The 91,030-nt window shown below is 71.2% G+C and carries 87 protein-coding genes, 1 tRNA gene and 1 pseudogene; 30 read left to right on the forward strand and 59 right to left on the reverse strand.

What is annotated here, in order from left to right:
- The first annotated feature begins 67 nt into the window (after window positions 1-67).
- A complete protein-coding gene (locus ACZ4TR_RS00270; protein WP_364516284.1) occupies window positions 68-223 on the forward strand; it encodes a hypothetical protein in 156 nt (51 codons plus the stop codon).
- A gap of 3 nt (window positions 224-226) precedes the next feature.
- Here ACZ4TR_RS00270 and ACZ4TR_RS00275 read toward each other — a convergent pair whose 3' ends face one another.
- The 3 genes from ACZ4TR_RS00275 to ACZ4TR_RS00285 all read right to left on the reverse strand — a co-directional run bounded on the left by ACZ4TR_RS00275 (window position 227) and on the right by ACZ4TR_RS00285 (window position 4,233).
- The gene (locus tag ACZ4TR_RS00275) at window positions 227-1,735 is read right to left on the reverse strand and encodes a hypothetical protein (RefSeq protein ID WP_465285124.1); all 1,509 of its coding nucleotides are present in this window, start codon (window positions 1,733-1,735) and stop codon (window positions 227-229) included.
- Between the two features lie 223 nt (window positions 1,736-1,958).
- A complete protein-coding gene (locus ACZ4TR_RS00280; protein ID WP_465285125.1) occupies window positions 1,959-3,296 on the reverse strand; it encodes a hypothetical protein in 1,338 nt (445 codons plus the stop codon).
- An 88-nt stretch (window positions 3,297-3,384) separates the two neighbouring features.
- Entirely contained in the window at window positions 3,385-4,233 is an 849-nt protein-coding gene (locus ACZ4TR_RS00285; protein ID WP_465285126.1) for a nitrate- and nitrite sensing domain-containing protein, read from the reverse strand.
- Window positions 4,234-4,438: 205 nt separating this feature from the next.
- On the opposite strand from ACZ4TR_RS00285, the gene ACZ4TR_RS00290 reads away from it, so the two are divergent.
- Window positions 4,439-4,756: a nucleotide pyrophosphohydrolase gene (locus ACZ4TR_RS00290; protein ID WP_465285127.1), complete on the forward strand. Its 318-nt coding sequence runs from the start codon at window positions 4,439-4,441 to the stop codon at window positions 4,754-4,756.
- Here the strand turns inward: ACZ4TR_RS00290 and ACZ4TR_RS00295 are convergent.
- The 3 genes from ACZ4TR_RS00295 to ACZ4TR_RS00305 are packed head-to-tail and all read right to left on the reverse strand — an operon-like array spanning window position 4,753 to window position 7,095.
- Window positions 4,753-5,091, reverse strand: coding sequence for a DUF3024 domain-containing protein (locus ACZ4TR_RS00295; RefSeq protein ID WP_465285128.1), 339 nt, complete (start codon window positions 5,089-5,091; stop codon window positions 4,753-4,755). The genes ACZ4TR_RS00290 and ACZ4TR_RS00295 overlap by 4 nt on opposite strands.
- A 2-nt stretch (window positions 5,092-5,093) precedes the next feature.
- Complete coding sequence (locus ACZ4TR_RS00300) at window positions 5,094-5,681, reverse strand: P-loop nucleotide/nucleoside kinase family protein (protein WP_465285129.1); 588 nt, start codon at window positions 5,679-5,681, stop codon at window positions 5,094-5,096.
- A gap of 25 nt (window positions 5,682-5,706) precedes the next feature.
- Window positions 5,707-7,095 carry a 3'-5' exonuclease gene (locus ACZ4TR_RS00305; RefSeq protein WP_465285130.1) on the reverse strand — a complete coding sequence of 463 codons (1,389 nt, stop codon included), beginning with the start codon at window positions 7,093-7,095 and terminating at the stop codon, window positions 5,707-5,709.
- Between the two features lie 193 nt (window positions 7,096-7,288).
- Here ACZ4TR_RS00305 and ACZ4TR_RS00310 point away from each other — a divergent pair, with 193 nt between their 5' ends.
- Both ACZ4TR_RS00310 and ACZ4TR_RS00315 read left to right on the forward strand, forming a co-directional pair.
- Window positions 7,289-8,056 (forward strand): thermonuclease family protein, encoded by a 768-nt coding sequence (locus tag ACZ4TR_RS00310; protein ID WP_465285131.1) that lies wholly within the window; start codon window positions 7,289-7,291, stop codon window positions 8,054-8,056.
- 14 nt (window positions 8,057-8,070) lie between these two features.
- The gene (locus tag ACZ4TR_RS00315) at window positions 8,071-10,329 is read left to right on the forward strand and encodes a helicase-associated domain-containing protein (RefSeq protein WP_465285132.1); all 2,259 of its coding nucleotides are present in this window, start codon (window positions 8,071-8,073) and stop codon (window positions 10,327-10,329) included.
- Here ACZ4TR_RS00315 and ACZ4TR_RS00320 read toward each other — a convergent pair.
- Complete coding sequence (locus tag ACZ4TR_RS00320) at window positions 10,326-10,964, reverse strand: class F sortase (RefSeq protein ID WP_465285133.1); 639 nt, start codon at window positions 10,962-10,964, stop codon at window positions 10,326-10,328. The genes ACZ4TR_RS00315 and ACZ4TR_RS00320 overlap by 4 nt on opposite strands.
- Window positions 10,961-11,452, reverse strand: a complete 492-nt coding sequence (locus tag ACZ4TR_RS00325; RefSeq protein ID WP_465285134.1) for an excalibur calcium-binding domain-containing protein — start codon at window positions 11,450-11,452, stop codon at window positions 10,961-10,963. The genes ACZ4TR_RS00320 and ACZ4TR_RS00325 overlap by 4 nt, the downstream gene beginning before the upstream one ends.
- Before the next feature lie 296 nt (window positions 11,453-11,748).
- Between ACZ4TR_RS00325 and ACZ4TR_RS00330 the strand changes: the two genes are divergently transcribed.
- Complete coding sequence (locus tag ACZ4TR_RS00330; protein ID WP_155548437.1) at window positions 11,749-12,375, forward strand: response regulator; 627 nt, start codon at window positions 11,749-11,751, stop codon at window positions 12,373-12,375.
- Window positions 12,376-12,573: 198 nt separating this feature from the next.
- On the opposite strand, the gene ACZ4TR_RS00335 is transcribed toward ACZ4TR_RS00330, so the two are convergent.
- From ACZ4TR_RS00335 to ACZ4TR_RS00355, 5 genes are all read right to left on the reverse strand, one after another.
- Window positions 12,574-13,989 (reverse strand): GAF domain-containing sensor histidine kinase, encoded by a 1,416-nt coding sequence (locus tag ACZ4TR_RS00335; RefSeq protein ID WP_465286253.1) that lies wholly within the window; start codon window positions 13,987-13,989, stop codon window positions 12,574-12,576.
- Between the two features lie 59 nt (window positions 13,990-14,048).
- The gene (cydC, locus tag ACZ4TR_RS00340; RefSeq protein WP_465286254.1) at window positions 14,049-17,222 is read right to left on the reverse strand and encodes a thiol reductant ABC exporter subunit CydC; all 3,174 of its coding nucleotides are present in this window, start codon (window positions 17,220-17,222) and stop codon (window positions 14,049-14,051) included.
- Window positions 17,223-17,326: 104 nt separating this feature from the next.
- Entirely contained in the window at window positions 17,327-18,334 is a 1,008-nt protein-coding gene (gene cydB / locus ACZ4TR_RS00345) for a cytochrome d ubiquinol oxidase subunit II (RefSeq protein WP_465285135.1), read from the reverse strand.
- Window positions 18,335-18,460: 126 nt separating this feature from the next.
- Window positions 18,461-19,933: a cytochrome ubiquinol oxidase subunit I gene (locus ACZ4TR_RS00350; protein WP_465285136.1), complete on the reverse strand. Its 1,473-nt coding sequence runs from the start codon at window positions 19,931-19,933 to the stop codon at window positions 18,461-18,463.
- A gap of 79 nt (window positions 19,934-20,012) precedes the next feature.
- On the reverse strand, window positions 20,013-20,972 hold the full coding sequence (locus tag ACZ4TR_RS00355) for a S41 family peptidase (protein WP_465285137.1): 960 nt from the start codon (window positions 20,970-20,972) through the stop codon (window positions 20,013-20,015).
- Between the two features lie 186 nt (window positions 20,973-21,158).
- On the opposite strand from ACZ4TR_RS00355, the gene ACZ4TR_RS00360 reads away from it, so the two are divergent.
- Window positions 21,159-21,746 carry a TMEM165/GDT1 family protein gene (locus tag ACZ4TR_RS00360; protein ID WP_364516401.1) on the forward strand — a complete coding sequence of 196 codons (588 nt, stop codon included), beginning with the start codon at window positions 21,159-21,161 and terminating at the stop codon, window positions 21,744-21,746.
- Window positions 21,747-21,802: 56 nt separating this feature from the next.
- Window positions 21,803-22,465: a DUF998 domain-containing protein gene (locus tag ACZ4TR_RS00365; RefSeq protein ID WP_465285138.1), complete on the forward strand. Its 663-nt coding sequence runs from the start codon at window positions 21,803-21,805 to the stop codon at window positions 22,463-22,465.
- On the opposite strand, the gene ACZ4TR_RS00370 is transcribed toward ACZ4TR_RS00365, so the two are convergent.
- Together ACZ4TR_RS00370 and ACZ4TR_RS00375 are read right to left on the reverse strand one after the other, a co-directional pair.
- Window positions 22,462-23,097 (reverse strand): IclR family transcriptional regulator, encoded by a 636-nt coding sequence (locus ACZ4TR_RS00370; RefSeq protein ID WP_465285139.1) that lies wholly within the window; start codon window positions 23,095-23,097, stop codon window positions 22,462-22,464. The genes ACZ4TR_RS00365 and ACZ4TR_RS00370 overlap by 4 nt on opposite strands.
- Entirely contained in the window at window positions 23,094-23,948 is an 855-nt protein-coding gene (locus ACZ4TR_RS00375; RefSeq protein WP_364516399.1) for a hypothetical protein, read from the reverse strand. Before ACZ4TR_RS00375 ends, ACZ4TR_RS00370 begins: the two co-directional genes overlap by 4 nt.
- 85 nt (window positions 23,949-24,033) lie before the next feature.
- Between ACZ4TR_RS00375 and ACZ4TR_RS00380 the strand changes: the two genes are divergently transcribed.
- The 3 genes from ACZ4TR_RS00380 (at window position 24,034) to ACZ4TR_RS00390 (ending at window position 27,832) form a co-directional block, all read left to right on the forward strand.
- A complete protein-coding gene (locus ACZ4TR_RS00380; protein ID WP_465285140.1) occupies window positions 24,034-25,206 on the forward strand; it encodes a homogentisate 1,2-dioxygenase domain-containing protein in 1,173 nt (390 codons plus the stop codon).
- A 78-nt stretch (window positions 25,207-25,284) separates the two neighbouring features.
- Window positions 25,285-27,093 carry a substrate-binding and VWA domain-containing protein gene (locus tag ACZ4TR_RS00385; RefSeq protein WP_465285141.1) on the forward strand — a complete coding sequence of 603 codons (1,809 nt, stop codon included), beginning with the start codon at window positions 25,285-25,287 and terminating at the stop codon, window positions 27,091-27,093.
- Window position 27,094: 1 nt separating this feature from the next.
- On the forward strand, window positions 27,095-27,832 hold the full coding sequence (locus ACZ4TR_RS00390; RefSeq protein ID WP_465285142.1) for a hypothetical protein: 738 nt from the start codon (window positions 27,095-27,097) through the stop codon (window positions 27,830-27,832).
- Here the strand turns inward: ACZ4TR_RS00390 and ACZ4TR_RS00395 are convergent.
- A complete protein-coding gene (locus tag ACZ4TR_RS00395; protein WP_465285143.1) occupies window positions 27,829-29,043 on the reverse strand; it encodes an MFS transporter in 1,215 nt (404 codons plus the stop codon). The genes ACZ4TR_RS00390 and ACZ4TR_RS00395 overlap by 4 nt on opposite strands.
- Window positions 29,044-29,135: 92 nt before the next feature.
- Here ACZ4TR_RS00395 and ACZ4TR_RS00400 point away from each other — a divergent pair, with 92 nt between their 5' ends.
- Entirely contained in the window at window positions 29,136-30,071 is a 936-nt protein-coding gene (locus ACZ4TR_RS00400) for a LysR family transcriptional regulator (RefSeq protein ID WP_465285144.1), read from the forward strand.
- Here ACZ4TR_RS00400 and ACZ4TR_RS00405 read toward each other — a convergent pair.
- On the reverse strand, window positions 30,038-31,066 hold the full coding sequence (locus tag ACZ4TR_RS00405) for a hypothetical protein (protein ID WP_465285145.1): 1,029 nt from the start codon (window positions 31,064-31,066) through the stop codon (window positions 30,038-30,040). The two genes, ACZ4TR_RS00400 and ACZ4TR_RS00405, sit on opposite strands and share 34 nt — an antisense overlap.
- 164 nt (window positions 31,067-31,230) lie before the next feature.
- Here ACZ4TR_RS00405 and ACZ4TR_RS00410 point away from each other — a divergent pair, with 164 nt between their 5' ends.
- The gene (locus tag ACZ4TR_RS00410; protein WP_465285146.1) at window positions 31,231-32,025 is read left to right on the forward strand and encodes a DUF2470 domain-containing protein; all 795 of its coding nucleotides are present in this window, start codon (window positions 31,231-31,233) and stop codon (window positions 32,023-32,025) included.
- On the opposite strand, the gene ACZ4TR_RS00415 is transcribed toward ACZ4TR_RS00410, so the two are convergent.
- The gene (locus ACZ4TR_RS00415; protein ID WP_364516232.1) at window positions 32,017-32,478 is read right to left on the reverse strand and encodes a PPOX class F420-dependent oxidoreductase; all 462 of its coding nucleotides are present in this window, start codon (window positions 32,476-32,478) and stop codon (window positions 32,017-32,019) included. The two genes, ACZ4TR_RS00410 and ACZ4TR_RS00415, sit on opposite strands and share 9 nt — an antisense overlap.
- Before the next feature lie 22 nt (window positions 32,479-32,500).
- Between ACZ4TR_RS00415 and ACZ4TR_RS00420 the strand changes: the two genes are divergently transcribed.
- The 3 genes from ACZ4TR_RS00420 to ACZ4TR_RS00430 all read left to right on the forward strand — a co-directional run bounded on the left by ACZ4TR_RS00420 (window position 32,501) and on the right by ACZ4TR_RS00430 (window position 35,245).
- A complete protein-coding gene (locus tag ACZ4TR_RS00420) occupies window positions 32,501-33,313 on the forward strand; it encodes a CPBP family intramembrane glutamic endopeptidase (protein ID WP_465285147.1) in 813 nt (270 codons plus the stop codon).
- Between the two features lie 40 nt (window positions 33,314-33,353).
- Window positions 33,354-34,541, forward strand: coding sequence for an arginine deiminase (locus ACZ4TR_RS00425; protein ID WP_465286255.1), 1,188 nt, complete (start codon window positions 33,354-33,356; stop codon window positions 34,539-34,541).
- 149 nt (window positions 34,542-34,690) lie between these two features.
- Window positions 34,691-35,245 (forward strand): ferritin, encoded by a 555-nt coding sequence (locus tag ACZ4TR_RS00430; RefSeq protein ID WP_465285148.1) that lies wholly within the window; start codon window positions 34,691-34,693, stop codon window positions 35,243-35,245.
- 76 nt (window positions 35,246-35,321) lie between these two features.
- On the opposite strand, the gene ACZ4TR_RS00435 is transcribed toward ACZ4TR_RS00430, so the two are convergent.
- The 4 genes from ACZ4TR_RS00435 to ACZ4TR_RS00450 form a co-directional block, all read right to left on the reverse strand.
- Window positions 35,322-36,146 (reverse strand): hypothetical protein, encoded by an 825-nt coding sequence (locus ACZ4TR_RS00435; RefSeq protein WP_465285149.1) that lies wholly within the window; start codon window positions 36,144-36,146, stop codon window positions 35,322-35,324.
- Window positions 36,143-36,655 carry a SigE family RNA polymerase sigma factor gene (locus tag ACZ4TR_RS00440; protein ID WP_364516395.1) on the reverse strand — a complete coding sequence of 171 codons (513 nt, stop codon included), beginning with the start codon at window positions 36,653-36,655 and terminating at the stop codon, window positions 36,143-36,145. The genes ACZ4TR_RS00435 and ACZ4TR_RS00440 overlap by 4 nt, the downstream gene beginning before the upstream one ends.
- A 210-nt stretch (window positions 36,656-36,865) precedes the next feature.
- The gene (locus tag ACZ4TR_RS00445) at window positions 36,866-37,219 is read right to left on the reverse strand and encodes a DUF952 domain-containing protein (protein ID WP_364516225.1); all 354 of its coding nucleotides are present in this window, start codon (window positions 37,217-37,219) and stop codon (window positions 36,866-36,868) included.
- 435 nt (window positions 37,220-37,654) lie between these two features.
- Complete coding sequence (locus tag ACZ4TR_RS00450; protein WP_465285150.1) at window positions 37,655-38,536, reverse strand: DUF5926 family protein; 882 nt, start codon at window positions 38,534-38,536, stop codon at window positions 37,655-37,657.
- Window positions 38,537-38,589: 53 nt separating this feature from the next.
- On the opposite strand from ACZ4TR_RS00450, the gene ACZ4TR_RS00455 reads away from it, so the two are divergent.
- A complete protein-coding gene (locus tag ACZ4TR_RS00455; RefSeq protein WP_465285151.1) occupies window positions 38,590-39,756 on the forward strand; it encodes a cytochrome P450 in 1,167 nt (388 codons plus the stop codon).
- Window positions 39,757-39,898: 142 nt separating this feature from the next.
- Here the strand turns inward: ACZ4TR_RS00455 and mca are convergent, their stop codons facing one another.
- Complete coding sequence (mca, locus tag ACZ4TR_RS00460; RefSeq protein ID WP_465285152.1) at window positions 39,899-40,744, reverse strand: mycothiol conjugate amidase Mca; 846 nt, start codon at window positions 40,742-40,744, stop codon at window positions 39,899-39,901.
- Window positions 40,741-42,096, reverse strand: a complete 1,356-nt coding sequence (locus tag ACZ4TR_RS00465) for a DHA2 family efflux MFS transporter permease subunit (protein ID WP_465285153.1) — start codon at window positions 42,094-42,096, stop codon at window positions 40,741-40,743. The genes mca and ACZ4TR_RS00465 overlap by 4 nt, the downstream gene beginning before the upstream one ends.
- A gap of 89 nt (window positions 42,097-42,185) precedes the next feature.
- On the opposite strand from ACZ4TR_RS00465, the gene ACZ4TR_RS00470 reads away from it, so the two are divergent.
- The gene (locus tag ACZ4TR_RS00470; protein ID WP_465285154.1) at window positions 42,186-42,776 is read left to right on the forward strand and encodes a TetR/AcrR family transcriptional regulator; all 591 of its coding nucleotides are present in this window, start codon (window positions 42,186-42,188) and stop codon (window positions 42,774-42,776) included.
- Here the strand turns inward: ACZ4TR_RS00470 and ACZ4TR_RS00475 are convergent.
- From ACZ4TR_RS00475 to ACZ4TR_RS00535, 13 genes are all read right to left on the reverse strand, one after another.
- Window positions 42,773-43,801: a DUF4328 domain-containing protein gene (locus ACZ4TR_RS00475; protein WP_465285155.1), complete on the reverse strand. Its 1,029-nt coding sequence runs from the start codon at window positions 43,799-43,801 to the stop codon at window positions 42,773-42,775. The two genes, ACZ4TR_RS00470 and ACZ4TR_RS00475, sit on opposite strands and share 4 nt — an antisense overlap.
- Window positions 43,802-43,803: 2 nt before the next feature.
- Window positions 43,804-44,163 (reverse strand): rhodanese-like domain-containing protein, encoded by a 360-nt coding sequence (locus ACZ4TR_RS00480; protein ID WP_247016004.1) that lies wholly within the window; start codon window positions 44,161-44,163, stop codon window positions 43,804-43,806.
- A 197-nt stretch (window positions 44,164-44,360) separates the two neighbouring features.
- Entirely contained in the window at window positions 44,361-45,989 is a 1,629-nt protein-coding gene (locus ACZ4TR_RS00485; protein WP_465285156.1) for a solute symporter family protein, read from the reverse strand.
- Window positions 45,986-46,336, reverse strand: a complete 351-nt coding sequence (locus ACZ4TR_RS00490; RefSeq protein ID WP_465285157.1) for a DUF485 domain-containing protein — start codon at window positions 46,334-46,336, stop codon at window positions 45,986-45,988. The genes ACZ4TR_RS00485 and ACZ4TR_RS00490 overlap by 4 nt, the downstream gene beginning before the upstream one ends.
- A 125-nt stretch (window positions 46,337-46,461) precedes the next feature.
- On the reverse strand, window positions 46,462-48,252 hold the full coding sequence (locus ACZ4TR_RS00495) for a sodium/solute symporter (protein WP_465285158.1): 1,791 nt from the start codon (window positions 48,250-48,252) through the stop codon (window positions 46,462-46,464).
- A 30-nt stretch (window positions 48,253-48,282) separates the two neighbouring features.
- Window positions 48,283-48,816 carry a hypothetical protein gene (locus ACZ4TR_RS00500; protein ID WP_364516206.1) on the reverse strand — a complete coding sequence of 178 codons (534 nt, stop codon included), beginning with the start codon at window positions 48,814-48,816 and terminating at the stop codon, window positions 48,283-48,285.
- 11 nt (window positions 48,817-48,827) lie between these two features.
- On the reverse strand, window positions 48,828-49,664 hold the full coding sequence (locus ACZ4TR_RS00505) for a LytR/AlgR family response regulator transcription factor (protein WP_360664733.1): 837 nt from the start codon (window positions 49,662-49,664) through the stop codon (window positions 48,828-48,830).
- 80 nt (window positions 49,665-49,744) lie between these two features.
- A complete protein-coding gene (locus ACZ4TR_RS00510) occupies window positions 49,745-51,136 on the reverse strand; it encodes a glycoside hydrolase family 16 protein (RefSeq protein ID WP_465285159.1) in 1,392 nt (463 codons plus the stop codon).
- A 157-nt stretch (window positions 51,137-51,293) separates the two neighbouring features.
- Window positions 51,294-52,139, reverse strand: a complete 846-nt coding sequence (locus tag ACZ4TR_RS00515) for a S49 family peptidase (protein ID WP_465285160.1) — start codon at window positions 52,137-52,139, stop codon at window positions 51,294-51,296.
- A gap of 84 nt (window positions 52,140-52,223) precedes the next feature.
- A complete protein-coding gene (locus tag ACZ4TR_RS00520) occupies window positions 52,224-53,537 on the reverse strand; it encodes a histidine kinase (protein ID WP_465285161.1) in 1,314 nt (437 codons plus the stop codon).
- A 292-nt stretch (window positions 53,538-53,829) separates the two neighbouring features.
- Window positions 53,830-54,690, reverse strand: a complete 861-nt coding sequence (locus tag ACZ4TR_RS00525) for an Fpg/Nei family DNA glycosylase (RefSeq protein ID WP_465285162.1) — start codon at window positions 54,688-54,690, stop codon at window positions 53,830-53,832.
- A 39-nt stretch (window positions 54,691-54,729) separates the two neighbouring features.
- Window positions 54,730-55,170: a DUF983 domain-containing protein gene (locus tag ACZ4TR_RS00530; protein ID WP_360664753.1), complete on the reverse strand. Its 441-nt coding sequence runs from the start codon at window positions 55,168-55,170 to the stop codon at window positions 54,730-54,732.
- 113 nt (window positions 55,171-55,283) lie between these two features.
- On the reverse strand, window positions 55,284-56,825 hold the full coding sequence (locus tag ACZ4TR_RS00535; protein ID WP_465285163.1) for a sigma-70 family RNA polymerase sigma factor: 1,542 nt from the start codon (window positions 56,823-56,825) through the stop codon (window positions 55,284-55,286).
- Window positions 56,826-57,012: 187 nt separating this feature from the next.
- Here ACZ4TR_RS00535 and ACZ4TR_RS00540 point away from each other — a divergent pair.
- Window positions 57,013-57,085, forward strand: a tRNA-Gly gene (locus ACZ4TR_RS00540).
- 263 nt (window positions 57,086-57,348) lie between these two features.
- On the opposite strand, the gene ACZ4TR_RS00545 is transcribed toward ACZ4TR_RS00540, so the two are convergent.
- The 4 genes from ACZ4TR_RS00545 to ACZ4TR_RS00560 form a co-directional block, all read right to left on the reverse strand.
- Window positions 57,349-57,750 carry an immunity 7 family protein gene (locus ACZ4TR_RS00545; protein ID WP_364516194.1) on the reverse strand — a complete coding sequence of 134 codons (402 nt, stop codon included), beginning with the start codon at window positions 57,748-57,750 and terminating at the stop codon, window positions 57,349-57,351.
- 33 nt (window positions 57,751-57,783) lie between these two features.
- On the reverse strand, window positions 57,784-58,323 hold the full coding sequence (locus tag ACZ4TR_RS00550) for a DUF2716 domain-containing protein (protein ID WP_465285164.1): 540 nt from the start codon (window positions 58,321-58,323) through the stop codon (window positions 57,784-57,786).
- A 152-nt stretch (window positions 58,324-58,475) separates the two neighbouring features.
- Entirely contained in the window at window positions 58,476-60,032 is a 1,557-nt protein-coding gene (locus ACZ4TR_RS00555; protein ID WP_465285165.1) for a serine/threonine-protein kinase, read from the reverse strand.
- 68 nt (window positions 60,033-60,100) lie between these two features.
- A complete protein-coding gene (locus tag ACZ4TR_RS00560; RefSeq protein WP_465285166.1) occupies window positions 60,101-60,724 on the reverse strand; it encodes a hypothetical protein in 624 nt (207 codons plus the stop codon).
- 215 nt (window positions 60,725-60,939) lie between these two features.
- On the opposite strand from ACZ4TR_RS00560, the gene ACZ4TR_RS00565 reads away from it, so the two are divergent.
- Window positions 60,940-62,067 carry a hypothetical protein gene (locus tag ACZ4TR_RS00565; protein WP_465285167.1) on the forward strand — a complete coding sequence of 376 codons (1,128 nt, stop codon included), beginning with the start codon at window positions 60,940-60,942 and terminating at the stop codon, window positions 62,065-62,067.
- On the opposite strand, the gene ACZ4TR_RS00570 is transcribed toward ACZ4TR_RS00565, so the two are convergent.
- Together ACZ4TR_RS00570 and ACZ4TR_RS00575 are read right to left on the reverse strand one after the other, a co-directional pair.
- Window positions 62,068-65,244, reverse strand: a complete 3,177-nt coding sequence (locus tag ACZ4TR_RS00570) for a glycosyltransferase (RefSeq protein WP_465285168.1) — start codon at window positions 65,242-65,244, stop codon at window positions 62,068-62,070.
- A 43-nt stretch (window positions 65,245-65,287) separates the two neighbouring features.
- Entirely contained in the window at window positions 65,288-66,697 is a 1,410-nt protein-coding gene (locus ACZ4TR_RS00575; protein ID WP_465285169.1) for an SAM-dependent methyltransferase, read from the reverse strand.
- A gap of 62 nt (window positions 66,698-66,759) precedes the next feature.
- On the opposite strand from ACZ4TR_RS00575, the gene ACZ4TR_RS00580 reads away from it, so the two are divergent.
- From ACZ4TR_RS00580 to ACZ4TR_RS00590, 3 genes are all read left to right on the forward strand, one after another.
- Window positions 66,760-68,076, forward strand: coding sequence for an alginate O-acetyltransferase AlgX-related protein (locus ACZ4TR_RS00580; RefSeq protein WP_364516186.1), 1,317 nt, complete (start codon window positions 66,760-66,762; stop codon window positions 68,074-68,076).
- A gap of 163 nt (window positions 68,077-68,239) precedes the next feature.
- The gene (locus ACZ4TR_RS00585; RefSeq protein ID WP_465285170.1) at window positions 68,240-69,451 is read left to right on the forward strand and encodes a DUF1707 domain-containing protein; all 1,212 of its coding nucleotides are present in this window, start codon (window positions 68,240-68,242) and stop codon (window positions 69,449-69,451) included.
- A gap of 1 nt (window position 69,452) precedes the next feature.
- The gene (locus ACZ4TR_RS00590; RefSeq protein ID WP_465285171.1) at window positions 69,453-70,490 is read left to right on the forward strand and encodes a class I SAM-dependent methyltransferase; all 1,038 of its coding nucleotides are present in this window, start codon (window positions 69,453-69,455) and stop codon (window positions 70,488-70,490) included.
- 163 nt (window positions 70,491-70,653) lie between these two features.
- Here ACZ4TR_RS00590 and ACZ4TR_RS00595 read toward each other — a convergent pair whose 3' ends face one another.
- The 3 genes from ACZ4TR_RS00595 to ACZ4TR_RS00605 all read right to left on the reverse strand — a co-directional run bounded on the left by ACZ4TR_RS00595 (window position 70,654) and on the right by ACZ4TR_RS00605 (window position 73,326).
- The gene (locus tag ACZ4TR_RS00595) at window positions 70,654-71,322 is read right to left on the reverse strand and encodes a response regulator (protein WP_465285172.1); all 669 of its coding nucleotides are present in this window, start codon (window positions 71,320-71,322) and stop codon (window positions 70,654-70,656) included.
- Window positions 71,319-72,425 (reverse strand): sensor histidine kinase, encoded by a 1,107-nt coding sequence (locus ACZ4TR_RS00600; RefSeq protein WP_465285173.1) that lies wholly within the window; start codon window positions 72,423-72,425, stop codon window positions 71,319-71,321. Before ACZ4TR_RS00600 ends, ACZ4TR_RS00595 begins: the two co-directional genes overlap by 4 nt.
- 67 nt (window positions 72,426-72,492) lie before the next feature.
- Window positions 72,493-73,326 (reverse strand): helix-turn-helix transcriptional regulator, encoded by an 834-nt coding sequence (locus ACZ4TR_RS00605; RefSeq protein ID WP_465285174.1) that lies wholly within the window; start codon window positions 73,324-73,326, stop codon window positions 72,493-72,495.
- Between the two features lie 101 nt (window positions 73,327-73,427).
- Here ACZ4TR_RS00605 and ACZ4TR_RS00610 point away from each other — a divergent pair, with 101 nt between their 5' ends.
- Window positions 73,428-74,852, forward strand: coding sequence for an MFS transporter (locus ACZ4TR_RS00610; RefSeq protein WP_465285175.1), 1,425 nt, complete (start codon window positions 73,428-73,430; stop codon window positions 74,850-74,852).
- Here the strand turns inward: ACZ4TR_RS00610 and ACZ4TR_RS00615 are convergent.
- The 3 genes and pseudogenes from ACZ4TR_RS00615 to ACZ4TR_RS00625 all read right to left on the reverse strand — a co-directional run bounded on the left by ACZ4TR_RS00615 (window position 74,818) and on the right by ACZ4TR_RS00625 (window position 75,721).
- Window positions 74,818-75,018, reverse strand: a complete 201-nt coding sequence (locus ACZ4TR_RS00615; protein ID WP_364516172.1) for a DUF397 domain-containing protein — start codon at window positions 75,016-75,018, stop codon at window positions 74,818-74,820. The genes ACZ4TR_RS00610 and ACZ4TR_RS00615 overlap by 35 nt on opposite strands.
- 15 nt (window positions 75,019-75,033) lie before the next feature.
- Window positions 75,034-75,446, reverse strand: a pseudogene (locus tag ACZ4TR_RS00620) (Scr1 family TA system antitoxin-like transcriptional regulator).
- On the reverse strand, window positions 75,446-75,721 hold the full coding sequence (locus ACZ4TR_RS00625; RefSeq protein WP_465285176.1) for a helix-turn-helix domain-containing protein: 276 nt from the start codon (window positions 75,719-75,721) through the stop codon (window positions 75,446-75,448). The pseudogene ACZ4TR_RS00620 and the gene ACZ4TR_RS00625 overlap by 1 nt, the downstream one beginning before the upstream one ends.
- Between ACZ4TR_RS00625 and ACZ4TR_RS00630 the strand changes: the two genes are divergently transcribed.
- Genes ACZ4TR_RS00630 through ACZ4TR_RS00640 form a run of 3 tightly spaced genes read left to right on the forward strand, consistent with a single transcriptional unit; the run spans window position 75,720 to window position 77,452 of the window.
- Window positions 75,720-76,046: a hypothetical protein gene (locus ACZ4TR_RS00630; protein WP_465285177.1), complete on the forward strand. Its 327-nt coding sequence runs from the start codon at window positions 75,720-75,722 to the stop codon at window positions 76,044-76,046. The two genes, ACZ4TR_RS00625 and ACZ4TR_RS00630, sit on opposite strands and share 2 nt — an antisense overlap.
- Before the next feature lie 4 nt (window positions 76,047-76,050).
- Window positions 76,051-76,575, forward strand: coding sequence for an RNA polymerase sigma factor (locus ACZ4TR_RS00635; protein WP_465285178.1), 525 nt, complete (start codon window positions 76,051-76,053; stop codon window positions 76,573-76,575).
- A complete protein-coding gene (locus ACZ4TR_RS00640; RefSeq protein ID WP_465285179.1) occupies window positions 76,568-77,452 on the forward strand; it encodes a VOC family protein in 885 nt (294 codons plus the stop codon). The genes ACZ4TR_RS00635 and ACZ4TR_RS00640 overlap by 8 nt, the downstream gene beginning before the upstream one ends.
- Here the strand turns inward: ACZ4TR_RS00640 and ACZ4TR_RS00645 are convergent.
- From ACZ4TR_RS00645 to ACZ4TR_RS00655, 3 genes are all read right to left on the reverse strand, one after another.
- On the reverse strand, window positions 77,449-79,215 hold the full coding sequence (locus ACZ4TR_RS00645; RefSeq protein ID WP_465285180.1) for a gamma-glutamyltransferase family protein: 1,767 nt from the start codon (window positions 79,213-79,215) through the stop codon (window positions 77,449-77,451). The two genes, ACZ4TR_RS00640 and ACZ4TR_RS00645, sit on opposite strands and share 4 nt — an antisense overlap.
- A 45-nt stretch (window positions 79,216-79,260) precedes the next feature.
- Window positions 79,261-79,644 carry a VOC family protein gene (locus tag ACZ4TR_RS00650; protein WP_465285181.1) on the reverse strand — a complete coding sequence of 128 codons (384 nt, stop codon included), beginning with the start codon at window positions 79,642-79,644 and terminating at the stop codon, window positions 79,261-79,263.
- Window positions 79,645-79,776: 132 nt separating this feature from the next.
- Complete coding sequence (locus tag ACZ4TR_RS00655; RefSeq protein WP_465285182.1) at window positions 79,777-81,081, reverse strand: UDP-glucose dehydrogenase family protein; 1,305 nt, start codon at window positions 81,079-81,081, stop codon at window positions 79,777-79,779.
- A gap of 143 nt (window positions 81,082-81,224) precedes the next feature.
- Here ACZ4TR_RS00655 and ACZ4TR_RS00660 point away from each other — a divergent pair, with 143 nt between their 5' ends.
- Complete coding sequence (locus tag ACZ4TR_RS00660) at window positions 81,225-81,983, forward strand: SDR family NAD(P)-dependent oxidoreductase (protein ID WP_465285183.1); 759 nt, start codon at window positions 81,225-81,227, stop codon at window positions 81,981-81,983.
- 78 nt (window positions 81,984-82,061) lie between these two features.
- On the opposite strand, the gene ACZ4TR_RS00665 is transcribed toward ACZ4TR_RS00660, so the two are convergent.
- The 3 genes from ACZ4TR_RS00665 to ACZ4TR_RS00675 form a co-directional block, all read right to left on the reverse strand.
- Window positions 82,062-82,715 (reverse strand): class I SAM-dependent methyltransferase, encoded by a 654-nt coding sequence (locus ACZ4TR_RS00665; RefSeq protein ID WP_465285184.1) that lies wholly within the window; start codon window positions 82,713-82,715, stop codon window positions 82,062-82,064.
- 6 nt (window positions 82,716-82,721) lie between these two features.
- On the reverse strand, window positions 82,722-83,351 hold the full coding sequence (locus ACZ4TR_RS00670) for a PadR family transcriptional regulator (protein WP_364516152.1): 630 nt from the start codon (window positions 83,349-83,351) through the stop codon (window positions 82,722-82,724).
- Window positions 83,352-83,432: 81 nt separating this feature from the next.
- Complete coding sequence (locus ACZ4TR_RS00675) at window positions 83,433-85,073, reverse strand: TM0106 family RecB-like putative nuclease (protein WP_465285185.1); 1,641 nt, start codon at window positions 85,071-85,073, stop codon at window positions 83,433-83,435.
- Window positions 85,074-85,163: 90 nt separating this feature from the next.
- On the opposite strand from ACZ4TR_RS00675, the gene ACZ4TR_RS00680 reads away from it, so the two are divergent.
- Window positions 85,164-85,625: a DUF6474 family protein gene (locus tag ACZ4TR_RS00680; protein ID WP_364516148.1), complete on the forward strand. Its 462-nt coding sequence runs from the start codon at window positions 85,164-85,166 to the stop codon at window positions 85,623-85,625.
- 69 nt (window positions 85,626-85,694) lie between these two features.
- Here ACZ4TR_RS00680 and ACZ4TR_RS00685 read toward each other — a convergent pair whose 3' ends face one another.
- The 4 genes from ACZ4TR_RS00685 to ACZ4TR_RS00700 are packed head-to-tail and all read right to left on the reverse strand — an operon-like array spanning window position 85,695 to window position 89,242.
- On the reverse strand, window positions 85,695-86,663 hold the full coding sequence (locus tag ACZ4TR_RS00685; protein WP_364516146.1) for a glycine betaine ABC transporter substrate-binding protein: 969 nt from the start codon (window positions 86,661-86,663) through the stop codon (window positions 85,695-85,697).
- Window positions 86,660-87,439: an ABC transporter permease gene (locus ACZ4TR_RS00690; protein ID WP_465285186.1), complete on the reverse strand. Its 780-nt coding sequence runs from the start codon at window positions 87,437-87,439 to the stop codon at window positions 86,660-86,662. Before ACZ4TR_RS00690 ends, ACZ4TR_RS00685 begins: the two co-directional genes overlap by 4 nt.
- Window positions 87,436-88,602, reverse strand: coding sequence for an ABC transporter ATP-binding protein (locus ACZ4TR_RS00695; protein WP_465285187.1), 1,167 nt, complete (start codon window positions 88,600-88,602; stop codon window positions 87,436-87,438). The genes ACZ4TR_RS00690 and ACZ4TR_RS00695 overlap by 4 nt, the downstream gene beginning before the upstream one ends.
- On the reverse strand, window positions 88,595-89,242 hold the full coding sequence (locus tag ACZ4TR_RS00700) for an ABC transporter permease (protein WP_364516140.1): 648 nt from the start codon (window positions 89,240-89,242) through the stop codon (window positions 88,595-88,597). Before ACZ4TR_RS00700 ends, ACZ4TR_RS00695 begins: the two co-directional genes overlap by 8 nt.
- A gap of 252 nt (window positions 89,243-89,494) precedes the next feature.
- Here ACZ4TR_RS00700 and ACZ4TR_RS00705 point away from each other — a divergent pair, with 252 nt between their 5' ends.
- Both ACZ4TR_RS00705 and ACZ4TR_RS00710 read left to right on the forward strand, forming a co-directional pair.
- On the forward strand, window positions 89,495-90,037 hold the full coding sequence (locus tag ACZ4TR_RS00705; protein ID WP_465285188.1) for a hypothetical protein: 543 nt from the start codon (window positions 89,495-89,497) through the stop codon (window positions 90,035-90,037).
- A gap of 77 nt (window positions 90,038-90,114) precedes the next feature.
- Entirely contained in the window at window positions 90,115-90,876 is a 762-nt protein-coding gene (locus tag ACZ4TR_RS00710) for a YcnI family copper-binding membrane protein (protein WP_465285189.1), read from the forward strand.
- Window positions 90,877-91,030 lie beyond the last annotated feature (154 nt).

Raw genomic sequence — 91,030 nt, forward strand, 5'->3', positions numbered from 1 at the left:
GCGCCCCTCGCGAAAGCGACCCTGAAGGAGTCAGGAAAACGGCTCTGAGCTGGGGAGGAGGCCCACGATGTTCACCATGATCGTCACGTGGGTCGGTGCGGTGCTCGGTCTGGTCCTGCTGATCGCGATGGCCGTCGGCACGTTCGCCGTGGACTTCGACGACCGGCTCCAGGAGCGCCGCCGCAAGGCGAAGCCCGCCGAACCGGCGAGCCCCCTCCCCTAGACGTCAGAGCTCCGTCAGCGCCTCGAGGTACCCGTCGGCGTCGTATTCGAGCGTTTCGGTGTCCAGCAGGCTGCCTTCGAGCGCGTCGATCAGCTGCTCGAAGATCTCGTCGCGGTCGAGTTCGCCCTCCTGCAGGCGCTGCACGGCCTGCCAGGCTTCGGCGGGCTCGTCGTCCCACAGCTGGTCGACGATCGTCGCGCGCAGCACCAGCCGCTGCTCTTCCTCGTCCTCGTCGGCCTCGGCGATGACCAGCGCCCGGCGCTGTTCGGGGTCGGTGGGGTCGAGGTCGACCTCCTCGTCCTCGATCTCCGTGGTCAGCGACGGCACCGCGAACATCCGGCGTTCCAGCGCGTCCGCGAGCTCGGTCGGCGACAGGTCGCCGACGTCGCCGAAGTAGCGCTCCAACGGGGAGTCGTCCTCGTCGTTGTACTCGCTCAGGTAGTCGGCGACGGCCTCGTCGAGCGCGGCGACCGCCGTCCCGGTGAGCCCGGCGCGGTCCGCCGTCCACTGCACCCAGGCCAGCACGACCGGCTCCACGGCCTCTTCGTGGTCGGCGTCGAGCTCGAACTCCTCGCCCAGCAGGCCTTCGAGGAACCGCGCGATCTTCTCCGGCCCGACGCGCAGCGGGTTCGCGGGGTCGGTAGCCAGGCCGTGCTCCAGCAGCAGACGCCCGATCGCGCGGGCGGCGTCGGCGTCTTCACCGCTGGCGGCGACGAACTGCTCGACGACGGCGGCCCGCTCGGCGTCGGACCACTCGGCGACCTCGGGGATCAACGCGGGTTCCGGCAGCGCGCGGCTCCAGGTCAGCGCGACCGCGTGGAAGCGCGCGTAGTCCTCGCTGACGTCGGCCTCGTCGAGGTGGTCGGTGGCGTCGAGACCGTCCGCGAGGAGGCGGTGCGCCTCGGCGGGGTCGACGGCCTCCAGCACGACCAGCTCGGGGTCGGCGTCGGACTGCGCCCGCATCTCGGCGAGCACCTCCCCGGGCTGCTCGATCACGACGAGGTCCCGCACCCGGCCGCCCTCGGTGAAGTCGAGCAGGGCGAGCAGGCCGTGGGCCTGGTCGCCGTGGGTGAAAATGCAGAGCAGTGACGACTCGTCGCCGTAGACGTCACCGGTCCGCCAGCACTCGCCGGCGGTGACCTGCCCCAGTTCGCCGGCCCACGTCGGCGCGGGGATGCCGCGGCCGAGGACGACCTGCAGCCCGTCTTCGGCGGCCTTGCGCTCGACGTCGGTCTCCGCGACGACCTTCAGGGCGGCCAGCAGCGCGGCCGCGCCCGGCGTGATCTTGCGCTGCGCGAAGGCGATCAGTTCGAGGCCGAGCGGCTCGTCGCCCTCTTCGAGGGGCACGTCGTGGAACTGGCCGAGGACCTCGGAGGCGAGCAGTTCGACGTCCACCGGCGCGGGGTCGGCGCCCAGCGCCGAAAAGTCGTTCAGGATGTCCTTGAACAAGCCGGTCACGCTGTGGGTGACGGGCTGCGGGGCTTTCTTGCGGGCGCGGCTGACCGGACTCATGCCCTCATGCTTTCACGCGGGCTTTCCGGGGCTCCGAGAGGCGAAGCCACTGATGTCTCAGAGCTGGTCGCGGTGGCCCTGGCGCGGGTCCCGCCGCCTGCTCGACGGGGAGGCGCCGAGCCGGGCGGCGGAACAGGACCACCGCGACATCGCTGGCCAAGAGCGTCGCCGTCTTGGCGGAACTTCGCTGTCCCGGTGCACGTGAAACACCGGTTCACCTCGGTCAACGAGGTGCGCGGGCGGAAGATACGGCTTTGGGCAAGGCGATCCGTGCGGTGCGGATTTCCGTGATCAGGCGGGTTTTCCGGCGGTGGGTTTCCACCAAGGTGGCGAGGTGGCTGGTGAATTCCTCCGGCGTTCCGGCGCGCTTGTGCAAGCTGCGCAACAGCTTCAGCCGGCGCGCGGCTTCGCGGTAGGCCTGCGGGTCCTTGCGCTCGATGAGCTCTTCGACGTGCTCGCGGAAGACCGGGATCGTCTCGGCCGGGTGCTCGGCGGCGCGCTGCTCGGCCAGCTCGAGCTTCAGCTCCGGCGACGCCCCGAACCGCACGCACGCGCGCCAGGCTTCGTCGGGACGGCCGTCGTCGAGCAGGACGCGGGCCAGCTCGTCGGCGTGCCCCGCGCCCTCGGCGGCCAGCTCGCGCAGGCGGGCGAGCGCGGCCCGGCGCTGCGTCGCCCACTTCCCGTCGGCTGTCGCGGCTTCGCGCAGCGCGGCGAAGGTCTCGCGGTCCGGTTTGGCGTCGAAGTCCGCGCGACGGCGGGACGTTTCGTCGTCCGGCACCGGCGCCGGCTCCGGCGCGTGCCCGTTCTTGTCGTGGGTGAGCGCGCGGGCGGCGTGCGCGATGGCCTCGCTGTGCCGCCCGGCGGCCCGCAGCACCCGGACGATCTTGAGGCTGACCTCGCGCCGCGGCGGCTTGGCGGACAGGATCGCGACCAGCTCGTCGACGTCGCCGAGCACCTCGGCGAGCTGTTCCCGCAGCCGTTCGGCGACGTCGCGGCGGTGTCCCGGGCCGCTCGCCGTCAGCACGTCGTCCACAGTGGACTTGATCCGGCGCAGGCCGGGCTCGCCCAGCGCCGTCGCGAAGTCGGCGAGGTCGATCGACGGGCGGCCGGGGCCGTCGAACTCGACCTCGAGGATCCAGTCGGCCAGCTTCTCCGGGTCCGGCGGCCGGGCGGCGCACGCGCGGGCGTACAGCGCCACGGCGCGATCCAGCCGGTCGCCGAGGTCGCCGGTGTGGTCGCCGGACTGTTCGAGCACCTCGCTGATGTCGTCCACCGTGCGGCGGGCGAGCGGGGCCAGGTCGGCGCGGCTGCCGGCGTCGAGCATCCGCTGCAGCGTGTCGAGGACGGCGCCGACTTTCGCGGTGTACTCGCCGTTCCCGTCGGTCACCGCGGTGTCGAGGAGCCGGTGCGCTTCGCTGACATCACCGGATTGGGTGGCGGCGCGCAGTTCGAGCGAATGCCGCAACTCAGGGTCACGCTCCGCCTGCGCGTGCAGCAGGTCCGCCAGCGTCTCCGCGTCCAACGTGCGCAGGTAGGGGCGAAGATCCGAGGGGGGACTCACGCGGACCAGTCTGCCCGAGGCCGGCCGGCGCGCGTGTGGGCCAACCGCGTGCTCTTTTCGGCGTAATCCGTGACGGTGGGTGAAGCCTTCATCGACGCCGCAAGTCGTCGAGCACGGCTTTCATCGGCCACGGCTCGGGCACACGCGGCCGTCGTGACCGTGCGTGGCGGGGCCGCGGGATGGCCGTGTGCAGGGTCGGCACCATGATCGGCACGACCGGCACCGGCACGCGCGCGACGAGCCGCCGGACGACGACGAGCAGGAGCCCGGCGCCCAGCAGCAGGGCCGCGCTCGCGGCGATCGCGCCGGCCAGTGTGCGGCGGCCGTCGTCGAGGGTGAGCTGCACGGCGTACTGGCTCTGCTGCGCGTACAGGTGCCCGAGTTGCTGGGAGACCGTGTAGGCGGCGCTGCGCCACGTCGACTCGGGGATGGGCAAGGGTTCCGCCGCCGCGAACGCGTCCTCGGCGGCGGCGAGCCTGCTCCAATCGGCGCTGCGGGTGAGCGACTCGTACGCGACCCGGCCACTCTCGGTGAGCTGCGGCGCGATCCGGTCCAGTTCGGTCCGGTAGGCGGCCACGGCCTCGCTGAACGGCCGCCGCGTCACGGCGTCGATCCCCGCCAGGGCGAGGGAATCGGAGCGATCCATGCCCTCGGCGACGGAAAGCAGCTCGACGGCGGTGGTCTGCTGGTACGCGGATTCGGCGTCGGGCGCGCGGCGCGTGTACTCGCGCAGACCGGCGATGGCGGTGTCGATCCGCTGGGTGAAATTCGCGTACGCGGCGGTCCGTTGGTCGGGCACGGACATCGCTTCGCTGCGCTGGCCTTGCAGGGCCACGACGGCCCGAGCGGTCCGCCCCGCGACCTCGGCCGAGTCCAGAGCGCTGTCGCGCGTCCGGTTCGCTTGGTGGACCAGCAAGAACGCGATCACGACAGCCACGAGAACGAGCGCACCGCCCGGGACGAACGCGATGCACAGCATGCGTCCGCGAACGGATCGCAGGTACTTCAAGACGTTCCTTTCCGTGCTTCAAGCCCCGCAAGCATCCCGACGAAGTTCAACCTATTGAGTGAGAGATTCACCGGTCAACGCCAGTCCGCCATACGGCCGTTAGCGCACCGTGACCACCGAGGACAATCATCCGGTGACCTTCGACGACGTGACCCGGCGCCTCCGCGGCTTCGCGGCGGCCCGCGCCTGGGAGCCCTACCACACCCCGAAGAACCTCGTGATGGCGTTGTCCGGCGAGGTCGGCGAGCTGACCTCGCTGTTCCAGTGGCTGACGCCGGAGGAGTCCGACGCGTGGCGCGAAGATCCCGCGCTGGAAGCGAACGTCCTGGACGAGATCGCGGACGTCACGCTGTACCTGCTCCAGCTGGCCGACCGCCTGGGCGTGGACCTGGCGGCCGCGGCCCACGCGAAGATCGACCGCAACGAGCTCCGCTTCCCGCCGCCCGGCTAACCCCAGAAGATCCCGTCGGGGTTGCGTTCGATCTCGGCCAGCAGCGGCGGCGGCGTGCTCGCGACGGGAGCGTCCGGATAGGTCAGCCACCGCCCGTTCCGATCGGCCCAGCGCACCGACCAGATCCCGAACTCGTCGAGCCGCAGCTGAGCAACTTTCTGCTCGGTCCACTCGGGCCCGGCCTGCGGCGACCAGGGCGCGCGGCACTCGACGATCGTCACCGAACGGCCCCGCGTCCGGCATTCGACGCGAACCTGGTCGTGCAGGTGCTCGGGGACGCGTTGGGCGCACCACCGTTCGATCTGCCGGAGCGCGAGTTCCGGAATTCCCGCCATGGTCACAGTGAACCCGAGCCCACCGGCGGGCGCCTCCCCGCCCCCGGCTCGAGCAGCGCCACGACGTCCGCGTAGGTCTGCCCGGCTTCGCGCCCGCCGGTGGGCACGACGACGCAGTCCGGCCGCCGCGGGAGGTAGGCGGTGAGCTGGTCGTGGATCCGCTCGACCAGGGCGACACCCCCGCGTCCGTTGACGACGTCGTCGATCCCGCGGGTGACGGCGTCACCGTGGGCGGCCCGACCGGCGAACCGCGCCCCGGCGACGGCCTTGTCCGCGGTCAGCAGGATCTCCCGGTACTCGGCACCACACCGTTTCGCGGCGGCTTCGAAGGGCTCGACGTCGGCCACGCGGGTAGCGAGCTGCGGCATGACGACGTCGTGCCCGGTCCGCAGGTGCGTCTCGGCCATGGCGAGGGCAAGCAGCTGAGCGGCCTTGAAGGTCTCGAAGAAGGTGTCCTGCCAGCCCCCGATGAGGCAGACGACCCGATCGGTGTCGAGATCGAGCACCCCCGGATGCCGCTCGGCGTAGATCCGCGCGATCGTCGACTTCCCGATCCCGGACGGACCGTTCAAGTGGATCAGTCTCGGCACCGCTCCGACCGTACCGAAATCCCGGTCACCGCGGCGCCGGCTCGGCGATCACCCAGCCGCCGAGCAGCGCGCCGACCCCCAGCACGGCGAGGACAATCCCGCCGGCCAGCGCCGCGCCGCTGAACATGGCGACGACGACGATGAACATCAGCAGCAGCCCGGCCCCCATCAAGACGCGGCCCCCGAGCACCTTCGCCACCCGCCCTGACGGAGCGGCCGCGGCTCGCACCGCTGGTGGCGGCTCGAAGCCGAGCGCCACCGGTGCGGCGCGGACGTCGACCACCTCGGCGCCCAGCTCGGCCGCCCGGGCCAGCCGGGGCTCGGTGGCCGGCACCGACGTGTCGACCACGAGGTGCGTGACGCTCGCGGTCAGCTTCTTCGCCAGCTGGACCCCTTCGGCGAGTACGCGGGCCCGCATCCCGTCCGCCGCCACGGTGGTGCCGAGCACCAGTACCCGGGTCGCCTTGCCGCCGGCCGAAGGCCGCAGGTCGGCACCGGACACCCCCAGCGCCGTCGCCACCTCGCGCAGCTCGCGCGCTTCCGCCGCGGTCACGACGCCGTCCCGTTCCGCGATTTCCCGCAGGGCCGTCACGAGCTGCTCGTGCGTCGACCGCACCCGCCCTTCGGACAATCCGGCTTCGGTGGCCGACGCCGTCAAGACCGCCACTTCCTCGTACGACAGGTGCTGGTCCGCAACGACTTCGGCGAGCAGGTCCAGGTAGGCGTCCCCGCTCCGGCCGGCCGAGATCCGCTCGAGGGCTTCGGCCATCCACCCCGGCTCGACCGGCAGTGCCTCGGCGCGCGGGAGCAGCCGCCCGCCGGCGAACCGCGGCAGACCGGGAACCTCCGGTGGCGACGCGAAGGTGAGCCCGTACCGTCCGAAAATTCCGGTGACCAGCTGGGCGACCGTCCTCGCGCCGGACAACGCCGACTGCCCGGGCCGGGCGGGCACCCCCAGCGCGTGGGCCACGGTGGCGAGCCGGTAGTTGGGCAGCCGCACCACCGACTGCGCGGCGGCGAGCGTCGAGACGCCCGGCAGCACGGGCATCCGGACGCCGAGGAACTTGACCTCGAAGTCGAGGAAGGCACTGACGAACGCCAGGTCGTGGGCCACGATCACGCTGCCGGCGCACAGGTCGAGCAGCGGTCCCAGCACGGCGCCGAACGACGGCGCGTCGTCGAGCTCGTCGCGCGTGATGCCGTGGACGAGCGCCGGACCGGGCGAAATCCCGGCGCCGGGATCCACCAGCGTCGTCAGCTCACCCACGATCGAGCCGTCGGCGTGCACCCGCACCGCGGCGAGTTCGACGACGCGCCCGGGGCGCAGTCCGGTCGTCCGGACGTCCACGGCGGTGAAGTCGGTTCCGTGCGCGGGGTGGCCGCCCGCGCCGAGCAGCGAGAGGGATTCGATCACGTCGGCTGGTCGTTTCGCGGCGGCGCGTTGTGACAGCTTTTCCGCCTGGAACCGTTGTTCGTGACGCGATCGTGACAGCAACAATCCGTCCGATAACGACTGATGGCCGATCACGAGCCGGTGCGTAACAAGGGCGGGAGTTTTCGCGAGTACACCGTCGGCACGTCGCGTTCGAGGAACGAGGAATCCCGGCATGAAGCGCTTTCCGAACTGGCTGAAGATCGTCTTGGCCGCCTTCGCCGTCCTGCTCGTGCTGGGCGCGATCTTCGGTGAAGCCCCGGAGCCGAAGCCCGCGGCCGCCGCACCGCCGGCACCCTCGACGACGCCGACGACCTCGGCGACCAGCGCGGCGCCGGTGCCCGTCACCTACACGATCGGGACCGTGACGGACGGCGCGACCGTGGTCGTGAACGGCAGTGACGGCACCAGCAAGACGGTGCGCGTCCTCGGGGTCACGGCGCCGGCCGGCACCATCGGGTGCTACGCGGCGGAATCGCTCGCCTGGGCCACCACGACGCTTTCCGGCAAAGCCGTGACGCTCGGCGCGGAAACGGCGCAAGGCATCGCGTTGACCTTGGCCGACGGCGAGGACTACGCCGCTCTCGCCATTCAAAAGGGTTATCTCAAGTATGCGGCGAACGCCGCGCTGCCCGTGCTCGCGGCGGCCGAGTCCACGGCGAAGCAGGCGACCAGTGGCCTGTGGGCACCGCCGTGCAACGGGACCATCGACGCCCCGGCACCAACGCTCGCGCCGACACCGACTCCGGAGCCGCCGGTCACGAAGGCGGCCCCGCCCGTGCGGACCACCGAAAAGGAACCTACCCCGGAACCCGATTCCTCTGTGTACTACAAGAACTGTGACGCGGCGAGGGCCGCTCATGCCGCACCGATGCACGTCGGCGAACCCGGTTACCGGAAGGGACTCGACCGCGACGGCGACGGCACGGCCTGCGACCGGTGATCTAACCTGGGCCGATGACCACCGCCGACGAGCTGCTCCGCAGGCTCGCCGCCCTGGACCGCGAAGAGCTGGCGAGACTGCTCACCCACCGGTCCGACGTGCTCGAGGAACCGTGGCCGCGGCGGCTCGACGTCGTCGCGGCGCGGCTCGCCTCCGCCGAGTCCGTCAACGATGCCGTGCTCGGGTTGTCCCTGCCGCAGGTGCAGGTCCTGGGTGCGGTCCAGCTCTGTTACGCACTCGGGCAACGGCCGACGCCGGTCGGCGAGATCGTGCGGCTGCTCGGCACGACGGGCGAGACCGTCGAATCCTTTGTGGACGAGCTTGCCGAGCGAGCCCTGCTGTGGCACGACTCCGACGGCGTCCGGCTTCCGAAACTCCTGCAGAAGAGCAATTTCAGCGACGAAGGCCTCGGCCAGCCCGTCGGGGAACTGCTCGGGGAGATCGGCTCGAGCCGCGCGGCGCAGCTGACCCGGATCCTCGGGCTGCCCGAGGGCCGCCAGCAGCTCCTTCGCTTCTACCGCGACGGCGACCGCGTGCGCGAGCTGTTCCGCGCCGCCCCCGAACCGACGCGGAAACTGCTGCGGGACATGGCCGACGGCGTCCCCGAGGCCGACGGGCTGCCGGCCTTCCACCACGCGGAGGGCTGGGCGTTCGAGCACGGTTTCCTGTTCGGCACCTACTACGGCAGCGCGGTCATGCCGATCGAGGTGTCGCTCGCCCTGCGCGGACCGGACCACCAGCTGCCGTTCACGCCCCACGAACCGGAGTACGCCGTCACGCACGTCGGCGCCGAGTCGGCCGAGGCCACGTCTTCGGCCGCCGCGCTGCGGCTGCTCGACCGCGTCTCGGCCGTCCTCGAACTCGCCGGCGCGGAGCCGTTCCCGCTGCTCAAGGACGGCACGATCGGCGCGCGGCTCGTCAAGAAGGTCGCCAAGGACACCGGGGCGACGCCCGCGGAGATCGAGCTGGCCATCGATCTCGCGGCGCAGGCCGGGCTGCTGCTCGCCGACGAACCGCCGCCGCCGCGCCGCGGCCAGAAGGCGCCGCCGCCCACGCTGGCGCCGGACCCCGACCTCGCCCGGCCCGGGCCCGCGCTGCTCTACCGCCTGCTGCTGGCGACCTGGTGGGAGCCGGCGCCGCCGGAGTACGGGACCGACGTCGACGCGCTGGTGCGACGCCTGCTCGTGCGGCTGCTGGCGCGGCTCGAGCCCGGCGCCGCGATCGCCGACGTCGATGAGCTGACCCGCCTCGCCGAGTGGCACGCGCCGATGCTGCCGGCGGAAGACTTCGCCGGTCACGTCCGGGACGCGCTCGAGGTGGCCGAACTCCTCGGCGTCGTCGCGCACGGCGCCGTCACCGCGACCGGCCGCGCCCTCCTCGCGGAAGACGGGCTCGTCGAAGTCACCGACGAGCTGGTCGCCCGCGCGCGGACGACGGCGTTGTTCGGCACCGACCTGACCGCGATCGTGCCCGGGTCGCCGGACGCCCGGCTCGCCGCGTCGCTCGACCGCGTCGCCGACCGCGAGGCCCAGGGCACCGCGACCAGCTGGCGGTTCTCCCCCGCGAGCGTCCGGCGGGCGTTCGACCAGGGCGCGACGGCCGCCGAACTGCTCGACGAGCTGGGCGCGATCGCCGCGGGCGAGCTGCCGCAACCATTGGTGTACCTGGTCAACGACGTCGCGCGGCGCCACGGTGAGGCACAGGTGCACGACGTCGCGAGCGTCGTCGTCGGCGAACCCGCCCTGCTCGCCGAGCTGGCCGCGCACCGCAAGCTCGCGAAACTCGGCCTGCGGGCGGTGGCACCGACCGTCCTGACGTCCACAGTGGACGCTTCGGGCACGCTCGAGGCGTTGCGGAGCGCGGGATACGCGCCGACCCACCACGCCGCCGACGGCAGCATCGTGCTGCCCGCCCGCGAACCGGCCGAGCCCAAGGCCGTCGTCCGCGACGCCGGCCCCGCCGACCGGCCGCCCGATCCCCTCGAGCACGCCGAGCGGCTGCTCGCGGCGCCGGCGAGCGGCCCGAGCCTGCTGCGCGGGCAGCTCGCGCGGGCGATGAGCGACCGCTACGCCGGACGTCTCACGCCGAAGCAGCAACAGCTCTGCTGGCAGCTCGAAGCCGGGATCCCGGCGGACATCGGCTACCGGACCGACGATGACCTCACCCGGCTCGTGATCGCGTACCCCGAGCTCGACGGCGACGTACTGGACGTCTGGTCACTCGGCGACCGCGCGTACCGGCGGCTCGAGCTGGCCCGGATCGAGCTCGGCTAGGCCTCGACGCCGGTGAGCCGCGCGTAGACGACGACGTTGTCGAGGTAGTTGCCGCTCGACCGGTCGAACGCCCCGCCGCAGGTGATGAGCCGCAGCTCGGGGTCGGCCGTGTCGCCGTAGACCTGGTCCGTCGGGAACTCCGCCTTGGCGTAGCGGTCGACGCGGTAGACGGTGAAGACCGCTGTCCGGCCGTCGGTGCGCCCGACCCTCGCCTGCTCGCCCGGGTGCAGCTCCTTGAGCCGGGAGAAGGCGCCGGGCACGTGCTTGTAGTCGACGTGCGCCGCCAGCACCGCCGGCCCGGCCTCGCCGGGCGACGGCGCGCCGGTGAACCAGCCGACCGTCGTGGCGTCGCCGGGAACCTCGAGCTCACCGCCCGAAGTCAGCCCGAGGTCCTTGATCCCGTCGGCGCGCACGCCGATCGCCGGGATGCTCAGGGAGGCCGGTTTCGCCGCCGGGAGCCCGTCGCCGGACGGCGCGGCGGTGGACGACGGCGCGATCTCGACAGGCGTGGCGGACGGTGGGGCGACCTGCTCCGGCGGGTGCGGCGAGAAGGCGAGGACGAAGGCCACCACCAGGACCGCGCCGAGCGCGGCGACGACCGCCGTGACCGCCGGCCACAGGCGCGGGTGCCTCAACTCGTGCGCCGGCGCAGGTAGAGCACCATGCCGCCGGACACCGCCGAGGCGAGCAGCGCACCGCTCAGCACCAGGAAGACGGGAGCGCCCTCGTCCGGCTCGCCGCCGCCGGTGGCGACGCCGCCGACCGGCTTCACCTTCACCTGGTTGCCCGTCGTGGACTTCTTGGGGGTGGAGGGCTTCGGGGCGGTGTGGGTCTTCGTCGTGGGCGACGGCTGTTCGGCCGTCGGCGTGGACGTGTTCTGCTGCGGGCGGTGCGGCAGGGATTCGCAGGCCTTGCCGTCGTTGTCGTCACCGTCCAGCCCGTTGGGGTCGGACGGGTCTTGGTCGTAAACGGCCTGGGCGTCTTCCTGGTACTTGAAATCCGAGCAGTTCAGGTCGGCCGCGAGGGGCGTCGCGAGCTGCGCGGAGGCAAGGGAAACAGGGCCGAGGAGAGCGAGCCCGGCGACGGCCGCGGCCGTCGTCAGGGCACGACGAAACAAGGACACCGGAAGGTCCTTTCAGGAGGGATCGGGATTATTGTGTGGTAACTATCGCGGCCACGGCAGGCCTGTTACGTCCTATTCCGGAATTTCGGAAACGGCGGCGCCTCACCAAAATCCGACCGGCTCGTGATTATTTCCCTTTTTGCCCGTGACCTGCGGAATTCAGTGGCAGGAATACGTACCGGCGGGTTTGTTACGAGATCCGCGGTCACACTTTGGGGCTAATCGACCGGCCGCGGCGGGTGTGACGTGCGGACCAGCCGTCACCGCGGCGCACGCGTACCCCGTAGCCTGGGGATATGCCGATCCAGGTACTGCTCGTCGACGACCACGAACTGGTCCGCCGCGGGCTCCGCGACCTCCTCGGCGACGAGCCCGACATCGAGGTCGTCGCCGAAGCGGGCAGCGTCGAAGAGGCCCTGGCGGTCGCGATGCACGTCGAGCCGGAGGTCGCGGTGGTCGACGTCCGCCTCGGCGACGGTGACGGCATCACGCTCTGCCGCGAGCTGCGGTCCAAGCCGAACCCGCCGGCGTGCCTGATGCTGACCGCGTTCGACGACGAAGAGGCGATGGTCGGCGCGATCATGGCCGGCGCCGCGGGGTATCTGCTGAAGCAGGTGCGGGGGCAGGACGTGGTGTACGCGGTCCGCGAGGTGGCGGCCGGGCGGTCGCTGCTGGACCCGGTGAGCACCGCGCGGGTGCTGGACAAGATGCGGCACCCGCCGACGGACGAGCTGGCGACGCTGACCGAACGCGAGCGAGACGTGCTCGAGCTGATCGGCCAGGGCCTGTCGAACCGCGAGATCGCCGAACGGCTGTTCCTCGCCGAGAAGACGGTCAAGAACTACGTGACGTCGGTGCTGGCGAAGCTCGGCATGCAGCGCCGGACGCAGGCCGCCGCCTGGATCGCGCGCCGGGAAAAGTAGCTCCGCGCAACCACCCGGTCCGCAAGCCGCCGTTCGCTGCGTCCTTTTCACCGGTCGTCACGGTCCGCCATCCCAATCGGCGGTTTTGACCTGCCGTTTTCACTCGAATGTGAGTCGAATGGGTGTTCGAAAAGCCGGTACGATCTTCACTGAGGGCGAGGAAGGGAGGCGGGATGACCCGAGAAGGGTAGATCGAGCTCAGGCAAGTGGGAGGTCGAACGCGACGAGCGTGCCGAGGCTGGGCGAGGAGTTCAGGAAGAACTTGCCACCGGCGGCGTCCGCGCGTTCGGCAAGATGACGCAGGCCACGGGTGGCGACGCCTTGGGGGACGCCGGAACCGTTGTCCCGGACACGGAGTTTCACGCCGCCGGAGTCCCTGGTCAGGGTCACGCGGGTTTCGCTCGCGCCGGAGTGTCTGACCACATTGGACAGAGCTTCGCGCAGGGCGGCCCGGATGTGGTCGGCGCTTTCCGCGGGGATGTCGGCGAATTCGCCGGACAGCTCCAGGGTCGGCGGGTACCCGAGTAGCTCGCCGGCGATGCGGACCTCGCCGCGCGCCGACTCGGCGAGGTCGGTGGGCGTGCCGGTGTCGTGGCGAGGCTCGGGCGACCTCAGCGCGCGCACGGTGCCCCGGATCTCCTCGATGGTTTGGTCGAGCTGGTCGATGGCGTCCGAGAGCCGCGCACCGTCGGCCTGGGCGAACCGCTTGCGCATGTTGCGCCGAACCCGGTCGAGCTGCATCCCGGCGCCGTAGAGGCGTTGGACGATGACGTCGTGGAGTTCGCGAGCGATCCGTTCCCGCTCTTCGTAGAGCGCGACGCGGTGGCGGGCGTTGGCGCCTTCGGCGAGCGCGAGAACGACCCCGGCTTGGGCGGCGAAGGCAACGAGCATCTCGACGGTCCCCGCGGAGAACGGCTCGCGCCCTTGCTTCCGGTAGACGGTGAGAGCGCCGAGAACGCGCCCCCCGGACCCGAACGGCGCGGCGGCGAAGGGCCCATAGCCCTGCAGTTCGGCGGGAACGTAGGGCGCGGTCCGCGGATCGACGGTGAAGTCGGCGCTGGCGATGGGCTCGCCGCCCCGGGCGACCCGCCCGGCAGCGGAGTCCGCGGAGAAAGCAAGCCCGCGCAAAGCCTCCCCGGCACTCACTCCGCTCACGACGCCTGCGGTGCTTGCACCGCTGCCTGCGACTGTGTCGCCCAGCGAAGCATGCGGTTCACTGGCGCGCTCTTCGGCCGCCAGGCCGCCTGCCGCTCCGGCTTGGCCGCCCGCCCTCGCATCCGCCGAAGCCGGTCGAGCGTCGGCGCTCCAGTCGGCGAGCGGGCCGGCCTGCCTACCCGGCGCCGGATCACGGTCGTCGGAAGTGCTGCTTTCCGCCTTCGGGCCGGTCAGCTCGGCTGCAGGTGTCGCCGGGTGGGCGGTGGCGTAGTGGGCCGCCTCGACCACCACTCGGCCGTCCTCGGCGCTGACCATGGCCAGGCCCAGGTCCGCGTCGGCGAGTTCGGCCGCGCGGGCGACGACCGTGTCCAGCACCGCTCCCGGGTCGTCGCCGGACAGGGCGGTGCTCGTGATCTCGGTGGCGGCGGACAGCGCCCGCGCGGCAAGCGTCGGATCCATGAGTTCCGTCATTATCGCGCGACGCTGCGGCGGCGCGCCAAGCACGCTCCGAGAATCGATCACGGCACCGGCACCCGCGCCACGACCCGGCCGTCGCGCACCTCGAACACCACGTCCGCGCCGGCGGCTTCCTCGGCTCGGTGGGTCACGTGCACGACCGTCCGGCCCGCCAGCGCCGCCCGCAGGTGCGCGCGCACGACCTGGGCCGTCGGCTCGTCGAGGTGGGCGGTCGGTTCGTCGAGCAGCACAAGACCGGCCGACGGCGCCCCGAGCAACGCCCGCGCCAGCGCGACGCGCTGTGCCTGGCCGCCGGAGAGCCCGCTGCCACCGCTGCCCAGCACCGTCGACGGATCGAGGTCGCCGAGCGCGGCCTGCCGCAACGCCTCGCGCAGATCTTCCGCGGTTGCCGTCGGCTGCGCGAGCCGGAGGTTCTCGGCCACCGTGGTGCCGGCGAGCATCGGCTCCTGAGGAGCCCAGGCCACCCGCTCCGGGACGGCGACCACACCGCGCCGAGGAGCGAGAAAGCCCAGCAGCGCGGCCACGAGAGTCGACTTGCCGGCACCGCTCGGCCCCACCACCGCGGCGTACGTCCCCGGCGCCAGCTCGAGGTCGACACCGCGCAGAACCACCGGCCCGCCCGGCCAGCCGAGATCCGCTCCTCGCAGCACCACGCGGTTGTCGTCTTTGTGCGGCACATGAACCGACGCGGGTGTGTCGGCCAGGCGCTGTCGAGCGCGCTGGAGGGTGTCCCAGTGCTGGGCCGCCGGTGGCAGGAGCGTCAGCACCTCCGCCAGCGCCAGCGGCACCAGAGCCAGCAGCGGCGCGAGCACGGCGTCGAGCCTTCCCGCCGCGACCGCCTGGGCGGCCAGCGCCGTGCTCACCACCGCGCCCGCTCCGCAGGCCAGCGTGATCAACGCCTCCGCCGCGCCCGCGCCGAACGCCTGGCGGCGCGCCTGCCCCGCCAGCCGCGTGTCGGCCTCCGTGAGCGCATGGCGATGGTCGCGATCCTTGCCGTACGCCAGCAGCTCCGCCGCCGCTTCGAACAGCACCAGGACTCGCGATGCCACCTCGCGCCGGCCGTCCGCCAGGGCCGTCGTCGCGCGGCGTTCGGCGTGCAGGGCCACCCATGGTGCGCACAACCCCACCGCCACCGCCGCCGCCAGGGTCAGGCCGGCCGCGGGCAGGACCCACGTCTGCACGGCGATCGCGCCCGCCGCGACCAGCGCCACCACCAGCGGCGGCGACACCACCCGCGGCAGCAGGTCGCGCACCGTGTCGACGTCGGCGACCAAGCGGCGCTGCCCCTCGCCCGCGCGCAAGCCCCGCGCGGGACCGAGCCGGACGAGCGAATCCCACAGCCGCACCCGGAGGCGGCCAGCGATGCGGAACGCCGCGTCGTGCGTGACCAGCCGTTCCACGTACCTCAGCCCGGCGCGGCCCAGCCCGAACGCGCGGACGCCGACCACCGCGACCGTCAGGGTCAGGATCGGCGGCTGCTGCGACGCCCTGGCGATCAGCCAGCCCGACGTCGCCGTCAGCGCCACCCCGGCCAGCAGTGCGAGCGCGCCCAGCGCCGCGCCGCCGAAGAGCCGGCCGTCGAGCAGGGCCCGCCACGCGATCGGCGACGCCGGAGCGTCCACAGTGGACTCCGCAGTGAGAACCGGGGCCTCGGACGGCAGGTCGACCGCCGCCGTGTGCTCGTGGGCCGCGATGATCGCCGCGGCGCCGTCGTCGACCGCTCGCTGGACCGCGTCGAGCACCAGTCGCGCGTTGGCCTCGTCCAGGTGGGCCGTCGGCTCGTCGAGCAGGAGCAACCACGCGCCGTCCCGCACTCGCTGAAGCGCCCGGGCGACCGCGACGCGCTGACGTTGCCCCAGCGAAAGCCGGGCCACCGGCCGGTCCGCGAGCCCGGTCAGGCCGAGTTCGTCGAGCAAGCCGTCGGAGCCGATCTCTTCGCGGACCGTGCCGCCGGTGAACACCGGCGACTGCGGCACCCACGCGACCTGTTCGCGCCAGCGCGCGAGGTCGGCGTCGGCGAGATTCGTCGAGCCGACCGTGATGACGCCGTCGTGGGCCGGGACGAACCCGAGCAGCGCCGCGAGCGTCGTCGACTTGCCGCCGCCGCTCGGCGCGCGAAGCCAGACAGTCTCGCCCGGGCGGACGCTGAACGTCTCGCCGTCGGGTGCGAACCCGCCGCGTCGCGCCACGCGCAGGGACGACACCCGAAGTGAGCCACGCGAAGGGACCGCGGTGCCGGACGGGGGCACCGGCTCGGCCAGCAGGTCGGCGACACGCCGGACCGCTTCGACGCCGTCCTCGCTGGCGTGGAACGCGGCGCCGACCGCGCGCACCGGCTGGTAGCACTCCGGCGCGAGGATCAGCACGCCGAGCCCGATGGCCAGCGGCAGGTTCCCGCCGGCGAGCCGGACGCCGATCACCACCGCGACCAGCGCAACCGACAGCGTCGCGATGAGTTCGAGGACGAACGCCGAGGAAAACGCGACCTGCAACGTCTTGAGCGTCGCGCGGCGGTGGCGTTCGGACAGCTGCCGGACCGTCTCGCCCTGCGCGGCGGCGCGGCGGAACGCGGTCAGCGCCGGCAGCACGCGCACGAGCTCCAGGAGCCGTTCGGACATCCGGTGCGTCGCGTCGGTCGCGCCCGCGACGCGCCCGGCCGTGTACTTGCCGACGAGGATCGCGAACATCGGCAGCAGCGGCACCGTGAGCGCGACGATCACGCCGGACGGCCAGTCGGCGAACAGGATCGCCGCGCCGGCGCCGAGCGGCACGACCGCCGCCGTCACCAGAGCGGGCAGGTATTCGCGGAAATAGGCATCGAGCGCGTCGAGGCCGCGGGTGGTCAACGCCGTCAGCTCGCCGTGGCCGCGGCGGGCGATCCACTCGGGCCCGAGGCGCAGCGCGTGGTCGACGGCCTTCGCGCGCAGCTCCCGTTGCGCGGTCGCGGCGGCGCGGGCGGAGACCGTGCGCACCGCCCAGCCGGTCAACGCGCGCGTCACGACGAGCGCGAGCAGCGCGGCCAGCTGGGCGGTGCGTCCCCCGGAACCCGCTCCGACGATCGCCGCGAGGACGTCGGCGAGCAGGAATGCCTGGGCCACCAGCGCGAGGGCGTTGAGGAAGGCGAGAAACCCCACCAGGGCCAGCGCCCGGCGCACGGCCGGCACGAGGGCCGGCAATGCGCCGAGCGGGCCCTTTCCCGGCCGCGCCGAGTCCACTGTGGACTCCGAGGCGGAAAGGGGTGCGCGTCCGGGAAGCTGGGACAACCGGGGCTCCGCCCCGGGCCGGGGGCTCCGCCACCCGGAACCCCCGAGGTGTTTCGTCATGGCGCGTGGACCGCCGGGATGTGCTGGGTGCCGATGCGCTTGCGGAACACCCAGTACGTCCAGCCCTGGTAGATCAGCACGGCCGGGGCGCCGAAGACGGCGACCCAGCTCATCACGGTCAGCGTGTACGGGCTCGACGCGGCACCCTCGATGGTGAGCGTGTTGGCGACGTCGAGGGTCGAGGGCAGGACGTTCGGGAAGAGCGCACCGAACATGACCACCGCGGCCCCGGCGATGACGACGCCGAGTGCGGCGAAGGCCTGCCCGTCGCGGTCGGCGCGCAGCCGCAGCCAGGCGACCACCGCGGCGAGAGCACTGATCCCGAACGCGAGCAGTGTCCACAGCGTGCCCGAGCGCCACTGGACGACCGACAGGAACGCGACGATCGGCACCATCGCGACCGGCAGGAGCCTGAGCGCCAGGCCACGGGCACGTTCCCGCAGGTCACCACTGGTTTTGAGGGCCAGGAAGGTGGCGCCGTGCGTGAGCGAGAAGGCGACGACCGCGATCGCGCCGAGCAGGGTGTCCCAGCGGAAGGCGGCGAACGCGGAGCCGACGCGGTTGCCGGCGGCGTCGAGAGGCAGGCCCAGGACGGTGGTGGCGAGGATGAGGCCGACACCCAGCGGCGCGACCCACGAGCCGGTCATGATCACGCGGTCCCACGTGCGCCGCCAGCGCTCGGAGTCGACCTTCCCGCGGTATTCGAACGCGACGCCGCGGCCGATGAGGGCGAGCAGCACGATCAGCAACGGCAGGTAGGCGGCCGAGAACAGACCTGCGTACCAGGCGGGGAAGGCGGCGAACATGGCTCCGCCGGCGACGATGAGCCAGACCTCGTTGCCGTCCCAGACCGGCCCGATGGTGTTGACCATGACGCGGCGCTCGGTGTTGTCGCGCGCGAGGACGGGCAGCAGCATGCCGACGCCGAAGTCGAAGCCTTCGAGGAAGAGGTAGCCGAGCCAGAAGAAGGCGATGACGGCGAACCAGATCGTGGCGAGGGTCATCGCGTCCCTCCTCGAGCGCGGTAGCCATGAGTTATCCACAGCCAGTGGAGTTGTCCACAGGTCGGCTGTGGGTAACTCGGGAGAGTGAAGACACCAGCACTGTGGGTGTCCATCGAGTCCACCACCTCAGTACGCGAAGGCGAGCGTGTCGCCGTCGGTCTTGTCGGAGTCCTTCTTCGGCGGAGGCATCACCGCGTCGACGCCGCCCCGGATGTACTTGCGCATCAGGTACAGCTCCACCACGCCCAGCGCCGCGTACACCGTGGTCAGCGCGATCAGGGACGTCCACACCTCACCCGTCGTCAGGTGCGAGACCGCCTGGGCCGTGAACATCCACACCCCGTCGACACCCGAGGGGTTCGGGACGACCACGAACGGCTGACGGCCCATCTCCGTGAAGATCCAGCCCGCGCTGTTGCCGAGGAACGGCGTCGCGATGCCGCCGAGGACCAGCAGCGGGAACCAGCGGCCCGCCGGAACGCGGTCCTGGCGCGTCAGCCACAGGGCCAGCAGGCCGATGCCCGCCGACACCGCGCCGAAGCCGATCATCATGCGGAAGCCCCAGTACGTCACCGGCAGGTTGGGCACGTAGTCGATGGGCTTGCCCGCCAGCGAACCCAGCGCGGGGTCGTCGGGGTAGTTCGTGCCGTACTTCGCCTGGTACTCGGTGATCAGGTCCTCGACGCCCTTGACCTCGGTCTTGAAGTCGTTGTGCGCCAGGAACGACAGCAGCGCGGGCACGTTGAACGTCTTGACGTCCTCGCAGTCGGCCCCGGCGACGTCGCCGATCGCGATGATCGAGAAGCTCGCCGGCTTTTCCGTGTGGCACAGCGCTTCCGCCGACGCCATCTTCATCGGCTGCTGCTCGAACATCAGCTTGCCCTGCGTGTCACCCGTGATCGCGAGGACCGCGAACGCCGCCACGCCGACCCAGCCGCCCAGCCGCAGCGAGGACCGCCACACGTCCTGATCCGAGCCGCGCCGCCACAGGTGCCAGCCCGCGACGCCCACCAGGAACGCCGCCGCCACCGAGAACGCGCCGGCCAGGGTGTGCGGGATCGCGGCGAGCGCCGTGTTGTTCGTCAGCACCGCCCAGATCGAGTTCATGGTCGGCTTGCCGTTCTCGAACGTCACGCCGACCGGGTGCTGCATCCACGAGTTCGCGGCCAGGATGAAGTACGCCGATGCCATCGTGGCCAGCGAAAACGCCCACGCGCACGCCAGGTGCACCTTCTTCGGCAGCCGGTCCCAGCCGAAGATCCACAGGCCGAGGAAGGTCGACTCGACGAAGAACGCGACGAGCCCTTCCATCGCGAGCGGCGCGCCGAAGACGTCGCCGACGAAGCGCGAGTACGCGCTCCAGTTCATCCCGAACTGGAACTCCTGCACGATGCCGGTCACGACGCCCATGGCGAAGTTGACCAGCAGCAGCTTGCCCCAGAACTTCGTCATCTTCAGGTGCCGCAGCTCGCCGGTGCGGACCCAGCGGGTCTGCATCGCCGCGACCAGGATCGACAGCCCGATGGTCAGCGGGACCATCAGGAAGTGGTAGACGGTGGTGATGCCGAACTGCCACCGCGCTAGCTCAAGGACCTCCACGTGGTCCAGCGTGCTCCGGAGCCGGGGGCCCAGCCAGATCAAGTGGTCCCCTCTGGCCCGGGACCAACGTCCCGGGTGACTACAGCCGGTCGAGCGCCTGCCGTGCCTCGTCCGCCACCGTCCGCCGCGGACCGGCGGAACCCAGCTCCAAGACGTGCTCGAGCGCCAGCGCGTACGCCGTGTCGAACGCCCTGTCTGCGGCGACCGGCAGGTCCGGGCGGACGCCGGTGCCTTCCCAGTTCTCCCCCGTCTCCGGGTGGAACGAGCGCGCGATCGACACGGTCACGTCGAGGTAGGTGTCCACTTTGTACTGCTCACGCGGGTGCGCGCCGCCGCGGGTGGCCTCCCCGACCGTCTTCGCCCGGCCTTGCTGCTGGAGCGAGAACGCGAGGTCCTCGCCGCCGGAGAACGTCCGCGGCCCGGTCAGCACCCAGACCGGCTTGGTGCCGCCGAACCGCAGGCCCGGAACGTACGGCAGCGTCCACATCTGAGTCGTCCGGTGGCCCTCGCGCTCGTAGATGTCGAGGTAGTGCACCTGCTCGTCGACGAGGTAGGTCTGCAGCAGCGCGCTCGTGCCGGGGGTGCCGCCGCGGTTGCGGCGCACGTCCAGCAGGAGGGCGTCGGCAGGCGCGAGCAGCGTCATCGCCGCCGCGATCGCGGGTCCGGCCAGCTCGGGCGGGTAGAGCATCGTCGTGTCGAGGTAGCCGACGTTGCCGGCCAGCCGCCGGACCTCGGCGATGCCGAAGCCCTCCAGCTCGGCCCCGAGCCGGAACCCGTCGGAGTTCACGGCCGCGTCGCCGTCGTCGGCGACGGGGTCGACGTGGTGGCGCAGGCGCAGGTGCTTGTCGCCGTTCACCGACTGCAGGTCCGTTGTGACGAGCGTCGCGAATTCCGCGTCACCGAGTTCGTCGTACGCGCCTTCGCCAAGACGCTGGCGAAGCGCTTCTGCCAGCTTCGCCGCGACGTCCGGGAACACGTAGTGAGCTTCCAGCCGGCGGATGACCTCTTCGACCTGCGCAGCACGCGCCTCAGACCCCATGGCCGCCAACCTACCCCAGCCCACAATCGAATTTTCGGTGCGCCGAAGAAAATTGTGCGACGCGGCTTGATGACAAATTCATGACTGCCGATCCGGCAATTTCGCGCAAGCCATCAGCTTGCGCCGTTCCGAAACTCCCCTTTATCGTTGCAGTGAAAGGGGCGAGAAATACACATGACTCCCGCAATGGTGGCGCTGATCAGCGCGTTCGGCCTGGTCCTCGCGGTGGAACTGCCGGACAAGACGCTGGTCGCCACCCTGGTGCTGACCACGCGTTTCCGCGGTGGCCCGGTATTCGCCGGCGTCTGCGCGGCGTTCGCCGTGCAATGCGTCATCGCGGTCGCGTTCGGCAGTGTGCTGACGCTGTTACCGGACGTCGTCCTTTCCCTGGTGGTCGCCGCGATGTTCGGCCTCGGCTCTTTCATGCTCCTTCGCGAGGGATTCAGCGAAGCCGACGAAGCAGGCGAAGACGCTTCGCGCGTCGGCCCCGCCCCGCTCTCCTTCCTGCGCTCCGCGATGACGTCGTTCGGCGTGCTCTTCGCCGCCGAGTGGGGGGACGCCTCCCAGCTCGCGACGGCGAGCCTCGCTGCCCGCATCGGCAACCCCGTCGCCGTCGGCGTCGGCGCGTTCGCCGCGCTCATCGTCGTGGCCGGGCTCGCGGTGTTCATCGGCGCGAAGATCCGCAGCCGGATCAAGCCGAAGCTGATCCAGCGCTGCGCCGGGTTCGCGTTCGCCGGGTTCGCGGCGTTCGCCCTGCTCCAGCTGGCTTTCTGACCGCTGGTTCACAGGTTCGCCGGGTAACCTTTCGGAAACGGAAGGGTGGAAGCCAGGTGAACAAGCCCCTGCCCGCGGTCTCGCCGCTGCACGGCCGGATCGCGCTCGGCGGCATCGGCCTCGCCGTGGCCATCTCGATCGACCTGCACCTGCGGCTCTCCGGCCAGGTCAGCCCGATCTGGCAGACGCTGTCGGAGTACGTCTACGGCAAGCTCGGCTCGTCGTCGGCCGCTCCCCTGTTCAGCGTGATGTGCCTGGCCCTCTCGCTCGGCTCGGTCGCCCTGCTCGCCGGCATCGCGAAGGCCCACCGGCCGGGCACCACCGCCGTCTGCGTGCTGACCGGCGTCTGGTCGGCCGGGCTCTTCGTGTGCGGGCTCGTCCCCGTGGACCCGGACGGGCAGGCGCGGTCGCTGTCCGGGCAGGTCCACAACATCGCCGCGCTCACGGCGTTCGTCGCGCTGCCGGCCGCCGCGTTCGTGCTCACCAGGCGCGGTCGCGAGCGCTGCCCGTGGGAGCCGCGCAGGACGACGATCCGGCGGCTCGCCACGGCGAGCTTCGCCGCCATCGGCATCGTCCTCGCCGGCTTCGTCGTCACGCTCGTCGTCGGCCCGGCGCAGCAGGACGTCACGCTGGGTCTGTTCGAGCGCCTGCTGTTCACGATCGACGTCGCCCTGCTGCTGACCATGGTCCGGCCGCTGCTGGTGGTTCCGCGCCGCTAAGCGCGCAGGATGTCGGCCAGCCGCCCGGCGGCCGCGACGACCTGCGGGCCCACTTCGGCGGCCTTGAGCGGCTCCATCGAGACGACGCCGACGCTCGCCTTCAGGCCCGGCACCCCGCGAACCGGCGCCGCGACGCCGGACGCGCCCGCCTGCAGCTCACCCGTCGACGTCACCCAGCCGTCGCCGCCCGGGCGCAGGGACATCGCCTTGCCGGCCGCACCCGACGTCAGCGAGTGCCGGCTGCCGACGCGGTAAGCGACGTGGAAGCTCGTCCACGACGGCTCGACGACGGCCACCGCAAGCGCTTGCGTCCCCTGGGCGACCGAGAGGTGCGCGGTCGCGCCGACCTTCTCGGCCAGCTCGCGCAGCACCGGGCCGGCCGCGTCCCGCAACTGCGGCAGGACCTGCCCGGCCAGCCGGAGCAGGCCGACGCCGAGCCGGACCTTGGTGCCGTCACGCCAGACCAGCCCGCGCTCCGACAGCGGCACGAGCAGCCGGTAGACGGCCGCGCGGCTGGCCCCGATGGCCACGGCCAGCTCGGAGATGGTCGCCGCGTCGCCGCCGGCGTCGGCCACTGCCTGCAGCAGCGCCAACCCCCGATCGAGCGTCAGCGACCCCTCCCGGCCGGTCACAGCAAGCCGAGTTCGCCCATGTCGGCGACCGGCTGCTCGAACGACGCCGCCGCGTACGACGCGAAGAGCGCCCGAACGGCCTTCGCGGCCTGCTCGGACAACCCGCGGGCCTCATCGGCCAGCGCTTCGGCGTCGGTCGACTCCAGCGCCTCCCGGACGTCGCCGCCGGAGAGGCTGCGCCCGGAGGCCACGAGGAGGTTGAGGAAGCCGTGGTGCACGAAGCCGGTGTCGGGGTCGGCGTGCCGGACCGCGCGGTGCAGGCTGTTCGTCGCCTTGAACGACGCCCCGGTGGACCCGCTGACGACGGCGAGGAAGTCCGCCACCTCGTCGACGCTCGGGAAGTTCTCCCCCGCCTTGCCGCCGCAGCGGATCTTCGGCCAGCTGCCGTGCTCGATGACCTTCCGCACGCCGTCCAGCCAGCCGACGCCGCGCCGCGGCTCGACCACGCGGATGACGTCCTCCGGGACGAACTCCGAGACGCGCTCCAGCCAGACCTCGTCGACGTCCGACGGCGCCGGCATCTCGACCATCCGCAGCGCCAGCAGCTCGCTGCGCGACTCGACGATCGAGATCGCCTTCGGGACGCCGCCGAGGCCGGTGTCGATGATCAGCGAGAACGGCAGCGGCTGCTTCGGCTTGATCTTGATCAGCTCGGTGATCAGCTCCGGCAGCCGGGACGCCTGGCAGAGGAAAACCCCCAGTACACCGGCGTGTTCGGACTCCCGGATCGCGAAGTGCGCGCGCAGGGCTTCGGGCATGGCCGCATCGCCCGGAGGGAACAGCGCCGAGTCGTCGACGAGCCTCGCGAACAGGGGAGGGATTCCACGGGGGCCGGGGGGCGTGAGTTCCACAGCGCTTGACACGACTGACACGCTAGTAGCGTACGACATCAGGACAAAATCGTTCGCACAACGGACGCGTAAGAAGGGGTTGTCGATGCCTTACTACCGGCGAGTAGGTGAGATCCCGCACAAGCGGCACACCGCGTTCCGGAAGCCGGACGGCGGGCTCTACGCCGAGGAGCTGATGGGCGTCGAGGGCTTCTCCGCGGACTCCGCGCTGCTCTACCACCGCGGCCTGCCGACGGCGATCGTCGACGCCGTGGCGGTCGAGGAGGACCGCGGGCCGCTGACCCCGAACCACCCGCTCAAGCCGCGGGCGTTCCAGACCCGGGACCTCAAGTTCGGCGCCGAGGCCGACGCCGTGACCGACCGGCGCCGGCTGTTCGGCAACGCCGACGTCACCATCGGGTTCGTCACCGCGACCGCGCCCAGCCCGCTCTACCGCAACGCGGCCGGCGACGAGCTGTTCTACGTCCAGGGCGGCTCCGCGACCGTCGAGACGATCTACGGCAGCCTCGAGATCGGGGACGGCGACTACCTCGTGCTCCCGACGTCGTGCACCTACCGCGTCGTCCCCCACGGCGAGGTCGGCCTTTTCATCCTCGAGGCACGCGGGCACATCGGGCCGCCGAAGCGGTACCTGTCGGCGAAGGGGCAGTTCCTCGAGCACTCGCCGTACTGCGAGCGCGACGTCCGCGGGCCGGCCGAGCCGCTGCTGGCAGACGGCGAGGACGTCGACGTCCTCGTGCGCCACCGCGCGGGCCTGACGCGCTACACGTACGCGACGCACCCCTTCGACGTCGTCGGCTGGGACGGCTGCCTCTACCCGTGGGCGTTCAACATCGACGACTTCGAGCCGATCACCGGCCGCGTGCACCAGCCGCCGCCCGTGCACCAGACGTTCGAGGGCCCGAACTTCGTCGTCTGCTCCTTCTGCCCGCGGAAGGTCGACTACCACGAGGACTCGATCCCGGTGCCGTACAACCACGCGAACGTCGACTCCGACGAGCTGATGTTCTACGTGCGCGGCGACTACGAGGCCCGGAAGGGCTCGGGCATCGGCGTCGGCTCGCTCTCGCTGCACCCGTCCGGCTTCACGCACGGCCCGCAGCCGGGCGCGGCGGAGGCGTCGATCGGCGCGGAGTTCTTCGACGAGACCGCGGTCATGGTCGACACGTTCGCGCCGCTGGACCTCGGCGAAGCCGCCGACGCGTCCGAAGACCCCGGCTACGCGTGGACGTGGTCGCGCCGCGGCCCTAAGGGATAGTCAAGTTCACGAATTACCGTCCCATCCTCGTTCCACTGCCCGATAATGGTATTCCGGTGGCGGAACGGGGAGGGTTCGATGATCAATTCCCAACCAGCACGGCGAAAGAGAAAGATTCTCCCGTTCGTGGCCGCGATCCTGGTGGCCGCCGGGCTGATCGTCGGGATCCGAGCCTGGACCAGCGGCTCGAGCGACGAGGCGGACCAGGTGAAATGCACCGGGTCCGACGCCGTCGCCCTCAACGTCGCGTCGTCCCCGGAAAAGGTCGGAATAGTCCAGGAAGCCGCCAAGGCCTACTCCGGACGGACCGTCGCCGGGCACTGCGTCGACGTCATCGTGAAATCGAAGTCGTCGGGTATCGCGATGCAGGCGCTGGCGAACGGCTGGAACGAGGCCACCGACGGGCCGCGCCCCGACGTCTGGACGCCGGCCGCGAGCGGCTGGGTCAACCTGCTGCGCGTCAACGCGAAGGGCGACTCGGCGTCGATCGTGCCGGACGGTGACCCGCAGTCGATCGCGAACTCGCCGCTGACCGTCGCGATGCCGAAGCCGATGGCCGAGGCGCTGGGCTGGCCGGCCAAGCCGATCGGCTGGAAGGACCTCGCCACGCTCGCGACCGACCCGGCCGGCTGGGCGAAGTACGGCCACCCGGAGTGGGGCAAGTTCCGGCTCGGCAAGACGAACCCGAACATCTCCACCGCGGGGCTGAACGCGACCATCGGCGCGTACTACGCGGCCACCGGCACGTCGTCCGACCTCACCGCGGCCGCGCTCGAGAAGCCCGAGGCCAGGCAGTTCGTCACGAACATCGAGCAGGCGATCGTGCACTACGGCGACAACACGCTGACCTTCCTGACGAACCTGCAGAAGGCCGACGACCGCGGCGCGGCGCTGTCCTACATCTCGGCGGTGACCGTCGAGGAGAGCTCGCTGATCGGCTACAACCAGGGCAATCCCACGAACGATCCCGCCAAGGTCGGCCAGCACGCGCCGCCGAAGGTGCCGATCGTCGCGATCTACCCGGCCGACGGCACGCTCAACTCCGACCACCCGTTCGTCACGCTGAACTGGGCCGACCCGACGCGCAAGCAGATCGCCGCGGACTTCCTCGGCTACCTGCGGGGGCCGGAGACGCAAGCGCGGTTCGCCGCGCTGGGCTTCCGGTCGTTCGACGGCAAGCCCGGCCCGCAGGTGACGACCCAGAACGGCGTCCAGCCCGACGCGAAGATCAACTTCATCCGGCCACCGTCGCCTGCCGTGCTCTCGAAGCTGCTGAGCTCCTGGAGTGAGCTGCGCAAGAAGGCGAACGTGCTGCTGGTCGTGGACGTCTCCGGTTCGATGGGCGACGAGGTCAAGGGCACCGGCAAGAGCAAGATCGACCTGGCCAAGCAGGCCGCGATCGACGCGCTCGGCCAGTTCGTGCCGCGCGACCAGGTCGGGCTCTGGCAGTTCTCCACCCGCCTCGACAGCGACAAGGACTACCAGGAGCTGGTGCCGGTGCAGGCGCTGGGCACCAGCGGCAAGGAGACCCTCGCCAGCCGGCTGAGCGGGTTGACGCCGCAGGCCGGCACCGGGCTCTACGACTCTTCGCTGGCCGCGTATGAGTACATGAAGGCGCACATCGACCCGGCGGCGATCAACGCGGTCGTGGTGCTGACCGACGGCCGCAACGAGGACTCCGGCGGCGTCGACCTCGAGCACCTGCTGCCGCAGCTGCGGCCGGAGGGCAACGCGGAGACGGTCCGGCTGTTCACGATCGCCTACGGCTCGGACGCCGACCAGGGCGTGCTGAAGCAGATCGCCGAAGCGACTGAGGGATCGGAGTACGATTCGTCCAAACCGGACTCGATCAACCAGGTGTTCACCTCCGTGATTTCGAATTTCTGACATGAAGTTCGCCCGTGAGCTCGCCGAACCGTGGGGGCTGCTGCTGGCCGCCACCTCGGCGGGCGTGGCGTGGGCCGTCCAGCTGCCGGTGTTCGCGTCGCTCGGCGTGGGCGTCGCCGTGCTCGCGGCCTGGGCGGGCGTCGGCGTCGCAACCCGCGAGAAGGAACCTGCGCCCCGCGAAGCGCGGATCCTCGACGTCGACGCGGGTTCGGCCGAGGCGAACTGGCTGCGCCGGGCCGAGGGCGCGGCCGACGGGTTCGGGTCGCTGAGCGAATCCCTCGACGCGGGCCCGCTCGCCGACCGCGTCGCGGACATGGAGCCGGTGGTCCAGGAGACGCTGGCGACGCTCCGGCGCCTGGCCGGCCGCGCGTCGGCGACCGGGAAGGCCCTGTCCCGCGTCGACCTCGAGACCGTGACGCGGGAGCGGCGCCGGCTGGAGCAGTCCATGGGATCGGCGCGCGAGGAGGTCCGCGGCGATCTCGAACAGGCGCTCTCGGCGGTCCAGGCCCAGGAGGACGTGCACGCGCGGCTCTCCGGCGCGCGCGACAAGCTGCTGGCGCAGCTGCAGTCGGGCGCGTTGGGGCTGGACAGCCTGGTGGCGCGCGTCGCCGAGCTGACGGCGGCGACCACGGACGTCGCGGTGGACACCGGCGCGGTGCGCGAGCTGAGCGACCAGCTGGAGGGCATCCGGCAGGGCGTGCTGGAGACCGAGCAGGCGACGCGGAAGTCGCTGGGTTAGGCGGCTACCGGCGTCCGGTCCCGGCGAGGCAGCAGCAACGGTGTCACCAGCACGAGTACGCCGGCGGCACCGATCGCGACCCGCGGGCCGGTGAAGCTCGCGAGCACACCCCACAGCGCGGTCAGCGCGGCGATCGACGCCTTGGTGCTGACCGACCACGCCGAGAGCGTGCTCGCCACGCGGTCCGCCGGAAGCTGCTCAAGCCGGTAGGTAGCGAGCACCGGGTTGAACACGCTGCAGCAGACGATCAGGCCGAGTTCGACGACCATGACGAAGGCGAGCCCGCCGGCGCCGCTCGGCAGGAACGCCAGCGCGAGCAGCCAGCACGCGCGCAGCGCTCCCGAGGTCAGCAACACGGCGTGCCGCCCGAACCGCGTGACGAGCCGCGGGGTCAGCCGCGACCCGGCCAGCCCGCCGAGGCACGGCACCGCGAACGCGAGCCCGTACTGCCACGGCGTGAACCCGAGCTGGTTCAGCATCAGCACCGCGAGCAGCGGTTCGGTGCACATGATCAGGCCGTTGAAGAGCAGGACGTTGAAGTACAGCGGCCGCAGCCCGGGGTGGGTCAGGATCGTGCGCCACCCCTCGGCCAGGTCCCGCGCACGCAGGCGAGTGGTCTGCCGCGGGGGCGGTTCGGCTCCGCCGATCGCCCGGATCCCGAGCGCGGAGAGCAGGAAGCTGACGGCGTTGGCGGCCACCGACGTCACCGGCCCGAAGAGCGCGAACGCCGCCCCGCCGAGCGGCGGGCCGAGCGCGGTGGCCGTCCAGTTCGTCGACTCGAACCGCCCGTTCGCGACGAGCAGGTCTTCGGGCGGCACGAGGCCCTTCAGGAAGGCGCCGCTCGCCGACGTGAAGGTGATGTCCGCCGCGGCGACGACCACCGAGACGACGAGCAGCTGGGCGAAGCTCAGCGACCCGAGGGCGTAGAGGGCCGGCACGCTGATCAGAGCGGCGAACCGGACGAGGTCCATGGCCACCAGCACCGGCCGCTTGGGCCGCCGGTCGACCCACGGCCCCAGCGGCACGGCCACGAGCGCGCCGACGGCCGGACCGACCGCGGCGAGCGCCGAAACGGCCGCGGGCCCGGCGTGCAGCACGAGGATCGCCAGCATGGGAAAGGCACCGAAGCCGAGCCAGGTGCCGAACGCGCTCACGGCGTAAGCCGTCCACAGCCACCTGAACCGCCGCCCGAGCGACCTTCCGCGCATCACCGGAGGATCAAAGCGAAGAAGGGCCGCGGGGATCAAACAACCACCGCATCGGCGCGCCACAACCCCGCGTTGTGACCCTAGAGTCGGTCGTCGTGGATCTCGATGCCGTGCGCACCTTCGTCGCCGCCGCGGACGCCGGCCGGTTCCAGGACGCCGCGGCCGACCTCGCCATCACGCAGCAGGCCGTCTCGAAACGCATCGCGGCGCTGGAGAAGACGCTGGGCGCCCGCCTGTTCACGCGCACCGCCCGCGGCGCCCGGCTCACCGGCGAGGGCGAGGCGTTCCTGCCGCACGCCCGCGAGCTGCTCCGGGCCGAAGCGCGAGCGCTCGCCTCGGTCCGCACCGGCCCGCTCCGCGTCGACGTCATCGGCCGGCGCCTCGGCACCGCGGCCCTGCTGCGGGACTTCCACACCGCGCACCCGCAGGTCGCGCTGGAGGTCCTGACGCTCTTCGACGCCGCGGCCGCGATCACCGCGGTGCGCGACGGCGAGATCGACGCGTCCTTCCGCGCCGTCGCCGCGCGCGAACTGCCGGAGGGGGTCGCGTCGGCGTGGGTGCACGACGAACCGCTCCACCTCCTCACAGGCCCCGCGCACGCCCTCGCCGATTCGCCCGCGGTGACTCCGGAGCGCTTGAAGGGCCACCGCATCTGGATGCCGGGCATCGTCCCCGGCACCGAATGGGCGGCCTACTACGCCGAGTTCGCCGCCGCGTTCGGGCTCTCGATCGACGCGGCCGGCCCGAACTTCGGCACCGAGGTGCTGTTCGACTTCCTCGCGGAGTCGGCCGAGGTGGCCACGCTGATCGGAACCGGCGCGCGGTTGCTGTGGCCGGCGGGTCACAACCTGCGGCAGGTGCCGATCGCGAACCCGACGCCGGTGTACTCACACTCCTTGGTGTGGCGCCGCGACAACCCGCACCCGGCCTTGGCCGCGCTACGCGCCCACCTCCGGTCCGGCTCGCGGGCCCCGGACGCTTGGCGGCCGAGCTGGGCTCAGCCCAGCCAGACCGTGCCCAGCACCGGATAGCCCGGCACGCCCGCCTTCGCCGAGCCCGGCCTGGGGACACCCGCGATCCACAGGCGGCCCGTCGCCGCGATGTTGGCCGCCATCGAGGGGTCGGCCCTGGGCAGGCGGAACCCGATCACCGTCCCGTCGGCGAGCATGGTCAGGCCGCTCGCCCGGGCCGCGCCGTGGCGGCCCATGCGGACCGGACCGTCGAGGACCGCGCGCAGCTCCGTCCAGTGGTCCGCCGGCAGCGGACGGCGGTAGGCGACCGCTCGCAGCGCGGTCACGAGCGCGCCCAGGAGCGCGCCCGCCGCGACGGTCAGCGCCGCCCACTTCGTCACCGGGAAGTCGACCCGCACCCACACGGCGAACGCGGCCAGGACCAGCAGGAACGCCGCCGCCGTGCGCAGTTCGCGGGCGATCCGGCGGCGGTGCGCGGCCAGCACGGGGTCGAGCCGCGGCGAACCGGACGCCACCACGGGCGGCACGGCCACCGCGCCCGCCGGCGGCGCGTCGAAGATCCGGGCGCGGCGCACCCGCACGACCCCTGCGAAGCCGACGAACACCTTCGGGCCGCGGCCCAGCAGCCACACCCGCCGGTGCCCGGCCAGCAGCAGCCGGTACGCCTCGTCGAGCCGGACGCGCAGCCAGCGGCCGTCCGGCAGCCGGACGCCGACCGTCCGCCCGGCGGCCACCAGCCCGCCGGGCGCGATGTCGACCTGCCGGAACGGTTCCCGCTTCAGCCGGGTCTCGGGCACCCGGAGGTGGGCGCGGTAGCGCCACCACGCCACGACCGAACCGGCCAGCGCGAGCGTGCCCAGTGGCAGCGCGATCCCGGCGCCGGTGAAGAACTGGGCGATCCCGAGCACCGGCAGAGCCCAGGTCAGCAGGCGCCCGTCCGCCGCGGTGCGGCCGATCCGGTCGAGGTACTCGCCGAAGATCGGGAGCGCGCCCGACGGCATGGCGGGGTCGAGCTCGAACGCGGGCACGCGTTCGGGAACCGGGACGGTCTGCACGCTGGCCCCCACCGTGTCGATTGGTCACCGGTCTTTTCGGAATTTTGCACAGCGCCGTTACCCGATACTCCGTTCAGCGGAACACCGCCGTGACCCGGACCGCACACGAGCGACTATCCAGACCGTCGGATTCAGGTTAGGCTCACCTAAGTAGGAGGTGAGCCGTGACCGAGGCCCCGACATCCATCCGCCGCCCGCCGGCACCGAACCCCGCCGAGCGAGCCAAGACGATCGCGACCCGCAACGGTCCCGCGTCCCTGATGCCCACCTGCGAACGCGCCGGTCTCGACAGCGAGCGCGTCGTGCCGCTCCTGCACCACGTGCACCACAGCGGCAGCGTCAGCGTGCTGCTGCCCGACGACCACCCGATGGTCGGCGCGGCCCAGCAGACCCAGCGCGGCGAGCTGGCCGTGATGGTCGAGCTCGCCGACCAGGCGCCGGTCGCCCTGCGGGAGCCGATCCGCGGGCTGCTGTGGATCACCGGCTGGCTGCGGCCGCTCTCGCCGGTGTCGGCCCGCGCGCGGGCGGTGTCGATCGCCGAGTCGCGGCCGGACGAACGGGTCCTCGATGTCGGCCACGGCGTCACGCTGCTGCGGCTCACCCCGGCGTCGCTCGTGCTCGCCGACGCCGAAGGCACGCACTCGCTGCGCCCGCACATGTTCAGCGCGGCGCCACCCGACCCGTTCCACGACTACGAAGCCCAGTGGCTGCGGCACCTCGAGAGCGACCACTCCGACGTCGTCGAGCAGCTGGCCAAGCACCTGCCGGCGGAGCTGCGCGGCGGCCGGATCCGCCCGCTCGGGCTCGACCGGTTCGGGCTCCGGCTGCGCGTCGAGTCCGACGCCGGCGACCACGACGTCCGGCTGGCGTTCTCGAAGTCCGTCGAGAGCCCGCCGCAGCTCGCGATGGAGCTGCGGCGGCTGGTCGGCTGCCCGTTCCTGCGGGGCGCGTCAGGCTAGCTCGGCGGGGAAGCCGCCCTTGGCCAGCGGGCCCCAGCTCTCGATGGTCACGCGGATGATGCTCTTGCCCTGCTTGACCATCGCTTCGCGGTATTCGTCCCAGTCCGGGTGTTCACCCGAAATGGCCCGGAAGTACTCCACGAGCGGCTCGACGGAATCCGGGATGTCCAGCACTTCGGCCGTGCCGTTCAGCTGGACCCACTGATCGTTCCACTCGTCGGACAGGATGCAGGCGGAGACCTTCGGGTTGCGCTTGATGTTCACGATCTTCGCGCGCTTCGGGTAGGTCGAGATGACGAGCCTGCCCTCGGCGTCGACGCCGCACGTGACCGGCGAGAGCTGCGGCCCGCCATCGGCCTTCGTGGTCAGCAGGATCGCGCGGTGGCGGGTGGACAGGAACTCGACCAGCGCGGCGCGGTCGACGGTTTCGTTGGTGGCGATGCTCCTCGGCATACCCCGAAGGTAGCGTGCGCACATGACGTTCACCGCGCGATCGTGGCTGGCCCCGGCCCGGCCGCCGTTCCCGGAACCGATCGACGACCCGCGGGAGCGCCGCGCGATCAAGATCGAGCTGCTGATCGTCTTCGGCATCACGCTCGGCCTGTCCGGCGTGCGCAGCCTGCTGTCCCTTGTGGACTCCTTGCTGCAGCCGACGCCGTTGGCCCAGCAGCAGGTCCAGCTCAACGTGCCGCAGGCCGCGGCGAGCCTGATCGACCTGCTCAAGCAGCTGCTCTCGGCCGCCCAGCTGGTCGGCTGGGGCGCGCTCGGGCTGTACTTCCTGTGGCGGGCGGGCATCAAGATGGCGCAGGTCGGGCTGGACCGCCGGTCACCGCGGCGGGACGCGTTGCTGACGCTCGGGCTGGCCGCGCTGATCGGGATCCCCGGCCTGGCGCTGTACTTCATCTCCTACCACCTGGGCTTCAGCCTGGCGGTGCAACCGTCCACTTTGGGCGACACGTGGTGGCGGCCGATCACGCTGACGCTCTCGGCGTTCGGCAACGCGTTCGCCGAAGAGGTCCTGGTCATCGGCTACCTGCTGACGCGGCTGCGCCAGCTCGGCGTCCGCGAGAACACCGCGCTGGTCGGTGCCGCCGTGCTGCGCGGGTCGTACCACCTGTACCAGGGGTTCGGCGGGTTCGTCGGCAACCTGATCATGGGCCTGGTGTTCGGGCGGCTGTGGCAGAAGACGAACCGGCTGTGGCCGCTGGTCGCCGCGCACACGCTGTTCGACTTCGTGTCGTTCGTCGGGTATGCCCTGTTGAAGGGGCACGTTTCCTGGTTGCCCTGACTAAGCTCGGGGGGTGATCGACGAAACGGCACCTCCCCGGGTGGACAGCGAAGTCGGACCCCTGCGCGCGGTGCTGCTGCACCGGCCCGGCAACGAGCTCAAAAGGCTGACGCCCCGCAACAACGACCAGCTCCTCTTCGACTCGATCCCGTGGGTCGACCGGGCCCAGGCCGAGCACGACGCTTTCGCCGACGTGCTCCGCAGCCGCGGCGTCGAGGTGCTGCTGCTGGCCGACGCCCTCCGGACGGCGCTGGAGGACGACCGCGCCCACGCGGCCGGCGTCCACGCGGCGGTCGACGACCGGCGGCTCGGCGGCGACCTCGCCGACTCGCTGCGTTCGCACCTGTCCGGCGTCACGTCGGCCGGCCTCGCCGAGGTGCTGATGGCCGGGATGACGTTCGAGGAGCTGCCCTCCGCGGAAGGCGCGTCGCTGGTGCGGATGATGAACCACCCGCACGACTTCGCCGTCGACCCGCTGCCGAACCTGCTGTTCACGCGCGACTCGTCGGCCTGGATCGCCGACCGCGTCGCGATCTCGTCGCTGACCATGCCCGCGCGCCGCCGTGAGACCGCGGTGCTGGACCTGATCTACGCCTATCACCCGTACTTCCGGCACGCGGCCCGCGCGTACGGCGCGCATTCGGCGCCGATCGAGGGCGGCGACGTGATGCTGCTGGCACCGGGCGTGCTCGCCATCGGCGTCGGCGAGCGGACGACCGCGGCCGGCGCGGAGTCGCTCGCGCGGTCGGTGTTCGCCGACGGCATCGCGCACACCGTGCTCGCGGTGCCGATCGAGCAGTCGCGCGCGACCATGCACCTGGACACGGTGTGCACGATGGTCGACGCCGACGCGGTCGTGATGTACCCGCTGGCGCGCGACTCGCTGACGGCGTTCACCATCCGCCCGACCGGCGACGGCGGCGTCAAGGTCGCGGGCCCGACGCCGTTCCTGGTGGCCGCGGCCGAGGCGATGGAGATCGACCGGCTGCGCGTCATCGACACCGGCCTCGACCCGGTGACGGCCGAACGCGAGCAGTGGGACGACGGCAACAACACCTTGGCGCTGGCGCCGGGCGTGGTCGTGGGGTACGAGCGGAACGTGGAGACGAACGAGCGCCTGGAGGCGGCCGGCATCGAGGTGCTGCCGATCGCCGGGTCCGAGCTGGGCTCCGGCCGGGGCGGGCCGCGGTGCATGTCCTGCCCGATCCGCCGGGAAGCGTTGCGGTGAATTCAAGTAAGCCTTCCCTAAATGAGTACGACATTTAGGGAAGGCTTACTTAAATTAGGTTCGTCTTCTTTAGGAATGGTAACCCTAATAGGGTCCAGATCACCAGCCCCGAGTGGCCTTTCAGCGAAACTTGATCTATTCTGATTCTCATGTCCCTGACGAAGAAGAAAGAACCGCGCTCGAAGTTCTACGAACTGCTGCAGGCGCAGATCCACAACGAGTTCAACGCGTCCCAGCAGTACATCGCGCTCGCGGTCTGGTTCGACGCCGAGGACCTGCCGCAGCTGGCGAAGCACTTCTACAAGCAGTCCGTCGAAGAGCGTAACCACGCGATGGCGCTCGTGCAGTACATGTTGGACCGCGACCACCACGTCGAAATCCCCGGCACGGGCGAAGTGCGCAACGACTTCTCCGGCGTCACCGAGGTCATCGAGCTCGCACTCGAGCAGGAGAAGGACGTCGCCACCGACATCTCCGCGATGGCCAAGGCCGCCCGCGCCGAAGAGGACTACATCAGCGAGCAGTTCACGCAGTGGTTCCTCAAGGAGCAGGTCGAAGAGATCTCCCAGATGAGCACGCTGCTGAACGTCGTCAAGCGCGCGAACGGCAACCTGTTCGAGGTCGAGAACCACCTGTACCGCGAGTCCGTCGGCGACGGTGGCCGCGATTCCGGGATGCCGCCCGTCGCCGGCGGGGCACTCTGACAGCCTCCCACCACGAGGTTCGAAAACCCGGGCTCTCCCCCTGTGGACAGCCCGGGTTTTCGCATGTGGCCGGCGCTCAGCCGGCGCAGTCCTGGTTGACGCTCATCAGGCTCGTCTGCACGACCCCGGAGTCGTCGAGCCGGAAGTGGTAGTCGGCGGCGTCGGTGGCCGGGGCGACGACACCCCCCGGCTCCTCCTTCGCGGCGGGGTAGGTCGCGAGCACCTGCTCCTTGCTCGATCCGGCGCCGATGCCCTCGGCGGTGTGCGCCACCTGCTCCGGGGTGACGACCGTGAGCCCGACCGCTTTCGAGACCACGACGGTCGCGGCCGACGGCACCCCGCTGCCCTGCGCGGTGTACACGGTGCAGCTGGCACCGGCCTGCGATTCGGTGAGCGTGACGCCCAGCGCGGCCAGCTGGGTCTCGGACATGCCGAGCTTGATGGTGCCGAAGCCGTCCGAACCGAGCAGCGGCCCGCTCAGCACGGACGGCAGCTTCGACGGCGGCTGGGCCGACAACGGCCGTGAAGCCTTCGACGTCGGCGAAGCGGGAGGCGCCGAGACCTCGATGTCCTGGGTCCTGGTCGGCACGGGGGCCGAGGTCTGGGGCTGCCGCCCGGCCGTGAGGTTCTCGGGCGGCTTGACGCTGATCGAAGATCCGTCGGCGGTCATCACCGCGGTGCCGTCCTCGGCGTGCAGGTGCACCATCGTGAGCCCGCCCGAGACGGCCACCACGGCCGCCGCGACCCCGGTCACGGCCAGGACGCCCTGACGACGGCGACGACGCCGTCGCGCACCGGCGACGATGGTCGTGCCGGCCTCCGGTGGCGGCGGCAGGTCCAGCCGTTCGTCGGCGAACAGCTCACGCAGGCGCTGCTCGAGCTCGTCCTCGGAGATGTTCAACCCGCGTCACTCCCTTCGCCTTGGATGTCGGCCACGGTCAGTTTCGACCGCAGTGACGCGATCGCCTTGCTGGCCTGGCTCTTGACGGTGCCCTGCGTGACGCCGAGGGCACCGGCGATCTCCGCTTCCGAGAGACCTTCGTAGTAACGCAGGACCATGACGGCCCGTTGTCTCGGCGGCAGCGTTCGTAACGCGCGCCACAGCGGCTCGTGCTCGAACGGGTCGTCCGGCACGTGCGGGCTGGTGTCCGGCAGATCGGCCACCAGGTTCTCCCGGCGCGTCCGGCGCCACCGGCTGACGTGCGCGTTCGCCATCGACCGGCGGACGTAGGCGAGCGGGTCGCCCGTCTTTTCGTGCACGTAGGTCCAGCGCGAACCGATCTTCTCCAGCACGGTCTGCACCAGGTCCGCCGCGTCGTGCGGGTTTCCGGTGAGCGCGTGGCCGTAGCGCAGCAGCCCCGGCAGAGTGGCCTGCACGAAGTCGCCGAAGTCGGCCAGCTCACCCGGCAACGTCGCGGCCCTCCCTCGGCCTGCGCTGGTCACCCAGGTATCTCCCCCGGTGAAGACGGGTGCCGCAGCCGTCACCGTATCGCCTCCCATCGGGGTCGGGTAGCCAGAAGCCGAGTCGCTTTCCCCCTCCACACGCATCACAGCCCCCTCAGGTTGCCCGCGTTCCCGCCCGGATTCGCCGCCGCCCGGCCGGGTGATGAGTTGCCCACGTCAGCGGCGCGCGAGCGAGTCCGGCAGCCGGAAGCCACCCTCGGCCGTTTCGGCGAACGGGTGCACGCCGACGACGGCGGCGTGCGGAATCGGCCCGTAGACGTGCGGGAACCAGATCCCAGCCGGATGCGGCGGCGCGCCGTCTTCCCAGCGGACCGGCGCCTCGACCTTCGCCGGGTCGATCTCGAGCAGCACCAGGTCGGTCCGGCCCCGGTAGCGCACGTTGGCCGGCAGGTGCGCCGTGCCGAAGTCGGAACAGTGGATGAACCCGACCTCGTCCAGAGAAGCCGGCCGGTACTCGCCGCCTTCGCCCACTTCGGCCCAGTCGGCCGCCCCGCAGATGTGGAGTATCACGCGGAGAATGGTCCCACCACGCCGTTCCGGCGGCGGTGTCTCGTACGCCACATAAGGCCTGGTTGAACGCTCACCGAGCAGTTTCCGGTCACCGGGACGGACCGGTGGTCCGGCACTTTCCGACAGTGTCCGACGCGGGATGCGGGAGAGCCGGCTCCTCATGCTGGGCGCGCGGGCTGTCATTCAAAGCCGAACGGCGTGAGGTGAGGGACAGCCAGTCTCCTCGCTCCGGCCGCCGCGGACTGCCGCTCGAAAGCCGGCGGGGCCCACCTGTGGACCCAAGCCGCGGGCCGGTGCGGTGCGGCCGGACCCGAGCCGCCGCCGAGCGTGGTGCTCGGCGGCGGTGGTGGTCATTCCGGGCGCGAGCCCGGCATTGATCGGCGCTGGGTGAGCTGGCGGCGGATGAAGCCGTCGCGGGCGCGGGCCCGGCGCGGGTCAGCGCAGGGTGAGCTGGCGGCCGATGAGGCCGTCGCGGGCGCGGCGCTCGGTCGCGTTCAGCGGTTCGGCGTCGAGGGACTTCAAGGCCGTCTCGAGGCGGGTACCGAGGGCGTCCTTCGCCTCCGCCCACTCGCGGGCGTGGGCCTCGGGGTCGAGGTCCCAGACCGGGACCAGCAGGCCGTGCGCCCGGAACGAACCGGCGTAGCGGGAACCCTCGCCGAGGCCGAGCTCACCGGCCGCGGACAACCGGGCCAGCGCCTGGAGCAGCAGGTTCTCCGGCTCCGGACGGACCCAGCGCAGGTGCGCCTTCTCACCGGCGAGGACCCAGTAGGCACCCGAGCCCAGACGTTCGGTCGGCATGATCGCGGCGTTCGCGCGCTCGAGGGACACCGCGACGTCGCCGGTCGCGTCCGCGTCCGCCGGCAGCCACCAGGCGAAGTCCTTGTGCAGCGTGACGTCGAGCTCGGCGCCAGGCGTGAGCAGGTCCTGGAGACGGGCGTGCTCGTCGGCTTCCGGCGGGGTCGTCGTGTCCGGCACGCCGAGGACGTCACCCTCCTTGGCGTCCAGCAGCCACTTCAGCGAGCGGCCGAGGTCGCGGCTGATGTCGGAGGAGCGGGTCTGCACCTGCAGGCCGAGGTACCGCTGGCCGTCCGAGCGGACGAACGCGGCCGCGGCCATCGGCAGCACGGTGCCGAGGGTGACGTCGCCGCCGTCGGCGAGGGTCAGCTTGGCCGTCGCGGACGGCACGAACTCGCGCAGCGCGATCAGCTCGGGCTCCGCCGCCAGTCCCTCGAACGGCTGACCGACGAAGACGTCGCGCACCTTCGGCTTGCGGTCCGTCGCCTGCTTGGGCCCCTTCTTGCGCGCGCCCTTGCCCATTGCTGCCTCCTCTGGCTCGGCTTGGAACGCTATCGAAGGGCTAGTCTCGCGACGTGTTCGACCCCCGCGATCCCGCGTTCCTGGAAGACCCGTACCCGGCGTTCGCCGCCCTGCGCGAGCAGGGCGACGTCCATTTCCACGACGAGCTGGGGCTCGCCGTGGCGGTGTCGCACGCCGCGTCGTCGGCGGTGCTGCGGCACCGCGGACTGGGCCGGATCTGGCAGGACGCGCAGCCGCTCGAACGGTTCGCGTCGTTCAACCTGCTGCACCGCAACTCCCTGCTGGAGAACGAGCCGCCGGCGCACACCCGCCTCCGCCGGCTGATCGCGGGCGCGTTCGGCCGCGGCCACGTGCAACGGCTGCGGCCGATGGTCGCGACGCTCGCCGACCGGATGGTCGACGACCTCGCGGCCGCGATCGCCGCCGACGGCAGCGCGGACCTCCTCGAGCACCTGGCCCAGCCGCTGCCGGTCGCGGTGATCGCCGAGCTGCTGGGCGTCCCGGGGTCCGACGGGCCCCGCATGGTGGAGTTGTCAAACAGCATCGTGAAGATGTACGAGTACGGCCTGCCCGAGGACGCTCGTGACGCCGCCGAGCGGGCGGCCGCCGAGTTCGTCGAGTACGTCCGGTCGGTGGCTTCGGCTCGCGCCGACGCCCCTGGTGACGACATCATCAGCGACCTCCTGCGCAGCGAGCTGACGCCGGACGAGCTGGTCGCGACCGCAGTGCTGCTGCTGATGGCCGGCCACGAGGCGACGGTCAACGTGCTCAGCAACGGCATCACGGCGTTGCTCACGCACCGGGACCAGTGGGAACGCTTGCTGGCGGCTCCTTCCTTGCTGGATTCGTGCGTCGAGGAACTGATCCGCTTCGACGCGCCGTTGCAGCTGTTCGAGCGGACGGCGACCGAAGACGTGTCGATCTGCGGACATGTCGTCCCGCAGGGGCAGAAGATCGGCGCGCTGCTGGGTGCCGCGGCCCGGGATCCCAAGGTGTTCGACGCGCCGGACACCCTCGACATCGGGCGGACGCCGAACGCCCACCTCGGCTTCGGCTTGGGCATCCACTACTGCGTGGGGGCTCCTCTCGCTCGGGTGGAGATCGCCGCGGCGTTGGGTGCGCTGGCCGCGAAGCTGCCGGGGTTGCGGATCGCCGAGGCTCCGCGGCGACGGCCCGAGTTCGTGATCCGGGGCCTGCGGGAGCTTCGCGTCACCGTGTGAGGCGGGTCCGGCGTGATCCGGGGCGGATCTCGCGTGACTGGACGCGGAACTCGCGTGATTGAAGGCGTATCTCGCGTGATTGGAAGGGCATCTCGCGTGATTGGGGAGGCATCACGCGTGATTGGACGGACGACACGGGGGTTCATGGGGTTACTCCGGTGAAGAGGTCCTCCTCGACGTTGGGACCGGGGGTTGGGTGGGCCAGGTGGTAGTCCTCGTAAGGCCACGCTTTTCGTTCTATTTCGCGTGAGTGGGCGAAAAACGGGTGGGCCGGGTCGACCTGGGTCTGGTGGGCCAGCAGGGCTCGGTCGCGCGTCGCGAAGTGGGACTCGCACCGGATTCGGGTGGTGACCGGCAAGGGATCTTCGAGCGGGAGTTCGGCCAGGACGTCCGCCATCGCGGACTCCTGGCCGGCAGCCACGGTCGCGTCGTGCAGGGCTTGGAACCACGCTCGGCTCAGGGTTGCTTGGTAGTACAGCTTTTGTGGCTGCCAGGGTTCGCCGGTGCCCGGGTAGCGGGCGGGGTCGGCGGCCGCGGTGAAGGCTTCGAGCGTCACCTCGTGGGTGCGGATGTGGTCCGGGTGGGGGTAGCCGCCGGTTTCGTCGTAGGTGATGACGACGTGCGGGCGGAACTCGCGGATCAGCGCGACCAGCGGAGCAGCTGCTTCCGACAGTGGGAGGGCCGCAAAGCAACCTTCCGGCAGTGGGTCGCCTTCATCGGGCAAGCCGGAGTCGACCAGCCCGAGGAAACGTTGGCGGACGCCCAGGATCTTGGCTGCCGCGGCCATCTCGCGACGGCGGACCGCCGGGAGGTCGGCGCGGTTTTCGGCGGTGTCCACCGCCGGGTTGAGGATGTCGCCGCGCTCGCCGCCGGTGCACGTGGCGACCAGAACGTCGACGCCTTCGGCCGCGTAGCGGGCCAGGGTCGCCGCGCCTTTGCTGGACTCGTCGTCGGGGTGGGCGTGGACGCTCAAGAGGCGGAAGGTCATCGGATGCTCCTTCGGGGGTAGAAAGCCGCGGGGATCAGGGTGAAAGCGGACAGTGCCAGCGCCCACGTGAACGTCGTGCCGAACGCCGTGGAAGGCGCCGACGACGTGAGTGCGTGGTGGAGGATCGCCGCCAGGAGCGCTGTACCCAGCGAGCCACCGACTCGGTTGATCACGTTGAACGCGCTGGCCGCCCGGGGAATGCGGGAGCGTTCCAAGGAGCCGTACAGCGTGGTCATTCCCGGAGCTGTCGCCGCGCCCAGGCCGGCTCCGCGGATCAGGAGGGACAGCGTCAGCAGGACTCCGCTCGGGGCCGAGCCGAGCTGGGTGAACGCAACCGTGCCCAGCAGGGACAGGCCGATGCCGGCCAGCATCATCTGCCGAGGGCCGAAGCGGGCCAGCAGCCGACCGCCCGCGAGAAGGACCACCGCCGACCCGAGGGCCTGCGGTGCCAGCAGCAAGCCCGCCTCCCACGGGCTCGCGTGCTCCACCTGCTCGTAGTACAGCGGCAGCAGCAACATCGAGCTGTAGAGCGACGCGCCCAGCAGAAAGGTGCTGATCGAAGCCACCGCGAATCCCTTGTCCCGGAACAGCTCCAGGTCGAGTACCGGCGACGGCGTCCGCGACGCGTGGATGCCGTACGCCAGCAGCAGCACGGCTCCGGCGACCCAGGCGACGATCACGCCTTCGGCCAGCCCGTAGACGAACGCCGCGAGTCCCGGCGAGAGCAGGAGGATCCCGCGGACGTCCAACGGCGAACGAGCGCCGGAAGGTGCCGGAGCCGGGAGCAGCCGGCGGGCGACCACGAACGTCACCAGGCCCAGCGGGACGACCCCGAAGAACATCCAGCGCCAGCCGAAGTCCGCCACCAGGGCGCCGCCGAGCAGCGGGCCCAGCACCGGCGCCACCGTGGCCGGCAGGGTGACCACCCCGATCATGCGGCCCAGGGCCGGCCCGGCCTCCTGCGCGAACACCGCCTGTCCGACCGGCTGCATCAGCCCGCCGCCCAGGCCGTGGAGCACCCGGAACGCGATCAGTGCCGGCGCCGACCACGCGAAGCCGCACAGCAGCGTGCCCGCCGTGAAGATCGCCACCGCCGTCAGCCACACCGCGCGGCCGCCGAAGCGATCGGTCAGCCAGCCCGACAGCGGGATCGCCGCCGACGCCGCGAGCAGGTACGCGCTCGCCACCCACTGCACCGTCGTCACCGGACTGCCCAGGTCACGGGCGATCGAGTCGATCCCGACGGTCACGATCGTCGCGTCGAGGATCGACAGCACCGCGCCCATGATCAGGACGCCGCCGAGCTTCCACAGCCTCGCGTCGGGCCGGGCCACTGCCGTCGTCACATCCACCCCCAGGAGATTAGGTCGAACCTCAGATTAGGTCCGACCCACTGACTGGGTCAAGCACAATCTTGGGTCCGACCCAGTAGAGTGACCCCATGAGCGAGGGACTCCGGGCCCAGAAGAAGCACGAGACCAGGAAGACCATCTCGGACGTCGCGACGAAGCTGTTCATCCGCAACGGCTTCGAGGACGTGACGATCGCGGACATCGCCACCGAGGCGCGGGTCGCCAAGATGACCGTGACGAACCACTTCCCGCGCAAGGAGGACCTGGTCTTCGACATCCGGGCGGACTTCACGTCCTGGCCGGCCACCCTGGTCCGCGACAGCGTCTTCCACGACACCCGCGAGCTCTACTTCGAGGCGCTGGGCGCCGAACACGCGCTGGTCGGCTTCTCGGGCCCCGGCTTCGTGCGGATGATCAAGGAGAGTCCGGTCCTGACGAACGCCCTGCACGAGATGCACCGCGAGCGCGAGGCCGCCCTCGTGCACCTGCTGATCCGGCGTCACCCCGAACAGGGGCTCGAGCCGGTGCTCGCCGCCGCGCACCTCGCCACCGTGCTGCGGGTGCTCTTCCAGGAGGTCTTCGACCGGAACCTCGAAGACGAGAAAGGCATCGCCGACGCGGTGTGGCCCATCGCCGAACTGGCCTTCGACCAGCTGGAACCGGTGCTCGGCCGGTACTAGCGCGCCGCGCCCGCGGGCCGCGCGTTGCGCAGCTCGGGCTCCGGAGCCCCGGTCACCTTCAGGACGCGCATCGAGCGCACGGCTCGCGCGTCCGACGGCGCCACCAGGGCGGAGAACCGGCGCACGACCAGCGCCGTCACCACGGCCAAAGCGGCCGCCGCCAGGTCGGTCAGCGCGACCAGGACAACACTGTCGGCCATCGACTGGACGTCGTCGCGGAAGCGCCAGACGATCGTCACGCCCAGCAGCACCCAGTTCAGCAGCCAGGCGCCCCACCACACGAGGATCTGCCGCGACGGCTTCGGCCGGACGTCGCGCGGGCGGCCCAGCACCGCGTGCTCCAGCTCGCCGGCGATCGACAGCGCCATCGGCAGGTTCGCGATCGGCACGAGGACGCCGACCAGCACCTGCCACACCGGCCGCGCCGGGTCGTCGCCCGAGACGTCCGCCGCCGCCCGGCGGGCGACCAGCAGCCACCAGAGCGACAGCCCGGCGGGCAGCAGCGCGAGGATCGAGGCCAGCAGGCCGGCGGTGAGCACGAAGCCGTCGGAGAACGCCACCACCGAGCGGTTCAGCGCGGACTCGCGCCCCTGGACGAGCAGCACGTACCGCCAGACCTCCGCGCCGGCGGCGACCACGGAGAGAAGCGCGAACGCGAAGAGGACACCGATCAGGCTGCGGCTGAGCACCGACATCCGGTCGATCGGGCGGACCTCGTCGGACGCCGTGCCGGGCACCGACGTCGGACGACGCCAGACGAGGTTGGGGAAGCCCCAGCGCGGCGGCACCGGGTACGACGGCGGCCCGTAGTACCGCTCGGGCGGCGGCACGCGGCGACGCGGCCACGCGCCCGGCGGCGGGGTCGCCACCCAGCGCAGCTTCGGCCGGTGCACGGGACGGCGGTGGTACGGGTACGACTCCGGCTGGGCGGCCAGCGTCCGGCCCTGCAGTTGCTGGGCGTTCGGCGGCGGCGCCTGGCGCGGCCAGTACCCGGGTGGGTACCGAGGAGGCTGACCCGGCTGCAAGGCTAGATCACTTCGGGATCGATGCCGGGGTGCTCGCCGACCATCGGCCGGCCTTCGCGCTGCCACGCGCCCATGCCGCCGGCGACGTTCACCGCGTCCCAGCCGCTCTGGTTGAGCCACGCGGTCGCGCGGGCGGACCGGCCGCCGCTGCGGCAGATCACGTGGATCGGCTGGTCGTCGGGCAGGTCGGTCAGCTCGCCGACGCGGGCGGGCAGCTCCCCCATCGGGATGTGCACCGCGCCGGGCGCGTGTCCGGCGGCCCACTCGTCGTCTTCGCGGACGTCGAGCAGCACGAGGCCGTCCTTGGGCAGGTCGCGGACCTCGGCGGTCGGCAGTTCAGCAGGGCTCACCACGATCTCCATGCTGCCATGCGGGGGCGTTGCCCGCGCGTGAGGTGGACGTGTGAAGGGACCGTTCGCGCCGGATCGGGCGGCGGCGGCCCGTTCGCGCCGAACTCGGCCGGGCGGAATCGGGCATCACACGTGATCCGGGAGGCATCTCGCGTGATTGGAAGGGCGACACGGCGGGCGGGCCTCCCGAAGTTCGGGAGGCCGCCGGCTCAGTGCGAAACAGCCTTCTCGGCACCCGCGCCGGTCAGCGCGCGCACCTCCATCTCGGCGTACTTCTTCGCGTTGCGTTCCTTCGACAGGATCGTGCCGAGCCAGCCGAGCAGGAACGCTGCCGGGATCGAGACCAGGCCCGGGTTGTCCAGCGGGAACCAGTGGAAGTCGACGCCCTGGATCATCGACGCGCTCTTGCGGGTCTTCGCGTCCACCGGCTTGCCCGAGACCGCCGGCGAGAAGACGATCAGCACGATCGTGACGACCAGCCCGCCGTAGATCGACCACAGCGCGCCCTGGGTGTTGAACCGCTTCCAGAACAGCGAATACAGGATCGTCGGCAGGTTCGCCGACGCCGCCACCGCGAAGGCCAGGGCCACCAGGAACGCGACGTTCTGGCTCTTCGCCAGGATGCCGCCCGCGATGGCCAGCGCGCCGATCACCAGCGCCGTGATCCGGGCGACGCGGACCTCGCCGCCGGTGGAGACCTGGCCCTTCTTGAGCACGCTCGCGTAGACGTCGTGCGCGAAGGACGCCGACGCTGTGATCGTCAGGCCGGCGACCACCGCGAGGATCGTCGCGAACGCCACCGCGGAGATGAAGCCGAGCAGCACCGGGCCGCCGAGCTCCAAGGCCAGTAGCGGGGCGGCCGCGTTCGTCGTCCCGGGAGCCTTCGAGATCTTGTCCGGCCCGACGAGCGCACCCGCGCCGTAGCCGAGGACCAGCGTGAACAGGTAGAACACGCCGATCAGCACGATGGCCCAGACCACCGAGCGCCGCGCGTCCTTCGCGGTCGGGACCGTGTAGAAGCGCATCAGGACGTGCGGCAGGCCCGCCGTGCCGAGCACCAGGGCGATGCCGAGAGACAGGAAGTCGAGCTTCGTCGTGCCCGTCTTGCCGTACTGCTTGCCCGGGTCGAGCAGCGCCGCGCCGCCCTTGCCGCCCTTGTCGACGGCGGCCTGGAACAGGCTGGACAGGTTGAAGCCGTACTTGCCGAGCACCCACAGCGTCATCGCGAACGCGCCGACGATCAGCAGCGCCGCCTTGATGATCTGCACCCAGGTGGTGCCCTTCATGCCGCCGATCAGCACGTACACGATCATGATGACGCCGACGACGGCGATCACGACGTCCTGCCCGGCCTCACCTTCGATGCCCAGCAGCAGGTTGACCAGGCCACCGGCGCCCGCCATCTGCGCCAGCAGGTAGAAGAACGAAACGACCAGCGTCGAAATCGCCGCCGCCGCGCGCACCGGCGTCTGCTTCATGCGGAACGCGAGGACATCGCCCATCGTGAACTTGCCGGTGTTGCGCAGCAGTTCCGCGACCAGCAGCAGCGCGACGAGCCACGCCACCAGGAAACCGATCGAATAGAGGAAGCCATCGTAGCCGTTGACGGCGATCGCGCCCGCGATCCCGAGGAACGACGCCGCCGAAAGGTAGTCGCCGGAAATCGCGATGCCGTTCTGCGGACCGGTGAACGCCCGGCCGGCGGCGTAGTAGTCCGACGCCGTCTTCGTGTTCCGGCTGGCCCGGAACACGATCACCAGCGTGATCGCGACGAAGACCAGGAAGATGATGATGTTGAGGGTGGAGTTGCTGCCCTCCACGCCCGCCGCGAGGGTCATTTGCCGGGCTCTCCTTCGATGCGGGCGCGGATCTCGTCGGAGACCGGGTCGAGCTTGCGGTTGGCGTAGCGGACGTAGAGGCCCGTGATGACGAACGTCGAGACGAACTGCAGGAGGCCGAAGACCAGGCCGACGTTGATGTTGCCGGCCAGCTTGGTGCTCATGAAGCCGTGCGCGTAGTCGGCGAGCAGCACGTACAGCAGGTACCACACCAGGAACAGCGCGGTCATCGGGAACACGAACACCCGCAACCGGCGGCGCAGATCCGTGAATTCGGGACTCTTCTGGACTCTCTCCCAGTCGGTTTGCGGCTCCGCGCCACCGACGTCGTGTTCGGTGCTGCTCACAGCGGATCTCCACCTTCCGTTTTTTCGTACTGGCCGTACTGGTAGAAACCAACGGAACGTATGGGTCGACCGTGTAACTCGTAATCCCTCGATCGGGTATTACTTTCTTACTGACTGTCAGCGCATTACTTGCGGTGCCGGCCTCGACCGGCGGTTCGCGTCTTTTCTTCGGCTTGTCCGAATCGGGCGACAGCCCTATCGCGCATGAAGCCGAGCGGATCGGGCGCGTGCAGCCGCAGCATGATGTCGTGCACGTGGTCCGGGCGGCCGTACCCGGTCGCGCGGCTGACGAAGTACGTCGTCACGAACGCGATCGGCACGGTGATCAACGCCGGCTGGTTGACGAACCACGGCGCCCAGCCGCCGGTGTAGCCGCTCACGACGTTGACGATCAGCGCGGCCAGCACCAGGCCGCCGCCGACGAACATCCCGGCCAGCGCACCCGGCCAGGACAGCTTGCGCCACCAGATGCCGAGCACCAGCAGCGGGCTGAACGTCGACGCGGCGAGCGCGAAGGTCAGCCCGATCGACAGCGAGATGTCCTCCGGCCGCAGCGCGACCGCCAGCCCGATCGGGAACAGCGCGACCAGCCCGGTCGCGACGCGGAAGTCGCGGACCCGGCCGGGCAGCAGGTCGGTCGAGACCACCCCGGCGACGCTGACCAGCAGCCCGGACGTGCTGGAGAGGAACGCGGCGAACGCGCCGGCCGCGGTGACCGCCCCCAGGATCTGGCCGCCGACCCCCGGCAGCATCGCCGAGGGCAACCGCAGGATCGCCGCGTCCGTCTTGCCGGTGACCAGCAGCTCCGGGACGTACATCCGGGACAGCGCGCCCAGCAGCGTCGGGAACAGGTAGAACAGGCCGAGCAGCAGCAGGACGTGCACGGTGGTGCGGCGCGCGGCCTTGCCGTCGGGGTTGGTGTAGAAGCGGACCAGCACGTGCGGCAGGCCCATCGTGCCCAGGAACGTCGCGAACATCAGCGAGTACGTCTGGAGCAGGTCGGTGAGGCTGCCCGAGCCCGGGTGCAGCCAGTTCGCGTTGTCCGCGACCGAGTCGCTGACCACCGGCACCGGTGTGCCGGCCAGGAACTTCAGCTTGGTGCCCTCGGAAACCGTGTGCGGCGCCAGCGGGGTCCAGTGCGTCGGGCCGGCGGCCGGGCCGTTGTCGGTGCGCCCGTAGGCCCAGAGGTAGGTGTCGCTCCGGACGTGCAGGGTGACGTCGGTTTGGACGTCCACTGTGGTGTCGCTGGTGAACACCGGCGGCGCCGCCGCGCCGAGCGGGCGGAAGCCGTCCGGGCCGCCGCCGGCGAAGAAGACCATGCACAGCACGAACGCGGGCACCGAGATCGCGAACAGCTTGAGCCAGTACTGGAAGGCCTGGACGACGGTGATCGCGCGCATGCCGCCGGCGATCACGTTGAACGCCACCAGGACCATCACCACGACCGCGCCGGCCCAGACCGGCACCGGCAGGATCGTCGCCAGGGTCAGGCCGGCGGCCTGCAGCTGCGGGACCATGTAGAGGATCCCGATGAACACGACGAACCCCGTGGAGAACCGGCGGAGGCCCTTCGAGCCCAGCCGCATTTCGACGAAGTCGGGCAGCGTGTACGCGCCGGAGCGCCGCAGCGGCGCCGCGACGAAGAGCATCAGCGCGAGGTAACCCGCGGTGAAGCCGATCGGGAACCACAGCGCGTCGGCCCCGTCCTTGAGCACGATTCCCGCGATGCCGAGGAACGACGCCGCGGACAGGTACTCACCGGAGATCGCGGCGGCGTTGCGGCGGGACCGCACGGTCCGCCGGGCGACCAGGAAGTCGTGCGTGCTCGTGGCCGAACGCGAAGAGCGGTGACCGAGGAAGAACGTCACCACGGCGACCAGCACGATGCCGGTCAAGGCCCACGGGTTCAGCTGCACGGAGGAATCCTCGCACGAGCGGGTGCGAAACTAGTTTTCGATCATGTCCACGAACGCGCGTTCGTTGCGTTCGGCCAGCCGGTTGTACCAGATGCCCACGCCGAACAGGAACGGGAACGGCAGGACGCCGAGGATCAGCCAGGCCACCGGGATGCCGACCACGCTCAGCCGGGAGAACCCGGGAACGAGGTAGAACAGCGCCGGCAGCGAACCGAACACGACGACGACGAGGCCGGACAGCAGCAGCGCCGTGCGCAGCTGGACCTTCACCAGGTGGTCCTTCACGAGCAGCTTGCCCCAGCTGGTCTGCTCTTCCAGCTCGACGCGGGCGCGCAGGCTGCCGCCGCCGCGACGCGGGTCGTTGAGGATCACTCGTTCCCGCTTGGGCCGGGCGTGGTGCTCCGGCTTCGGCGCCGGCTCGTTCTCCGGCGCCGGCGGGAGCGGCTCGACGACGGCCTGCTCCGACGGCTGCGGCAGCGGCCGCTGCTGGCGGACGCGCCGGCCGAGCGTCGGATCGGGCTCTCGCACGCCGTTCGCGCGGCGGTCGTAGAAGTCGTCGCTCATGACCGGCCGGCTCAGCCGTTCCGGCCCGAACCGACCAGCCGGTCCTTCAGCGCCCGGGTGTGCCGCCGGCTGACCGGCAGCACCTTCTCCTCGTTGCCGATCACGACCTGGTAGCCGCCCTGGCCCATGCGCAGCTCGGTGATGAGCGGCAGCGCGACCAGGAACGACCGGTGGATCCGGACGAACCCGGCTTTCTCCCAGCGTTCTTCGAGCTGGGCCAGCGGGATGCGGACCAGGTGGCTGCCTTCGGTGGTGAACAACCGCGCGTAGTCGCCCTGCGCCTCGACCCAGCGGACCGAGGAACGCGGGATGAGCTTGGTGGTGCCCGCCAGCTCGACCGGGATGACCTCGTCGTCGTTCTTCACGCCCGGCTCGCCGCCGAGGGCACCGGGGGCCGGCGCCGCCGCCGCGGCCAGCTTCTCGATCACGCGCGAGATCGCGCGGTCGAGCCGATCCTGCTGGTACGGCTTCAGCACGTAGTCGAGGGCGCCGAGGTCGAAGGCGTTGACCGCCTCCTCGGCGTGCCCCGTGACGAACACGAGCGCGGGCGAGGGCCGGAGCGCGGCGAACACGCGGGACATCTCCATCCCGGACAACCCGGGCATGTCGATGTCGGCGAAGACGGCGTCGACGATCGGCAGGCCACGCTCCTTGCGGTCGCGTAGCCTCGGGTCGTCGGTCGACAGCAGCCGCAGCGCCTCCGACGCGTCGATCGCCGGGAACACCTTCGCCACGTGCGGGCTGTTGCGCAGGCAGTGGACTAGTTCGTCCAGACCTCGAGGCTCGTCGTCCACAGCCAGGACCACGAGCTTCCGGGTGTCATCGTGAGCACTCACAGTGAAACGCATCCTGCCCATTGCCGAGTGCAATGTCCAGCCCCCGTCTGCCTGAAGTGGGGGGACCCCGCCACCGGCGGGGTCCCTCACTGTCAATGCACGAACGTGAACCAGTTGAGGTTCACGAAGTCGGCGGGCTGGCCGCTCGTGAACGTCACGTACACGTTGTGCGTCCCGGTCACCCCGCTGACGTTCGCGGGGACGGTCCGCCAGCTCTGCCAGCCGCCGGTGTTGCCGACCGCGAAGCTGCCGATCGGCGCGTTGGACAGGCTGTCGAGCCGGACCTCGACCAGCCCGCTGACGCCCCCGCCCGCGCCGGAGGCCACGCGTGCCTGGAAGTTCGTCGCCGCGCTGCCGCCGAAGTCGACGTTCGGGTAGAGGGCCCAGTCACCGTTTCCCGCGGGGCCGATGTTCTGGCCGCCGCCGGTGTCGCTGGTCGCCTGCTTGGCCAGGCCGTTCTGCTGGGTGTACGACTCGGCCTGGATCGTGCTGTACGCGCTGCCGCCGTTCCCGGGCGGCGTCGTCGTGGTCGGCGGGGTGGTCGTGCCGCCGCCACTTCCGCCGCGCGTGGTGACCGTCACGTAGTCGACGACCATCGGGTGCCCCGGCACGATCCCCGGCCCCGGCGTGGTCGTGCCGGAGTTGTTGTTGGGGAACGCGCCGCCGATCGCGACGTTCAGCAGCACGAAGTAGCCCTGGTGGCTGGTCATGTTCGCCCACGTCGTCGCGTCGACCTGGTTCTGGCTGACCGAGTGGAACTGCTGCCCGTCGACGAACCAGCGGAACACCTGCGGGCTGACGCTCGCGTCCCACTCGAAGCGGTAGGTGTGGAAGGCCGACTGGCAGCTGCTGCCCGGGCACGTCCGGTTGGCGACGATGCCGGTGGTCTCGTTGCACGGGCCGCCCGGGTTGACGCCGCAGTGCAGGACGCCCCAGACGGAGTTGATCCCGTTGACGTTCTCCATGATGTCGAACTCGCCGACGGCGGGCCAGTTCCACCAGTTGCCGCGGTAGGGGCCGCCGAGGGCCCAGAACGCCGGCCAGTAGCCGAGCGCGGCCGCACCGGTGACGTTCGGCATCTGGATCCGGCTTTCGATCCGCAGGACCCCGCCCGCCGGCGGCTTGAAGTCGGTGCGCTGGGTCTCGATCCGCGCCGACGTCCAGTTGCCGGAGCCGTCCCGCAACGGCGTGATGCGGAGGTTGCCGGAGCCGTCCTGGGAGAGGTTGGACGTGCTCGCCGTGTAGTCCTGGATCTCGCCGGTGCCCCAGTTGCCGGGGCCGCCGGGGTAGGCGTGGCCGGTGTCGACGATCCAGTTCGAGCTCGAGGGCAGGGTGTTCGCGCCGCCGGTGAAGTCGTCGGCGAAGACCGTGGTCCAGCCCGATTCGGGCGGCGGGATGGACGCGGCGGCGGGCAAGGTCAGCGGAATGGCGATGAGCGCGGCGCCGAGCACGGCACCGAGGGCCAGTCTTCGGGAGTGGGGCATCGGGTACGACCTCCTCGTCGTCCGGATTTGTTGCCGATCGCAACAAAGCCCGTTCACAAGGAGACCCGACGCCCCACGGCAACTCCAGAGGCGTTACGCGGCCAGAGTGATTCAGGTCACAAGGTCTGCCCGGAAGTACTCAACCGGACACCGGTTCTCAGAGGCCGAAGCGGGACCACGCCGCCTTCTGGGTCACCGCGTCCAGCACCGCCGATGCCGCGGCCGGCGCACCGATCCCGAGGCGGGCCAGCAGCGGCCGCTTCGGCTCGGCCACCGAGATCTCGGCGTCCGGATAGCGCTCGGTGACCACCTGGCGGAGGCTGCCCAGACCGTCGATCAGGCCGAGCTCCAGCGCCTTCGCGCCGAGCCAGACGTCGCCGGTGAAGAGGTCCTCGGCCTCGGTCAGGCGGTCGCCGCGGCGTTCCTTGACCCAGCTCACGAACAGCTCGTGGAGCTGGGAATGCATCTTCTTCAGCCACTCGACGTCTTCGGGCTTCTCGGGCGAGAACGGGTCGAGGCGGGACTTGTTCGCGCCCGCCGTGTGCAGGCGGCGCTCGATGCCGAAGCGCTCGAGCAGGCCGGTGAACCCGAAGCCGCCGCTGATCACGCCGATCGAACCGACCATCGACGTGCGGTGCGCGTAGATCTCGTCGGCCGCGCAGGCCAGCCAGTACCCGCCGGAGGCGGCGACGTCCTCGCAGAACGCCAGCACCGGCACGCCCTTCTCGTCGGCCAGCTGCCGGATCCGCTCCGCGACCAGCCCGGACTGCGTCGGCGCGCCGCCCGGTGAGTTGATCAGCAACGCGACCGCCTTCAGCCGGTCGTGGCCGAACGCCCTGGTCAGCGCCGACTCGACGGCGGCGAGGTTGATCGCGCCCCTGGCCAGCGGGGACGGCGACGGCGTGATCACGCCGTGCAGCTTCACCACGGCCACGACGTCCTTGCGCTCCACGCGGTCGGCGAGCACCGGGATCCGCGAAGCCAGCTTGTCCGTAACGCTCATAACGCCAGGCTAGCCGGATTTTTCGGGGGTCCGGGTGGCGAAGCCCCCGGCCCGGGGCGAAGCCCCGAATGTCACAGCCGGGATTCAGCCCATGGGGAGGATGCCGGAGCGCGTGCCGTTGACGCCGTTCACTTCGGCGCCGTTGAGCTGGGCCGGGCCGCCCTGCGACGGGACCTCGGCGTCTTCCGAGCTGTAGTCCGGCATGTTCGGCCGGACGCCGGGGACGAACTTCGGCACCCGCAGCGTCACCTTCATGCCGGCGCCGGGCGCGGTCTCGACCATCACCGCGTAGTCGTTGCCGAAGACCTGTTGCATGCGCTGGCTGATGTTGCCGAGCCCGACGTGCGCGCCGGTGCTGTGCGCGTTCTTGACGTCCTTCAGCCGCCGCGGGTCCATGCCGATGCCGTCGTCCTCGACGCTGATCAGCGCCTCGGTGCCGTGGTCCTGCGCGATCACCGTGACGCAGCCGCCGCTGGGCTTGCTGGCGAGGCCGTGCTTGACCGCGTTTTCGACGAGCGGCTGGATGATCAGGAACGGCACGACGACGCTGAGCACCTCGGGCGCGATCTTCATCCGCACCTCGAGCCGGCCGCCGAAGCGGGCGTTCTCGATGGTCAGGTAGCGGTCGATGTTGCGCAGCTCCTCGGCGAGCGAGGTGAACATGCCCGACGAGCGGAACGAGTAGCGCGTGAAGTCGGCGAAGTCCTGAAGCAGCTCTCGCGCCTCTTCGGGATCCGTGCGGATCAGCGCGGAGATCGTGTTGAGCGCGTTGTAGACGAAGTGCGGCGAGATCTGCGCGCGCAGCGCCTTGATCTCGGCCTGCTGGAGCTGCTGCTTCGACTCGTCGAGCCGGGACAGCTCGAACTGCGTGCACACGAACTGGGCGACGGCGTCGGCCATCTGCACCAGCCGCCCGCGGGTGCGGCCGACGACGATCAGCGCCGCCTCGGTCTCGCCCTCGACCAGCAGCGGCACGATGACGGCGGTCTTCATCCGGCAGGTGCCGCGGTGGTTGCACGGCATCCGGTCGTGCGCGACGACCTCGCGGCGGTGCTTGCGGATGGCCGCGCCGATCGCGTCGACGAGGTCCACGTAGTGCTCGTTCGCCTCGCCGTCCCAGGACAGCAGCGTGCCCTCGCTGTCGGTGATGCCGACGGCGACGCAGTCGAGCATCTGCAGCAGCTGGGTGGTGATCTTGTCGGCGGCGTCCTCGTCCAGCCCGGACCGCAGGTTCGGCGCGGCCTTCGACATCCGGTGGACGGCCTCCAGCATGGCCTCTTCCTTCAAGCTGGCCGGCTTGCGCTGTTTCACGAGCAGCACGATCACCACGACGAGGAGCAGGACCGCGACACCCCACGGGATGATCTGCGCAAGCGGAAACCCGGACACGGCGTCCATGCTCTGCGCTCGACCAACCGGGTGCAAGGCCTGATCCCACTTTCTGTCCAACTGTGATGACCGAGGGTTGGAGTGACCCTACTAAGAGTCGGTTGACCGGCCGGCCGATCACCGTCCGCAACGCGCGGGAGGAGCCTCCTGTTCCACCGGATCCGGGGAAAGGGGCAGGAAGAGGCCGGTTTCGCTGTCGGCGATCGCGACCCCACCGGAGCCTGGGTTACCGGCGGCACAGCACGTGCGGCCGAACGGGGGAATCCCGGTGCGTGACGCCGTGACCACAGGTGTCACCCGGCTACTTGAGCAGCCGCGACATCCGGCGGTCGGCCAGCGGCTTGCCGCCCGTCTGGCAGGTCGGGCAGTACTGGAACGACTTGTCGGCGAACGAGATCTCGCGGATCGTGTCGCCGCAGACCGGGCACGGGAGGCCCGTGCGCGCGTGGACACGCAGGCCTGAGCGCTTCTCACCCTTCAGGCGCGCCGCCTTCTGGCCCACCGAACGCCGGACCGCGTCGGACTCGATCTCGACGATCGCCTCGGCCAGCGTCTCCAGCGCGCCGTCGTCGAGCTTGCCGATCGTCGCGTACGGGGAGAGCTTCGCGCGGTGCATGATCTCGTCGGAGTAGGCGTTGCCGATACCCGCGATCAGCGACTGGTCGGTCAGCGCCCACTTCAGCCGGGTGTTCTTCCCGGCGAACAGCTCGCGCAGCTGGACGGCGTCCAGCGCGAGGGCGTCCGGGCCGAGGCGGGCGACGCTCGCGATCTCCTGCGGGTCCTTCACCACCCACACCGCGAGGCCCTTCTTCGTGCCCGCTTCGGTCAGGTCGAAGCCGGGCCCGGTGGCGGACTCGAGGTGCACGCGCAGCGAGATCGGGCCCTTGCCGGGCTTGAGGGGCGCCGCGGCCAGGCCGTCGGACCAGCGCAGCCAGCCGGCGCGCGCCAGGTGGACGACCAGGTGCAGGTCGCCCGCGACGACGTCGAGGTGCTTGCCGTGCCGGGTAGCGCCGGTGATCTCGCGGCCGTGCAGGTCGGTCCACGGCGGGGTCGCCGTCTTCAGGACGCTCAGCGATGCGACATCGATGCGGAAGATCGTCCGGCCGACGGCGTTCTCGCGCAGGTGGTGCGCCAGGGCTTCGACCTCGGGCAGTTCGGGCATGTCCCCAGTTTCACCCCTCCGGCCGAAATCCGGTACCGGCTACTCGACCGGGTGCAGCGGCCCGTCGAAGTCCGGCAGCGAGTGGCGCTGGATCGTCTTGGAGATCTTCTTGACCTCGCCCTGCACGGTGAACATGCCGCGGATGGTGCCGACCCAGCGCTCGGACGGCCGGTCGCCGGTCAGGTCGCCCTCGGTCTCCGCGACCACCGTCCACGGCCGGCGCAGGATCCACCGCAGGGGGAAGAACAGCACTATGAGCAGCAGTGCCAGCAGCACCCACGCCGGGATGTTCACCTCGTTCGGCGTCCACACGACGAGGATCACCGCCAGCAGCGCGGTCACCACGATCATCGCGATGCCGGGGCCGTAGCTGCCGGCGACGTCGTGCTCGAAGTCGTCGGCCGTCGCCGGTGCGCGCCATTCCATCTGCGCACGGACCACCCAGTCGCGGCCGTCTTCGCCGCGCACCAGCCGGTTCATTCAGTTGCCTCCCGGGACGCCCGCAGGGTGAGCCCCACAACGGTACCGTGCCCGGGCTCGCCCGCGCGAGGGAGGAATCGGACATCCCACCCGGCGAAGTTGATCACCGCAGTTCAGGAACCCGACGGACCGGTCGAGGCCGAATCGCCCGGTTCGCCCGAACCAGTGACGGTGGACGTACTGCCCGGGCACGGCTTCCCCGACGTCGGGGTCACTGAGATCGACGGCTCCGTGGACTCCTTGGCACCGTCCGTCGGCTCGGGCTTGCTGGTCACCGTCGGCGAGCCCGCCGGCCGGTCGGCCGGAGAGAGCTCCGGCGCGTCCGCGCTCTCCGGCACGGTCGTGTCGCTGGATTCGGTGATCGTCAGGTCCGGGGTCGGCGTTTCGGAGTCCAGCCGCGGCGACGTCGACGAGTGGTCGGGCGTGCTGAACGTCGACGACGTGACGTCGTCGCGCGGGGTCAGCCCTTCACCGCCGGTGCCGGTGTCCCCGGCCGGGACGTCGACGCCCGGCACTCCGGGCACTTCGTTCGCTCCGAGCTGACGGCTCTCGGTGCGCTGCCGCGCCGGCACGGCGACCCCGGTACCCCGGCCGTTGAGCACGCCGATGCCGATCCGCGGGTTCTGCTGGGCTTGCGGAGGCGGCTGCTGGTGCTCGGTCGGCGGTACCACCACGAGCTCCGGCGCACCGCCGGTCAGCCCGACGTCCTGCACCGGCGTCGTCCCGAACAGGAGGGGGCCGGCCGCGACACCGACGGCGCCCACGGCCGCGGTCGACGCCAGCGCGAGGCCGACCTTGACCTTCGACCCGACCAGCACGCCCTTGATCGTCGCGCCGAGCCCGGCCAGCACACCACCGCCGCTCGCGGCGGCACCCGCCGCCGGCACCAGCAGCACCAGCACCCCGGCGTGCGCACGCAGCGACGAGCAGACGTCGCGCAGCTCGTCCTGGGTCGCGCGGCACGACGGGCAGCCGTGCAGGTGCGCCTTGATCCGCTCCGCCTCGGCGCCGGTCACGCTGCCCGCGGTGAACCCGCCGAGCTTCTCGACGACCGAGCGGCACGAGTCCGGCCCGCGATTCACCGAAAGGTGTGCCTGCAAGTACGCCGCGCGAAGGCCCTGACGGGCACGCCGGGCCAGCGCCGCGGTCGCGTTCGCGCTCAACCCGAAGTGCGTGGCGACCATGGCGGGCTGCTCGCCCTCGACCTCGGTCTGCCAGAGAACGGTCCGCCAGCGCTCGGGCAGGCTGGTGAACGCCGTCGTGATCAGGGTGTGCTCGGCCGTGCGGGCGTGCGTGTCGGCACCCGCCCCGGCGCGGAAGGTCAGCTCGTCGTCGGACACGGGGACGTCGCGGCGGGCACCGTGCCACTCCCAGGAGACCCGGCGGGCGACGGTCAGAAGGTAGGCGCGGACGTAGTCCCGAGGGCCGGAACCACGGCGAAGGGCCTGGAGCACGCGGAAGAACGTCTCCGCGGTGATGTCTTCGGCTTCGGACCGGTCGGAAGCCAGGCTCTGCGCCAGTCTCCGGACGGCGGCGGCGTGCAGCTCGAACAGCTCCCCGAACGCGGCGTCTTCACCGTTTCGAAGTCGTTGCAGCAGTGCCTGCTCGTCGGATTCCGAGGCCGCTGGTGGCGGCACCGTGCCCAGCTCGGTCATCCGGCCCGGCACCTCCTCCCCGAAGGTCTCCCCGTTCGGTCGAATGGGGACACCATACGGAGGGAATCAGCCGTCGTCACCCCTTGTACGCCAGCTGTGACACCGAAGTACCGGGTCAAGACACCGGGGGACCCGCTCATCGGAGCGGTTTCCGCTTGGTATAGAGTGCTCTCAGCAGCAACGCAGTGCGGATGTAGCGCAGCTGGTAGCGCATCACCTTGCCAAGGTGAGGGTCGCGGGTTCGAATCCCGTCATCCGCTCAAGATCAAAGAACCGCTGCTCGGGCCACCCGGGCAGCGGTTCTTTGTCGTTGGACCTTCCTGTACCCACAGCTCGGGTGACCGCCGTCACAGGCGAGTAGTTACCTTCTGGCGGGATTCGTGGCGACTCGGCAACTGTTTCATCCGGTGTTCCGGCCGCGTTCCCGCGATGCCACCTCTTCGGGTGATGCTCGGGCGTGGCCGGGCCCCGGCCAGAAGCCGCCGAAGCAGGAGGCGGGCGCGGGTGCCGCGCCACCCGTGAGCTACAGCTCGTAGACGTCCAGGACCGTCGGGGCGACCGGGGTCAGGTGCGGGTCTTCGCGTTCCGTCACCTGGCCCCGGGCCATGCGGTAGACGCGGAATTCGTTGTCGTGCTCGGGATCCTGGTCGTCCCAGACGTGCAGGAGCCCGTACGAGCCCGCCGCCAGCTCGCCGACCCTCGTGAAGATGTCGAGGAGATCCGGGGCCAGCCGGCCGCCGTGCTTGTCGAAGCCCGCGAAGTGGAGCATCGGCATGCCCGCGCTCCAGCGGAGGTCCACCAGGTCGAAGTCACCCGCGTCGCGGATAGCGCGGTGTACGCGGTCGACCAGGCGCTCCAGGAGCGCCGCGTCGTCATCGCCGCTCGCGGTCGCCTGGATGGTCACCCAGCCGTGATATTCGAACACCCGCGCAACGGTAGCAAGAGATCAACCGCGAGCTCAGCGGGCCAGCGCGGACGGCTTCCCGTCCTTGCGCAGGGTGTTCGTCAGCACGCCTTCGCCGTGCCGCTCGAACGCCGGCACCAGCTTCTCGCCGAACACGCAGAGCGTGCGCTCCCAGGGGTGGCCGAGCGTGCCGAACGAGAAGTCCGCGGACAGGAACAAGTGGTAGTCCGCGCGCGGGAACACCGGCACCGGCCAGCGCGCGCCGGGGGTCATCAGGTGCGGGCGGACGCGGTAGGACTGGTGCTGCCAGTGCAGCGCCCACATCCAGTCTTCGGGGCCGCAGACCTCGCGGAACGCGGCCAGCGCGATCGCCGAGACCTGGTGCTCCTCGACCGCGTACGGGCCGAGGCGGAACTCGGCCGAGGCGCGGTCCAGGTCGCCGGGCGAAAGGTCCCAGGTCCGCGACGGCACCGGCTCGCGGAAGCCCGGCCAGGCGTGGGCGTAGGTGCTCGGCCAGAACCCCAGCTTGTCGTACACCCAGTACCAGGCGGGTTCGTCGGCGACGCGGGAGACGGCTTCCCAGGCAGCATTCACTAGTACGACCTCTGACTCGGCCGGGCACGAAAGAACACGCGAAAGCTTTGTGTTCGGCTTCCGGTTTGTCCAGCCCCCCTTCGCTCGCCGCGATCTGTGTCACTCGACCGGGTGGGTTCTGCCCAAGGCTGTCACCAGGCGTTGCGGGTGCTTCAGACGACGACGTAGCCCATCAGGAACTCCTTGGTCTTCCCTTCGCAGCCGGCGTCGAGCGAGTCGAAGTGGCTCGCGCCCGCGTTGCAGCGGTAGATCGCCCGCGCGCCCGCCCATGACGGCGGGTTGGCGTAGACGTGGCCGAGCAGGCCGAGCGACTGCTGGCCCTCGCACTTGCCGCTCTGGTCGGTCGAGGTGAACCAGTCCTTCTTGTCCTTCACTTTGCAGGCGAACAGCTTCCGCGTGCCCGGCTCGGCCGTCGCGACGAGGGAGCCGAACACGCCCTCCTTCGTGAACCCGGCCGGCGGGCCGACCTTCTTCGTGCCGCTGAAGTGCCCGCCTTCCGGGTGGTGGTAGCGGATCAGCGGCACCTCGGCCGGGTGCGGTTTCTCCCCGGTCGTCGACGTCGGGGTGCTCGCGCCCGGCAACGCCGACGTGCTCGGGGACGGCGTGGGCTTCTTGGTGCCGGGTTTCTTGGTCGTCGAATGTGCAGCGGACGACGTCGAAGCGGGACCGGGAACACTCGCGGCCGCGGGCGTGGTGCCCTCCGGCTTGAGCAGGAAGATCCCGCCGAGCGCGGCCACGACGGCGACCGCCACCCCGGTCAGGACCAGCGGCAGCCGCTTCTTCCGCGGCCGCTCCCCGTCCATTGTGGTCGATGAAGGCCTGGTCGGTGACGGCGCGGCCACCTTCGCCGTCACCGGTTCGAAGACGATCGTCGGCAACGCAGCCGGGTCGACCGCCTGCGTCGGCGAGTCCCCGATCGCGCTGCGCGCGGCGGAAAGCAACCCCCGCAGGCCTGACGCACTCAGCCGGTCCGAAGCGGACTGCGTGAGCAGCCCGCGGACGGCGTCGGCGAGCGGGCCGCGGCAGCGCTCCAGCACCGGCTGGTCGTACATGATCGCGTGCAGGGTCGCGGCCGTGGTGATGCGCTGGAAGGGCGCCCGCCCTTCGGCGGCGTGGTAGAGCGTCGCGCCCAGCGACCAGAGGTCCGACGCGGGCGACGGCCCGGCCCCGGCGAACAGCTCGGGAGCCATGTACCCGGGCGAGCCCATGACGCCGCCGGTCTGCGTCAGCGACGGGTCGTCCATCGCCCGCGCGATGCCGAAGTCGGCGAGCTTCACGCGGTCGCCGGGCAGCACCATGATGTTGCTGGGCTTGACGTCCCGGTGCACGACGCCGGCCGCGTGCGCGCTTTCCAGCGCGCCCAGCACCTGCAAGCCGAGCGCGGCGACGCGGTCGTTCGCGAGCGGCCCTTCGCGCCCGACGACGTCGGCGAGCGTCGGCGCGATCACCAGCTCCATGACGATGAAGGTCGCGCCGTGCTCGCTGACGACGTCGTAGACCGTGACGACGCCGGGGTCGTTGAGCCGCCCCGCGGTGCGCGCCTCCCGCATGACCCGCTCGAGGTGCGCCGGCGACGCGCCCGGCGGCGTGGCGAGCTCCTTCAACGCGACCGGCCGCCCGAGCAGCGTGTCTTCGGCGCGCCAGACGACGCCCATGCCACCCCGGCCCAGCTCGGCCGAGATCGCGTACCGTCCCGCGACCAGTCTCATCGGAGCCCCCCTGAACGCTCGGGGGCGATGCTAAGGGAGGCGCCGGACGGCTCCGGCGCCTCCCCGGCTCAGGCGGCGTCCCAGAGTGTGAGGAACGCCGAAGCCTCGCTGCGGGCCCAAGGACGCAGCCGTTCACGGTCGCGGGCGGAGAGCTGGAACTCCTTGCTCCGGCGGACGTCGATCACCAGCGCGTGACCACCCGGCAGGACGTCCGGCATCGCCTGCTCCAGCACCCACAGCGCCAGCTGCGCCGAGTCCTTCGTCAGCGGTTCCTCCTTGAAGTAGAGCCAGGTCGCGTAGCGGCGGCCGTCGCTCTTGCGGAGCCCGAGCTGCGGGCTGACGCCGATTTCGAGGTCGCCGATCCGGCAGCGGCCGCGCCCGACCTCGACCAGCCGCGGCGACTTCCGGCCGAGGTACCGCAGCCAGCCCTCGGCGATCGCCGCGTAATGCGGTTTCGTCCGGTCGTCGGCGGCGTTGACGAGGGCGCGCAACGCCGTCGCGTCCTGCCCCGCCGCCCGCCCGGACCGCACGGCGTTCGCCGCCCTCCGGTAGTAGTTGAACGCCGCTCGCGCCGGATCCTCGTACAACTTGCGCTGCCGCCGGACGAACGACGACCGCGACGGACCGGTACTCGCGCTGTAGCCCACGAACGTGGGCAGGGTGATGTAGGCCATGGCCTTGCCTTCCTCCATCGCACCACCCGCGCACGCGGGTGGCATCTCCCCTGGACAACGCCTATTTTAGAACATATGTACGACAGTTTTCGGCGGCCGACGAGGTGACGGGCGGCGGGGACTCCCGCAACGCGCGGACTTGCGCTAGGTTGCCGATCAACCTCGAACCGCAACCTCGCAGGTCGGCCCCACGTGCCAGACTGATGCCCCGAATGGTGGATGGGGGTCCATGGATGAGCTGGCAGGAAGAGCTTCGCCGCCTCGACGCGGAGCTTGCCCAAGGCCGCATCGAGCCTGCTGATCACCGCAAGCAGCGCGATGAGCTGCTCGCGCAGGCCTCCGGTTCGACGGTGCCCTCACCCGTTCCCTCGCCGTTGCGCCGTCCGGGTGACACCTGGCGGAGCACCAACCCCGCGAGCCACCCGGGGCCGCCGCCGCAGCGCGTCGAATCCCCGCGGCCCGCGGTGCCGCACCAGAAGCCCCACCCACCTTGGCAGCGCACCGGGCTGCCGGTGTCGGCGAACGCGAGCCCGGTGCCGGCCATCCCGGACCACATGACGACGGCGCCGAGCCCGGCCGACATCGTCCCGACCCGCTACCTGCGCATCGACGGCCCGGCCAGGCACGAGCCGGGCAGCCGGTTCCCGCCGATCACCCCGCCCGGGGGCGAAGCCCACCAGCCGCCACCGCGGGACACCGGATCGGAAGAGCCGCCGGGGAAGCACCGGTTCGGCGGCGACGGCTCGTCGTCCTGGCGCGCCTGGCCGTTCATCGCACTCGGCGTCCTGGTGGTGCTCGGCATGATCGTCGGCGCGACGATGTGGATCGGACAGGACGACCCCAAGCCCGACGACCCGCTGTCCACGTTCGTGCCGCAGCCCCCGGCCGCCGCGGCCCAGCCGCAGCTGGAGGACCAGGTTCCGCCGCTGCCGGGCAAGCAGTACCCGGAGAGCTCGACCATGTCGCTGGCCAAGGGCCTGGACCTGAACCTCTACCCCAAGGAGAGCGCCCAGGTCTTCTCGCAGCACGGCGTCACGCAGTTCGTCTACCGCGGGTCGGCCACCGGGGACACGGGGTACATCGCGTTCGCCCTTCCCACCCGGTCCGAAGACGACGCGAAAGCCGTCGTCGACTACCTGCGCGCGGCCGCCGACGCGGGCGGGTTCGTCCCGGTCGCCGCCGACCCGAAGTCCGTCACCGGCCGCAGCGGCGACCGGCGGATGGACGGCACCTGGTACACCTCGGGCAAGGTCGCGCTCGTGCTCTGGGCATCGCAGCCGTTCGAACAGGACAAGAACGCGCTGAAGACCAGCCTGGACAACGCTCTCGCGGTGTTCCAGAAAGCGCTGCCGCCGAGCTGATCAGGACGGCTGGTCGAGGAGCCCGGCCAGCGTGCGGCGGGCGACGTCGGCGCCGAAGAGGCGGTCCACCACGGTCTTGCCCTCTTCGGACAGCCGCTGCCACAGCTTGTCGTCCTCGATCAGGGTGGCGATCTCCTCGGCGAGCTCCTCGGCCGTGCCGCCGACGAGGACGTCGCGGCCGTGGGTCAGGTGCATGCCCTCGGCGGCCAGCGGCGTGACGACCGCCGGGACGCCGTAACCGAGGCTCTCCCCCAGCTTCCCCTTCACCCCGGCGCCGAAGCGCAGCGGCGCGACGACGACCCTGGTCTCGCGGTAGGCGCTGGCGAGGTCCGGGACCCAGCCGCGGATGACGACGCCTTCGCCGGCGAGGTCGAACATCTCCTGCGGCGGGTTGCTGCCGACGATCTGCGCCACCGCGTCCGGGCACCGGCGCCGCACGAGCGGCATGATCTCGGTGGCCAGCCAGCGCGCCGCGTCCCGGTTGGGCAGGTGGTCGAAGCTGCCGACGAAGAGCACGCCCGAGCGGCCGTCCGGGACGGCCGGCACGGCGTCGGCGTGGTGCACGTTGGACAGCACCTCGACGCGCGCCGAGGGCACGAGCTCCCGCAGCAGCTCACGCTCCACATCGGACACGGTGAACGTGACGTCGGTGGCGCGGGTGAGGCCGAGCTCGGACTCGCGCAGCACTTCGGCGCGCCGCCGCAGCGTCAGCTCCTCCCGGGTTTCGCCCAGCTTCGCGGCCAGGTCGGCCTGCCGGTTGAGCCGGACGAAGTGGAGGTCGACGGTGTCGTAGGCGATGACGCAGTCCGGGGCGTGCTCGCGGACCTGCTCCAGCAGCTGCCAGGCGACGTGCGGCCGCGACAGTACCGCCAGCCGCAGGTCGGGTCCGGCGTCGCGCAGGAACTCCTGCTGTTCGCCGAGCCCGGTCACCACCGTGACGCCCGCGCGGTACAGCGCGTCCGCGTACGGCTCGGGGAGCGCGTTGTTGAGCGGCATGAACACGACCCGGTGGCCGAGGCCGACGAGCAGCTCGAGGATGCGGAACATCCGCACCGAGCCGGAATCCTTGTCCGGCATCGGCACCTGGTGGTCGGCGACCAGCACGGTGCCGCCGCGGTGGCCGTCCTTCGTGCGCTGCCGCCCGGCCCAGACCGCGCGCGGGCTCGCCTCGGGGAAGTGGTCGCGCAGCTGGACGCTCCACTTGTCGACGAAGACGCCGCGATTGAGCTCCTGGTGGCGCTTCACGCCGGAGGAGACGTCGGTGCCGTTGGTGATGCCTTCGTGGTGCACGACGACCGACGCCGGCTGGACCATCGTGCGGTACCCGGCGGCCCGCACGGCGAAGGCGAGGTCGGTGTCTTCGTAGTACGCGGGCGCGAAGCGCTTGTCGAAGCCGCCGATGCGCTCGAACAGCTCGCGGCGGACCAGGATGGCCGCGCCCGAGCAGTAGTCGACGTCGCGCAGGGCCTGGAACCACGGCGCGTCCGGCGACTGCAGCCTGCCGTAGTTCCAGCCGGTGCCGTCGGCCCAGATGATGCCGCCGCACTCCTGGAGACGGCCGTCCGGGTACACCAGCTTCGAGCCGACGAGACCGACGTCGGGCCGGGACTCGACGACGGCGACCAGCTCGTCGAGCCAGCCCGGCCGGACCTCGGTGTCGTTGTTGAGGAAGAAGATGAAGTCCCCGCGCGCGTTCTCGGCGCCCAGGTTGCAGGCGCCGACGAACCCGAGGTTCTTCGGCGCGCGCACCAGCCGGACCCCGGCGCAGCCGGCGACCCGGTCGGCCGAGTCGTCGCGGGAGGCGTCGTCGACGACGATCACTTCGAACGGCGTCGCGGGCAGGTGCCGCTGGATCGAGTCGAGGCAGGTCCGGGTGTACGCCCAGTTGCCGTAGACCGGGATGACGACGCTGACGATCGGCTGGTCGCTGGTGGTCACCGCGACCGGCCCCGGCACCGCCGACGTGACCGGGGCCGCACCCGCCTGGCGCCCGAGCGCCGTCTCGTAGAGGTCACGCCGTCGCGTGCCGCGCGGGGCGAACTTCTCGATCGACCCCCGGTACTTGCCGATCAGCCGCTGGGCGAGGGCGGAGGTCTCCGCGCGGAGCTTCTCGTTCTCGGCGGCGAGCCGGCCGATCGTGTCGGCGAGCCCGGTGTTGTTGCCCGCCAGCCACGCGAGGCGTTCGGTGTCGTAGCCGGCCTTGCGCTTGAGGAGGCTCAGCTCTTCGGCCGCGCGACGCCGTTCGACGCGGGCGCGTTCGGCCTGGCCGAGTGCCTCGTCGCGCTCGGCGGCGGCCTGCCGTCCGGTGGCGGTGGCGTCGGCCAGTTCGGCGGTCAGGCGGGACTCGGCGGCCGCGGCCCGCTCGCGCTCGGCTTCGGTGCGAGCCAGCTCGGCCTGCAGCCGCCCGGCCTCGGCCGCGGCGCGCGCGACGAGCGTCAGCTTCGGGTCGAGCATGGCGGACGTCGTGGGGACCTCGACCGGCTCGGCCGACGCGACGGCGATGAAGTAGGTGTGCGGCGCCCCCGGCTCGACGACCCAGCCGTCGGCGTCGTCCGGCCGCAGGGTGAGCACTTCGGCGCCGGTGCCCGCGCCGTCGTCGTGGATCAGCGAGCCGACCGCGACGTTCTGGCGCAGCACGACGACGTGCCCGAAGCTGTCCGAGAGCAGCGAGCGGAACGCCGGACCGGTCAGCTCGTGCACGTGGTAGGGGTTCTCGTTGCCGTGATCGTGGGAGTAGACCTCGACGTCCGGCGTGCTGCACAGGAAGATCCCGGACGGCGTGAGCCGGTTGCGGACCAGTTCCATGAGCCGGTCCTGCTCGTCGACGTGCTCGATCGCCTCGAAGCAGGTGATGACGTCGAAGCGCTCGCCGTCGAGGGCCGCGGGGTCGGTGATCGAACCGGTCTCGAACCGGACGCCCGGGTAGTTCCTCCCGGCGTGTTCGACGGTGACCGGGTCCAGCTCGAGGCCGACGACCTCGGCGGCCGACTTGGCCATCAGCGCGCTGCCGTAGCCCTCACCGCTGGCCAGGTCGAGCACCCGCTTGCCGGCGACGAAGCGGGCCGCGAACGCGTAGCGGTGGTAGTGCTCGTAGATCACCTGGAGATCCTCGGTCCACGGCACGCACCGCTCGCCGGTCCACTCGATCAGCCGCTCGCCGTTCGTCCCCTTGCCCATGGCGGGCAGATTAGCCGTCCGAGCAGGGACGCGGGGCCGGGCCTCACCTTTCGAGGAGGCGCAGCCCGACCAGGATGTAGGACAGCGTCCGCCGGTCGGCACCGGATCCGGCGGTGATCGACCAGTCGGCGTCGAACGAGAGCCGGACCTGCCGGTGCGCGTCGATCGGGACCGGCACCACCTGCTCGACCAGCCCCGGACCGACGTCCGCCTTCGCGACCGGCACGCCGTCGACCGCGATCGTCACGCTGCCGTGGTCGGCGGACCCGTCCGGGACGAAGGTCCGCAGCTCGAGCGCCCCGATCGCGGCGGTGGTGAGGAGCGGGAACTCGACCGAAGGCGCGGCCCAGTCGTCGTGGGCGACGCCGTTCATCCGGCCGGTCACGACGCCGGCGCCGCGCACCAGCCGTTCGCCGGGGGTGCCGCCGGGCCGGAACGAAACCCGGCCGGCCGGATCGACGACGCCGGTGTCGCGCACGGAGCGTTCCGGCGTCCGCGAGCCGTGCACCCGCAGCGGCTGCTCGGTCGGGTGGAACAGCCCGATGAGGTGCGTCGGGCTGACGACGCCCAGGTCGACGAGGGTGTCGTCGAGCGTGCCGAGGTGGTCGAGCAGGCGCACGTCGGCGGGTTCGGCGAGGTCGAAGCCGGGGCCGTAGATCCGGTCGACGAACGGGTCGATCACGTTGCCGTAGGGGAAGAAGAGGCTGGGGTGCAGGTGGTCGAGCAGCACCGGCAGCACGTCCTGGGCCCGGATGCCCTCGAAGCCGTCGGCCGCGCAGTCGATGTCGACGAACCGCTCGTCGACCTCGCCGGTCATGGCGTTGCGGCGCAGCCGCGGCGGCAGCGTCGCCCAGATCCGGTCGATGACCTCCAGGGCCTCGGGCCAGCGCCGGTGGCCGTTGCGCCCGATCATGTCGTGCACGACGAGGACCCCGTGCGGGTCGAGCCCCGCGCGGATCTGGCCGTAGAGGTGTTCGAGGTCGAGGACGTGGTGCAGCGCCTGGTAGCCGACGACGACGTCGTGGGCGGTGTCGGCGCGCCAGGTGTTGAAGTCGGCGGTGATCAGCTCGACCCGGTCGGCGAAGCCCAGCTCCCGCGCCGACGCTTCCGCGCGCGCCTGCATGTCGGGGTTCAGCTCCAGCAGCCGCAGCCGCACGTTGGTCCGGCCGGCCGCGGTCAGCGTGCGCAGCCAGCCGAGCTCCTGGTCGCCGTTGCCGCTGCCGAGCGACAGCACGACGACGTCCCGGCCGAGCCGCTCGGCCCGCTCGCCGATCTCACCGACGATCAGCTCTTCGATGCTCGGGACGCCGAGTGCTTCGAGCTTCGGCCGTGTGTGCCGCTCGGACCAGTGGTGGGCCGACGGCGGCAGGTTGCCGTGCACCTCGACCTGACCGGCGAACGTCTCCCGCTCGCGCGCCAGGCGCTGCTCGTAGCCGGGTCCCCGGTCGCTCATCGCCATTCCCCGCATCCCCGGTTCCGGCTCGTCCGGCTCCGGCCCGGCGCTAGGATACGGGCGTGCCGTCCCGACTCCGTCCGCAGTCACCCGCCGACGGGAAACTGCCGCTGACGCCGGAGTCGTGGCTCCCAAAGGAGCACAACCTCTACCGCCCGCGGCACAGCAGCCGGCAGCGCACGGCGCTGACGTGCGCGATCGTCTTCTTCATGGCCCCGGTGCTGCTGTGGGTCGCCGGGGTGCAGCCGACGGCGTTCGAGAACCGGCCGCTGCGGCCCTTCCCCGGCCTCGGCGACGGCTGGGGGTTCTTCACCGGGCTGACCGGCTGGGCCACCGACCACCTGCCGCTGCGGCAGGCCGGCGTCCAGGCCGCGGACGGCATCGGCACCGGCGTCTTCGGCGACCCGCCCGGCTCCGGGCAGGGGACCAACCACGACACCGTCGGCATCGACCAGGGCCAGCGGCCCGCCGGCACCGGCGACGTCCCGGGGTACGTCTACCCGCAGGTGATCCCGGGCAAGGACGGCTGGCTGTACCTCGGCGAAGACGTCAACGCGAAGTGCCGGCCGGTGATGGACGTCGACCACGTCGTCTCCGCGCTGCAGCGGCTGCGGGCGGCCGTCGAGAACTCCGGGCGCAGGTTCGTGCTGGTCTTCGCCCCGGACAAGTACACCGAGGAGCCGTCCCACCTGCCGGACGACTTCGTCGGCAAGTCGTGCGCCCAGGCGCGGACCACCGACTTCTGGAACCGGGTGCCGCGCGAAACCGGTGCGCTGGACCTCCGCCCCGCGCTCGCCGACGCCAAGCAGCGGCTCGGCCGGCCGCTCTACGACCCGAACGACACGCACTGGTCCTACGACGGCGGGCTGGTCATGACCTACGCGCTGGGCCAGGCGATCACCCCCGGCAGCACGACGAACTGGCGGGCCGCGCCCGACGGCGTCCGGCCGTGGCCGGCGGACCTGGCGCGCGTGCTCGGCCGCACCGAGCAGCGCACGCTGCCGACGTACAGCCTCAGCACCGACGGCGGCGCGGACCGCACCCGCTACATCGCCAGCGACTTCCGCTCGCCGCTGCACCTGACGCAGCCGGACGGCGCGCGGCCGGTCGGTTCGATCGCCCCGAAGGTCGGCATCGTGGCCGACTCCTTCACCCAGTTCGCGACGCCCTACCTGGCCGCCACCTGCCAGGACGTCACCATCGTGCACGGCGACACCGTGGCCGAAAGCAACGAAAACCAGCTGGCCGAGATGTTCGCCGACCGGGACGTCGTCACCTTCGAATTCGTCGAGCGCAGCGTCACCGGCGGGTCGTCGTCCCTGCTGCGCGACCAGACGATCGGCGAGCTGGCGAACGCACTCGCCCGGCACCCGCGCTGACCTCGCCGGTCGGCCGGTGACTCACGTCGGTAACGACGGGGTGGTGGCCGCCAACGGGTGAGGGCACCCGTGCACAATGACTGCGTGCGGCCAGGAGGGTGTCCGGCCGCGCACCCGCACGTTCGCATGGTTTCGGGACGACCTACCCGAAGGGGGTACCGGGGTGACCTGGCAGGAAGAGCTGCGCAGGCTGGACGAGGAGCTCGCAGCGGGGAGCCTGACCGCGGACGAGTACCGGACCCGGCGTGATCGCGTGCTGAGCATGGCCGTCACGGCCAGCGACAGCCCGGCGCAGCAGCAGCCGTCCACCGCCGCGGAGACCCAGATCATCACGCCGGTGTCACCGCCGGCGCAGCCGCCCACCTCCGACCCGGGCGGTTCGGCGGACGCCACGCAGGTCGTGTCCAACGCCGACGCGGGTGGCGGGGAGCGCACCCAGGTCGTGCAGCCGTGGCAGCAGCAGCACCCGAACTCGCCTTCGGGCGGCTTCCCCCAGCCGATGCAGCCGAACTACAACCAGCCCTCGCCCGCCGGCGGGTTCGCCCGGCCGCAGCAGCAGCCGGAACCGTGGGGCGCGGCGCCGCAGGACGTCAGCCCGCCGTGGGGCGGCTCGGACTTCCCGCCGATGGGCCCGGCGAACACCAACGCGGGCTGGATCAGCCAGGGCCCCGAGACGTTCCAGACCCAGCCGTCGTCCGGCAAGGGCAAGAAGATCGCGTTCGCCGCGATCGGGCTGGTCGTGCTGGCCGGCCTCGGGTTCGGCGTCTGGGCGCTGTTCATCAAGGACAACGGCGGGAACACGCCGCCGGTCGCCCAGAGCACCAGCCAGCAGCCGCCGCCGGCCCCGACGACCAAGCCGCTGCCGGAGCCGCCGGCCGCCAAGCCGGAGCCGACTGACAACGCCGCGTCCCTGGTGACGCCGGCCGGCAAGACCCGCGCCGGCGGGGGCACGTTCGACATCGCGAAGCTGGAGTCGGCGAAGTTCCTGCCGCCCACGGTGACCGAACGGCTCAAGCAGGGCGGGATGACCGAGGGCCTGCTCAAGACCACGACCGACGGCGACGTGACGCTCGGCCTGTACGCGCTCGAAATGCCGGACAAGCAGTCCACCGCCCCGGTGGCCCAGGAGTACGCGAACGCCCAGCAGGAGGGCGGCCTGACCGCCAGCCGCGACCTGTCGCTGCACGGCGTGCCGGTGTTCGCCGCGCCGGACGGCGGTGGCCAGACGGTCTACCGCGCGGTGTACGTCCTGTACAACCGGGTGATCATCGTCGACGCGTACGGCACGGACAAGGAAGCGACGCTCGACTCGTTCAAGACGCTGCTCGACGCCCAGGTCCAGAAGGCGCCGCCGACCGAGCGCACGAACAGCTGACATGCAGCTCGAGAAGCGGCTCCGCCAGCTGGTCAAGCGCTACGCCGTCGCCCGGAAGTCGTACGACGACCTCGAGGTCCGCGAAAGCCGGCTGACGGCACGCCTCGATCAGCTGTCGGCGCGCTACGACAGCCTGATGAACCACCACGACGAGCTGCTCGCGCGCCACGCCGAGGTCGTCGAGGAGAAGCAGGCGTTCGAGGAGCAGTACCGCACGTGGGTGCCCCCCGGGCACTTCTACTCGCCGTTCGCCTCCAAGGAGGAGATCGGGCACCGGGCCGCGTCGATGTTCGACATCGACGCCCGTCCCCCGGCGATCGACCTGCGGGAGGCGGAGCAGATCGAGCTGTTCGGCGTGCTCGCGGACCTCGCCGGCGACCTCCCGTTCACCGCCGAGCGTTCGGAAGAGCACCGGTACTACTACGAGAACACCGCGTACTCGTGGTCGGACGCGATCATCCTGCACACGATGCTCCGGCACCTGCGCCCGAAGCGGATGATCGAGGTCGGCTCGGGCTATTCGACGGCGATGACGCTCGACACGGCCGACGGCTGGCTCCCCGAGCTGGAGCTGACCTGCGTCGAGCCGTACCCGCAGCTGCTGGAAAGCCTGTTCCGGCCGGGCGACGAAGACCGCGTCCGGGTGCTCAGCCAGGCGGTGCAGGACGTCCCGCTGGAGACGTTCGCGCAGCTGCAGGCCGGCGACGTGCTGTTCATCGACTCGACCCACGTGGTCAAGGCGGGCTCCGACGTCAACTACCTGTTCTTCGAGGTGCTCCCCCGCCTCAACGACGGCGTGTGGGTGCACGTCCACGACGTTTTCTTCCCCTTCGAGTACCCGATGGACTGGCTGGTCGAAGGGCGCGCGTGGCAGGAGGACTACCTGCTCCGGGCGTTCCTGATGTACAACCGGCGCTTCGAGATCCGCTGGTACCAGCAGTTCATGTGGGCGCACCACCGCGACCTCCTGGAAGGCCGGGTCCCCGAGCTGGCGGGCAACTCCGGCGGGAACATCTGGCTGCAGAAGGTCCCGGAGTAGCCCGAAGGTGTGACTTCCGCCGTGTCGATGAACGCCGTCCCACTCCCGGACGCCCTGTAAGCAGAGCATCGGCCGTGGGAAGGAGGCGACATGATCTGGATCTTCCTGGTCGCCGCCGTCGCGATCGTGTTCCTGGTCCGGGCGTTCCGCGTGGTGCGCCGGGTCAGGCGGAGTGGCGCGGGGTGACCAGCCCCGACTCGTAGGCCAGCACCACCAGCTGCGCCCGGTCGCGGGCGCCGATCTTCGTCATGATGCGGCTGACGTGGGTGCGGGCCGTCGCCGTGGAGATCACCAGGTGAGCGGCGATCTCGTCGTTCGACATGCCGCCCGCCACCAGGCCCAGGACCTCGCGCTCGCGGTCGGTGATCTGCCGGACGGCGTTCGTGTCGATGCTCCGGTTCTCCGGGCGGCCGACGAACTCCTGGATCAGCCGCCGCGTGACCGTCGGCGCCAGCAGCGCCTCGCCGCTCGCCACCACCCGCAGCGCGCGCAGCAGCTCGACCGGCTCGGTGTCCTTCAGCAGGAACCCGCTCGCGCCCGCGCGCAACGCCTCGTAGACGTACTCGTCGACGTCGAAGGTGGTCAGGACCAGCACCTTCGTTCCGGCGAGGTCGGGGTTCGCGGTGATCCGGCGGGTGGCTTCGAGGCCGTCGACGCCCGGCATCCGGATGTCCATCACGACGATGTCCGGCCGGTGCTCGATCGCTCCGGCCACGGCTTGCTCGCCGTCGCCCGCCTCGCCGCAGACCTCGAAGCCGTCTTCGGTCTCCAGCAGCACGCGGAACCCGGCGCGGACCAGGACCTGGTCGTCGGCCAGCAGGACGCGGATCATGCTTCTCCCTCGATCGGTAGCTCGACGCACACTTCGAAACCGCCGCCGACCGGCCCGGCGGTGCACCGCCCGCCGAGCGCGGCGGCGCGTTCGCCCATGCCCCGCAGGCCGTGGCCCGGGGTCGGCTGGGTGGTGCCGCGGCCGTCGTCGCGCACCCGGAGCGTGAAGGCACCCGGGCGTCGTTCGAACCGGACGTCGACGTGTTTCGGCCGGTCGGCGTGCCGGACGACGTTCGTCAGCGACTCCTGCAGGATCCGGTACGCGGCCGCGTCCACCGGAGCCGGGAGGTCGCCGGCCTCGCCGTGGACGTCGACCGTGAGCCCGGCGTCGCGCGCGTGTTCCAGCAGCTCGGCGGCCTGGGCGAGACTCGGCGCGGGTGCCTTGTCCTCGCCCGAGCGCAGCACGGCCAGGGTCGCGCGCAGGTCCTTGAGCGCGGACGCGCTGGCCGCCTTGATGTTGAGCAGCGCCTCTTTCGCCTGCTCGGGCCGCCGGTCGGCGACGTGCGCGGCGACGCCCGCCTGGACGTTGATCATGGCGAGGCTGTGCGCGACGACGTCGTGCACCTCGCGGGCGATCCGCAGCCGCTCCTGCTCGGCGAGCCGGTGGCGGTGCTCGTCGGCCTGGTCGCGGCGGGCGGCGAGCGCGTCGAGCTGGTACCGGACGGCGGTCCCGACCCCGATGACGGCGATCAGCCACACGACGACGAACCCGGCGCCCGCCTCCAGCGCGAACGACCTGGTCGTGACGACGTGCACGACGTAGGCGGCGGCGAGTGCGGCGGTGCCGGTGCTGCCCGCGGTGAGCGGCCCCCGCTGCCGGGTCAGCACGAACAACGCGATGGTCGGCACGAGGATGACCGGCCCACCGGGCAGGCCGGAGGCGTAGTAGCCCAACGCCGAGGCGGCCGTGACCAGGAAGAGCGTCAGCGGAAAGCGGTGGACGAGCAACAGGGTCAGCCCGGTGGCGGCGAGCCACGCGGCCGCGAGCGGGGTCATCGGCGCCGCGCCGGGCTGCCAGCGTGAGGCACCGCTGGTCGCCCCGAGCACGAATGCGGTGACGACGATGGTGCGCACCACGCGTCCCACCCACGGCGGCCATCTCATGCTGCGAAAACTACCGGTCGCGGCCGGGCGGCGCGTCCGTCTCGAAGCGCACCGCCGGCGTACGTCGTCAGTCGAACATGAGGGGCAGCTTCGCCGCCGTCTGCTCGTCGGCCGGGGTGTAGGTCGACACCGTGATCTCCGAGCGGCGGCCGGAGTAGAGGTAGGTGAAGTTGAACCGCAGCAGCCCGACGTCGGGGTGCAGGTACCGCTTGGTGCGGATGGGCTCGGAGTTGACGTCGTGGTGCGGCCAGAGCTCGGCGAACAGCGGCGACTCCGCCTTGAGCCGCTTGACCAGGTTCTTCCACGCGGGCTCGGCGACGTGCTCGGCCATCGCCGCGCGGAAGGACGCGATCACGCGGGGGATGTTCGTGTCCCAGTCGAGCATCCGCTCGCGCCACTGCGGGTTGAGCAGGCACTGGACCAGGGTGTTGCGGTCCTCGAACGGAATCGCGTCGACGTCGCCCATCAGCCACGTGTAGCCGCGGTTGTAGCCGAGGAGGTCGCAGCGGGCGTTGCGCACCGCGACCGGGTACGGCTCGAGCTTCTTCAGCATCATCTCCAGCTGCGGCGAGATGACCTGGCAGTCCTTCTCGCTCTCCGGCTCGGGCGCGCCGGCCAGGCGGAAGAGGTGCGTGTGCTCGTGCGGGTCGAGCCGCAGGGTGCGGGCGATCGCCTGCAGCACCTGCTCGGACGCGTTGATGTCGCGGCCCTGCTCGAGCCACGTGTACCAGGTGACCCCGACGCCGGCGAGCTGCGCGACCTCTTCGCGGCGCAGCCCCGGCGTCCGGCGGCGGCCCAGCAGCGGGAGGCCGACCTGCTCGGGCGTGATCCGCTCACGCCGGCTGCGCAGGAACCTCGCGAGTTCTTGGCGACGGAGTTCGGATTCGACGGCGGTGGTCATGGTGCCAGGATCGCACGCGCCCGAACCTGGTACCAGGTAGTGGCGGTACCCGGATAAACAGCAACTGGTACTAGTTTGGATACGGGTCGATCGTAGTAGTCATGACCACGACTCAACTCGCGCCAATCACCTCTGGCGCCCCGGCCCGGCCGGGACTGACCCCCGCCGGCCTGGTCACGGTGCTGCTGGGGGCAGCGCTGCCCATCATCGACTTCTTCATCGTCAACGTCGCGCTCCCGACGATCGATGCCGACCTCCACGCGTCCACCGCGACCCTCGAACTGGTGGTGGCCGCTTACGGCATCGCGTACGCGGTGCTCCTGGTGGTCGGCGGCCGTCTCGGCGACTCGTTCGGCAGGCGGCGGCTGTTCTTCGCGGGGCTGTGGCTGTTCACGCTGACGTCCCTGGCCTGCGGACTCGCCCCGACGGCGACCACGCTGGTGATCGCCCGCGCCGCGCAGGGGGCGGCGTCGGCGATGCTGCTGCCGCAGGTCCTTTCGATCATCCAGGCGACGACGTCCGGCGAAGAGCGTTCGCGCGCGCTGGGGCTCTTCGGCGCGACAGGCGGTTTGTCGACCGTGGTCGGCCAGCTGCTCGGCGGGGGCCTGGTGGCGGCGGACCTGTTCGGCACCGGCTGGCGGCCGATCTTCCTGCTGAACGTGCCGATCGGCCTGGTGGTGCTGGTGATGGCCCGCCGCCTGCCGGAGAGCCGCGCGCACAACCCGGTGGGCGTCGACCGGCTGGGGACGCTGCTGCTGGCCGTGGCGCTGATTTCTCTCTTGCTGCCGCTGATGGAAGGCCGTGCACTGGGCTGGCCGTGGTGGACAGTGGTTTTGCTGGCGCTGTCCCCGTTCGCGGCCGCGGCGTTCGTGCACGTCGAACGGCGTTTGGAGCGCCAGGGTGGCACGCCGCTGCTGCCGCCGTCGGTGATGCGGCTGCCCAGCGTGCGGCGCGGGCTGATGGTGGCGGTGCCGTTCTTCGTCGCGTTCGGCTCGTTCATGTTCGTGTACGCGATGACGCTCCAGGAGGGCCTGCACTTCGGCCCACTGGGCGCGGGTGGCGCGCTGACGCCGATGGCGGTCGCGTACTTCACGGTGTCGATGCTGAGCAGCCGCCTGGTGGCGCGCTACGGGCAGAAGGTCGTGCCCGCGGGCGGGGCGATCGTGGCGGTCGGCATGGTGGCGCTGCTGTGCACGACGCTGGCGGCCTGGCCGAACGTGACGATCCTCGACCTGGCCCCGGCGATGGTGGCGATCGGCGTGGGGAACGGGCTCGCGATGACGACGTTGTTCCGGATCGTGCTGTCCCACGTGCCGACGGATTTGGCGGGGGTCGGCTCGGGCGTGATGACGACGAACCAGCAGACGGCGCTGGCGCTGGGCGTGGCGACGCTGGGGAGTCTGTACGCGGCGCTTTCGGGTTCGCTGGGGAGCCGGCAGGCGTTCGCGCTGGTGATCGGGGTGGTGGCGGTGCTGGCGGTGATCGTGACGATCACCGGGCGGCGGTTGCCGGACCCCCGGGTGTGACGGCGGAGAGGAAAGCGGACCAAGCGGCCGGTGGCACTTCGAGTGCCCCGGCCGCGGGGGCTTTCGAGTCCCGCGCCGCGATGGTGGCGGCGGTGAAGGCGACCTCGACGCAGTCGCCGTTGTTGCCGGACCCGCCGCTGTAGCTGCTCTTCCGCCACCGATCCACTGCGCGCCCTCCCGGTCAGGTGATCATCCGCTCGATCAGCGCACGAGAATCGCCATCGTCCAACGCCAGATCGGCGAGATGCTCGAACATCAGGCTAGCACCGCGAACCTCGGCCTCCTTCTCGATCTGCAGCGATCCGAACCCGTATTCGAGGTAGGCGAGATCGGGCTCGGACCGCTCGGGAAATCCGGCGACGATGAAGTGACGTTCGGCAGAGCGGAAACATCGAGCAAGCGGAGCAACTGCTCGCGATCACACGGATCACGCCACAAGGCGCTCTCGTCGACGATGGCGTGCAACTCCAGCACAGGCTCTTCGGTCAGCCGAAGCTGCCGATGCAAGCGGACCTGCACCTGAGCTTCGAGGTCCCTTCCCCCGAACTCGCGCGCGGCCGCGAAAGTCTCGCGCATGTACGCCTCGGTCTGCATCAAGCCCGGCACGAAACCGAGCTGCGATCGCTCAGTCCGAAGGCGTGCCACCAGCCCTTCTCCTTGGCGTAGTCGAACATCCGCACGTACTCGCCGTAGTCCGAGGCGATGATGCCGTAGCGGTCGAGCAACGCGAGGAAGTCGTTGTAGCCCGGGATGTAGCCCTGCTCGATCCGGCTCAGCTTCGACGTCGAGAACCGCAGCGGGCGGCCCGAAGTGGGATTCCCTCTTTCCGGCCGTGTCGTGCTGACTTGCGTCGAGAACCTGCAGGTCATGGACAGGTACGGCTACCCCCACGAGCTCGAGTACCGGCGCGAGGCCGGCGACCGCAGGGTGCACGAATACACCGAACTCGTCGATGACATGGGGTTCGTCCTCGAGCACCGCAGCGAGCGGTACCAGGGGTGGACCGTCCGGTACGGGACCGCCTGCGCGCACGACTACCTGTCCCGGAAACGCGCGCGGCCCGGGACGTTCGTCGTCAGCGTCTACCGGCTCTTTCCCGGGCGGCGGGACCACGTCGTCACCATCCGGGTGAGCTGGCCGCCGAAAAAAGGCGAAGTTCACCCGTCGGAAAAGGCGCGCGCCGGACGACTATGAGGGTGTGACGGAACCACGGGTGCGACCGGACCCGGCCTTCGCGCTGCTCGGGCTCTACGAGACCGCGCTGCCGGAGGTCTACGGGTACCTGCTGTCCCGGTGCGGTGACCGCACGCTCGCCGAGGAGCTCACGTCCGAGACGTTCCTCGGGGCGGTCGCCGCCTGTCGCAAGGAGTACGCACCTCCAGTGAGCACCGGGTGGCTGATCGGCGTCGCCCGGCACAAGCTCGCCGACCACTGGCGGCGCAAAGAACGTGAGGAACGCGGGCTGCGGCTGGTGCACGACAGCGCGCCGGACGTCGAGGACCCGTGGAACGAGCGGCTCGACGCCCTGCGCGCGAGACAGGTGCTCGAATCCCTCGGGCCACACCACCGCGCGGCCCTGACCCTGCGGTACGTCGACGGCCTCGGCGTGCCCGAGGTCGCCGGCCACCTGGGGCGCAGCGTGCACGCCACCGAGGCGTTGCTCGTGCGGGCCCGTGCCGCGTTCCGGCGCGTCTACGAGGAGAAGGAGGGTCGCGATGCCTGAGCCTTTCGACGCGCTTCGCCGGCCCTCCGAGCGGGTCGCGCCCGACCCGGACTTCGCCGCCGAACTGCGCGACAACCTGCGTCGCGTCATCTTGAACGGAGCCGATATGACGACCACTTCGGAAGCGCCGGCCACCCACGCCGAACTGCGCTCGCTGACGCCCTACCTCGCCGTGTCCGACGCGCGCGCGGCGCTCGACTTCTACGTCGACGTCTTCGGCGCTGTGCGGCGGGGCGAGCCGATCCTCATGGACGACGGCCGCATCGGGCACGCCGAGCTGGCCATCGGCGACGCGGTGCTGATGCTCGCCGAGGAGTACCCGGAGATCGGGCACGTCGCGCCCCAGGCCGGGGGCGCGTCGGTGCGGGTGGAGGTGCCGGACGCGGACGTCAGCGTGGCCCGGGCGCTGGAGCTGGGCGCGACGCTGATCCGCGCGGTGAGCGACTCGCCGTACGGCCGGGGCGGCTCGTTCCGCGACCCGTTCGGCCAGCGCTGGCTGGTCTCGCAGGCGACACCGAAGCCGGCACCGCCGGCGGCGAAGCCGGGTGAGGCCATGTACTTCACGTTCCAAGTCCCGGAGGCCGAGCCCGCGAAGTCGTTCTACGGCGCGGTGCTGGGCTGGGAGTTCACGCCGGGCTCGGTTTCGGACGCGTGGTCGTTCTCGGGCCCGGGTCTCGAAGGCGGCCTGTGGGCGGGCGACCGCCAGGTGGGCTGGAAGCTGATGTACGCGGTCGACGACCTCGCCGCGGCCCGCGCCCGGGTCACCGAACAGGGCGGCCGGGCGGGCGAGGTCGAGAACCACCCGTACGGCAACACCGCCGACTGCACGGACAACCAGGGCATCGAGTTCTGGCTCTGGGAACGTCCGGGCAGCTAACGGCCGGCCGCGTAGCCCTGCATGCCGCGGGCGTTGGCCGCCGCGCGAAGCAGGCCATCGGAGCGGGAGACCGCTGACAAGCGGCCCAGTGCCCAGTCGCCCGCGTCCACCAGCTGGTGGCCGCGGGCGCGCAGGGCGTCCAAAGTGGACGTTCCCAGCCGGGACTCGACCACCAGCTCGCGCGGGTTCCACGAGCGCGGGTAGAACGAGCTCGGGAACGCCGTCGTGTGCCAGGCCGGGGAGTCGATCGACTCCTGGAGGTTCAGGCCGCCGTACACGTGGGCCAGCCAGAAGCACAGCTGCCACTGGTCCTGCTGGTCGCCGCCCGGGGTGCCGAACGCCAGCGCCGGAACGCCGTCGCGCAGGGCCAGCGACGGGGACAGCGTGATCCGGGGGCGCTTGCGCGGCGCCAGGGAGTTCGGCAGGCCCTGCTCCAGCCAGAACATCTGCCCGCGCGAGTCGAGGCAGAAGCCCAGCGACGGGATCGTCGGGCTCGACTGCAGCCAGCCGCCCGACGGCGTCAGCGAGACGAGGTTGCCCGCCGCGTCGACGACGTCGAGGTGGACCGTGTCGCCGCGGGTCTGGCCCTGGGGGCCCACCGTCGGTTCGCCCGTCGCGCCGCCGCCCGCTTGGACCCCTTGCAGTGAGTCCAGGATCGCGGGGAGCCGGGCCGGGCCACGGGCGTCGCCGGGGCGAAGCTCGGCGGACGCCGTGTCGGTGATCAACGCGCGCCGGGCGTCGGTGTAGTCAGCGGAAAGCAGCACGTCGAGCGGCACGTCGGTGTCGCCGTACCAGGCCTCACGGTCGGCGAAGGCCAGCTTCGCCGCTTCGGTCGCCAGGTGCACAGTGCGTTCCGAGGGCACGCCGTCCACATAGGACAGCTCGTCGCGGAAGCCGTGCAGCAGCAGCGCCTGCTGGAGCAACGCCGGTCCCTGCGTCCAGCCGCCCATCTTGACCAGGCGCCAGTCGTCGACGTCCACGAACGCCGGGTCCTCGTACGACGCCGACCACGACGCCAGGTCGTCGCCGGTCAGCAGGCCCGCGTGGTCGCGGCCGGAGTCGTCGCGGAAGGCCTGCCGGCTGAACGCGTCGATCGCTTCGGCGACGAAACCCTGTGACCAGGCACGACGTCCCGCGTCGATCTGCGCTTCACGGCCCGAAACGGACTCCGCCTCGCTCAGCAGCCGCTCCCAGGTGTCCGCCAGGGCCGGGTTGCGGTGCAGGCCGGACGCCGGCTTGCCGTCCGGCAGCCAGAGCGAAGCCGATGTCGGCCAGTGCTCGACGAACAGCCGCTCGACGGCGCGGATCGTGTCCCCGACCCGCGACACCAGCGGGACGCCGTTGCGCGCGTAGCCGATCGCGTACGACAGCACCGAGCGAAGCGGCTTCGTGCCGTAGTCGCGAAGCAGCAGCAGCCAGCCGTCCCATGCGCCGGGGACGGTCGCCGGGAGCAGGCCACTGCCCGGGATGAGGTCCAGCCCCAGCGACGCGAAGTGCTCGGGCGTGGCCCCCGCGGGCGACGGGCCTTGACCGGCCAGCGCCCGCGGGGTCGGGTCGTCCGCCGTCACGAAGAGGCCGGGTACCTGGCCTGCCGGGCCGCAGAGGTGCGGCTCGGCGACCTGCAGGACGAACCCGGCGGCGACCGCCGCGTCGAACGCGTTGCCGCCGTCTTCCAGCACCGCCATCCCGGTGGCCGAAGCCAGCCAGTGCGTCGATGCCACCATCCCGAAGGTGCCGGCCAGCTCGGGCCTCGTCGTGAACATGCCCCGATAGTACGCATTGCTAAGGAACTTTTACCAGGATGCGCTTTACCAGGACGTCGGACGACGCCGTTCCGGCTCGTACGGCTGCGTGATGATTTCCATCCCGTTGCCGCCGGGATCGAGGAAATAGACCCCGCGGCCGCCGTGGTTGTGGTTGATTTCGCCGGGTTGCTTCCCCATCGGATCGGCGTGGTAGGTCACGCCCGTTTCGACGAGCCGCGCGAACACGGCGTCGAAGTCGTCCTCCGGGATCAGGAAGCAGTAGTGCTGCAGGCGCAGGTCCTGCTCGGGGACGGTCGCGAAGTCCAGCCGGACGCCGTTGCGCGTCTCGACCGGGATGAACGGGCCCCACTCCTGCCCGACTTCGAGGCCGAGCAGGTTCGCCAGGAATTCGGCGGATTCCCGGTTGTTCCGGGACGGGACGATCAAATGGTTCAATTCAACGGAAACGAATACTGACACGAGTGAAATGCCTCCGGGGCACTCCCGCCACCTCCATGCCTCACCCAGCCGGTGACCGACACGCGATGCCGTGCGGCCAGCCTAGCCAACGGCAGCGCGTCAAGAAACCTTGATTCGCGCCGCCGCCCGCGGCCGCCCGACGCCCTGCCAGGACAGCCCCGCGTCGACGATCACCCGCGGGTCGAGCAGGTTGCGCGTGTCGACGACGTCGATGCCCTCCATGAGCTCGGCCATCGCCGTCCAGTCGAGGTGCTTGAACTCGGCCCATTCGGTCAGCACGACGACGGCGTCCGCGTCCTTCGCGACCTGGTAGGCGTCGTCGACCACGGTCATCCCGTCGATCCGGCCGTCGACGGCCGGGTCGTAGGCGGTCAGCTCGGCGCCCAGCGCGCACAGCACCGACGACACGGCGAGCGCGGGCGAGTCGCGCAGGTCGTTCGTGCCGGCCTTGAACGCCAGGCCCAGCACGCCGATGCGCGCGCCGGCCAGGGTGCCGCCGACCGCGCCGGCGATCTTCGCGACGATCCGGTCGCGCTGGGCGATGTTCTCGTCGATGGCCGAGGTCAGCATGTTGAAGTCGTAGTTCACCGACTCGGCCACCTTGACCAGCGCACTCGTGTCCTTCGGCAGGCACGAGCCACCCCAGCCCGGGCCGGGCTTGAGGAACGTCCGGCCGATCCGGCGGTCGTAGCCCATGCCCTCGGTGACGAGGTCGATGTCCGCGCCGAGCCGTTCGCACAGCTCGGCGATCGAGTTGACGTAGGACAGCTTCAGCGCGAGGTAGCAGTTCGCGGCGTACTTCACCAATTCGGCGCTGGCCGCGTCGGCGACGACGACCGGCGCCGCCAGCTCGGCGTACAGCTCACCGACCCAGTGCGCGGCCGCGCGGTCGTCCGAGCCGACGACGATCCGGTCCGGGCCCAGGAAGTCCGCGACCGCGGTGCCCTCGCGGAGGAACTCGGGGTTCGACACCACCGGCACGTCCGCGCGGCCGAGCATTTCCTCGATCCGCTTCGACGTGCCGACCGGGACGGTCGACTTCGTGACCAGCGCGCAGCCAGCGGGCAGGACGTCGCCGATCTCGGCGGCCACCGCCTCGACCGCGCGCAGGTCCGCGGAGCCGCCCGCCCCCATCGGCGTCGGCACGCAGAGGAACACCGCCTGGGCGTCGCGGACCGCGTCACGCGCGCCGACGACGAACTGGAGGCGTCCGGCCGAAATCCCGCGGGTGACGAGGTCGGTCAGCCCCGGTTCGAGGATGTCGACGCGCCCCGCGGACAGCCGCGACACCTTCGCGCGGTCGACGTCCACGCAGGTGACGTAATGCCCCAGACTGGCCAGGCAGGCCCCCGTGGTCAAGCCGACGTAACCGGTCCCTACCACCACGATCCGAGCTGGCGTCATGGTGCTGAAGGTGACAGCCGGACGTGACCACCGCGCTAACGGAAACGGTCGTACCCGAAAGCGGTGAGCGAAGACACGAATCGCCCGTGCGAACGAGCGTTAACCTGTGACCGGAGTTCAGAGCAGCGAAGGGAACGGCACAGATGCAGATCACCGACACCGCGGCGCTCGTCACCGGGGGCGCGTCCGGCCTCGGCGGGGCGACGGCGAAGGCCCTCGCGGCCAAGGGCGCGCGGGTGTTCGCGCTCGACCTGGCGCCGTCGATCGAGCAGGCCGAGCAGGTCGACGGCGTCACCTACGTCGAGGCCGACGTGACCGACGTCGAGCAGGTCGAGGCGGCCGTCGCGACCGCGGCCGGGTCGGGTGTGCCGCTGCGGACGGTGGTGAACTGCGCCGGTATCGGGCCGTCCGCGCGGATCCTGTCGAAGAAGGGCCGCCACGACCTCGCGCTGTACGCGAAGGTCATCCAGATCAACCTGATCGGCACCTTCAACGTGCTCACGGTCGCGTCCGAAGCGATCGCGAAGACCGAGCCGCTCGAGGACAACGCCCGCGGCGTCGTCATCAACACCGCGTCCATCGCCGCCTTCGACGGCCAGATCGGGCAGGTCGCCTACTCGTCGTCCAAGGGCGGGGTCGTCGGCATGACGTTGCCGGCCGCGCGGGACCTGGCCTCGCACGGCATCCGCGTACTGACCATCGCGCCGGGCATCGTCGACACCCCGATGCTCGCCACGGTCAGCGACGAGTTCCGCGCGACGCTCGCCGCCGGCATCCCGTTCCCGAAGCGCCTCGCGCGGCCGGACGAGTACGCGCAGCTCGCGCTGTCGCTCATCGACCACGACTACCTGAACGGCGAGGTCATCCGCATGGACGGCGCCCTCCGCATGGCCCCCCGCTGACCCCGAAGGGCGGCACTTTCTCCAGGAAAGATGCGTCCGAGGGGCCTTCGGACGCATCTTTCCCAGGGAAAGCTCGTCTCAGCGGGTGAGACGGACTTCGAGGCCGATGCCGTCGGTCGTCACCGAGCAGCCGCCGAAAGCGCTCTCCGCGGCCAGCGCCTCGAACTGCTCGCGCGTGAACGCCCGGCGCCGCAGCCACCCCAGCGTCTGCCGGACCGTGAACCCGGCGACCGCGCCGACGTTCATGCCGGCGACCTCGCGGCCGATGTCCGCGCCGGTGGCCTCGTGGTTCAGGTCTTGGATCACCGCGAACCCGCCGGGCCGCAGCACCCGGTGCATCTCGTTCAACGCCGCCACCGGCTGCCGGAAGTTCTTGAACGCGGCCTGGCAGACGAGGAAGTCGAACGACTCGGCGTCGAAGGGCGCGTGCGTGATGTCGCCTTGGCGGAAGTCGATCTTCAGGCCCGCGCCGTTTTCCCGGGCGATCTCGACCATCGTGTGGCTGATGTCGAGCCCGGTGACGCGGAAGCCGCGCTTCGCCAGCTCGACGGCGAAGAAGCCCGGCCCGGGCGCCACCTCCAGGACGTCGGCGCCCTCCTTCAGCCCGGACGTGACCTCGGCGGCCTGCCGCCGGTACTGCGCGAGCTGCGCCTCGGTCCCCCGGTTCTTGGCGTACCAGCGCGCCTGGATGCCCTCCATCTCGGGCACCTTGTGCTTGCGGGTCGTCTCCATCGGTTCCTACCTCTCCACGAACTCCCCCAGGTCGTCCGGGAATTCGCCGGTTTCGTGGAAGCGCCGCCAGGCATCGATGCCGGGCAGGGCGCCGGTGGTCAGTTCTTCGAGGAAGCCGCGCACCCAGCGCCCCTCGGCTTCCGTCATCGCGATGTCGTACTCGACCTCCACCAGGAACAGCCGCGGCATCAACGGCCGTAGCCGCTCCAGGGCCGCCCGCTGCTCCTCGACGTGCTCGTCGAGCTGGGCGAGCCGCTGCCGGAGCCGGCTGATCGCCTGGTCGGGGCCGAGAATCCCGATCATGGAAAGCCCGGACCGGAACCGCGGCGGCTCCTTCTCGACCGTGCCGACGAGCTCGCGGACCCAGTCCTCGAACTCCGCCCGCCCGGCCGGGGTGATCCGGTAGACGGTCCGCTCGGGCCGCCCGCCGTCCTTGACGCTCTCGACGGCTTCCAGGAAGCCGTGTTTTTCCAGGTTCGCGACGACCGTGTAGAGCGAGCCCCACTTGATCGGCATGTCGGCGTCCTTGCCGCGCTGCTTGAGCACGGCCGCCATTTCGTACGGGTGCATCGCGCGTTCCAGCGCGACGGACAGCACGGCCAGGCCCAGCATGCTGGCGACCTTCCGCTTCTTCACGCCGACTCCTCGTTCACGAGTACTCGCAGACGAGTATACGCAAGACGTGCCAGTAGGCAAGTGTCTTAGTCGATGAACTACTCAGAGATCGAACATGTACGGGACTTCGGCCTGCGCCCGCGCGTCGATCCACTCCCGCAGCGCGTGCGTCGCCAGGACGTCGTCCTCGTTGTAGCGCAGCAGCCGCTCGCGCTGCTCCGCGTCCGGCGTCTCACCGTCCATGCCGACGGCGTCGCGGTACCAGCGCATCGACGCCTCGCCGCCCGCCTCCGGGTCGCGCCAGGCGAACCCGGCGACCGGGGCGATGACCTTCAGGCCCTTGCCTTGGGAGCAGAGGAACTGGTCGGTGACGCTGCGGAAGAGGTCGACCCACTCCGCGGAGTCCACAAAGGACTGGATTTCCTTCTTCGTGGGAATGCCCGGGTGGTCGCCGAAGCGCTCGACCGAGCCGAAGAGCCAGCGGTTCTCGGCGAGCGCGTTGTAGCAGTAGGCTCGGAAGGTCAGCCCGGCCGCTTCGGTGCGCTCGCGGACGTCGGTGAGCCAGGCCCAGAACTCGGCGAACGACCGGGCTTCGTCGCCGGTGGGCAGCGGATCCCACGTCGCGAAGGCGCGGTAGCCGGGCTCCAGCCCGATGTCGGCCCCGGTCAGCAGGCAGCCCCAGAGGTACGCGCCGGCGTCGCCGAAGCTCTCCATGTCCACGTCGACCTCGACGTCGGCGCGCGGCACCTCGACCCGGTCGACGCGGCGCACCAACGTCAGGTCGGCCAGCCAGGCGCGGGCGAGCACGACGGCGTCCGGGAACGTCACGCCGGTCCAGTTGATCTGCGGCGCTTCGCCCGCCGGGTCGAGCGCGGCCAGCTTGTCCACAGTGGACACGCCGGCGCGGCGCAGCTCCACCGCGTCCTCGCCGCGGACCACGAGGCTGACGTCGCGCGACTCGGTGAGCGCCACCTCGCACGTCGGCCACCACGGGCAGCCGCGGCACTCCAGCACGCGTGACGGCTCGGCGAGCGGCTCCTCGCCGTTCGCGGCCGCGGTGGCGATCGCGAGCCGGTCGGCGAACCGGGCCTGGTACTCGGTGAGCGCGCTGCGCCCGCCCGGCCAGGTGCCCGCGGTGAGGTCGTGCCAGACGACGACGTCGGCGTCGAGGCCGATGACGCCGCCGAGGGTGAGGCTTTCGTCGGCCTGCCCGAGCGTCTGCAGCATGCGGCGGATGTGCACGAGCCGGAGCTGGTCACGCGGCTGCGACCGGACCTTGCGGGTCTCGTCGGCGCCGCGGTGCGCCGGGTCCAGGTCGGTCATTTCGGTGACGATCGCGCCGGTGCCGCGGTCGGAGATCCGGTGGCGCACGACGAGCACCGGGACGTACCCGCGGCCCGTGCGCACGAGCAGGTCGATGCCGCCGCGCCGGTGCCCGGCCGGGTCGACCGGCAGCAGCGCGCCCCAGATGTAGGGCGCTTCGGCCGCGAAGGCCTGTTCGGTGCGCTCGACGCGCTCGTGGGCCGGGAGGTCGCGCCCGATCTTCACCCAGCGGCCGGGGTTCGCCGCCATCAACCGCGTGACGATGTCCTCGCGGTGGGCGGCGGCGTCGTCGATCCGCTGCTGCGCGGTGGGGTCCGGCGGGGAAAGCGGTACCTCGCGCATCGCGGGATCGTGCTCCAGGTGCACGCGCCGACGGCAGCGGCTGACCGCTCCCGCGTCGAGTACCACCTCGCCCTTCATGGAGATCACTCTAGATTCCCACCGCCGAGCCGACATGCCCGCCACCCGGGCGACCAGTAAGTTCGACCTCGACACGTCGCAGGAGGTGCCATGGCGCGCAAGGCCAAGGTCGAGGGTGAAGCCAGGTTCACCCCTAAGAGGGCGAAGAACGCGGTCGCGGTGGCCAAGGTGCTCGGCCCGGTCGTGATCCCGGTGGTCGCGCCGTTCGCGGTGCGCGCGGCGGGTACCGCGCGGGAGCTGTACGACCGCTACCAGGCGCGCAAGATGGGCGTCGCGGTCGACCAGCTGGGCTCGTACACCGGCCGCGGCGCGGCGCTGCACGCCCGGATCGCGGGGCTGGCCGACGGCTGCCGGGACCTCGGGAAGTCGGACAAGGCGTCGGCGGCGGACAAGACGTTCGTGACCGAGTCGCTGGGCACGCTGGAACAGCTGTCGGCCTCGGTGCGGGCGGCGGAGCGGATGCCGGCGGCGCGGCGCAAGGCCGTGCACCGCGCGGTGGCCGGCGAGCTGGAGCGGCTGGAAGGCAAGCTGCTCAACCGGCTGGGCATCTGACGCCCTTGCCTCTGAAGGCCACCATGAGGGCAGCCAGTGCCCTCATGGTGGCCTTCAGAGGCTTTGGGGCTACTTCACGAAGCCCTTCTTGACCATCCAGTCGTGGGCGACCTTGCCCGCGTCCTGGCCGTCGACGTCGACCTGCTTGCAGAGCTGGACCATCTGCTCGTTGTCGATCGCCGCGCTGATCTTCTCCAGCGGGCCGCGGAGGTCCGGGTGCGCCTTGATGAACTCCGTGCGCAGCGTCGCGACCGCGTTGTACTGCGGGAACGCCTTCTTGTCGTCCTCGAGCACCCGCAGGTTGAGCCCGGAGATGCGGCCGTCCGTCGTGAACACCTCGCCGACCGGGCACGTGCCGCCCGCGACCGCCGAGTAGATCGTGCCGATGCCGAAGTTCTCGATCTTCGGGTTCTGGAAGCCGTAGGCCTTCACCGCGGCCGGGAACCCGTCCTGGCGGCTGGTGAACTCCGTCTCCAGGCAGAACACCGCCTGGTCCGGCTTCTGCTTGATGAACGCCGCGAGGTCCGACGTCGTCTTCAGGTTGTTCTTCGCGCCGTACGCTTCGGTGACGGCGAACGCGTACTGGTCGTTGAGCGGCGAGTAGTTCAGCCACGTGACGCCGAACTTCTCTTCGTCGGCCTTGGCCGTCGCGTCGTACTGGGCCTTCTCGCCGCCGGGCACCGGGAGCTCGTTGCCCTGGTAGTTGATCCAGCCCGTGCCGGTGTACTCCCACGTGACGTCCGTCTGGCCGGACAGCAGTGCCTGCCGCGACGAGTTGGAACCCTTGATGTCGGACAGGTCGACGACGTCCGCGCCGGCCGCTGTCAGGGCCATCTCGGCCATGTACGCCAGGATGATGTTCTCGGTGAAGTCCTTCGACCCCACCGTCACCTTCAGGCCCTGCAGCGACGGGATCGGCTGGATGGTGCCCGGCTGGATGTCGTAGGGCACCGCCTGGTTGACCGTCAGCCCGCAGGCGGAGAGCGTCGCGCCCAGCACCGCCGCGCCGAACACCGCCGTAATGCGCCGGAGTTTCATCGCAGGCCCTTCGGTCCGAAGTACTGTTCGGCGACCGCGCCCAGCCAGTCCACCAGCAGCGCCAGCGCGACGGCCAGCACCGAGCCGGTCACCAGGACCGAGGTCAGGTTCAGCTTGTAGCCGGTGTCGATCAGCAGCCCGAACCCGCCGGCGTTGACGAACATGCCGAACGTCGCGGTGCCGACCGCGAGGACGAGCGACGTGCGCAGGCCGGCCAGGATCAGCGGGACGGCCAGCGGCATCTCGACGCGGAACAGCACCGCCGTCGCCGACATCCCGATGCCTCGGCCCGCGTCGATCAGCGACTCGTCGACCTGCTGGATGCCGACCATCGTGTTCCGCAGCACCGGCAGCAGCGAGTAGAAAGCCAGCGGCAGCGCCGCCACCCACAGCCCGCCGACCGCGCCGGTGACGATGAACCACAGCACCAGCACGCCGAGCGCGGGCGCGGCCTGGCCGATGTTCGCGATCGCCAGGAAGATCGGTGCGAGGAAGCGTGCCCACGGCCGCGTGACGATCACGCCGAGCGGCACGGCGACCAGCACGACGATCGCCGTCACCACGAGCGTCATCAGCACGTGGTCGCCCAGTGCCGTGAACAAGGACGACGCGTTGAGCGTCGCCCTCTCGGTCGCGGTCAGCCCGCTGGAGAACACCCAGATCAGCGTGACGGCGACGATCACCAGCACCACGACCGGCTGCGCGAACAGCCGGACGCGTTCCGCGCGCTTGGAGCCGGACTCGGTACTGAAACCGGTGTCGACGACAGCCGTCATGCGGACACCTCCTCGCCGTTCGTGTGCTCCTCGCGCAGCTGCTGGATGGTCGCGATCACGGTGTCCAGCTGGATGGTGCCCGCGTACTCGCCGCGCGCGCCGGTCACCGGCACCGAGCCGCCTTCGGCGAGCATCGCCTCGAGCGCGTCCTGCAGCGTCGACTGCAGGCTGACGATGTCCCGCAGCGGCTTGCCCGCGTTGGCCAGCGACGCCCCCGGGGTCAGGTCGCGGGCGTGCACCCAGCGCGTCGGGCGGCGGCGCGCGTCCAGGACCAGCGCGAACTGCTTGCGCTGGTCTTCGAGCTTCTTGCGGATCTCGGCCGGGTCCTCGTCGACCATGGCGGTCAGCGCGTCCTGTGCCAGCTCGACGTCCCGGACCCGCAGCAGCGTCAGCTGCTTGAGCGACGCGCCCGCGCCGACGAAGCCGGCGACCGTGTCGTTGGCCGGGTTGGCCAGGATCGCCTCGGGTGTGTCGTACTGCATGATCGACGACTGGTTGCCGAGTACCGCGATCTTGTCGCCGAGCTTCACGGCCTCGTCGAAGTCGTGCGTGACGAACACGATCGTCTTCTTCAGCTCCTCCTGCAGCCGCAGGAGCTCGTCCTGCAGGTTGCCGCGGGTGATCGGGTCGACCGCGCCGAACGGCTCGTCCATCAGCAGCACCGGCGGGTCCGCGGCCAGCGCCCGCGCGACACCGACGCGCTGCTGCTGGCCGCCGGAGAGCTGGCGCGGGAAGCGGTCGCGGAAGTCGCCCGGGTCCAGCCCGACCAGGTCCATCATCTCCTCGACCCGGTCGTTGACCTTCTTCTTGTCCCAGCCGAGCAGGCCCGGCACCACGCCGATGTTCTGCGCGACGGTGAAGTGCGGGAACAGGCCGGCCTGCTGGATCGCGTAGCCGATCCGGCGGCGCAGGGTGTCGACGTCGAGCTTCAGCGCGTCGTCGCCGCCGATGGTGATCCGGCCGGACGTCGGCTGGACCAGGCGGTTGATCATCCGCATCGTCGTGGTCTTGCCGCAGCCGGACGGGCCGACGAAGACCACGATCTTGCCGGCGGGCACGACCATGGAGAAGTCGTCGACCGCCGCTTCGCGGGTGCCGGGGTACCGCTTGGTCACGTGCTCCAGCTCGATCTCGACGCCGGAGACTTCCTCGTTCTCAGCCACGGACACCCCTAGAAATGGTGAAGCGCTTGATCAGGACGTAAACGCCGTCGAGCAGCAAGGCGAGGATGACCACCCCGACCGTGCCGGTGACGGCCTGGTTCAGGGAGTTCGTGCTCCCCGCGTTCGTGAGCCCGGAGAAGACCTCGGCGCCGAAGCCGGGACCCTTCGCGTAGGCGGCGATCACCGCGATGCCCATCAGCATCTGCGTGGCCACCCGCATGCCGGTGAGGATCGCCGGCCAGGCGAGCCGCAGTTCGACGCGGGTGAGCACGCCGAAGCGGCTCATCCCGATGCCGCGCGCGGCATCGGTGATCGCCGGGTCGACGCCGTCGAGCCCGACGATGGTGTTCCGGACGATCGGCAGGAGGCCGTAGAGCACGAGCGCGATCACGGCCGTCGTCGGTCCGAGCCCGGAGATCGGGATCAGCAGGCCCAGGAGGGCGAACGACGGAACCGTGAGGATCGTGCTGGCCAGCGCGGTGGCCAGCGCCGAACCGATCGGGCTGCGGTAGACCGCGATCCCGATCAGCACGCCGAGAACCGCCGCGATGATCGTGCACTGCACCACCATGCTGGTGTGCAGGTAAGCCTCCAGCCAGAGCTTGCTCGCCCGGTCGGAGATGTAGTCGAAGAGGTTCATCCGTGTCCGCTCTCCCGCCTTTGCGCAGGCCTTCACCCGAACGGGCTAGTTCCTGACCGACGGCTCAGTACCCAGCGCGACGCCGGACCAAACCCCCGTTTCGGCCTACCGGTTTCGCCAACCTTGGCCTTTCCCGGCGTGATCGGCAAGAAATGACCTGAACCACGGCGTGGCGTGGTTCGTGAACCTGGTGTGTGCTCACTTCACGGGATCACACGTTCACCCGGGAGCAGGTCCCTTAGGCTGCTCTTCATGAGCGTTCCGGCCCGGCGTCCCGCCGTGCTGGGCGCTACCCGCGGTGCGTCGCTCGCCGTATGCGCCGCGGCACTGTCCGTGACCGCGCACCGGATCGCCGACGGCGGCCTGCCCGACCCGGCGATGACCGTGCTGCTGGCCGGCCTCTTCGGCTGGACCACGACCGCGCTGGCCCGCAAGGCCCGCGGCACCACCGCCACGATCGCCCTGCTCGGCGCCGCCCAGCTCGTGATGCACCTGCTGCTCACCACGCTCGCCGGCCACCACGACATGTATGTGATGCCCGGCAGCACCGGCCTCGGCATGGTCACGGCCCACGCCGTCGCGACCGTGCTCACGGCGCTGCTGCTCGCCCGCGCGGACGCGATGCTCCTCACGGTGCTCGCCGTGCTGCGCGCGATCCTGCCGCGGCTGCTCACCCCGCTGCCGGTGCCGGCGGCCCCCGCGGCCGTCCCGGTGCGCGTCGACGCGCCGGGCCACCTCGTCGGCGTCGACCTGCGCCGGATCCGCGGGCGGCGCGGCCCGCCCGTCCACTCCTGAAACCCAGCTCATCCCCCGCGACGGCCGGTCCCCGAACCGAGCCGTACCCCTTCCTTGAGTTCATCAGGAGTGAACCCATGTCCCAGCACGTCTTCAAGCGCGCCGGTTTCCTCGCCGCCACCGTCGGTATCGCCGGCCTCCTCGGTGCGGGCGTCGCTTCCGCGCACGTCACCGCCAACGTCTACGGCCCGCAGCCCACCAAGGGCGGGTACGCCGCGATCGTGTTCCGCGTGCCGAGCGAGGAGAAGGACCCGATCACCACCACGAAGGTCGCCGTCGACTTCAAGGCGGACTACGGCATCGGCTCGGTGCGGACCAAGCCGGTCCCCGGCTGGACCGCCGAGGTCACGAAGTCGAAGCTGCCGGCGCCGATCACCAAGGACAACGGCACCCAGATCACCGAAGCCGTCACCGCGGTGACGTGGACCGCGCAGGCGGGCAGCGAACTCAAGGCCGCGGACTACCAGGAGTTCTCGGTCAGCTTCGGCCCGCTGCCCACCAACGTGGACCAGGTGGAGTTCCCCGCGCACCAGACCTACAGCGACGGCAAGGTCGTCGACTGGAACCAGCCGACCCCCGCGGGCGGCGAGGAGCCGGAGCACCCGGCGCCGGCCGTCAAGCTGGCCGCGAAGGCGGACGGTGACGCGCACGGGAACATGTCGGCGGACACGGCGTCGACGACCGGCGAGCACACCGAAGCCGCCGCCGCGACATCGGACAACACCGCCCGCTGGCTCGGCGGGGCCGGCCTGCTCGTCGGGGCCGTCGGCCTCGGCGTCGGGGCCGGCGCGACCATCCGGGCCCGCAAGGCCACCGCGAAGCCGGGAGGCAACAGCTAAATGCGGAAGGCGCTCACCGCGCTGGCGTTGACGGTGGTGGGGGGGGGGGGGGGGGGGGGGGAGAAGGGGGGGGGGAAGGGGCCTATCCCTTTCTTCCCCCCACCCCACCCCCCCCCCCCCCCCCCCCCCCCCCCACCACAACCCACCCCCCCCC

It is taken from the genome of Amycolatopsis sp. NPDC028719 (assembly GCF_055565395.1).

Bases quoted from the DNA above. Each gene is read 5' to 3' on its own strand.
- ACZ4TR_RS00270 (WP_364516284.1), top strand. From the start codon at position 68: ATGTTCACCATGATCGTCACGTGGGTCGGTGCGGTGCTCGGTCTGGTC.
- ACZ4TR_RS00275 (WP_465285124.1), bottom strand. From the start codon at position 1,735: ATGAGTCCGGTCAGCCGCGCCCGCAAGAAAGCCCCGCAGCCCGTCACC.
- ACZ4TR_RS00295 (WP_465285128.1), bottom strand. From the start codon at position 5,091: ATGGCGGGAATTCCGGAACTCGCGCTCCGGCAGATCGAACGGTGGTGC.
- ACZ4TR_RS00310 (WP_465285131.1), top strand. From the start codon at position 7,289: ATGAAGCGCTTTCCGAACTGGCTGAAGATCGTCTTGGCCGCCTTCGCC.
- ACZ4TR_RS00315 (WP_465285132.1), top strand. From the start codon at position 8,071: ATGACCACCGCCGACGAGCTGCTCCGCAGGCTCGCCGCCCTGGACCGC.
- ACZ4TR_RS00330 (WP_155548437.1), top strand. From the start codon at position 11,749: ATGCCGATCCAGGTACTGCTCGTCGACGACCACGAACTGGTCCGCCGC.
- ACZ4TR_RS00335 (WP_465286253.1), bottom strand. From the start codon at position 13,989: ATGGATCCGACGCTTGCCGCGCGGGCGCTGTCCGCCGCCACCGAGATC.
- cydB (WP_465285135.1), bottom strand. From the start codon at position 18,334: ATGACCCTCGCCACGATCTGGTTCGCCGTCATCGCCTTCTTCTGGCTC.
- ACZ4TR_RS00355 (WP_465285137.1), bottom strand. From the start codon at position 20,972: ATGGGGTCTGAGGCGCGTGCTGCGCAGGTCGAAGAGGTCATCCGCCGG.
- ACZ4TR_RS00360 (WP_364516401.1), top strand. From the start codon at position 21,159: ATGGTGGCGCTGATCAGCGCGTTCGGCCTGGTCCTCGCGGTGGAACTG.
- ACZ4TR_RS00380 (WP_465285140.1), top strand. From the start codon at position 24,034: ATGCCTTACTACCGGCGAGTAGGTGAGATCCCGCACAAGCGGCACACC.
- ACZ4TR_RS00385 (WP_465285141.1), top strand. From the start codon at position 25,285: ATGATCAATTCCCAACCAGCACGGCGAAAGAGAAAGATTCTCCCGTTC.
- ACZ4TR_RS00390 (WP_465285142.1), top strand. From the start codon at position 27,095: ATGAAGTTCGCCCGTGAGCTCGCCGAACCGTGGGGGCTGCTGCTGGCC.
- ACZ4TR_RS00415 (WP_364516232.1), bottom strand. From the start codon at position 32,478: ATGCCGAGGAGCATCGCCACCAACGAAACCGTCGACCGCGCCGCGCTG.
- ACZ4TR_RS00420 (WP_465285147.1), top strand. From the start codon at position 32,501: ATGACGTTCACCGCGCGATCGTGGCTGGCCCCGGCCCGGCCGCCGTTC.
- ACZ4TR_RS00430 (WP_465285148.1), top strand. From the start codon at position 34,691: ATGTCCCTGACGAAGAAGAAAGAACCGCGCTCGAAGTTCTACGAACTG.
- ACZ4TR_RS00450 (WP_465285150.1), bottom strand. From the start codon at position 38,536: ATGGGCAAGGGCGCGCGCAAGAAGGGGCCCAAGCAGGCGACGGACCGC.
- mca (WP_465285152.1), bottom strand. From the start codon at position 40,744: ATGACCTTCCGCCTCTTGAGCGTCCACGCCCACCCCGACGACGAGTCC.
- ACZ4TR_RS00470 (WP_465285154.1), top strand. From the start codon at position 42,186: ATGAGCGAGGGACTCCGGGCCCAGAAGAAGCACGAGACCAGGAAGACC.
- ACZ4TR_RS00480 (WP_247016004.1), bottom strand. From the start codon at position 44,163: ATGGAGATCGTGGTGAGCCCTGCTGAACTGCCGACCGCCGAGGTCCGC.
- ACZ4TR_RS00485 (WP_465285156.1), bottom strand. From the start codon at position 45,989: ATGACCCTCGCGGCGGGCGTGGAGGGCAGCAACTCCACCCTCAACATC.
- ACZ4TR_RS00500 (WP_364516206.1), bottom strand. From the start codon at position 48,816: ATGAGCGACGACTTCTACGACCGCCGCGCGAACGGCGTGCGAGAGCCC.
- ACZ4TR_RS00505 (WP_360664733.1), bottom strand. From the start codon at position 49,664: ATGCGTTTCACTGTGAGTGCTCACGATGACACCCGGAAGCTCGTGGTC.
- ACZ4TR_RS00510 (WP_465285159.1), bottom strand. From the start codon at position 51,136: ATGCCCCACTCCCGAAGACTGGCCCTCGGTGCCGTGCTCGGCGCCGCG.
- ACZ4TR_RS00515 (WP_465285160.1), bottom strand. From the start codon at position 52,139: ATGAGCGTTACGGACAAGCTGGCTTCGCGGATCCCGGTGCTCGCCGAC.
- ACZ4TR_RS00520 (WP_465285161.1), bottom strand. From the start codon at position 53,537: ATGGACGCCGTGTCCGGGTTTCCGCTTGCGCAGATCATCCCGTGGGGT.
- ACZ4TR_RS00525 (WP_465285162.1), bottom strand. From the start codon at position 54,690: ATGCCCGAACTGCCCGAGGTCGAAGCCCTGGCGCACCACCTGCGCGAG.
- ACZ4TR_RS00530 (WP_360664753.1), bottom strand. From the start codon at position 55,170: ATGAACCGGCTGGTGCGCGGCGAAGACGGCCGCGACTGGGTGGTCCGT.
- ACZ4TR_RS00535 (WP_465285163.1), bottom strand. From the start codon at position 56,825: ATGACCGAGCTGGGCACGGTGCCGCCACCAGCGGCCTCGGAATCCGAC.
- ACZ4TR_RS00555 (WP_465285165.1), bottom strand. From the start codon at position 60,032: ATGAGACTGGTCGCGGGACGGTACGCGATCTCGGCCGAGCTGGGCCGG.
- ACZ4TR_RS00560 (WP_465285166.1), bottom strand. From the start codon at position 60,724: ATGGAGGAAGGCAAGGCCATGGCCTACATCACCCTGCCCACGTTCGTG.
- ACZ4TR_RS00565 (WP_465285167.1), top strand. From the start codon at position 60,940: ATGAGCTGGCAGGAAGAGCTTCGCCGCCTCGACGCGGAGCTTGCCCAA.
- ACZ4TR_RS00570 (WP_465285168.1), bottom strand. From the start codon at position 65,244: ATGGGCAAGGGGACGAACGGCGAGCGGCTGATCGAGTGGACCGGCGAG.
- ACZ4TR_RS00575 (WP_465285169.1), bottom strand. From the start codon at position 66,697: ATGAGCGACCGGGGACCCGGCTACGAGCAGCGCCTGGCGCGCGAGCGG.
- ACZ4TR_RS00590 (WP_465285171.1), top strand. From the start codon at position 69,453: ATGCAGCTCGAGAAGCGGCTCCGCCAGCTGGTCAAGCGCTACGCCGTC.
- ACZ4TR_RS00595 (WP_465285172.1), bottom strand. From the start codon at position 71,322: ATGATCCGCGTCCTGCTGGCCGACGACCAGGTCCTGGTCCGCGCCGGG.
- ACZ4TR_RS00600 (WP_465285173.1), bottom strand. From the start codon at position 72,425: ATGAGATGGCCGCCGTGGGTGGGACGCGTGGTGCGCACCATCGTCGTC.
- ACZ4TR_RS00605 (WP_465285174.1), bottom strand. From the start codon at position 73,326: ATGACCACCGCCGTCGAATCCGAACTCCGTCGCCAAGAACTCGCGAGG.
- ACZ4TR_RS00610 (WP_465285175.1), top strand. From the start codon at position 73,428: ATGACCACGACTCAACTCGCGCCAATCACCTCTGGCGCCCCGGCCCGG.
- ACZ4TR_RS00630 (WP_465285177.1), top strand. From the start codon at position 75,720: ATGGACAGGTACGGCTACCCCCACGAGCTCGAGTACCGGCGCGAGGCC.
- ACZ4TR_RS00625 (WP_465285176.1), bottom strand. From the start codon at position 75,721: ATGACCTGCAGGTTCTCGACGCAAGTCAGCACGACACGGCCGGAAAGA.
- ACZ4TR_RS00640 (WP_465285179.1), top strand. From the start codon at position 76,568: ATGCCTGAGCCTTTCGACGCGCTTCGCCGGCCCTCCGAGCGGGTCGCG.
- ACZ4TR_RS00645 (WP_465285180.1), bottom strand. From the start codon at position 79,215: ATGTTCACGACGAGGCCCGAGCTGGCCGGCACCTTCGGGATGGTGGCA.
- ACZ4TR_RS00655 (WP_465285182.1), bottom strand. From the start codon at position 81,081: ATGACGCCAGCTCGGATCGTGGTGGTAGGGACCGGTTACGTCGGCTTG.
- ACZ4TR_RS00660 (WP_465285183.1), top strand. From the start codon at position 81,225: ATGCAGATCACCGACACCGCGGCGCTCGTCACCGGGGGCGCGTCCGGC.
- ACZ4TR_RS00665 (WP_465285184.1), bottom strand. From the start codon at position 82,715: ATGGAGACGACCCGCAAGCACAAGGTGCCCGAGATGGAGGGCATCCAG.
- ACZ4TR_RS00675 (WP_465285185.1), bottom strand. From the start codon at position 85,073: ATGAAGGGCGAGGTGGTACTCGACGCGGGAGCGGTCAGCCGCTGCCGT.
- ACZ4TR_RS00680 (WP_364516148.1), top strand. From the start codon at position 85,164: ATGGCGCGCAAGGCCAAGGTCGAGGGTGAAGCCAGGTTCACCCCTAAG.
- ACZ4TR_RS00685 (WP_364516146.1), bottom strand. From the start codon at position 86,663: ATGAAACTCCGGCGCATTACGGCGGTGTTCGGCGCGGCGGTGCTGGGC.
- ACZ4TR_RS00690 (WP_465285186.1), bottom strand. From the start codon at position 87,439: ATGACGGCTGTCGTCGACACCGGTTTCAGTACCGAGTCCGGCTCCAAG.
- ACZ4TR_RS00700 (WP_364516140.1), bottom strand. From the start codon at position 89,242: ATGAACCTCTTCGACTACATCTCCGACCGGGCGAGCAAGCTCTGGCTG.
- ACZ4TR_RS00705 (WP_465285188.1), top strand. From the start codon at position 89,495: ATGAGCGTTCCGGCCCGGCGTCCCGCCGTGCTGGGCGCTACCCGCGGT.
- ACZ4TR_RS00710 (WP_465285189.1), top strand. From the start codon at position 90,115: ATGTCCCAGCACGTCTTCAAGCGCGCCGGTTTCCTCGCCGCCACCGTC.